The 115,343-nt window shown below is 58.7% G+C and carries 104 protein-coding genes and 1 pseudogene (1 of these 105 running past the window's edge); 49 read left to right on the top strand and 56 right to left on the bottom strand.

Features of this window, described 5'->3' with window-relative positions; translation table 11 throughout:
- The 4 genes in view from ABLU73_RS12875 to ABLU73_RS12860 are tightly spaced (at most 57 nt apart) and all read right to left on the bottom strand, a layout consistent with a single transcriptional unit that may run on beyond the window.
- Positions 1-633, bottom strand: partial view of an ATP-binding cassette domain-containing protein gene (locus ABLU73_RS12875; RefSeq protein WP_348850236.1) — the start only. The gene continues 1,107 nt to the left of window position 1, outside the view; only the first 633 of its 1,740 coding nucleotides appear in the window; its start codon is at positions 631-633; its stop codon lies beyond the left edge, outside the window.
- The gene (gene hlyD, locus ABLU73_RS12870; protein ID WP_048294415.1) at positions 626-1,621 is read right to left on the bottom strand and encodes a secretion protein HlyD; all 996 of its coding nucleotides are present in this window, start codon (positions 1,619-1,621) and stop codon (positions 626-628) included. The genes ABLU73_RS12875 and hlyD overlap by 8 nt, the downstream gene beginning before the upstream one ends.
- On the bottom strand, positions 1,621-2,295 hold the full coding sequence (gene cecR / locus ABLU73_RS12865) for a transcriptional regulator CecR (RefSeq protein WP_085956527.1): 675 nt from the start codon (positions 2,293-2,295) through the stop codon (positions 1,621-1,623). The genes hlyD and cecR overlap by 1 nt, the downstream gene beginning before the upstream one ends.
- 57 nt (positions 2,296-2,352) lie before the next feature.
- A complete protein-coding gene (locus ABLU73_RS12860; RefSeq protein WP_032455748.1) occupies positions 2,353-3,276 on the bottom strand; it encodes a LysR substrate-binding domain-containing protein in 924 nt (307 codons plus the stop codon).
- On the opposite strand from ABLU73_RS12860, the gene ABLU73_RS12855 reads away from it, so the two are divergent.
- The 8 genes from ABLU73_RS12855 to ybiB all read left to right on the top strand — a co-directional run bounded on the left by ABLU73_RS12855 (position 3,268) and on the right by ybiB (position 12,592).
- Positions 3,268-3,405 (top strand): hypothetical protein, encoded by a 138-nt coding sequence (locus tag ABLU73_RS12855; protein WP_032431308.1) that lies wholly within the window; start codon positions 3,268-3,270, stop codon positions 3,403-3,405. The genes ABLU73_RS12860 and ABLU73_RS12855 overlap by 9 nt on opposite strands.
- 288 nt (positions 3,406-3,693) lie before the next feature.
- A complete protein-coding gene (locus ABLU73_RS12850) occupies positions 3,694-5,028 on the top strand; it encodes an MFS transporter (RefSeq protein WP_004886173.1) in 1,335 nt (444 codons plus the stop codon).
- 50 nt (positions 5,029-5,078) lie between these two features.
- Positions 5,079-5,828 (top strand): glucose 1-dehydrogenase, encoded by a 750-nt coding sequence (locus ABLU73_RS12845; RefSeq protein WP_004886175.1) that lies wholly within the window; start codon positions 5,079-5,081, stop codon positions 5,826-5,828.
- Positions 5,829-5,841: 13 nt separating this feature from the next.
- Positions 5,842-6,687 carry a transketolase gene (locus ABLU73_RS12840; protein ID WP_017900161.1) on the top strand — a complete coding sequence of 282 codons (846 nt, stop codon included), beginning with the start codon at positions 5,842-5,844 and terminating at the stop codon, positions 6,685-6,687.
- The gene (locus ABLU73_RS12835; protein WP_099441737.1) at positions 6,687-7,679 is read left to right on the top strand and encodes a transketolase family protein; all 993 of its coding nucleotides are present in this window, start codon (positions 6,687-6,689) and stop codon (positions 7,677-7,679) included. Before ABLU73_RS12840 ends, ABLU73_RS12835 begins: the two co-directional genes overlap by 1 nt.
- 215 nt (positions 7,680-7,894) lie before the next feature.
- Positions 7,895-9,250 (top strand): ATP-dependent RNA helicase RhlE, encoded by a 1,356-nt coding sequence (gene rhlE / locus ABLU73_RS12830; RefSeq protein WP_004886179.1) that lies wholly within the window; start codon positions 7,895-7,897, stop codon positions 9,248-9,250.
- 192 nt (positions 9,251-9,442) lie between these two features.
- Positions 9,443-11,599: an ATP-dependent DNA helicase DinG gene (dinG, locus tag ABLU73_RS12825; protein WP_048294418.1), complete on the top strand. Its 2,157-nt coding sequence runs from the start codon at positions 9,443-9,445 to the stop codon at positions 11,597-11,599.
- A 27-nt stretch (positions 11,600-11,626) separates the two neighbouring features.
- Positions 11,627-12,592 carry a DNA-binding protein YbiB gene (ybiB, locus tag ABLU73_RS12820; RefSeq protein ID WP_004886183.1) on the top strand — a complete coding sequence of 322 codons (966 nt, stop codon included), beginning with the start codon at positions 11,627-11,629 and terminating at the stop codon, positions 12,590-12,592.
- Between the two features lie 109 nt (positions 12,593-12,701).
- Here ybiB and ybiJ read toward each other — a convergent pair whose 3' ends face one another.
- The 4 genes from ybiJ to ABLU73_RS12800 form a co-directional block, all read right to left on the bottom strand.
- Entirely contained in the window at positions 12,702-12,962 is a 261-nt protein-coding gene (ybiJ, locus tag ABLU73_RS12815) for a DUF1471 family protein YbiJ (protein WP_004176772.1), read from the bottom strand.
- Positions 12,963-13,247: 285 nt separating this feature from the next.
- A complete protein-coding gene (locus ABLU73_RS12810; RefSeq protein ID WP_002895824.1) occupies positions 13,248-13,514 on the bottom strand; it encodes a DksA/TraR family C4-type zinc finger protein in 267 nt (88 codons plus the stop codon).
- Between the two features lie 20 nt (positions 13,515-13,534).
- Positions 13,535-13,795, bottom strand: a complete 261-nt coding sequence (locus tag ABLU73_RS12805) for a DUF1471 domain-containing protein (protein ID WP_023320022.1) — start codon at positions 13,793-13,795, stop codon at positions 13,535-13,537.
- 140 nt (positions 13,796-13,935) lie between these two features.
- Positions 13,936-14,550: a flavin reductase family protein gene (locus ABLU73_RS12800; RefSeq protein WP_094311238.1), complete on the bottom strand. Its 615-nt coding sequence runs from the start codon at positions 14,548-14,550 to the stop codon at positions 13,936-13,938.
- 96 nt (positions 14,551-14,646) lie between these two features.
- Here ABLU73_RS12800 and rlmF point away from each other — a divergent pair, with 96 nt between their 5' ends.
- A complete protein-coding gene (gene rlmF, locus ABLU73_RS12795) occupies positions 14,647-15,561 on the top strand; it encodes a 23S rRNA (adenine(1618)-N(6))-methyltransferase RlmF (RefSeq protein WP_017900155.1) in 915 nt (304 codons plus the stop codon).
- Here the strand turns inward: rlmF and ybiO are convergent, their stop codons facing one another.
- The 6 genes from ybiO to rhtA all read right to left on the bottom strand — a co-directional run bounded on the left by ybiO (position 15,562) and on the right by rhtA (position 22,162).
- Positions 15,562-17,757: a mechanosensitive channel protein gene (gene ybiO, locus ABLU73_RS12790; RefSeq protein WP_264923464.1), complete on the bottom strand. Its 2,196-nt coding sequence runs from the start codon at positions 17,755-17,757 to the stop codon at positions 15,562-15,564.
- A 110-nt stretch (positions 17,758-17,867) separates the two neighbouring features.
- Positions 17,868-18,590 (bottom strand): glutamine ABC transporter ATP-binding protein GlnQ, encoded by a 723-nt coding sequence (glnQ, locus tag ABLU73_RS12785; RefSeq protein ID WP_004212183.1) that lies wholly within the window; start codon positions 18,588-18,590, stop codon positions 17,868-17,870.
- Entirely contained in the window at positions 18,587-19,246 is a 660-nt protein-coding gene (gene glnP, locus ABLU73_RS12780) for a glutamine ABC transporter permease GlnP (RefSeq protein WP_002895837.1), read from the bottom strand. The genes glnQ and glnP overlap by 4 nt, the downstream gene beginning before the upstream one ends.
- Before the next feature lie 125 nt (positions 19,247-19,371).
- Positions 19,372-20,118: a glutamine ABC transporter substrate-binding protein GlnH gene (gene glnH / locus ABLU73_RS12775; protein WP_004886198.1), complete on the bottom strand. Its 747-nt coding sequence runs from the start codon at positions 20,116-20,118 to the stop codon at positions 19,372-19,374.
- A gap of 415 nt (positions 20,119-20,533) precedes the next feature.
- On the bottom strand, positions 20,534-21,037 hold the full coding sequence (dps, locus tag ABLU73_RS12770) for a DNA starvation/stationary phase protection protein Dps (RefSeq protein ID WP_004886200.1): 504 nt from the start codon (positions 21,035-21,037) through the stop codon (positions 20,534-20,536).
- A 237-nt stretch (positions 21,038-21,274) separates the two neighbouring features.
- Positions 21,275-22,162 (bottom strand): threonine/homoserine exporter RhtA, encoded by an 888-nt coding sequence (rhtA, locus tag ABLU73_RS12765; RefSeq protein ID WP_004886203.1) that lies wholly within the window; start codon positions 22,160-22,162, stop codon positions 21,275-21,277.
- A gap of 351 nt (positions 22,163-22,513) precedes the next feature.
- Here rhtA and ompX point away from each other — a divergent pair, with 351 nt between their 5' ends.
- Positions 22,514-23,026: an outer membrane protein OmpX gene (gene ompX, locus ABLU73_RS12760; protein ID WP_004886207.1), complete on the top strand. Its 513-nt coding sequence runs from the start codon at positions 22,514-22,516 to the stop codon at positions 23,024-23,026.
- A gap of 96 nt (positions 23,027-23,122) precedes the next feature.
- Here the strand turns inward: ompX and ABLU73_RS12755 are convergent, their stop codons facing one another.
- Positions 23,123-24,703, bottom strand: a complete 1,581-nt coding sequence (locus ABLU73_RS12755) for a phosphoethanolamine transferase (RefSeq protein ID WP_004886211.1) — start codon at positions 24,701-24,703, stop codon at positions 23,123-23,125.
- Between the two features lie 268 nt (positions 24,704-24,971).
- On the bottom strand, positions 24,972-25,097 hold the full coding sequence (gene mntS / locus ABLU73_RS12750; protein ID WP_004886214.1) for a manganase accumulation protein MntS: 126 nt from the start codon (positions 25,095-25,097) through the stop codon (positions 24,972-24,974).
- A gap of 185 nt (positions 25,098-25,282) precedes the next feature.
- Between mntS and mntR the strand changes: the two genes are divergently transcribed.
- The 4 genes from mntR (at position 25,283) to ABLU73_RS12730 (ending at position 29,196) form a co-directional block, all read left to right on the top strand.
- The gene (gene mntR / locus ABLU73_RS12745; RefSeq protein WP_004886216.1) at positions 25,283-25,756 is read left to right on the top strand and encodes a manganese-binding transcriptional regulator MntR; all 474 of its coding nucleotides are present in this window, start codon (positions 25,283-25,285) and stop codon (positions 25,754-25,756) included.
- Entirely contained in the window at positions 25,753-26,865 is a 1,113-nt protein-coding gene (locus tag ABLU73_RS12740) for an anion transporter (protein ID WP_135729800.1), read from the top strand. The genes mntR and ABLU73_RS12740 overlap by 4 nt, the downstream gene beginning before the upstream one ends.
- Before the next feature lie 170 nt (positions 26,866-27,035).
- Positions 27,036-28,412 carry a glycoside hydrolase family 1 protein gene (locus ABLU73_RS12735; protein ID WP_264923463.1) on the top strand — a complete coding sequence of 459 codons (1,377 nt, stop codon included), beginning with the start codon at positions 27,036-27,038 and terminating at the stop codon, positions 28,410-28,412.
- Between the two features lie 67 nt (positions 28,413-28,479).
- Positions 28,480-29,196 (top strand): GntR family transcriptional regulator, encoded by a 717-nt coding sequence (locus tag ABLU73_RS12730; protein WP_348850235.1) that lies wholly within the window; start codon positions 28,480-28,482, stop codon positions 29,194-29,196.
- 129 nt (positions 29,197-29,325) lie between these two features.
- On the opposite strand, the gene ldtB is transcribed toward ABLU73_RS12730, so the two are convergent.
- The gene (gene ldtB, locus ABLU73_RS12725; RefSeq protein WP_004886230.1) at positions 29,326-30,240 is read right to left on the bottom strand and encodes a L,D-transpeptidase; all 915 of its coding nucleotides are present in this window, start codon (positions 30,238-30,240) and stop codon (positions 29,326-29,328) included.
- A 177-nt stretch (positions 30,241-30,417) separates the two neighbouring features.
- A pseudogene (locus ABLU73_RS12720) lies at positions 30,418-31,333 on the bottom strand (tyrosine-protein phosphatase).
- Positions 31,334-31,381: 48 nt separating this feature from the next.
- On the opposite strand from ABLU73_RS12720, the gene ABLU73_RS12715 reads away from it, so the two are divergent.
- The gene (locus tag ABLU73_RS12715; RefSeq protein WP_004886235.1) at positions 31,382-32,974 is read left to right on the top strand and encodes an ABC-F family ATPase; all 1,593 of its coding nucleotides are present in this window, start codon (positions 31,382-31,384) and stop codon (positions 32,972-32,974) included.
- 376 nt (positions 32,975-33,350) lie between these two features.
- On the opposite strand, the gene ABLU73_RS12710 is transcribed toward ABLU73_RS12715, so the two are convergent.
- Both ABLU73_RS12710 and ABLU73_RS12705 read right to left on the bottom strand, forming a co-directional pair.
- Positions 33,351-35,714 carry a glycoside hydrolase family 31 protein gene (locus ABLU73_RS12710; protein ID WP_146411496.1) on the bottom strand — a complete coding sequence of 788 codons (2,364 nt, stop codon included), beginning with the start codon at positions 35,712-35,714 and terminating at the stop codon, positions 33,351-33,353.
- A 15-nt stretch (positions 35,715-35,729) separates the two neighbouring features.
- Complete coding sequence (locus tag ABLU73_RS12705) at positions 35,730-37,031, bottom strand: MFS transporter (RefSeq protein WP_264923460.1); 1,302 nt, start codon at positions 37,029-37,031, stop codon at positions 35,730-35,732.
- 300 nt (positions 37,032-37,331) lie between these two features.
- Between ABLU73_RS12705 and ABLU73_RS12700 the strand changes: the two genes are divergently transcribed.
- Positions 37,332-38,405 (top strand): LacI family DNA-binding transcriptional regulator, encoded by a 1,074-nt coding sequence (locus tag ABLU73_RS12700; RefSeq protein ID WP_004886244.1) that lies wholly within the window; start codon positions 37,332-37,334, stop codon positions 38,403-38,405.
- Here ABLU73_RS12700 and ABLU73_RS12695 read toward each other — a convergent pair.
- The 6 genes from ABLU73_RS12695 to moeA all read right to left on the bottom strand — a co-directional run bounded on the left by ABLU73_RS12695 (position 38,402) and on the right by moeA (position 46,285).
- Complete coding sequence (locus tag ABLU73_RS12695; RefSeq protein ID WP_136084596.1) at positions 38,402-39,667, bottom strand: DUF1479 domain-containing protein; 1,266 nt, start codon at positions 39,665-39,667, stop codon at positions 38,402-38,404. The two genes, ABLU73_RS12700 and ABLU73_RS12695, sit on opposite strands and share 4 nt — an antisense overlap.
- Positions 39,668-39,807: 140 nt before the next feature.
- Positions 39,808-40,623, bottom strand: coding sequence for a Cof-type HAD-IIB family hydrolase (locus ABLU73_RS12690; protein ID WP_004886250.1), 816 nt, complete (start codon positions 40,621-40,623; stop codon positions 39,808-39,810).
- 179 nt (positions 40,624-40,802) lie between these two features.
- Entirely contained in the window at positions 40,803-43,235 is a 2,433-nt protein-coding gene (locus ABLU73_RS12685) for a formate C-acetyltransferase/glycerol dehydratase family glycyl radical enzyme (RefSeq protein WP_264923459.1), read from the bottom strand.
- Positions 43,236-43,239: 4 nt separating this feature from the next.
- Positions 43,240-44,139 (bottom strand): glycyl-radical enzyme activating protein, encoded by a 900-nt coding sequence (locus ABLU73_RS12680; protein WP_130971899.1) that lies wholly within the window; start codon positions 44,137-44,139, stop codon positions 43,240-43,242.
- A gap of 155 nt (positions 44,140-44,294) precedes the next feature.
- Positions 44,295-45,050: a molybdopterin-synthase adenylyltransferase MoeB gene (gene moeB, locus ABLU73_RS12675; protein WP_049115009.1), complete on the bottom strand. Its 756-nt coding sequence runs from the start codon at positions 45,048-45,050 to the stop codon at positions 44,295-44,297.
- On the bottom strand, positions 45,050-46,285 hold the full coding sequence (moeA, locus tag ABLU73_RS12670; RefSeq protein WP_049115005.1) for a molybdopterin molybdotransferase MoeA: 1,236 nt from the start codon (positions 46,283-46,285) through the stop codon (positions 45,050-45,052). The genes moeB and moeA overlap by 1 nt, the downstream gene beginning before the upstream one ends.
- Before the next feature lie 235 nt (positions 46,286-46,520).
- On the opposite strand from moeA, the gene iaaA reads away from it, so the two are divergent.
- From iaaA to gsiD, 5 genes are all read left to right on the top strand, one after another.
- Positions 46,521-47,462 (top strand): beta-aspartyl-peptidase, encoded by a 942-nt coding sequence (iaaA, locus tag ABLU73_RS12665; protein ID WP_023320035.1) that lies wholly within the window; start codon positions 46,521-46,523, stop codon positions 47,460-47,462.
- Between the two features lie 17 nt (positions 47,463-47,479).
- Positions 47,480-49,339 (top strand): glutathione ABC transporter ATP-binding protein GsiA, encoded by a 1,860-nt coding sequence (gene gsiA, locus ABLU73_RS12660; protein WP_017900145.1) that lies wholly within the window; start codon positions 47,480-47,482, stop codon positions 49,337-49,339.
- Positions 49,340-49,371: 32 nt separating this feature from the next.
- On the top strand, positions 49,372-50,913 hold the full coding sequence (gene gsiB, locus ABLU73_RS12655; RefSeq protein WP_004886272.1) for a glutathione ABC transporter substrate-binding protein GsiB: 1,542 nt from the start codon (positions 49,372-49,374) through the stop codon (positions 50,911-50,913).
- Positions 50,914-50,985: 72 nt separating this feature from the next.
- Complete coding sequence (gene gsiC / locus ABLU73_RS12650; protein WP_004886274.1) at positions 50,986-51,906, top strand: glutathione ABC transporter permease GsiC; 921 nt, start codon at positions 50,986-50,988, stop codon at positions 51,904-51,906.
- A 1-nt stretch (position 51,907) separates the two neighbouring features.
- Positions 51,908-52,819, top strand: a complete 912-nt coding sequence (gsiD, locus tag ABLU73_RS12645; RefSeq protein ID WP_004886276.1) for a glutathione ABC transporter permease GsiD — start codon at positions 51,908-51,910, stop codon at positions 52,817-52,819.
- A gap of 587 nt (positions 52,820-53,406) precedes the next feature.
- Here the strand turns inward: gsiD and rimO are convergent.
- Both rimO and ABLU73_RS12635 read right to left on the bottom strand, forming a co-directional pair.
- The gene (rimO, locus tag ABLU73_RS12640; RefSeq protein ID WP_048294427.1) at positions 53,407-54,732 is read right to left on the bottom strand and encodes a 30S ribosomal protein S12 methylthiotransferase RimO; all 1,326 of its coding nucleotides are present in this window, start codon (positions 54,730-54,732) and stop codon (positions 53,407-53,409) included.
- A 235-nt stretch (positions 54,733-54,967) separates the two neighbouring features.
- A complete protein-coding gene (locus ABLU73_RS12635) occupies positions 54,968-56,209 on the bottom strand; it encodes an oligosaccharide MFS transporter (RefSeq protein WP_049116963.1) in 1,242 nt (413 codons plus the stop codon).
- Positions 56,210-56,586: 377 nt separating this feature from the next.
- Between ABLU73_RS12635 and bssR the strand changes: the two genes are divergently transcribed.
- Together bssR and ABLU73_RS12625 are read left to right on the top strand one after the other, a co-directional pair.
- The gene (gene bssR, locus ABLU73_RS12630; RefSeq protein ID WP_004201285.1) at positions 56,587-56,970 is read left to right on the top strand and encodes a biofilm formation regulator BssR; all 384 of its coding nucleotides are present in this window, start codon (positions 56,587-56,589) and stop codon (positions 56,968-56,970) included.
- 115 nt (positions 56,971-57,085) lie between these two features.
- Positions 57,086-58,195, top strand: a complete 1,110-nt coding sequence (locus tag ABLU73_RS12625; RefSeq protein WP_004201287.1) for a PQQ-dependent sugar dehydrogenase — start codon at positions 57,086-57,088, stop codon at positions 58,193-58,195.
- Between the two features lie 2 nt (positions 58,196-58,197).
- Here the strand turns inward: ABLU73_RS12625 and ABLU73_RS12620 are convergent, their stop codons facing one another.
- Positions 58,198-58,824 (bottom strand): glutathione S-transferase family protein, encoded by a 627-nt coding sequence (locus ABLU73_RS12620; protein ID WP_222689954.1) that lies wholly within the window; start codon positions 58,822-58,824, stop codon positions 58,198-58,200.
- 255 nt (positions 58,825-59,079) lie between these two features.
- Between ABLU73_RS12620 and dacC the strand changes: the two genes are divergently transcribed.
- Positions 59,080-60,282 (top strand): serine-type D-Ala-D-Ala carboxypeptidase, encoded by a 1,203-nt coding sequence (gene dacC, locus ABLU73_RS12615; RefSeq protein WP_004201290.1) that lies wholly within the window; start codon positions 59,080-59,082, stop codon positions 60,280-60,282.
- A gap of 39 nt (positions 60,283-60,321) precedes the next feature.
- On the opposite strand, the gene deoR is transcribed toward dacC, so the two are convergent.
- Both deoR and ybjG read right to left on the bottom strand, forming a co-directional pair.
- A complete protein-coding gene (gene deoR, locus ABLU73_RS12610; RefSeq protein ID WP_048294430.1) occupies positions 60,322-61,080 on the bottom strand; it encodes a DNA-binding transcriptional repressor DeoR in 759 nt (252 codons plus the stop codon).
- A 102-nt stretch (positions 61,081-61,182) separates the two neighbouring features.
- Positions 61,183-61,776: an undecaprenyl-diphosphate phosphatase gene (gene ybjG / locus ABLU73_RS12605; RefSeq protein WP_004201292.1), complete on the bottom strand. Its 594-nt coding sequence runs from the start codon at positions 61,774-61,776 to the stop codon at positions 61,183-61,185.
- 326 nt (positions 61,777-62,102) lie between these two features.
- Between ybjG and kdeA the strand changes: the two genes are divergently transcribed.
- Entirely contained in the window at positions 62,103-63,335 is a 1,233-nt protein-coding gene (kdeA, locus tag ABLU73_RS12600; RefSeq protein WP_023320039.1) for a multidrug efflux MFS transporter KdeA, read from the top strand.
- 38 nt (positions 63,336-63,373) lie between these two features.
- Here kdeA and ABLU73_RS12595 read toward each other — a convergent pair whose 3' ends face one another.
- Positions 63,374-64,186 (bottom strand): Cof-type HAD-IIB family hydrolase, encoded by an 813-nt coding sequence (locus ABLU73_RS12595; protein ID WP_017900140.1) that lies wholly within the window; start codon positions 64,184-64,186, stop codon positions 63,374-63,376.
- Positions 64,186-65,388 carry an MFS transporter gene (locus tag ABLU73_RS12590; RefSeq protein ID WP_017900139.1) on the bottom strand — a complete coding sequence of 401 codons (1,203 nt, stop codon included), beginning with the start codon at positions 65,386-65,388 and terminating at the stop codon, positions 64,186-64,188. The genes ABLU73_RS12595 and ABLU73_RS12590 overlap by 1 nt, the downstream gene beginning before the upstream one ends.
- Positions 65,389-65,470: 82 nt before the next feature.
- Between ABLU73_RS12590 and ABLU73_RS12585 the strand changes: the two genes are divergently transcribed.
- On the top strand, positions 65,471-66,034 hold the full coding sequence (locus ABLU73_RS12585; protein ID WP_023320041.1) for a TetR family transcriptional regulator: 564 nt from the start codon (positions 65,471-65,473) through the stop codon (positions 66,032-66,034).
- 178 nt (positions 66,035-66,212) lie between these two features.
- Here ABLU73_RS12585 and ABLU73_RS12580 read toward each other — a convergent pair whose 3' ends face one another.
- The gene (locus tag ABLU73_RS12580; RefSeq protein ID WP_004179131.1) at positions 66,213-67,898 is read right to left on the bottom strand and encodes an aspartate:alanine antiporter; all 1,686 of its coding nucleotides are present in this window, start codon (positions 67,896-67,898) and stop codon (positions 66,213-66,215) included.
- Positions 67,899-68,165: 267 nt separating this feature from the next.
- On the opposite strand from ABLU73_RS12580, the gene ybjM reads away from it, so the two are divergent.
- The gene (gene ybjM, locus ABLU73_RS12575) at positions 68,166-68,549 is read left to right on the top strand and encodes an inner membrane protein YbjM (RefSeq protein WP_004201325.1); all 384 of its coding nucleotides are present in this window, start codon (positions 68,166-68,168) and stop codon (positions 68,547-68,549) included.
- Positions 68,550-68,555: 6 nt separating this feature from the next.
- Here ybjM and ABLU73_RS12570 read toward each other — a convergent pair whose 3' ends face one another.
- Positions 68,556-68,819, bottom strand: coding sequence for a GrxA family glutaredoxin (locus tag ABLU73_RS12570; RefSeq protein ID WP_002896352.1), 264 nt, complete (start codon positions 68,817-68,819; stop codon positions 68,556-68,558).
- 202 nt (positions 68,820-69,021) lie between these two features.
- Here ABLU73_RS12570 and ABLU73_RS12565 point away from each other — a divergent pair, with 202 nt between their 5' ends.
- The 12 genes from ABLU73_RS12565 (at position 69,022) to ABLU73_RS12510 (ending at position 80,141) form a co-directional block, all read left to right on the top strand.
- Positions 69,022-69,309 carry a YbjC family protein gene (locus ABLU73_RS12565; protein ID WP_025999158.1) on the top strand — a complete coding sequence of 96 codons (288 nt, stop codon included), beginning with the start codon at positions 69,022-69,024 and terminating at the stop codon, positions 69,307-69,309.
- Positions 69,293-70,015: a nitroreductase NfsA gene (gene nfsA / locus ABLU73_RS12560; RefSeq protein ID WP_004201327.1), complete on the top strand. Its 723-nt coding sequence runs from the start codon at positions 69,293-69,295 to the stop codon at positions 70,013-70,015. Before ABLU73_RS12565 ends, nfsA begins: the two co-directional genes overlap by 17 nt.
- A 114-nt stretch (positions 70,016-70,129) precedes the next feature.
- Positions 70,130-71,032: a 30S ribosomal protein S6--L-glutamate ligase gene (rimK, locus tag ABLU73_RS12555; protein ID WP_004201328.1), complete on the top strand. Its 903-nt coding sequence runs from the start codon at positions 70,130-70,132 to the stop codon at positions 71,030-71,032.
- Positions 71,033-71,120: 88 nt separating this feature from the next.
- Complete coding sequence (locus ABLU73_RS12550) at positions 71,121-71,600, top strand: YbjN domain-containing protein (protein ID WP_017899416.1); 480 nt, start codon at positions 71,121-71,123, stop codon at positions 71,598-71,600.
- Positions 71,601-71,948: 348 nt separating this feature from the next.
- Positions 71,949-73,061 carry a spermidine/putrescine ABC transporter substrate-binding protein PotF gene (gene potF / locus ABLU73_RS12545; protein ID WP_004201329.1) on the top strand — a complete coding sequence of 371 codons (1,113 nt, stop codon included), beginning with the start codon at positions 71,949-71,951 and terminating at the stop codon, positions 73,059-73,061.
- A 161-nt stretch (positions 73,062-73,222) separates the two neighbouring features.
- Positions 73,223-74,356 carry a putrescine ABC transporter ATP-binding subunit PotG gene (gene potG / locus ABLU73_RS12540; protein ID WP_048295777.1) on the top strand — a complete coding sequence of 378 codons (1,134 nt, stop codon included), beginning with the start codon at positions 73,223-73,225 and terminating at the stop codon, positions 74,354-74,356.
- Between the two features lie 10 nt (positions 74,357-74,366).
- Entirely contained in the window at positions 74,367-75,320 is a 954-nt protein-coding gene (gene potH / locus ABLU73_RS12535) for a putrescine ABC transporter permease PotH (RefSeq protein WP_004201331.1), read from the top strand.
- Positions 75,317-76,162, top strand: a complete 846-nt coding sequence (gene potI / locus ABLU73_RS12530) for a putrescine ABC transporter permease PotI (protein ID WP_002896372.1) — start codon at positions 75,317-75,319, stop codon at positions 76,160-76,162. Before potH ends, potI begins: the two co-directional genes overlap by 4 nt.
- A 57-nt stretch (positions 76,163-76,219) precedes the next feature.
- Complete coding sequence (locus ABLU73_RS12525; protein WP_348850234.1) at positions 76,220-76,708, top strand: YbjO family protein; 489 nt, start codon at positions 76,220-76,222, stop codon at positions 76,706-76,708.
- A 41-nt stretch (positions 76,709-76,749) separates the two neighbouring features.
- Positions 76,750-77,877 (top strand): 23S rRNA (uracil(747)-C(5))-methyltransferase RlmC, encoded by a 1,128-nt coding sequence (gene rlmC, locus ABLU73_RS12520; protein ID WP_048294434.1) that lies wholly within the window; start codon positions 76,750-76,752, stop codon positions 77,875-77,877.
- Positions 77,878-77,955: 78 nt separating this feature from the next.
- Positions 77,956-78,672: a response regulator transcription factor gene (locus ABLU73_RS12515; protein ID WP_004201334.1), complete on the top strand. Its 717-nt coding sequence runs from the start codon at positions 77,956-77,958 to the stop codon at positions 78,670-78,672.
- Entirely contained in the window at positions 78,669-80,141 is a 1,473-nt protein-coding gene (locus ABLU73_RS12510; RefSeq protein ID WP_004201335.1) for an ATP-binding protein, read from the top strand. The genes ABLU73_RS12515 and ABLU73_RS12510 overlap by 4 nt, the downstream gene beginning before the upstream one ends.
- Positions 80,142-80,224: 83 nt before the next feature.
- On the opposite strand, the gene artJ is transcribed toward ABLU73_RS12510, so the two are convergent.
- The 7 genes from artJ to yahO all read right to left on the bottom strand — a co-directional run bounded on the left by artJ (position 80,225) and on the right by yahO (position 85,277).
- Positions 80,225-80,956, bottom strand: a complete 732-nt coding sequence (gene artJ / locus ABLU73_RS12505) for an arginine ABC transporter substrate-binding protein ArtJ (RefSeq protein WP_004201336.1) — start codon at positions 80,954-80,956, stop codon at positions 80,225-80,227.
- Between the two features lie 184 nt (positions 80,957-81,140).
- Positions 81,141-81,809, bottom strand: a complete 669-nt coding sequence (artM, locus tag ABLU73_RS12500) for an arginine ABC transporter permease ArtM (RefSeq protein ID WP_004201338.1) — start codon at positions 81,807-81,809, stop codon at positions 81,141-81,143.
- The gene (gene artQ, locus ABLU73_RS12495) at positions 81,809-82,525 is read right to left on the bottom strand and encodes an arginine ABC transporter permease ArtQ (protein WP_023288989.1); all 717 of its coding nucleotides are present in this window, start codon (positions 82,523-82,525) and stop codon (positions 81,809-81,811) included. The genes artM and artQ overlap by 1 nt, the downstream gene beginning before the upstream one ends.
- Before the next feature lie 6 nt (positions 82,526-82,531).
- A complete protein-coding gene (gene artI / locus ABLU73_RS12490) occupies positions 82,532-83,263 on the bottom strand; it encodes an arginine ABC transporter substrate-binding protein ArtI (protein ID WP_002896390.1) in 732 nt (243 codons plus the stop codon).
- 20 nt (positions 83,264-83,283) lie between these two features.
- Complete coding sequence (artP, locus tag ABLU73_RS12485) at positions 83,284-84,012, bottom strand: arginine ABC transporter ATP-binding protein ArtP (RefSeq protein ID WP_004201340.1); 729 nt, start codon at positions 84,010-84,012, stop codon at positions 83,284-83,286.
- A gap of 226 nt (positions 84,013-84,238) precedes the next feature.
- Positions 84,239-84,754 (bottom strand): lipoprotein, encoded by a 516-nt coding sequence (locus ABLU73_RS12480; protein ID WP_004201341.1) that lies wholly within the window; start codon positions 84,752-84,754, stop codon positions 84,239-84,241.
- 250 nt (positions 84,755-85,004) lie between these two features.
- Complete coding sequence (yahO, locus tag ABLU73_RS12475; protein ID WP_004201342.1) at positions 85,005-85,277, bottom strand: DUF1471 family periplasmic protein YahO; 273 nt, start codon at positions 85,275-85,277, stop codon at positions 85,005-85,007.
- A 360-nt stretch (positions 85,278-85,637) separates the two neighbouring features.
- On the opposite strand from yahO, the gene ABLU73_RS12470 reads away from it, so the two are divergent.
- Both ABLU73_RS12470 and ABLU73_RS12465 read left to right on the top strand, forming a co-directional pair.
- On the top strand, positions 85,638-86,777 hold the full coding sequence (locus ABLU73_RS12470) for a GGDEF domain-containing protein (protein ID WP_004201344.1): 1,140 nt from the start codon (positions 85,638-85,640) through the stop codon (positions 86,775-86,777).
- Between the two features lie 31 nt (positions 86,778-86,808).
- Positions 86,809-87,639 (top strand): N-acetylmuramoyl-L-alanine amidase, encoded by an 831-nt coding sequence (locus ABLU73_RS12465; protein WP_053810609.1) that lies wholly within the window; start codon positions 86,809-86,811, stop codon positions 87,637-87,639.
- On the opposite strand, the gene ABLU73_RS12460 is transcribed toward ABLU73_RS12465, so the two are convergent.
- The 4 genes from ABLU73_RS12460 to poxB all read right to left on the bottom strand — a co-directional run bounded on the left by ABLU73_RS12460 (position 87,636) and on the right by poxB (position 92,948).
- Positions 87,636-88,649 carry an NAD(P)-dependent oxidoreductase gene (locus tag ABLU73_RS12460; protein ID WP_032455772.1) on the bottom strand — a complete coding sequence of 338 codons (1,014 nt, stop codon included), beginning with the start codon at positions 88,647-88,649 and terminating at the stop codon, positions 87,636-87,638. The two genes, ABLU73_RS12465 and ABLU73_RS12460, sit on opposite strands and share 4 nt — an antisense overlap.
- A gap of 87 nt (positions 88,650-88,736) precedes the next feature.
- Entirely contained in the window at positions 88,737-90,179 is a 1,443-nt protein-coding gene (locus tag ABLU73_RS12455; protein ID WP_053810608.1) for an SDR family oxidoreductase, read from the bottom strand.
- A gap of 10 nt (positions 90,180-90,189) precedes the next feature.
- Entirely contained in the window at positions 90,190-91,191 is a 1,002-nt protein-coding gene (gene ltaE, locus ABLU73_RS12450) for a low-specificity L-threonine aldolase (protein WP_064794448.1), read from the bottom strand.
- Between the two features lie 38 nt (positions 91,192-91,229).
- Positions 91,230-92,948 carry a ubiquinone-dependent pyruvate dehydrogenase gene (poxB, locus tag ABLU73_RS12445; protein WP_348850233.1) on the bottom strand — a complete coding sequence of 573 codons (1,719 nt, stop codon included), beginning with the start codon at positions 92,946-92,948 and terminating at the stop codon, positions 91,230-91,232.
- A 151-nt stretch (positions 92,949-93,099) separates the two neighbouring features.
- On the opposite strand from poxB, the gene ABLU73_RS12440 reads away from it, so the two are divergent.
- Entirely contained in the window at positions 93,100-93,534 is a 435-nt protein-coding gene (locus ABLU73_RS12440) for a DoxX family protein (protein ID WP_049092393.1), read from the top strand.
- Positions 93,535-93,740: 206 nt separating this feature from the next.
- Here ABLU73_RS12440 and hcr read toward each other — a convergent pair whose 3' ends face one another.
- From hcr to aqpZ, 4 genes are all read right to left on the bottom strand, one after another.
- On the bottom strand, positions 93,741-94,709 hold the full coding sequence (gene hcr / locus ABLU73_RS12435; RefSeq protein ID WP_032455775.1) for an NADH oxidoreductase: 969 nt from the start codon (positions 94,707-94,709) through the stop codon (positions 93,741-93,743).
- Between the two features lie 10 nt (positions 94,710-94,719).
- Entirely contained in the window at positions 94,720-96,372 is a 1,653-nt protein-coding gene (gene hcp / locus ABLU73_RS12430) for a hydroxylamine reductase (protein WP_004201352.1), read from the bottom strand.
- Between the two features lie 143 nt (positions 96,373-96,515).
- A complete protein-coding gene (locus ABLU73_RS12425) occupies positions 96,516-97,415 on the bottom strand; it encodes a lysine exporter LysO family protein (protein WP_264923454.1) in 900 nt (299 codons plus the stop codon).
- 114 nt (positions 97,416-97,529) lie between these two features.
- A complete protein-coding gene (gene aqpZ, locus ABLU73_RS12420) occupies positions 97,530-98,225 on the bottom strand; it encodes an aquaporin Z (RefSeq protein WP_004201355.1) in 696 nt (231 codons plus the stop codon).
- A 419-nt stretch (positions 98,226-98,644) separates the two neighbouring features.
- On the opposite strand from aqpZ, the gene ABLU73_RS12415 reads away from it, so the two are divergent.
- The 3 genes from ABLU73_RS12415 to macB all read left to right on the top strand — a co-directional run bounded on the left by ABLU73_RS12415 (position 98,645) and on the right by macB (position 103,502).
- Entirely contained in the window at positions 98,645-100,303 is a 1,659-nt protein-coding gene (locus ABLU73_RS12415) for an ATP-dependent endonuclease (protein ID WP_348850232.1), read from the top strand.
- Positions 100,304-100,449: 146 nt separating this feature from the next.
- Complete coding sequence (macA, locus tag ABLU73_RS12410; RefSeq protein WP_004201357.1) at positions 100,450-101,565, top strand: macrolide transporter subunit MacA; 1,116 nt, start codon at positions 100,450-100,452, stop codon at positions 101,563-101,565.
- On the top strand, positions 101,562-103,502 hold the full coding sequence (gene macB / locus ABLU73_RS12405; protein ID WP_080837446.1) for a macrolide ABC transporter ATP-binding protein/permease MacB: 1,941 nt from the start codon (positions 101,562-101,564) through the stop codon (positions 103,500-103,502). Before macA ends, macB begins: the two co-directional genes overlap by 4 nt.
- 76 nt (positions 103,503-103,578) lie before the next feature.
- Here macB and cspD read toward each other — a convergent pair whose 3' ends face one another.
- Complete coding sequence (gene cspD, locus ABLU73_RS12400) at positions 103,579-103,800, bottom strand: cold shock-like protein CspD (protein ID WP_002896516.1); 222 nt, start codon at positions 103,798-103,800, stop codon at positions 103,579-103,581.
- A 325-nt stretch (positions 103,801-104,125) separates the two neighbouring features.
- Between cspD and clpS the strand changes: the two genes are divergently transcribed.
- Together clpS and clpA are read left to right on the top strand one after the other, a co-directional pair.
- Positions 104,126-104,443 carry an ATP-dependent Clp protease adapter ClpS gene (clpS, locus tag ABLU73_RS12395; protein ID WP_002896520.1) on the top strand — a complete coding sequence of 106 codons (318 nt, stop codon included), beginning with the start codon at positions 104,126-104,128 and terminating at the stop codon, positions 104,441-104,443.
- Between the two features lie 30 nt (positions 104,444-104,473).
- Entirely contained in the window at positions 104,474-106,753 is a 2,280-nt protein-coding gene (gene clpA, locus ABLU73_RS12390) for an ATP-dependent Clp protease ATP-binding subunit ClpA (RefSeq protein WP_004201360.1), read from the top strand.
- Positions 106,754-106,876: 123 nt separating this feature from the next.
- On the opposite strand, the gene infA is transcribed toward clpA, so the two are convergent.
- From infA to trxB, 5 genes are all read right to left on the bottom strand, one after another.
- Entirely contained in the window at positions 106,877-107,095 is a 219-nt protein-coding gene (infA, locus tag ABLU73_RS12385) for a translation initiation factor IF-1 (RefSeq protein WP_001040187.1), read from the bottom strand.
- Positions 107,096-107,445: 350 nt separating this feature from the next.
- Positions 107,446-108,150 (bottom strand): leucyl/phenylalanyl-tRNA--protein transferase, encoded by a 705-nt coding sequence (gene aat, locus ABLU73_RS12380; RefSeq protein ID WP_017899435.1) that lies wholly within the window; start codon positions 108,148-108,150, stop codon positions 107,446-107,448.
- 39 nt (positions 108,151-108,189) lie between these two features.
- Complete coding sequence (gene cydC / locus ABLU73_RS12375) at positions 108,190-109,911, bottom strand: cysteine/glutathione ABC transporter ATP-binding protein/permease CydC (RefSeq protein ID WP_094311331.1); 1,722 nt, start codon at positions 109,909-109,911, stop codon at positions 108,190-108,192.
- Positions 109,912-111,678, bottom strand: a complete 1,767-nt coding sequence (cydD, locus tag ABLU73_RS12370; protein ID WP_004201364.1) for a cysteine/glutathione ABC transporter permease/ATP-binding protein CydD — start codon at positions 111,676-111,678, stop codon at positions 109,912-109,914.
- 114 nt (positions 111,679-111,792) lie between these two features.
- The gene (trxB, locus tag ABLU73_RS12365; protein ID WP_004201366.1) at positions 111,793-112,761 is read right to left on the bottom strand and encodes a thioredoxin-disulfide reductase; all 969 of its coding nucleotides are present in this window, start codon (positions 112,759-112,761) and stop codon (positions 111,793-111,795) included.
- Positions 112,762-113,293: 532 nt separating this feature from the next.
- Here trxB and lrp point away from each other — a divergent pair.
- Both lrp and ABLU73_RS12355 read left to right on the top strand, forming a co-directional pair.
- Positions 113,294-113,788, top strand: coding sequence for a leucine-responsive transcriptional regulator Lrp (gene lrp, locus ABLU73_RS12360; RefSeq protein WP_000228469.1), 495 nt, complete (start codon positions 113,294-113,296; stop codon positions 113,786-113,788).
- Between the two features lie 135 nt (positions 113,789-113,923).
- Positions 113,924-115,343: DNA translocase FtsK 4TM domain-containing protein (locus ABLU73_RS12355; protein WP_348850230.1), on the top strand; the 1,420-nt coding region annotated here is incomplete at its 3' end.

The raw sequence follows: 115,343 nt of genomic DNA, 5'->3' as shown, positions 1-115,343 counted from the left end.
GTTCATCAGCAGCACATCGCGACACTGCTCGGCTTCATCGAGATAAGAGGTGCTCCACAGGATCAACATGCCGTCGCCGGCCAGCTCGTGCACCATCTGCCATAGCTCGCGGCGGGAGATCGGGTCGACGCCGACGCCGGGTTCATCCAGCAGCAGCACCTTCGGGTCACCCACAAGGGTACAGGCGAGCCCCAGTTTTTGCTTCATACCGCCGGAGAGCTTGCCCGCCAGCCGTTCGGTGAACGGGCCAAGGGCGGTAAAATCCAGCAGGCGGTCGAAAATTTTCTTCCGTGCCTCGCCGGTGACGCTGCGCAGGTCGGCGTACAGGGTCAGGTTTTCCATCACCGTCAGATCTTCATACAGGCCGAACTTCTGCGGCATATAGCCGAGCACCGCGTGCAGAGCGCTGTCGTCTTTTAGCGGATCAAAGCCGATCACCCTGGCGCTGCCCTCATCAGGCTTGAGCAACCCGGCGAGCATCCGCATCAGGGTGGTTTTCCCTGCGCCGTCGGGGCCTACCAGCCCGGTGACGTAGCCGGCGCGGATCGTACAGGTCAGCGGTGCCACCGCTGGCCTGTCCATCCCGGGGAAACGGCGGCTCAGGCCGTTTAAGGCGATGACGGCCTCACTCATGTCCGTTCCCGTGGTTAAAGGAGACGGTCACCGGCATCCCCTGGCGCAGGGCGCCGTCGGCATCGGTCACCACAATACGCAGACGATAAACGAGGTCGGTACGCAGATCCGGCGTTTCAACGGTCTTCGGCGTGAATTCAGCGCTTGGCGAGACAAAGCCGATTTTGCCGTGATAGGGCTTATCCGGCCGGCTGTCGGTATAGAGCAACACCTCTTGTCCCGGCTGCGCCTGGCCGAGGTTTGTCTCATCAACGTAGGCCCGGACCCATACCGGATGGGTTAATGACAGCGTCAGCACCGTGCTGCCGGCGTTGAGCATGGTGCCGGGCTCGACGGCGCGGGTCATCAGCGTGCCGTCGGAAGGGGCGGTCAGCACCGTATCGTGCAGGTCCAGTTTGGCCTGCGCCAGCGCTGCCTGCGCCTGTTCGAGGCTGGCTTTGGCCTGGGCTATCTCCTGCGGACGGTTGCCGGCGCGGTATTGACGCAGTTTATCCTGCGCTGACTTCAGCGTTGCCTGCGCCTGGTCGCGCGAGGAGCGGGCGTTCTCCAGATCGTTGGCGGAAATGGCGCTGCTGGCGCGTAAACCCAGCTGGCGCTGATAAAAGTTTTGCGCGTAGTCGTAAGCGGCCTGCGCCTGATTTACCGCCGCCGCGGCCTGGGCAATCTCTTCCGAGCGGTAGCCGGCCATCATCAGGTCATACTGCGCCTGGGCGGTGGAGACGTTGGCCTGCGCCTGCAGCAGGGCGTTTTCATAGGGAGCTCGGTCAAGCGCGCCGAGGGTTTGCCCGGCGCGGATGCTGTCGCCTTCGTCGACGGTCAGCGAGGCCAGCCTGCCGCCGACGCGGAAGCTCATATTGACGGTGCGGATATCGACATTGCCATACAGGGTCAGCGGCTGCTGCCGGCTGCTCTGGTACCACCACCAGCCGCCGCCCAGCGCGGCGAGAAGAATCACGATCAGCAGAATGACGACGACGGGTTTTTTCATCAGCCCAAACTCCTTTGCGATAACCCATGCAGGATGAAATCGATATGACAGGTAATGACCTCAAAAATCTGTTCGGTTTTTTGCGCGTCAAACTGCGTCCAGCCGGTGCGCAGCAGGATAGTTTCACGCCCGAGACGGAAAGCGAGCACCTCGCCCAGCAGGGCGTGGGTATGAAGGATCATTTGCGTATCACCGGCATCGCGGCCGGTCCAGGCGGCGATTAGCCGGGTGAGATAGTGGTGCAGGGGGGCGATCACCTGCTGGTGGATCAGATGGTACGCGGCGGTGGGCGCCAGCTGTTCCCGGGAAATAAATTTGCTCAAGTTGACCGTATCCTCCTGGGTCAGCAGCAGGATCATGTTATGGCAGGCGCTGAGGATAAGGGCGCGGATCGCCTGGCGATCCGGCGACTCTCCGGCGAGCAGGGCCTCCGCCGCTTCGGCGTGCGGGCGAAAATTGTCACCGATAAAATCGGCGATCCACTGGCCGCAGGCGAGATACAGGTCGTCTTTCGAGCCAAAATAGTAGGTGATAGCGGCGATATTCTGCCCGGCCTGGGCGGCGATGTCGCGGGTGGTGGCGTGCTGGCCGTACTCGCCAAACTGGGCGATAGCGGCCGCGATAAGCTGACTTTTTGCCTGTTCGCCTTTACTGGTCATCGCGCTCTTAAAAATTAATCAATCGATTGATTAACTTTAGGCGTCGACTGGCGCTTTGTCCACCCGCCAGGGCTAAATATGAAAGCCGTCTTCCTCTAGCTCACCGGCGACCCAGGCGAAGAAGCGCTGGACCTTCTCCTTCTGTTCATTAGCGTGGGGAAGGACGAAGTGGTGCGCGCCGACTGGCATGCTCCGCTCGTCGGCAAACACCGGCGTCAGCTGTCCCTGGCGCACATGGCCGCCGGCCAGCAGATTGCTTTCCAGGATCACCCCCATCCCCATCCGGGCCGCCTCGATGCTCATGTACGACCGGTCGAAATTAAAGATAAAGTTTTTGTGCCAGCCGCGGACCTTGTGCCACGACAGCCAGTTGCTCCAGTTAATTAAGGTGCTGTCGGAATGGATCAGATCGCAGGCCAGCAGATCTTCCGGGGCGTGAACCGCATGGCGGGTTAAATAAGAGGCGGCGCTGTAGGGCAGGACGCACTCATTTTTAATGGTTCTGACCAGCAGCGTCGGCCACTGCGACAGCCCGTGGCGAATATCGATATCAATATTATCCCGGGAAAACTGAATGCTTTCGTAAGAGCAGGTGAGGCTGATTTTTAGCTCCGGCCACGCCTGACGGAATTTATCCAGCCGCGGCATTAGCCACAGCAGGCCGAAGCTCGGCGCCGAGTGAATGCGTAAATAATCCTGATGAATATCGTTGATCACCTGGCTGGTGGCCTGGCCAATCATATTCAGCGCTCCGGAGACCTCTTTAAGATATTTTTCTCCCACCGTGGTTAACATCACGCCTTTGCTGCTGCGGGAAAACAGTTTTTTTCCCAGCAAGTGCTCAAGACTGGCTATCTGATGGCTGACCGCCGAGGCGGTAATGTTGAGATTCTCTGCGGCCAGGTTGAGGCTGCCGGTCGCGGCGACTTCAATAAAAGCCTGGATATTGCGTAAAGAGGGCATCGGCAGATTTTTATTGGGCAGTGGTTGACTCATGGCGGCATCCTGCGCGGGGCGCGAATAAAAGAAAATGGCGAACAGCGTGGCGCAGCCGTGATGAACAGCCCAGGGAAAAGCGAAAAAACCATTTTAATTTGTGATGGGCTTAACAATTTATCTCGTTAAAAGCACGCCTCTCAGTAAACGCTAAAAATTTGCTGGGAGTCACTAACTCAATTTTTCTCAATCATAATTGAGCTTTTTTGAATACCGTTTCATTTTTGGGTTGTTATATTCCCCTCACAGGCCTGATCACAAACTGCGATGCGCTTGGATCGCAATAATAAAACACCTAACCACCTGTTTCGCTGTGCAAAAAGACATGTCTCTCTTGTTGCGCCGGGGCGCGTGAAACGCGGCGACCCAGACGGCAACCTACGGCGAAGTGGATGAGGTATAAGATGAGGAAACCCTATGTCACGTATAGATACGCTGGTCTGTACTGACGCCAGGAAAACAAAATATCGTTTTGTGGTTTTGACGATGATTTTCCTGGTGTATGCCATCAATTACGCCGACAGAACGAATATCGGCGCGGTACTGCCGTTTATCATTGATGAATTTCATATCAATAATTTTGAGGCCGGGGCGATTGCCAGTATGTTTTTCCTCGGCTATGCGGTCAGCCAGATCCCGGCCGGCTTTTTCATCGCCAGACGCGGCACCCGGGGGCTGGTTTCACTATCCATTTTCGGCTTTTCCGCTTTTACCTGGCTGATGGGCACGGTGAGCTCCGTGTTTGGCCTGAAGCTGGTGCGGCTGGGCTTGGGGCTGAGCGAAGGTCCCTGCCCGGTGGGGCTGGCGTCGACGATAAATAACTGGTTTCCGCCGAAAGAGAAAGCCACAGCAACCGGCGTTTACATCGCGGCGACCATGTTTGCGCCGATTATCGTGCCGCCGCTGGCGGTGTGGATTGCGGTGACCTGGGGCTGGCGGTGGGTCTTTTTCTCCTTTGCCATTCCCGGGATCGTGGCGGCGATAGCGTGGTACCTGTTGGTCAAGTCAAAACCCGCGGAGAGCGGATTTGTATCTCAAAGCGAACTGGCAGAGATCAACGCCGGGCGCGACAGCCATCATAACGACGGTGTACGCGAAAATATATTAATCGCCGATCGCTTCACCTGGCTGGATAAAATTATTCGGGTGAAAAAAATGGCGCCTGTGGATACGGCGAAGGGCTTATTTACCTCAAAAAATATTCTCGGAGACTGCCTGGCCTATTTTATGATGGTCAGCGTGTTATATGGGTTATTAACCTGGATTCCGCTGTATTTAGTGAAAGAGCGCGGTTTCGATGTGATGAGTATGGGCTTCGTAGCCAGTATGCCGTGCATTGGCGGCTTTATTGGCGCGATTGGCGGCGGATGGATTTCGGATAAATTATTAGGCCGCCGGCGCAAACCCACCATGATATTCACAGCGGTATCAACCGTAGTCATGATGTTAATTATGCTAAATATACCGGCAAGCACCCTGGCGGTCTGTATTGGTTTATTCTTTGTCGGTTTCTGTTTGAATATCGGCTGGCCGGCTTTTACCGCCTACGGTATGGCGGTTTCGGATACGAAAACTTATCCCATTGCCTCTTCTATTATAAATAGCGGCGGTAACCTCGGCGGATTTGTAGCGCCGATGGTGGCCGGTTTCTTACTGGATAAGACGGGGAGCTTTAATTCTGTATTTACCTATTTTGGTATCTGCGCCGCATTGGGTTTGGTGGTGATTCTTTTCCTCGATGAGCCACAATAACGAAAATAGATCCTGTTAATTAATATGACGTAATGTCATGGAGTGAAACTATGTTATTAAAAGATAAAGTCGCCATTATTACTGGCGCGGCCTCCGCACGCGGTTTGGGTTTTGCGACTGCGAAATTATTCGCCGAAAACGGCGCGAAAGTGGTCATTATCGACCTCAATGGCGAAGCCAGTAAAACCGCCGCGGCGGCCCTGGGCGAAGGCCATCTCGGCCTGGCGGCGAACGTCGCCGACGAAGTGCAGGTGCAGGCGGCCATCGAACAAATTTTGGCGAAATACGGCCGGGTCGATGTGCTGGTCAATAACGCCGGGATCACCCAGCCGCTGAAGCTGATGGACATCAAACGCGCCAACTATGACGCGGTGCTCGATGTCAGCCTGCGCGGCACGCTGCTGATGTCGCAGGCGGTGATCCCCACGATGCGGGCGCAAAAATCCGGCAGCATCGTCTGCATCTCGTCCGTTTCCGCCCAGCGCGGCGGCGGTATCTTCGGCGGTCCGCACTATAGCGCGGCAAAAGCCGGCGTGCTCGGCCTGGCGCGAGCGATGGCGCGCGAACTTGGCCCGGATAACGTCCGCGTTAACTGCATTACCCCAGGGCTGATTCAGACCGACATCACCGCCGGCAAGCTGACGGACGACATGACGGCCAATATTCTTGCCGGCATTCCGATGAACCGCCTCGGCGACGCGGTGGACATCGCCCGCGCCGCGCTGTTCCTCGGCAGCGACCTCTCTTCCTACTCCACCGGTATCACCCTGGACGTTAACGGCGGCATGTTAATTCACTAAGCGAGGCACAGAGATGAAGATCACCGAATCACAAAAAGTCGCTGCGGCGGCGTGGCGTATCCGCCGCTACGCCCTGCAAATGGGTGAAGTGCAGGGGCAGGGCTATATTGGCCAGGCGCTGGGGTATGCCGATGTGCTGGCTACCGCCTTCAGCCACGCCATGACCTATCGCCCGGAAGATCCTGAGTGGGAGGGGCGCGATCGGTTCCTGCTTTCTCATGGCCATTACGCTATCGCTTATTATGCCGCGCTGCTGGAGGCGGGCATTATTCCGGAAGCGGAACTGGAAACCTACGGCTCCGACGACAGCCGCCTGCCGATGTCCGGCATGGCGACCTACACGCCGGGGATGGAGATGTCCGGCGGCTCGCTGGGGCAGGGACTGTCTATCGCCGTCGGCATGGCGCTCGGGCTGCGGCAAAAACAGAGCACGGCCTGGGTCTATAACTCGATGTCCGATGGGGAGCTGGACGAAGGTTCGACCTGGGAAGCGGCGATGTCGGCGGCTCACTATGGCCTGACCAACCTGATTAACCTTGTCGACGTCAACAAACAGCAGGCCGACGGCGATTCACGCAAGATCCTCGGCTTTGAGCCGCTGCAGGATAAATGGGCCGCCTTCGGGTGGTACGTACAGCGCGTAGACGGTAACGATCTGCCGGCGGTGATGGCCGCCTTTGACAACGCGAAAAGTTATTCCGGCAACCAGCCGCGGGTCATTTTATGCGACACGCTGATGGGCAAAGGGGTGCCGTTCCTCGAAACCCGCGATAAGAACCATTTTATTCGCGTCGATGCCGACGAATGGCAAAAAGCGATTGCGGTGCTGGACGCTAACAAACCGGAAGGAGTGCTGTAATGAGCCAGAGTAAACCCCGTTTAAAAACGTCGGCGATGATTGCTTCGATTGCCGATGAAGGCCAGGCGACCGTCTCTGCGCCCTTTGGCGTCGCGCTGTCGAAACTGGCGGCGCAGCGCCCTGAAATCGTCGGTATGACCGCGGACCTGTCAAAATATACTGACCTGCATATTTTCGCCCAGGCCTTCCCGGATCGTTTTTTCCAGATGGGAATGGCGGAGCAGCTGCTGATGGCGGCGGCGGGAGGCATGGCGAAGGAGGGATTTATTCCCTTCGCCACCACCTATGCCGCCTTTGCGACCCGTCGCGCCTATGATTTTATTCATCAGGTGATCGCTGAAGAACATCTGAACGTCAAGATCTGCGCGGCGCTGCCGGGCCTGACGACCGGCTATGGCCCCAGCCATCAGGCCACCGAAGATCTGGCGATCATGCGCGGTATCCCCGGCATGGTCATCGTCGATCCCTGCGATGCGCTGGAGATTGAGCAGGCGGTACCGGCCATTGCCGATCACCAGGGTCCGGTGTATATGCGCCTGCTGCGCGGAAAGGTGCCGCTGGTGTTGGATAAATACGACTATCAGTTCGAACTGGGCAAAGCGAAGCTGCTGGAGGACGGCAACGACGTGCTGATTATCTCCTCCGGGCTGATGACCATGCGCGCCCTGGAGGCAGTTGAAAAGCTGCGGGCCGATAATATCAGCGTGGCGGTCCTGCACGTGCCGACCATCAAACCGCTGGATGAAAAAGCGATTATTGAACAGGCGTCGAAGCCGGGTCGGCTGGTGGTCACCGCCGAAAACCACACCGCTGTCGGCGGGTTAGGGGAGGCGGTGGCCGCCCTGCTGATGCGCAAGGGGGTTCACTGCGAGTTGGATACCGTTGGTCTGCCTGACGCGTTTCTGTTGGCCGGCGCGCTGCCGACCCTCCACGATCGCTACGGCATTTCCACCACGAAGATCGTCGAAAAAATTAAGTATCGTCTGCGTTAACCGCGCTGCGGCGACGCGCCTGGCCGCTGAGCGCTCTCAGCGGCCTTCTTCCTCCCGCCAGCCAGGCGCGGCATTCTTTTACAGATTTTATGCGGCCTGTCACAAAATCTGCTAGACTGCGCCCCTTCATGGCATTGTGGTTTTTGCCATCTCTTATCGCAATAATCTCCCTGAAAACTACGCCCTTCACCGGGCCGGGGCGGTTCGGAGTTGTTATGTCTTTTGATTCCCTTGGCCTGAATCCCGATATCCTGCGCGCTGTCGCTGAGCAGGGCTACGTTGAGCCGACCCCTATCCAGCAGCAGGCGATCCCGGCGGTACTGCAGGGCCGCGACCTGATGGCCAGCGCCCAGACCGGCACCGGTAAAACGGCGGGCTTTACTCTGCCGCTGCTGCAGCGCCTGATCCAGAACGAGCCGCATGCGAAGGGCCGTCGTCCGGTGCGCGCGCTGATCCTGACCCCGACCCGCGAGCTGGCGGCGCAGGTGGGCGAGAACGTGCGGGATTACAGCAAATATCTGAATATTCGCTCGCTGGTGGTGTTCGGCGGCGTGAGTATCAACCCGCAGATGATGAAGCTGCGCGGCGGCGTCGATATCCTCGTCGCCACCCCGGGCCGTCTGCTGGACCTCGAACATCAGAACGCCGTCAGCCTCGATAAAGTGGAAATCCTCGTACTGGATGAGGCGGACCGCATGCTGGATATGGGCTTTATCCATGACATCCGCCGCGTACTGGCGAAACTGCCGCCGCGTCGGCAGAACCTGCTGTTCTCGGCGACCTTCTCCGACGAGATCAAAGGCCTGGCGGAGAAACTGCTGCACAACCCGCTGGAAGTGGAAGTGGCGCGTCGCAACACCGCCTCCGAGCAGATCACCCAGCACGTCCATTTTGTTGATAAGAACCGCAAGCGCGAACTGCTGTCGCAGCTTATCGGCGAAGGCAACTGGCAGCAGGTGCTGGTCTTTACCCGCACCAAGCATGGCGCCAACCACCTCGCGGAGCAACTCAACAAAGACGGCATCCGCAGCGCGGCGATCCATGGCAACAAGAGCCAGGGGGCGCGTACCCGCGCGCTGGCCGACTTTAAATCCGGCGGCATTCGCGTGCTGGTGGCGACCGATATCGCCGCCCGCGGACTGGATATCGAAGAGCTGCCGCACGTGGTGAACTACGAGCTGCCGAACGTGCCGGAAGATTATGTCCACCGTATTGGGCGTACCGGTCGCGCGGCGGCCACCGGCGAAGCCTTGTCGCTGGTGTGCGTCGATGAGCACAAGCTGCTGCGCGATATCGAGCGCCTGCTGAAAAAAGAGATTCCGCGCATCGCGATTGCCGGCTATGAGCCGGACCCGTCGATTAAAGCCGAACCTATCCAGAACGGTCGCCAGCAGCGCGGCGGCGGTCGTGGTCAGGGGCAGGGACGCGGCGGCCAAGGGCAGGGGCGCAGCGGACAGCCGCGCAGCCAGAGCAGCGCCCCGCGTCGCCAGGACGGCGAGGCGCCGAAAGCGCGCACTCAGGACGGCAAACCGCCGCGCCGCCGTCGCCCGCGTAAGCCGGCTGGCGAATAACAGGCTGATGCCCGGGCCGCGATAACGCGGTTAAGCACGGCTCAGGCCCGTCTGTCCGCTACGCGGCGGCGGGCCTTTTTCTTTCCATTACACTATTTGTCGAGCACGCTTCCACACACAGCAGAAAGCAATACCTCCGGACGGGTAAAAATGGCACAATAGTGGCTGTTTATACAGTATTCAGGTTTTCTCATGGCTTTGACCGCTGCGCTGAAAGCGCAAATCGCCGCCTGGTATAAGGCGCTTCAGGAACAGATCCCGGACTTTATTCCCCGCCCCCCGCAGCGGCAGATGATCGCTGATGTGGCGAAAACCCTCGCCGGGGATGAGGGCAGGCATCTGGCTATCGAAGCGCCGACCGGCGTCGGTAAAACGCTGTCATACCTTATCCCTGGCATTGCCATCGCCCGTGAGGAACAAAAAACGCTGGTGGTCAGCACCGCCAACGTCGCCCTGCAGGATCAAATCTACAGTAAAGACCTGCCGCTGCTGCGCAAGATTATCCCCGACCTGCGCTTCACCGCCGCCTTTGGTCGCGGACGCTACGTCTGCCCGCGCAACCTGGCGGCGCTGGCCAGCACCGAGCCGACGCAGCAGGATCTGCTGGCTTTCCTCGACGACGATCTCACCCCGAACAACCAGGCGGAGCAGAAACTGTGCGCGACGCTGAAGCAGGACCTTGACAGCTATCGCTGGGACGGCCTGCGCGACCATACCGACAAACCCATCGACGATGGACTATGGAGCCGGCTGAGCACCGATAAGGCCAGCTGCCTGAACCGCAACTGCCACTATTATCGCGAGTGTCCGTTCTTTGTGGCGCGGCGGGAAATTCAGGAGGCGGAAGTGGTGGTAGCCAACCATGCGCTGGTGATGGCGGCGATGGAGAGCGAGGCGGTGCTGCCGGAGCCGAAAAACCTGCTGCTGGTCCTTGATGAAGGCCATCATCTGCCGGACGTCGCCCGCGACGCGTTGGAGATGAGCGCCGAGATCACCGCCCCCTGGTTTCGCCTGCAGCTGGATCTGTTCTGCAAGCTGGTGGCTACCTGCATGGAGCAGTTCCGCCCGAAAACCACGCCGCCGCTGGCCAATCCGGAGCGGCTCGCCGGCCATTGCGAAGAGCTGTTCGAGCTGATTGCGTCGTTGAATAATATTCTCAATCTCTACATGCCCGCCGGCCAGGAAGCGGAGCATCGCTTCCCGATGGGCGAACTGCCGCAGGAGGTGATGGAGATCTGCCAGCGGCTGGCGAAGCTCACCGAGACGCTGCGCGGGCTGGCGGAGCTGTTTCTTAACGATCTCAGCGAAAAGACCGGCAGCCATGACGTGGTGCGTCTGCATCGGGTACTGCTGCAGATGAACCGCGCCCTCGGCATGTTTGAAAGCCAAAGCAAGCTGTGGCGTCTGGCGTCGCTGGCGCAGTCCTCTGGCGCGCCGGTGACCAAATGGGCGACGCGGGTAGTGCGAGACGGCCAGATCCACGTCTGGTTCCACTGCGTCGGCATCCGCGTCAGCGATCAGCTTGAGCGGCTGCTGTGGCGCAGCGTGCCGCATATCGTGGTGACGTCAGCGACGCTGCGCTCTCTTAACAGCTTCTCGCGCCTGCAGGAGATGAGCGGCCTGAAGGAAAAAGCGGGTGACCGCTTCGTGGCGCTGGATTCGCCGTTCAACCACGTGGAGCAGGGGAAAATTATTATTCCTCAAATGCGCTATGAACCGTTGATGGATAACGAAGAGCAGCACATTGCCGAGATGGCGGCCTATTTTCGCCAGCAGGTGGAGAGCAAGAAGCATCTCGGGATGCTGGTGCTGTTTGCCAGTGGGCGAGCGATGAATCGCTTCCTGGAGCATGTGACCGACCTGCGTCTGATGCTGCTGGTGCAGGGCGACCAGCCGCGCTACCGGCTGGTGGAGCTGCATCGCAAACGGGTGGAAAGCGGCGAGCGCAGCGTGCTGGTGGGCCTGCAGTCCTTTGCCGAAGGTCTCGATTTAAAGGGCGATCTGTTAAGCCAGGTACATATCCATAAAATCGCCTTTCCGCCCATCGACAGCCCGGTAGTGATCACCGAAGGCGAATGGCTGAAAAGCCTCAATCGTTATCCCTTCGAGGTACAGAGTTTGCCCAGCGCCTCCTTTAATCTTATTCAGCAGGTGGGGCGTTTGATCCGTAGCCATCACTGCTGGGGAGAGGTGGTAATTTACGATAAGCGTCTGTTGACCAAAAACTACGGCGCGCGTCTACTGAACGCGTTACCTGTTTTTCCCATAGAGCAGCCGGGCGTTCCGGAGGTTATAGTAAAACGGAAAGCAAAACAGACAGCAAAACAGACAGGCCGCAAACGTCGCTGACGACGGCGCGTTGCACCAGGGGGAGCCATGGAGTACAGCAAAATTATAAAAGAGGTGGGCCGCGGTAAGAATCATGCCCGCGACCTGGATGAAGAGACCGCCCGTGCGCTCTACGCGCGGATGCTGAACGGCGAGGTGCCGGAGCTGGAGCTGGGAGGAATATTAATCGCCCTGCGCATCAAAGGCGAAGGCGAAGCGGAGATGAAAGGCTTTTACGCCGCGATGCAGCAGCATACGCTGCGCCTGACCCCGCCGGCAGGCAAGCCGATGCCGATCGTTATCCCCAGCTACAATGGCGCGCGCAAGCAGGCGAACCTGACGCCGCTGCTGGCGATGCTCCTGCATAAGCTGGGGTTTCCGGTCGTGGTTCACGGCGTCAGTCACGATCCGACCCGGGTGCTGACCGAGACCATTTTTACCCTGCTGGACATTCCGGCTACCCGGCATGCCGGTCAGGCGCAGGCGCAGCTGGAGGGGCATGAACCGGTGTATATCCCGGTGGGCGCCTTCTGCCCGCCGCTGGAGAAACAGCTGGCGATGCGCTGGCGGATGGGCGTACGCAACAGCGCCCATACGCTGGCCAAACTGGCCACGCCGTTTGGCGAAGGGGAGGCGCTACGCCTCTCCAGCGTGTCGCATCCGGAATATGTTCCCCGGGTGGCGGGCTTCTTTCGCGAGACCGGTGGCCGCGCGCTGCTGATGCACGGTACCGAAGGCGAAGTGTACGCCAACCCGCAGCGCTGCCCGCAGATCAGCCTGATTGATGACCAGGGCGTGCGGGTGCTGTGCGACCGCCAGACCGAGGCGGCGGCGGAAGTTATTCTGCCGGCCTCGAAAGATCCCGAAGTGACCGCGCGCTGGATCGAGCGCTGCGTCGCCGGCGTCGAACCGGTACCCCACTCGCTGAAGATCCAGCTCGCCTGCTGTCTGCTGGCCTGCGGCGAGGTCTCAACCCTGGAGCAGGGTCTCAGCCGCGTCAACGACTGCTGGTGAGCGGATCGGCAGGATAAAAAAAAGCCCGTCCGGTGGCTCGGACGGGCAAGGCAAGGGTATTAAAGGTCTTTTCAGGGTTAATTCAGTGGCTTACAGGGTTGAGTTGCGATTATTTATAGATAACCGCGGTACCGCTCAGTTTGTTGTTGGTGTTAGCGGAAGTGATGCTATAGCCGGTTGCGCCAGCGGCTTCGGCTTTAGCAGCCAGTTTCGCTTCCAGACCATCTAATGTGGTTGCGCCTTGCGCAGACACCACACCGATCTTATTCATGCTTTCAGCCTGAGCGGGGGTAACCGGCTCGGCGGCAAAGGCGCCGAAGGAAAGGGCGGTCAGAGCGATGGCAGCGGCAGCATATTTGATGTTTTTCATAGTTAATCTCTCGCAGGTTGTTCTGTTCAGGGGACGATGTTCCGTCGATGTGATAAGTATCACGCTTTTTTGCGGGAGATAAAATCGAAGGAAATTCACAGTCTTCATCGATTTTTTTGAATGACTAATAATTTACTGATTATTAATAAATTATTTCTGATTCTTTTCGTCTGATGGCGGAGCGAGGGAGACCGGCACGCTTAAGGGCACATATTGCGACATTTATCGCCAAAAAGTGTGCGCGAAAAGATAATGCGAAAAGCTGTCATGAACGGTAAAGGAAAGTCAGCGTAGCTGGCTATCCTTGGAACCACGGCGATTATATCCTGAAAATGTATTGTTATGTAAATCTTTCTCCTGTTGGCACTTCACGCAGTATCTGACGCCAGGAATAGCCTGTCGACGAGCCTCCGGAATCGGTTCTCCGCATTCATCACAAAATTTGTTGCTTTCGCCGCGTGGAAGCTCGCGGCGGGCGCGAGCCACCGCATCGTCAATGGTGCTGTCGATCTGATCCTGAACTGCGCCGTCGCCTGCCCAACCTGATGCCATCGTCTGCCTCCTGTAAAAGGTTATTGATAAATTATAGCTGAACCGTACAGCCGGTTACCGCTGCTGGCGGCATTGACCCGCCAGGCTATCGCCCCACGGCGGTGGGCCTTATCCGCGAGGGCAGCCACCAGGTCGTCAAGGGTACGGGCGCCGGAAGCGGAGACGGTGCCGACAGGGCGCAGCGGCCCGTCATAGGGCAGTTCAGGTGTCAGCGGCAGGGAAGAGGCCGCGTTGGCCTGAGCGGCAAGCGCAGCGGCAAACAGCAGCGAGGTGATTTTCATCAGCATATCCTCATAAACAGCATGGGACATAGCTTAAGTGTAGGCCTTTCCAGACCGCGCAGCAGGGAATTTTTTATGCAAAAACAAGGCGTTTTGCATGCTACCGGCGCAGGGTGGCGATACTCTGGCCGGTAAATTATTTAGCGGGCGTCCGGGCGGATCATGTCAAAACGCAGGCTGTCATCAATACTGTAATAGGCGCTCGGACCTCCGGCGCGCAGGATCGGCTGAGCGCGGGCGGTTTGATAAATGCCGTTATCCAGCAGTGATTCATCGATATGCACGGCGACCACTTCGCCGAGCACCAGCCATGTATCGACAAGGTTGCCGTCGGCGGTGGCGAGCTGAATACATTGCGACAGGCGGCACTCAAAGTTCACCGGGCTCTCCGCCACCCGGGGGGCCTTGACCAGGCGGCTGGCGGCGGCGTTGAGCCCGGCGCGCACGAATTCGTCCTCATGGTGCGGGATCGAGGCGGAGGTTTCGTTCATCGCTTCGGCCAGCGGGCGCGTCGCCAGGTTCCACACGAACTCCTTCGTTTCGACAATATTGCGCACGCTGTCTTTCCAGCCGCTGCTGGCGAAACCAATGATCGGCGGACGATAGTTAAAGCAGTTAAAAAAGCTGTATGGCGCCAGGTTACGCTGGCCCTCGGCGTCCTGCGAGGCGATCCAGCCTATCGGGCGAGGCCCGATTATCGCGTTCAGCGGGTCATGCGGCAGGCCGTGGCCCTGCGAAGGTTGATAAAAGTACATGCTGCACCTGTCACGGATAAAGGAGATATCCAGACTCCCTTATTTACCGCGCCGCCGTCAACGGGTATCTTACGCGGCTGTTCAAAGGAGATTGTCATGAAAGCCCAGAAACCGGGGTTACACCCGCGTAACCGCCACCATCAACGCTACGACCTGCCCGCGCTCTGCCAGGCTCATCCTGACCTGCAGGGATACATTACGCTCAATCCGCGGGGTGAGCAGACCATTGATTTTGCCAATCCGCAGGCGGTTAAGGCGTTGAATAAAGCGCTGCTGGCGCATTTCTACGCGGTCAAACACTGGGACATTCCTGACGGTTTTCTCTGTCCGCCGGTGCCCGGGCGGGCCGATTATATTCATCATCTGGCGGATCTGCTGGCCGGGGACAGCGGCGAAGTGCCGAAGCAAGCCACGATCCTCGATATTGGCACCGGCGCCAACCTCATCTATCCCCTGATCGGCGTTCACGAATACGGCTGGCGCTTTACCGGCAGCGAAATCAGCCCGGAAGCCTTCGCCAGCGCGCAGGCGATTGTTAATGGCAACCCGGGATTGACCCGGCAGATCCGTCTGCGTCGGCAAAAAGAGAGCCAGGCCATCTTCCACGGCGTGATCCACAAAAACGAGACCTATGACGCCACCCTGTGCAATCCGCCGTTCCATGACTCCGCAGAGAGCGCCCGGGCGGGCGGCGAGCGCAAGCGCCGCAATCTCGGACTCGGCGCCGACAGCGGGCTTAACTTTGGCGGTCAGCAGCAGGAGCTGTGGTGCGAGGGGGGCGAAGTGGCCTTTATCTCGCAGATGATCCGCGAAAGTCAGGCCTTCGCCCGCCAGGTGAAATGGTTTACCTCGCTGGTGTCGCGCGGCGACAATCTGCCGCCGCTCTACCGCCTGCTGACCGAGGTCGGGGCAGTGAAAGTGGTGAAAAAAGAGATGGCCCAGGGGCAAAAGCAGAGCCGCTTTATCGCCTGGAGCTTTATGGACGACGCCAAACGCCGCCGTCCGTTCTAACTACTCCACGGCCGGGCTGTCGGCGCCCGGCATCGGCAATTGCTGCCAGGTCTGTACCGGGGCGCGAACCCCGGCGCGATCGAAGTGCTTTTTCACCTGGGTATCAAGGGCAAAGCGCACCGTCCACTGCTTCAGCGGCAGGGTGGTGAAGCTGACGCGCAGCGTAAAGGCGGTATTGCTCAACCCCACCAGCCCGGCGAACGACGGTTCGCCAATGATCAGGCCGCGGATCTCCTCCTGGGCCAGCAGATCGTCCACTGCCGCCTTCAGCGCCTGGCTGGCTTTATCCAGATCCTCATGGCGATCGACGTCATAGTTAGCCACCACCGAGCCAATGCCGCGCACGAAGTTGGCAAAGGTGGTGATCGAGGACCAGGGAATAATGTGATAGGCGCCGGTATCCTGGCGCACCCCCACTGAGCGAATCGACATCCGTTCCACCGTGCCGGTCAAAGGCCCGATGGTGACCAGGTCGCCGGTATTCATCCCGTTCTCAAACTGGATAAAAATGCCGGTGATAATGTCTTTAACCAGGGTTTGCGCGCCAAACGAGATGGCCAGCCCTAACGCCCCGGCGCCCGCCAGCAGCGGCGCGATATTAACCCCAATCTCCGAGAGCAAAATCATCACCGTGATGGTGCTGATCACCACCGCCAGCGCGTTGCGAAACAGGGTTAGCAGCGTACGGGCCCGCGCGCTGGGCAGCGGACGGCCATGGATATCCGAGGCCAGACGGTTTTCGATCAGGCTGGCCAACACCGTCCAGCCGATAGCGGAGAAGAAGAGGATAAGAGCGATACGGATCAGCACATCCACCGTTTTTTGCCCGGCATCGTTGTGCAGCCATTCGCGGAAGTCAAACAGCCCCCAGGCGCTCAGGAGCAGCATTATGGCGACACAGACGGTGAGAATGCGCGCTGCCTTCAGCGAGGCGGAGATCCAGCCGTTCAGCCGCTTTTGCAGCTCAGGATAGTTGCGCTGGGTGGCAGGGGAGAGAGTGATGGTTTTGGCTATCCAGCGCGACAGGATGCCGGACACCAGCGCCGCGCCGCCGATAATCGCCAGGCTGCGCAGGGTGGCGCCCATCATAAATTTCAGGCTGTTGCCTGGGTCGAACAGGGAAAAGAAGAAGAGCACCACAAAGTAGGCGCAGGCCAGCCAGTGCCAAATCAGGGCGAAGGCGCGGATAAACAGGCTAAAAAAGGAGAGCGAGCGGTCAGCCAGATGGATCAGCCCCTGCGTAATCACCGCTTTGTTATGAAAAATCAGATACAGCGCCCACAGCGTAATGCACAGCATGATGATGACGTTAGCCAGCGCGCCGGCCTGAACATTCACCTGGTTAGAGATAATCGGCACCGCGACGATCAGGCCGTAGCCGATCAGGCTGCTGAGGGCGCTCAGGCGCAGACTCCAGTAGGAGGCGGCCTCGTCGCTGAGGTTAAAGGGCCTGAGCGCTGGAATGCGCGGGCAGAAAATGAGCCGCAGGATGGCTTTAAAGAACTCGATCAGCGCGAAGGCGTTGAGGAAAAGGCTCTGCTGAAAGGCGATAGTGGGGTTGTTGCCATCCAGACGATCGCTCAACAGCTGACCGACAAACAGGGTCAGCGCCAGCAGCAGCAGATCGATAATAAACGCCCCGGCGATGGTCAACGGCAGCTGGAGCCAGTTTCCGCGATCGCGGTTTTTATGCCGTCCCCATTCGCCCATTTTACGATACAGCGGCAGCGCCGCGAGGCGTACCAGCCACCAGAAGGCAAACACCAGCCCGGCCAGCAGTAAAAAATGCCAGGCGGCGCTGGTAAAGGTTTGTGGATTAAAGGGCTTATGCGGCGAGCCGGTAATATTGCGCCACAGCTGGGAAAAGCGCGATGAGAGCTCATCGCCATATTCCCGGCTGATCTGCGTGACGTTCTCCAGCACGGTGGTCTCTTCTTTCACCGCCGGCGGCGTCAGCGTCGGGGTGCTGTCGGGCGGCGGCGTGGCGGCCGCTTTACGCAGCTGGTCAATGAGCTCCTGACGGGCGGCGTCGTTGGCCAGCACGTCGGCCAGCGCGGCATAGGCCGCTCTTTTCTGTTCTACATCGGGTTCGCTGGCGCTGGTTTTATCGGCGTTAGCGGTCGGCACGCCGGGCAGGGCGGCGGCGGAAAGCGGGGCAGTAAACAGCGCAGCGAGCAAAAGCAGGATCCACGGCATGGGCACCTCCGTTGCAACGTAAACGGGTAAGTATAGAAGCCGCTGGCGGAAGGGGAGGGAAGAGGAATCTGGAAAGCGGCTCTCTCCGCGAGGGAGAGAGCCGTTGTGGGTCAGGCGACGTGCTGCAGGAATTCGCGCAGACGCGGGCTTGGCGGGTTGTTCACCAACTCCTGTGGATTGCCGTCTTCGGCAATTCGTCCTTTGTCGATAAAGATCAGTCGCGAGGCCACTTTTTCGGCAAAGCCGATTTCGTGGGTCACAATCACCATCGTCATACCCTCTTCCGCCAGATCCTGCATCACCTTGAGCACTTCATGGCGCAGTTCCGGGTCGAGCGCGGAGGTGGGCTCATCAAACAGCATCATCTTCGGCTTCACAGCCAGCGCGCGGGCGATGGCCACACGCTGCTGCTGGCCGCCGGAGAGTTCAGACGGATAGTGATGCGCGCGCTCAGCCAGACCGACTTTCGCCAGCAGATCTTTCGCCAGCTTCTCCGCTGCCTGTTTGCTGGCGCCGCGTACCCGCAGCGGGCCAAACATCACGTTTTCCAGCGCCGTCAGGTGCGGGAACAGGTAAAACTGCTGGAACACCATTCCTGCTTCCTGACGAATCAGACGTTCGTCCACCTTTGGATCGTTGACCTTCAGGCCATCGACAATCAGATCGCCGCTGGTGATCTCTTCCAGTTTATTGATACAGCGCAGCATCGTCGATTTACCGGAGCCGGACGGGCCGATGATGACCACCACTTCACCCTGATTGATTTTCAGAGAGATATCGTGCAGCACCTGGGTTGGGCCAAAGTGCTTGGAGACGTTTTTAAATTCAATCACAGGATTTTCATCCTTCTTTCAAGACGACGCAGAATAAAGCTCAGGACCAGGGTGATGATCAGGTAGATCACGGCAACGGCGCTCCAGATTTCCAGCGCGCGGAAGTTGCCGGCGATGATCTCCTGTCCCTGACGGGTCAGTTCGGCGACGCCGATGACGATGAACAGCGAGGTATCCTTGATGCTGATGATCCACTGGTTGCCCAGCGGCGGCAGCATGCGGCGCAGCGCCAGCGGCAGGATCACGTGGCGAATGGTTTCGCGACGCGACAGGCCGAGCGCCAGGCCCGCTTCGCGGAAGCCTTTATGAATGGAGAGCACCGCGCCGCGGGTAATTTCCGCGATATAGGCGCCCGAGTTAATCATGATGGTCACTACCGCCGCGGAGAAGGGGTCAATGCGCAGATCGCTAAAGGCCATCGGCAGCGCAAAGTAGATGAACATAACCTGCACCACAATCGGGGTGCCGCGAATGATTTCAATAAACACCAGCGCGATGTGGTTGGCGATCCAGCCGCCGAAGCAGCGGGCGAAACCGGCCACCAGACCGATGATCAGGCCGCCGGCCAGGCCGAGGACGGAAATCCACAGCGTCATTTTGGCGCCTTCCAGCAAAATCGGAATGGCGGGCCAGATGGCACTCCAGTCAAACTGCATAATACGTTCCTGTTACCGTGTCGAGAGCAGAGGAAAGCCTCCGCCAAAATACGGTCTCCCGCAGCGTCTGTGCCGGAAGACCGTTGTGATGTCGCCGGGCCTGCGCCCGGCGAAGGACATTTTTATTATTTTGGTTCAGTGCCGAACCATTTTTTATAAATTTCGTTGTAGGTGCCGTTCTCGCGCAGCGTTTTCAGCGCACCGTTCACTTTCTCACGCAGCTCGTCGCTGCCTTTCGGGAAGGCGATACCGTAGTTTTGCGCTTCCAGTGATTCACCTACCGCTTTGAATTTGCCGTTGCCCGCAGTTTTGATGAAGTAGAGGATGTTCGGCGTATCGTGCAGGACGGCATCCGCGCGGCCGGTACCCAGCTCCATATAGGCGTTATCGATGTTCGGGAACTGACGCAGATCTTTGGTTTTGATATTAGCTTTCGCGTAGTCAACGGAGCCGGTGCCGCTCTTCACCGCGACCACTTTGCCGTTCAGATCTTTCACATCTTTGATGTCGTTATTATTGGCGTTGACCATCACCAGCAGGCCGCTTTTGTAGTAGCCGTCAGAGAAGTCGATGGCTTTTTTACGCTCGTCGGTAATGGTGATCCCCGCCAACGCCAGATCGATATTTTTGGTTTGCAGCGCCGGGATAATGCCGCTGAAGTCCATCGGCTTCAGGGTGTAGTCGAGCTTCAGCTCTTTGGCGATGGCCGCCCACAGGTCAACGTCAAAACCCACATACTTATCGCCTTGCTTAAATTCGAACGGGACGAACGCCGTATCGGTGGCGACAACCAGGGTCTTATTGGCGGCATGGGAAGAAACCGCAAAAGCCAGGGTCAGTGCAGCCAGTGAAACTTTAAATACAGACTTCATAGCATTTCCTTTTATATCCACGGGACGATCCCCTGCGAGAACGACTAGCCTAATGAAAAAATCGTGCCACTTTTACAACCTGTTGTTTTTAAACAAACGAAGCGGTAGCCGCTGCACAATATCGATCATTTCAGGCAAAGAGTGCACCATAACGGGGCGTTATTTTGGTGCATCCTGAGGTCGCTGAATAACGAGCCCATTTTTAGCGCAAACCCTGATGGGAAAACAATCTCGGTGTAACGATTGTGTGAGGTGATTATTACAATTGTTTTACTTTTGTGCGCATTTTCATCAATTTGACGCCCTGAAATGGTGCAAGGACAGCGGGTGAGGGAAAGGCGGAGGGGAAAAACAGCAAGGGTTGGGATGGGAAAGCAAAGGCGCCGTCGACCGCGCTACGGCCGACGGCAAAGCCTTACTCGATGTTCGCTTCAATAAACCACAGGAATTTATCCAGGTCGCGGGAAGCGGCGGTGAAGATATCTGCGGTATCTTCGTCTTTGGCTTCACCGATCGCTTTGCGCACATCGTTCGCCACTACCGCGTAACGGTCCGCCAGCGCTTTCAGGTGATCCTGAACATGATGGATATCCAGCGGATAGCTCTGCAGCGGGGTTTTGCTGTTGATCACCTGAGTGGTGCCCAGGGCGACGCCGCCCAGTTGTACGGCGCGCTCCGCCATGGTATCCAGATGCTCAGTGAGCGCGGTACGGAAGCCATCCAGCATTTCGTGCACGGCGATAAAGTTCGCACCGCGCATATTCCAGTGTGCCTGCTTGGTGATAAGGGACAGGTCAATGAACTGGATCACCTGGCGATTCAACAGCTCAATGGTCGCTTTCTTTTCGCTGTCAGCGACATCGTTGCGGGTATAGACCAGATTAGATGCTTTTGATTTAACCAGTTTAGCGGTACTCATCGTTTCATATCCTCTTGATATTGATGCTCGTCACACTTCAAAGCTGAATGATGTGGAGCGTTGTCCCAGGTAACTTCGGGACTAAGTATAGCAAGGGTTTTAAAGTATGAGGCATCGGCAGGCCATATTACTCCGATAGCGTAAAGTGGTTGGCTATTTGAAAAAGCAAGCTAAGTCAGAAGGTTAGCGGAGGCTGGCGGGCCCGTAACTCGCGCGGGCCGCCGCCGTAACAGAATGTTAATTGATATCGACTTGCTTAATTTTGCTCTGCCGCTGCATGGTCAGCGTGGCGCCCATTGAGGCGATGATAATAGCGCCCAGCGCCAGGGTCTGGGAGAGATTCAGGGTTTCGCCGAGGAAGACCATACCGGACAGGGCGGCTAGCGCCGGCTCGAGGCTCATCAGCGTGCCGAAGGTGCGCGTCGGCAGGCGCGTCAGGGCCATCATCTCCAGGGAGTAGGGGAGTGCAGTGGAGAGAATGGCAATCCCCAGCCCCAGGGGCAGCAGCGACCATTGCCACAGCGTATCGGTAGCTTGCGCCATGCCTAACGGGACAAAGACCAGCGAGGCGATAAGCGACCCCATCGCCACCGTGGCTGGACCATGCTCCTCGCCCGCGCGCTGGCCGGTCAGAATATAGACCGCCCAACAGGCTCCGGCGCCGAGAGCGAACAGCGCGCCGGTTAAATCCACCTGCGCCACGTTCTGGCCCAGCGGCAGGAGATACCACAGCCCGAGGATCGCCAGCGCCACCCAGACAAAATCCAGCGGGCGGCGCGAGCCGAAAAGCGCCACCGCCAGCGGGCCGGTAAACTCGAGGGCTACCGCCACGCCGAGCGGAATACGCTGCAGGGATAAATAAAACAGATAGTTCATCGCCCCGAGCGCCAGGCCGTACAGCAGCAGCGGCACGCGCTGGGCCGGAGAGAAACGCAGCCGCCAGGGCTTGAACACCACCACCAGGATCAGCGTCCCGAGCGCCAGGCGCAGGGCGGTAACCCCCGGGGCGCCGACCACCGGGAACAGCGATTTGGCGAGCGATGCGCCGCTCTGAATCGAGGTCATAGCGATTAAAATCACCACTATTGGCAACCATGCCGCCGCTTTTCGGGATGGACCGGGCATCCTTTCTCCTGTCAGTTTTTGTCAAAAGGGGTAAAAGTTCCAGTGTACTGGAATTAGCTGCTGACGGTTGAGCTAATGTTGAAAAAAACAGGGGCAAAAACAGTACAATGGCGAACGTTGCTGAGAAATTCACCAGGTGATTAGGATTAATCTGGATGCTTGCGAATTTCTTAATGAGCGTTAAACTGTAAGTTAACGCCAAAAACTGTTGTTTTCCATATTGTTATAGAAATATGGAAACTTTTGGTTACATGAAAAAGTATGTTAGACAATGTAAACTCCAAAGAGTTTCCCAAAAGTTTTTGATATATTTAAGGCTTAGGACTTATTAGAAACACATTTGAGGTGGTTATGAATAAAATTGCACGTCTTTCAGCACTGGCCGTTGTTCTGGCTGCATCCGTAGGTACCACTGCATTTGCTGCAACTTCTACTGTAACCGGCGGTTACGCGCAGAGCGACATGCAGGGTAAAGCGAACAAAGCTGGCGGTTTCAACCTGAAATACCGTTACGAGCAAGATAACAACCCGCTGGGTGTTATCGGTTCCTTCACCTACACCGAGAAGGATAACAACAGCAACGGTACTTACAACAAAGGTCAGTACTACGGCATCACCGCAGGTCCGGCTTACCGTCTGAACGACTGGGCAAGCATCTACGGCGTAGTGGGTGTTGGTTACGGTAAATTCCAGAACAACAACTTCCCTAATAAATCCGATATGAGCGACTACGGTTTCTCCTACGGTGCTGGTCTGCAGTTCAACCCGATCGAAAACGTTGCCCTGGACTTCTCCTACGAGCAGTCTCGTATTCGTAACGTTGACGTCGGCACCTGGATTGCTGGCGTGGGTTACCGCTTCTAATCACTCCGGTGATATAAAAAATCCGCCTTCCGGGGCGGATTTTTTTTGCCTGGCGATCGCCAGCCCGGCCGGTTGGCCGGCGCTGAACGCGTCGTTTTAGTTGATGGTGAACTCATCGCTGCCGAGGTGTGAATAGTCTACCTTCTGCAGCTGGAAGTTGGTGATATACACCGGGCCGGCCTTCTGCTCAGAGATAAACCGATAGCGCGGGGCGATTTCCGCCGCCTTGATTCCGGTCCATTGCGAGAAGAAGCTGAGGAAATCATTCGCCGAGCGCTGCGCCTTAATCACTTTATGCGCTTTGTCATCGCTGGAGAGCACCATAAACGGCACCTGGAAGTTCTGCTGGAACTTATCGTCGTGCGCCAGATACTGCACCTCTTTGCCTCGCTCCTTGAACGCCAGACCATGATCGGAAAAGTAGGTCAGGGAAAAGGTGGCGCCGGAATTTTGCAACTGACTGTAGAGCTTAGCCAGCAGGGTATCGGTTTGCGTCATGCTGTAGAGATAGCAGGAGGTCTCTTTCGACTGGACGAAAACCGTGTATTTGCCTTTGGTCCGGTCGCAGGCCTGCGGGTGCGAGCCCATCAGGTGCAGAACAATCAGCTGCGGCTGGGTGCGCTGGGTGGAGAGCACCTGCTCGGTCAACTTGAGTAACTGCTCGTCCTGGGTGTTTTTATTGGCTTCGAAATCGCCGTTTTTCAGGAACTGCACTTCATCCGCCCGTTTGGCGATACTGGCGATAGCGGTGTCGTACTCGCCGATCTGTCCCTGATTGGAGAACCACCAGGTCTGGAAACCGGCGCGATTGGCGAGGGTGACAAAGTTATCCTGAAACTGCGGTTTGCCATCGACCACCCGGTTAAGCGTCAGGCCGAGGGATTTTTGCGTCGAGCCGCTGGCGGCGACGTAGTTGTTAAACAGATACCCGTTCACCGAACTGGCAAACGGCGTGTTGTCCCAGTGGCCGCCGAAGGCGCCGAGGGCGTCGCGGCGGGCGCTTTCACCGATCACCACCACATAGAGATGGTACTTCGGCTTCACCGCCAGCACGTGCCAGCTGTCTTTCATGCCGGCCAGCTGCGCCATCCGCGCCTGCTCGTCCAGCACCTCGTTATTATTCACCACCACGTCTTTGACAAAACGGAAGGCCGGGTAACCGGTATCGATTACCTTGAATACCCCGCCCCAGGCGAGATTTTGCACCGGCTGGAGAAAGAAGATCCCGATGCTGAACAGCAGGCCCAGGGTCTCCATTTTTCCCCAGCGGGTCTGCTCGACGATCCTGCGGCGGACCGCAATGATCCCCAGCGCGAAGATAAATACCGCCAGCAGATAGTTGTACCACGGGAAGATAGTGAGAATTTCCGTGGACTCTTCCACGTTGGTGGCGTGCAGCGCCAGCAGGGTGTTGAAGTTGGGCGCGCCGTAAGCCTGGCCAAACGGGTAGTAGAGGGCCGCCAGCAGAGAATAGGCGCCGACCACCCCTTTCTGCACGCGCGGAAAGGCGCGCCACAGAAGATGTAACACGCAGGTAAATGCCACGGTATAGAGCAGGCTAAATTCATAGCCCAGCGCCAGGTTAATCAACAGCGATTGTAAAAAGTAGAATCCTGTCCATGGGTTCAGTGCCAGTCGGCGGGCGACCAGCGTATCTTTCAGGGTGGTGACATTCATAGTAAACAATCAAAAAGAGGCCATGCGCATCCCCTGGCGTCAAGGGGTAAAACCTGCTGGACAGTGCGTGAAGAGGGTCTCTGCGAGCCGCGAATGTGGCAGGGCTGTGCAAAGATAGGGCTTGTAAATGGTAAGGTCAACCAGACATAACAGATTGTTTTGCGAGGGCGCTTACAAAACTTGAAAAAAGGTGGGGGGAACGGGATAAACCGGTCAGTTTAGCGGCGGATGATGACAGAAAAATGAAGCGGCGTACCGCGACGCCGCCTCAGGAATGGGGTTTGTCCTGCTGCGGTTTACCGTTGATCATCTCGCACAGCATACCGAGCAGCATTAAGCGTACTTTAAAGGGGGAATGACTAAACACGTTTAAGCACCTCTTGAATTCGTTCATCTGCTCTCCTCCTGCCTGTTCGCTCCATCATTCCCTGATGGATGTTTGCATTATATACAGATATAGCACAGGCTATATTTTATAGCTATGGCTAAAACGTTAAATTTTTGTGCTCTTGGCGCAATCCATTACAATGTGGATCTTTTTATATGATGCTTGACGCGTCACACGAATGAGGAAGCACAATGAACCGTCGCGCAGGTAAGCCAATAACAAAAAAAGTGACGCAGTTGGTAAATGTTGAAGAGCACGTTGAAGGATTCCGCCAGGTGCGGGAAGCGCATCGGCGCGAGCTGATTGACGACTATGTTGAACTGATTTCCGATCTCATCCGCGAGGTGGGCGAGGCGCGTCAGGTGGATATGGCCGCCCGGCTGGGGGTCTCGCAGCCCACCGTCGCCAAGATGCTCAAACGGCTGGCCAGTGTCGGCCTTATCGAACAGATCCCGTGGCGCGGCATATTCTTAACGGCGGAGGGTGAGAAGCTGGCCCAGGAGAGCCGCGAGCGCCATCAAATCGTGGAGAACTTCCTGCTGGCTATCGGCGTCAGCCCGGAGATTGCCCGCCGCGATGCGGAGGGAATGGAGCATCACGTGAGCGAGGAGACGCTGGCGATGTTCCTGAAATTTACCCAAACACAGGGATCTCAGGAAGCATGACTCTTCCCTTCGTCCAGTCGCTGCTGCGCGACCGTTTTCTCCATCTGCTGCTGATTATCGCCTGCGTACTCAGCGTGATGGTGCCGTTTGTCCCGGCAAGCTGGCCGGCGGCCATTGACTGGCATACTATCATCACCCTCAGCGGCCTGATGCTGTTGACCAAGGGGATTGAACTGAGCGGTTATTTTGACGTGCTGGGGCGTAAAATGGCCCGCCGCTTTGTCACCGAACGCCAGCTGGCTATGTTTATGGTGCTGGCGGCGGCGCTGCTATCCACCTTCCTCACCAACGACGTCGCGCTGTTTATCGTGGTGCCCCTGACCCTGACGCTGAAGAAGTGGTGCGCCATCCCGGTGAACCGGCTGATTATTTTCGAAGCGCTGGCGGTGAACGCCGGGTCGCTGCTGACGCCGATCGGCAACCCGCAGAATATCTTACTGTGGGGACGCTCCGGTCTCTCTTTCCCTGGATTCATCGGCCAGATGCTGCCGCTGGCGGCGGCAATGATGCTGACCCTGCTGGCGCTGTGCTGGTTCTGTTTCCCGGCAAACCGGCTCAACTACCAGAGTAGCGATAAGGCGCCATCGTGGCAGCCAAAGCTGGTCTGGAGCTGTCTGGGATTGTATCTGGTGTTCCTGACCGCGCTGGAGATGAATCAGGCGCTGTGGGGGCTGGCGCTGGTGCTGCTGGGCTTCCTGATACTGGCCCGGGCGGTGATCGTCCATGTAGACTGGTCGCTACTGCTGGTGTTTATGGTGATGTTTATCGACGTCCATCTGCTGACCCAGCTTCCGGCGCTGCACCAGGTGCTGAGCGGGGTCGGGACGCTCTCCGGCGGTGGACTGTGGCTGACCGCCATCGGCCTGTCGCAGGTGATCAGCAATGTGCCCTCGACCATTCTGCTGCTCAACTATGTCCCGCCTTCGATCCTGCTCTCCTGGGCGGTTAACGTGGGCGGCTTTGGTCTGCTGCCGGGCTCGCTGGCCAATATCATCGCGCTGCGCATGGCAGGCGATCGGCGGATCTGGTGGCGTTTCCATCTCTACTCCATTCCCATGCTGCTGTGGGCGGCCCTTACCGGCTATTGGCTCTTCAAACTCTGCGCCTGATTTCCGCAGCGGTACGCCGCCCTCCACGCCGTTCGACAGGATCGCCCCTCGGGGCGATCTTTTTTTTGCCCGGCTCACAGAAAACGATCCCTGGCTTTGCGCATCCGTTCGCTTTTCGGTATATGACTAGTCATGAAATTTAAATGACTAGTCATATACCGAGGCGCAGGATGAAGAACAGACTACCGGCAGATTTCTTATGGGGTAATTCCGTCTCCAGCATGCAGACGGAGGGGGCGTGGAACGAGGGCGGCAAGGGGATGTCGGTGTACGATATCCGGCAACCGGCGGAATTCGCTTCCGACTGGAAGGTAGCGACCGACTCCTATCATCGCTATCGGGAAGATTTCGATCTGATGCAGGATCTGGGCATGAACTGCTACCGTTTTCAGATCGCCTGGAGCCGGGTGTGTCCTGAGGGAGACGGCGAATTTAATGAAGAGGGCATCACCTTCTACCATCAGTTTATTGATGAACTGATCGCCCGCGGCATCGAGCCGATGATCTGCCTGTACCACTTCGATATGCCGCTCTCGCTGGCGGAGCGCTACAACGGATTCACCGACCGCCGGGTGATGGACGCCTTTATTCGCTATGGCCAGAAGATGATCGCCTGCTATGGCGACAAGGTGAAATACTGGCTCACCTTTAATGAACAGAATCTGTACCATTCGCCGGAAGCGTTTCTGATCTCCGGCTACCTGCAGGGGGAGAAGACCCTGCGCGAGCTGTACCTGATCCAGCATCATGTGATGATGGCGCACGTCCATCTGACCGATCACCTGCATCAGACGAAGCCGCAGTGTCTGATGGGCGGAATGCTGGCCCACGCCCTGGTTTATCCGGCGACCTGCAAACCGCGCGATATCCTGTGCGCCCAGCAGCTGGACGAGTTTTTAAACCAGAACCTGCTGCGGGCTTACGCCGGGGAGGGCTACAGCCCGGAAGTGATGCATTTTGTCGCCGCTGAAGGGTTCGATGATATCTATCGTCCTGAGGATCTGGCGCTGATGGCGACGGTGAAGGTCGATTATCTGGCGTTCAGCTATTACGCCAGCCGGACGCTGAACAGCGACACCATCCCGGCGGGAACGGCGGTTAACAACTATATGCTGTTTGGCAATCAGGATAACCCGTTCCTGAAAGCGACAGAATGGAACTGGCAGATCGATCCGCTGGGCTTCCGGACCATCATCACCCGTTATTATAACGACTGGCGCCTGCCGGTGTTCCCGATTGAAAACGGCATCGGGGTGATTGAGTCGTGGGACGGTGAACATCCGGTTGCCGACGATTACCGCATCGCCTACCATCGCGACCATATCAACGCCATGAAAGCGGCCATGTTTGAGGATGGGGCGCAGGTGATCGGCTATCTCGGTTGGGGATTAATCGATATCCTGAGCTCGCAGGGTGATATGCGTAAGCGCTACGGCGTGGTCTACGTCAATCGCGAGAACCATGACCTCAAGGATCTGCGGCGGGTGCCGAAGAAGAGCTATGCGTGGCTGAAGCAGGTGATCCACAGCAACGGCGACGTGACGTAACGATGTTCTGGCGGTCAGGTCAAGTATGCTGCCCGCCAGTCACTCACTGAATGTAAAAGGACCGGGAATGACGGCGAAGTATCTGCAAATTGCGCGGGAAATAAAAAAACGCATCATCAGCCAGCAGTATCCTGCCAGCGCGCCGCTACCCGACCAGTTTGCGCTGGCGGCGGAGTTCAACACCAGCCGGATGACCATCCAGCAGGCGATGCGCCAGTTAATCGTCGAAGGGCTTATCTATACTCGCAAAGGGCAGGGCACCTTTGTGCGGAAAAATTTCCTTCAGCTGTCGCAGTGGGAGCTGCCCGGCAGCGACTATTCCGGCGCCACCAAAACCTGGGAACATCTTGGCGAGGTGCAAAGCGAAGTGGTGCGCTTCGAGGTGCGTTTTCCCACTGACAAGGAGCAGAGTTCGCTGCTGATCGACGCCGATGCCCCGGTGTATGGCTTTGTCCGCCTGCGGCTGCTCAACGGCGAGCCGGTGTCGCTGGATTTGACGGTCATGCCGGTGGGGCTGGTGCCGGGGTTAACCAAAAGCCATCTGGAGGGGTCGGTGTTTCGCTACGTGCAGGAGACGCTGGGGCTGAAGCTGATGGGATCTTACCGCGTGGTGCGGGCGATGAAGCCGGACGAACTGGATAAACAGCATCTTCACTGCGAGGCCACCGATCCGGTGCTGGAGGTGGAACAGGTTATCTATCTGGAAGACGGCACGCCGCTGGAGTACGCCCACTGCCACTATCGCTACGACCACGGCGGGATTATTCTGGTGAATAACGGCTAGACCGGGGACCCTGCCGGCGCAGCGCTCAGCAGGGCCACGGTGTTGTCAGGTTTAGCCAGCCGCAGCCAGGGACAATACAGATAAAAAAACGGCGGGCCTGATGCCCGCCGTTTTTCTTGTCATGCAGACTTAGTTCAGACGCACCGGCATACCGGAGCGGTTCTGGATAGCCTGCTCAACCACGCTCTGATCGACATCAGACTGGCTGGTGATCGCCTGTACCGGCTGAGTCAGGGTGATCGGCACGATCTCGCCGCCCTGGAACTGGGCTTCGGTGGTCGACAGCGGGTTATGAACCTCGATGTAACGGCTGCCGTCCGGCTCGGTGGTGGCTTTTACCGGCTCATCGATAAACTGCACGCGGGTGCCGACCGGCACGTTCTCAAACAGGAATTTGATGTCATCGTTGCGCAGACGCACGCAGCCGTGGCTCACGCGCAGGCCGATACCGAAGTTAGCGTTGGTACCGTGGATGGCGTACAGGCGGCCGATATACAGCGCGTACAGACCCATCGGGTTATCCGGACCGGCCGGTACGACGGCAGGCAGCGGGTTGCCGGCGGCAGCGTATTCCGCATGCATCTTGGCGGTCGGCGTCCAGGTCGGACCGGCCTTCTTACGTTCGACTTTGGTGGTCCAGTTGATTGGCGTATCTTTACCCAACTGGCCGATGCCGATCGGCAGAACGATCACGGTATTGGTGCCTTTCGGGTAGTAGTACAGACGCATTTCCGCGCTGTTGATGATGATCCCTTCATGCACGGTATCCGGCAGGATCAGCTGCTGAGGGATGTTCAGGACGCTACCGCCCTTCGGCAGATAGGTATCCACCCCCGGGTTGGCTTCCAGCATGTTGGAAAGCCCCATCTGATATTTGGCCGCGAAGTATTCCAGCGGCTGCTTGTTATCATCCGGAATGGTGATGACCTGGTTCTGACCAACCAAACGGCTGCCATCGGTTGGCAAAGGATAGGTGACAGCAGACGCTGTATTGCAAAAGCCTACGATGGCGAAGGCTGCCGCTAAGAGTGTAGATAATTTCATAGTTTTTAATGTCGTGTGCGAAATCAACGCCACACAGGCCTTTGTTAATGATTGAGACAGTAGATGGGAGCGCATTATATGTGCATTCCGCTGAACAGGTAAATCAGATGTGTACGAAATCACATTTTTTTCCCTGTCGCCTCGGCTGCCGCGCCCTGGCGTTGGGGGCGACAGGGGTTAGTCTTCCAGCAGCCGGGCCTGCAGCGCGACGCGGGCCGGGGCGGTGAGCTGATACTCTTCCGCCAGCCAGGCGTCGACATTGCCATAGCGCTGCTGAATGGCCGACAGCGCGGCGGCGAGATAGGACTCTTTCACCGTCAGGATGTCCGCCAGGCTCTGGCGCCCCTGGGCCGTCAGGTCGTTGCCGAGCATCTCCAGCATCCAGGCCTCCACCTGCGTCAGCATGCCATGGGTGAGGAGATACTCCTCCATCACCGTCTCGCTGTCGCATCCGGCGGCGAACAGGGTTAACGCGCAGCCGACGCCGGTGCGATCTTTACCGACCGCGCAGTGTTGCAGCAAGGCGCCGTCGAAAGGGGTCGTCAGCCACGCGGCGAGCTGGCGATAGGCCGGGTTGTTAAACGGCAGCTGGCGATAGAGTTGCAGCATAAACTGCTCGCCGTTCAGCGCATTAAGGGTGGCGGCATTCAGCTCGGTGACCTTCGCATTGACCTCGCCGAGCGGCGGATTGGCCGGCGCGTTGAGATAGTGGGTGAGCGGGCTCAGTTTGTCCGGGGTGCGCTGCACTTCACCGGGGTCGCGGTAGTCGAGCACCCGGCTGAGCGGCAGGGTATCCAGGTGGTTGAGATCCTCAGCCGTTAGCCGGTTTAGCGCGCCGGAGCGCAGCAGCTTGCCGCTGCGTACCCGGCGTCCGTCGGCGGTGCGCTGGCCGCCCAGGTCGCGAAAATTGATGCCGCCCTGCAGGGATAAAAAGGCCGGATGTCGCGGTAGGCTGGTGGTCATGGGACTCCTCATCATCACGTACAGAATAACGGTTTGCGCGCAGGTCTCTGGCGCATCTGACAAAGACCATAGCACAAGCGCCGCGGCGGAATTTACCGCAGACCGTGAAAAGTGCGTCATTTACTGGCATAATGTCTGCTGTATCACACCCCTCATACTCTTTTTTCAGGATATCCCCGTGCTAGTATCCAGCAACGTTACCATGCAGTTTGGCAGTAAGCCGCTGTTCGAAAATATCTCCGTTAAATTTGGCGGCGGCAACCGTTATGGTCTGATCGGCGCCAACGGCAGCGGTAAATCGACCTTTATGAAGATCCTCGGCGGCGATCTCGAACCGACGCTGGGCAACGTTTCTCTCGACCCGAACGAGCGCATCGGTAAGCTGCGTCAGGATCAGTTCGCCTTTGAAGCGTTCACCGTGCTGGATACGGTGATCATGGGCCACAGCGAGCTGTGGGAAGTGAAGCAGGAGCGCGATCGCATCTACGCCCTCGCTGAGATGAGCGAAGAAGATGGCTATAAAGTGGCCGACCTGGAAGTTAAATATGGCGAAATGGACGGCTACTCTGCTGAAGCGCGCGCGGGCGAACTGCTGCTGGGCGTGGGCATTCCGGTTGAACAACATTACGGCCCGATGAGCGAAGTCGCCCCGGGCTGGAAGCTGCGCGTCCTGCTGGCGCAGGCGCTGTTCTCTAACCCGGACATTCTGTTGCTCGACGAACCGACCAACAACCTGGACATCGACACCATTCGCTGGCTGGAGCAGACGCTGAACGACCGCGACAGCACGATGATTATCATCTCGCACGACCGTCACTTCCTGAACATGGTCTGTACGCACATGGCGGATCTGGACTACGGCGAGCTGCGCGTCTATCCGGGCAACTACGACGAATACATGACGGCGGCCACCCAGGCGCGTGAGCGTCTGCTGGCGGACAACGCCAAGAAAAAAGCGCAGATTGCCGACCTGCAGTCCTTCGTTAGCCGCTTCAGCGCCAACGCCTCTAAATCGCGTCAGGCCACCTCGCGCGCGCGTCAGATTGACAAGATCAAGCTGGAAGAGGTTAAAGCCTCCAGCCGTCAGAACCCGTTTATCCGCTTCGAGCAGGACAAGAAACTGTTCCGTAACGCGCTGGAAGTGGAAGCCCTCACCAAAGGCTTTGAAGAAGGTCCGCTGTTCAAAAACGTCAACCTGCTGCTGGAAGTGGGCGAGAAGATTGCCATTCTGGGCGCCAACGGCGTGGGTAAATCCACGATGCTGAAAACCCTGGTGGGCGAACTGCAGCCCGATAACGGCACCGTGAAATGGTCTGAAAACGCGCAACTTGGCTACTACGCGCAGGATCATGAATACGAGTTCGAAAACGACCTGACGGTCTTCGAGTGGATGAGCCAGTGGAAACAGGAAGGCGACGACGAGCAGGCGGTGCGCAGTATCCTTGGTCGACTGCTGTTTAGCCAGGATGACATCAAGAAGCCGGCGAAAGTACTGTCCGGTGGTGAGAAGGGGCGGATGCTGTTTGGTAAACTGATGATGCAGAAGCCAAACATCCTGATCATGGACGAACCGACCAACCACCTGGATATGGAATCCATCGAATCGCTGAACATGGCGCTGGAGATGTATCAGGGTACCCTGATATTCGTCTCCCACGACCGTGAGTTCGTCAGCTCGCTGGCCACCCGCGTGCTGGAGATTACCCCGGAACGGGTGATCGACTTCAGCGGCAACTACGAAGACTACCTGCGCAGCAAAGGTATCGAGTAATCCCTCTTCGTTACCCGGGTAGCGGCTATGCCTTACCCGGGCTACGCCTGGCATGGGATCTGTAGGCCCGTGCAAGCGTAGCGCCACCGGGCAATAACCGCGGGTAAAGAGCCACTTTCGCGCCGGATGGCGGCTGCGCCTTATCCGGCCTACGGTCGGTGCTATTGTGAGCTTAAGAGCCCTATCTTGTACCCATGGTTACTGGAACTGTCCGTTACCGGGGCTACCAAACCGCACAGTGCTGTAGCCCCGGTAAGCGGTAGCGCCACCGTGGATTTTGAGGCCACCCGTTTGTAGCCCGGATTAGGGTAGCGCAATCCGGGAACATCATTAAATCCAGGCCGGGCAAGGCGTAAGCCGCCGCCCGGCATATCGCTTAGCGCCTCCACTCCGTTCCTTCAACGCCATTCACCAGCAGTTTGCGTTTTTCTCCTGCCGGTAATGACAGCTTCAGCGCTTTCCACGCCGGGCGATAGTTGCCGCGGGCGTTGACCTTCAGGTTGATGGTGCTGCTGTCGCACGCCATTTCCCACTCCAGCCATAGCGCATCGCCCTGTTTATAGCCCCAGCTTTCGCCGTCATCCTCAAACAGCAGACCCGAAGAGGTCCCGACGCCTTTCAGCGGGAACAGCTGCAGTTCGCGACGATCGTCCTGTTGCGCAGCAACATGACGGATGCGCTCGCTGAGCGGCAGACCGGCCCCGGCGCGCACCAGCAGCGGCAGCTTTTCCAGCGGCGCGTCGAGGGTGACCCACTGGCCGCCGGCGAACCATTGGTGGCTGTAGAAATCATACCAGCCGGCCTGATTATCCGGCAGCCACACCTCACGCTGACGGGCGCCAGGCTCGACCACGCTGGCCACCAGCAGGTCGCGCCCCAGCAGGAAGTCATCGCATTCGGCGAAGGTCTGCGCGTCGTGTTGATGATCGAGGAAGGTCGGGCGCAGCATCGGTTCGTCGTCAGCATGCGCCTGCCACAGCAGGGTATACAGATAGGGCAGCAGGCGGTAGCGCAGCTCAATCGCGGAACGAATGGCCGGGGTAACGGCCGGATACATCCAGGCTTCGTTGACCGTCTGGTCGTCATTCCATGAGTGAATGGTAAAGCGCGGGTGCATCACGCCGTTTTGTACCCAGCGCACAAACAGCTCCGGCTCCGGTTTATCGCCGGAGAAACCGCCGACGTCGTGACCGACGTTAAACAGCCCGGAAAGGCTCATGCCCAGCCCCATGCGGATGTTATAGCGCAGCGTATCCCAGTTGGTGCGGTTATCGCCGCTCCAGGTCTGGACGTAGCGCTGCATACCGGCGCAGCCGGAGCGAGAGATGAGATACGGGCGCTTTTCCGGCGCAAAGCGCTGCTGGGCTTCCATCGAGGCGCGCATCATCAGCAGCGGCATCACCGGGCGAATATGCTTGATGGCGATTTCGCGGCCAAAGCCGTAGCAGCGCGCTTCGCCGTCCCACACCTCATACTCGTTATTATCGTTCCAGGTCGAATCAATGCCCATCTCCAGCAGCTGGCTGGTGACCCCTTCCTGCCACCAGGCCACGGTTTGCGGATTGGTGAAGTCGAGGTGCGATCCTTCATCGTCCCAGAAGCTGGAGCGCTCCGGCGCGTCGGTTTGCGAATCGCGAATAAAAAGACCGCGCTCCGCCACTTCGCCATAGCGCGGATGATCCTGCAGCAGGCAGGGTTTGATATTGGCGGCCAGCTTCAGCCCGGCATCATGGAACGACTGGCTCATCACTTTCGGCTGCGGCACCTTGTCGTAGTTCCAGTTAAAGACGTAGCGCTTGCCGTTAATCGAGGTATAGCCGGATGAGAGCTGGAACGAATCGCACGGAATAGCGTGCTCATCGCACAGGCGGATGAAGTTCATCAGCTGATTTTGCGCATCCGGCGCGTCGGTGTAGTGCATGGTCGAGCCGCTGTAGCCGAGGCTCCATTTTGGCCCGAACAGGGTTTTACCGGTCAGACGTACAAAGGCTTTGGTGACATCCAGCACCTGTTTACCGGTGAACAGGTAGTAATCGATATCGCCGGCTTCCGCCTGCCAGCGGCGGTAGGCGGTGTGGTAGTTGTCGATTTCGTTACCCAAATCCAGCCAGCAGCTGCTCAGGTTGTCGTAAAACAGACCATAGCTGACGTCGCTGCGCTGGGTGATGGTGAACGGAATATGTTTATACAGCGGGTCGGTGCTGGCGGCGTTGTAGCCCATGGCGTCGAGGTTGCGCATCTCATAACGCTTACCGGTGCGCTGCAGATCGCCGGCCTTTTCGCCCAGACCATAGAAACGCTCGTCTTTCCGGCGGCTCAGATAGTGGGCGACGCCGTCGCCGTGGGCATTGGCCAGATAGGCGCTGGTGGGGCGGTCGTTAGCAAGCTGCTGCCATTCCCCGGCGTCGTCGCGATAGCTCCACTCCAGCCACAGCGGCTGATGGACGGTGACGCGCAGCTGGCGGGTGGCGATGGTCAGCGTATCGGCCTCCTGTGTCAGCTGCCAGGCCGGGAGACTAAAACCGCTGAGGTCATCCCGGGCGCGGCCTTCCCACGGCACATCCTGCTGCGGAGCGATACTCCAGGTGCGATCCAGCGCCAGCTGGCCCTGGCGTTTCAGCAGCACGCGGAATAAATTCTCTTCCAGTACGTACAGGCACAGGGTGTGCTGGCCATCGACCGTCAGTTCAACGTGATGCTCCAGCTGTTGATGTAAACTCCAGTGTTTCAACGTTTTCATATCTTACATCCACTCTCAGGCGCGTTTAGCGCGACGTTCAGCAATAAATGCCACCAGGAAAACGGCGCCAATCAGGTCAAAGAACCCCATGGCGATGAACAGCGGGTTGAAGCCAATTTTGTCGGCGGTCACCCCGATTAATAACGAAAACAGGAAGCTGGCGATCCACGCCGCGGATCCGCGCATACCGTTTACCGTCGCCATTTGTCCCTTGTCGAACGACTCCACCACCAGCGCGCTGAGCATGCAGGAGATGATCTGATGTCCGAAGCCGCCAATGGAGATCAGGACGATGGTGATATAGGGATCGCGGGTGATAGCGACGAGGGCCAGGGAGATCATCAGAAATGCGCCGGTCACCGAGCTGGCGATCACTGAGTTGACTCGCGTACAGCCGAACCAGCGAACGTACAGGCGGGTGAGGTAGCCGCTGACCACGCTGCCGAGGTCGGCGGCGAGGAAAGGCAGCCAGGCGAACATGGCGATCTGCTTGAGATCCATGCCGTGCTCTTTGGCCAGGTACAGCGGTACCCAGAAGCTCAGCACCGCCCAGGCGGGCTCGGCCATAAACGCGGGAATGGCGATCCCGTAGAAACGTTTATTCTTCGAGACGGTTTTGAGTGCGGTAAAGAAGGGCTGTTTCACCGGCGGCGCTTCGTTATCCTGCTTGATGTACTCCAGCTCGCTTTTGCTGAGGTTGGGGTGCTTTTCCGGGTTCTGATAGAAGGCCCACCACAGCACCACCCACAGCAGGGCCAGCGCGCCGGTAAACATAAACGCCCCCTGCCAGCCGAAGGAAGCGTGGGCGAAGTAGATAATCGGCGGGGCGAGCATTGCGCCGATAGAGAACCCGACGCCAGCCCAGCCGGCGGCGATTGGCCGTTCAGACTTCGGAAACCACTCGCCGATGGTTTTGGCGTTGGCCGGGGTGGCGGCCGCCTCGGCCCCGCCCATAAAGAAGCGCAATATCGCCAGGTGCAGCCAGCTGCCGGCCCCGGCGTGGGCGATACAGGCCAGCGCCCACAAGGTGGCGCAGATCATAAACCCGAGCTTCAGGCCGATGACGTCGATAAGCCAGCCGCAGAGCGGCTGGAAAATCGTGTAAGCCAGCTGAAACGCGCCGACGATCCAGGAATATTGTTCGGTGGTAATGCCGAGCGTCGCTTTCAGTTCCGGGGCGATAATCCCCAGCGAGTTGCGTGTGATGTAGTTGACGGTGATGCCAAGTAAAAACAGGACCAGCACCCACCAGCGCAGGTTTTTTACCACCCGGCGCGTTTTGCTGACCGCGATATCATTGTTGAGGCCTTGACTCATAGCACACTCCACATGACGTTAGTAGGGGGAAAGTGACGACCTCAATCCTTGAGTGGCCACGTCGTGTTATTAACTATTTGAATAGTCTATTTTTTTATCTCAACATCATTGGTATAACTAGTATGGGAGATGTTGGACCAATTCAGGCTAAGGGAGAAAAAACGGCGGGCAAAGTGCTATTTATGCAAGTTTTTTCATGAAATGACCGGGATCTCAAATTTTGCTCTGTCATTTGCTTACAGGGAGCGCTTTGGCGATTATGAAAATTCTTTCATTTTCCAATCGGAGCTGGATCACAAAATGGATAAAAAGCTGCGCGTCGCCGAAATCGCCGCCCGCACTGGGCTGTCGGCCAGTACCGTTTCGCGCGTCCTGGCCGGAAAGGCGAATACCAGCGACAAGGCGCGCCGGGCGGTGCTGGAGTGCGCCCGCGAGCTGGGGGTCATGCAGGGGCTGGCCGCCGGGCGTCTGCTGCTCAATAATCTGCTGGTGTTTGCCCCGCAGCGCGCCTTCGATGAGCGGTCGGATATCTTCTACTACCGGGTGATCCAGAGCATCAATAACGCGCTGGCGGCGCATGAAGTGCGCCTGCGCTACTGCGCGCTGGACGAAAACGACAGCGACGCCAATCTGTTTCTTGCCCGCATGAACGAAGCGGAAACCCAGGCCGCGGTGCTGCTGGGGATCGACGATCCGCATATTCATGGCCTGGCGGCGGATCTGGGTAAACCCTGCGTCTTGATCAACTGTCGGGATGAAGGGATGCGGTTGCCGTCCATTGCCCCCGATCATCGTTTGATTGGCCAGTGCGCCGCCCGCTATCTGTTTGATATGGGGCATCGGGTGGTGATGAACGTCATGTGTTTGCGCCGCTATACCATGGAGCTGCGGCTGGGGGGGATCGAGGAGGCGTGGCGCGCGCGCAATTTGCGCTTTACCGCCAGCCGGGATCTCATCAGCGTCGCCAACTTTAGCGCCAGAGAGACCGAAGAGCAGGTGGGGGCCTGGCTTGATGGCTTACAGGGCAGGCCGTTGCCCACCGCCTTCCTGGTGGGCGGCGATTTCATGGCCGCCGGCACGGTCAGCGCATTGCAAAAGCGCGGCCTGCGGGTGCCGCAGGATGTCTCGGTGATGAGCATCGACGGGTTTAATCTGGCGGCGATCCAGGAGGTGCCGCTGACCGCGGTGCATGTGCCGCGGGATGAACTGGGCAGCGAGGCGGTGCATCTCCTGCAGCAGCGCCTGCTGCGCCCGGAGGCGCCGCACGGTTCGCTGCTGCTGCACGGCACGCTGGTGGTGCGCGATTCGGTACGGCGGATCCGGCCGGGCAAAGGCCATACCGCCGTGGAGCCGCAGGGGCTGTATGACGATTAAACCGGGATACCCAGCGCCCGCTTGCCGTGGATGTTCAGATCTTCCAGAGTGAAGCGCCCCTGCCAGCTGGCCTCATAGTCCTCGCGCGGGAAATCCCCCGGCGAGGCCCCTTTTTCCAGAGCAATTTTCACTTTCTGCGCGTAGGCGAGGTTCTTTTCGCACATCGGCGCTGCCGGAATGTACATCACATTGCCCCAGCCCTGCTGATTTTCCACCGGCGCCACCGAGTGAATGACGTCGCAGTGCCACCAGACGGAATCGCCAGCGTTCAGCGCCGGAATCGAACTGAGGGCTTTGATCAGCAGCGGGTGCCACTGCTTAGAGATCGGCAGTACTCTGCCCGGCGCGACGCCGCACAGCTCATCTTCCGGCACATCGTCAAGCAGTGGGCGCAGTAGAACATAAGCCATCGCCTCGGGGATCGGCACCACGTGCAGTAGCCCCTGACCCGGGATCATGTCCGACAGCGCGGTCCAGCCCTGGAAAGTGCGGAACACTGAGCATTTGGTGGTGTTGTCGACGGTGTACTCTTCCACTTCCGTACGGTGCGCGGCGTCCCACGGATCGTAAGCGTCGACATGACCGTTAAACACGTTGGCGAAGACCTGCTGGTAGGCGGGGAGCAGCCAGCGCTCCAGCGCACCGGAATCGGTATGCGCGCCCAGCCCCTTCGAGGTGGTTCCCGGCGGACGGCGGCGAATGCGGTCAGGGTAAATGACGCTGACGTCCGGATCGAACCAGCGCTTGCCGTCCTGCTCAAAGCGCCACAGGCGGTTGAGGAAGGACTGCGCCGCCGCCATTTCATCGCTCTGGCGGGCCTGCATTTGCGAGGGCGACCAGTAGATGGGATAGATTTCCGGCCGCGAAGCCTCCAGCGTACCGAAGAAGCTGTCGCCTGGCCCTTTGTAGACCTCGTCGAAATGGTTCAGATCCAGATATTCCAGCATCGCGGTATCCCAGGCCAGCGCCTGTTCGCGCGGAAAGTGGCCTTTGATCACCGCGCAGCCCCGACGCTTAATGGCCGCGCGCTGGGCATCGCTCACGGTTCCCTCGGCGATATCGCGGAACGGAATGGTTGGCCAGACCTCCTGGCCTGCGGCTTTCAGCGTCTCAATTTCCTGCAGGCGCTCGCTGATGCGCGCTGAGAGCTTATCGAACACCGCCTGGACGTCGCCGATTTGCGCCCGCAGCGCCTGCTTCATCTGGCGAATCGCCGCTTTGTGGTCGGCGGGGAGTGTTTCGTGGGTCGGGAGAGCAGCCATAATAACCTCGCTGTATCTTTCATTCGAAAGTATTAAATCTTACAAACGTTAATTTAAGTTAAAATGGAGTTAATGCAAGTTTAAAATCTTGCTGCGGCGCACAAAATGGACAAGCCGGGGCGCGCAGCCCCGGAGAGAGGTCAATCGTTGAAGGGAGCGCTGTTATCGAGGACGGCCTGAATGACGTTCAGCGCGCCGTCATGGTTATTATCGTCGGTCGCGTATCCGGCGATAGCCTTAATGCTGTCGGCGGCGTTACCCATGGCGAAAGCGTATTTCACCAGCTTCAGCATTTCGGCGTCGTTGCCGCTGTCGCCGATGGCCACGCACTGCTGCGGCGACAGGTTCCAGCGCTTGAGCAGGCGGCTGATGCCGTTGGCTTTATGCAGGCCGGGAATAATCAAATCGACAAAGCCAAAGCCGCTGGTGACCGGCTTCATAATGCCGTCGAGCGACACGTGCAGTTTATCGATCAGCTGCGGGATCTCACTGTCCGGCAGGTTCAGAGAGAATTTGAACAGCGTATCGTCGATGGCGTGATAGTCGCTTACCCGCTGCAGACGGTGGTAGTGCTTTGACATCAGGTCGACGAAGGCATCCGGGGCGTTATCGCTGACGTAAGCGCTCTGCAGGCCGCAGGCGACGAAGTTCAGCTGCGGATCTTTGAGTAGTTCGCCAATCACCACCTGCGATTCGTGGTGGGTCAGTTCGCCGTGGAACAGCTGCTTACCATGCGCAAAGACCAGTGCGCCGTTTTCGGCGACGAATGAGATCTGCTCGCGGATCTCCGGGAAGAAGGAGATCAGCTGATAGTACTGGTTGCCGCTGGCGACAACGAATTCAATGCCGCGCTGCTGCAGCTGGGCGAATTGCGCCAGAAACCGTGCGCGATCGTAGGTTTTGGCGTCATTGAGAAAAGTTCCGTCCATATCGGTGACGATAACTTTAACGGTCATAAGGGGGTGCTCCTGGCTTAACTTCGACCAGTAACATTCTAATTACAATGTGATGGGGAGCACAAATTTATTTCGAATGAAAGTTCATGCATTCAGAAAATGCCGGGAGGCGGCGTTGCCTTTCCCGGCCTGCAGGACAGGGAAGGCCCGCTAAGCGTCGCGCCAGCGGGCCTGAGGGGTTACAGCGTATGCTCGGTACGGGCGATGATATCGTCCTGGGTATCCGGCGACAGGGCGGTAAAGAACGCCGAGTACCCGGCGACGCGCACCACCAAATCGCGGTACTGGTCGGGGTGTTTCTTCGCCTCCAGCAGCGTGTCGCGCGAGACAATGTTGTACTGGATATGCCAGCCTTTATGCACCTCGAAGAAGGTGCGCAGCAGCACCATCAGCTTCTGCTTATCGGACTCGTTCTCCAGGGTGGACGGATTCAGCTTCTGATTAAGCAGCACGCCGCCGAGGATCGCCCCGGTGGGCAGTTTACCCACCGAACTGATGACCGCCGTCGGCCCCAGATGGTCGGTTCCGGAGGCCGGGCTGGCCCCTTCCGCCAGCGGGGTGTGCGCTTTACGGCCATCCGGCGTCGCCATGGTCTGCGCGCCGAACGGCACGTTGGCGGAGATAGACGACGTGCCGGCGTAATAGTTGCCGCCGATCGGGCCGCGGCCATAGCGCGGGTTGTGATACTGCTTCAGCTCGTCGATATAGGTCTGGTAGGCCCGCGCCAGCAACGTGTCCACGCTGTCATCATCGTTACCGTACTTCGGCGCGCCGTTGATCAACCGCTGGCGCAGCTGCTCGTGGGTCAGGCCGTCGAAATCTTCCGCCAGCGCCTTCGCCAGTTCCTGCTGGCCGATAACGCCCTGATCGAAGACCAGCTTTTTCACCGCCGCCAGGCTGTTGCCGAGGTTGGCGATGCCCACCTGCAGACCGGACACCCAGTCATATTTCGCGCCGCCTTGCTTGATACTCTTCGCCCGTTCGATGCAGTCGTCCACCAGCGCCGAACAGAGAATATCGTGGACGTTCTCTTCCAGCATGGTATCGACCACGTACTCAATCTCAATCGACTTACGGGTGTAGTAGCGGATCTGGCGGTCCCAGTCGGCCAGTACCTCGTCGAAGTTAGCGAAGTTGCCTTTCGACAGGGCGTGCTCCTGCGGCAGAAACACCTGGCCGCTGGTGGCATCGCGGCCGCCTTCCAGCGTCGCCAGCATCACCCGCGCGAAGTTGATAAAGCTCATGCCGGTGCAGCGATAGCCCCATTTGCCGCCGACCGCGGTTTCGATACAGCCGATGGCCGCATAATCGTAGGCGTCCTGCGGCTCAATACCCAGCTTGATAAATTCCGGGATCACGATTTCGTCGTTATTAAACGCCGGCATACCGAAGCCGCAGCGGATCACCTGGACGCAGGCGTCGAGGAAGTCGTTGCTCATTCCGGCGTGGTAGCGCACGCTGAGGTTCGGCTGGGTGGAACGCAGACGACCGCAGGATTCCAGGATGGCATACGACAGCGGGTTGACCGCGTCCTGGGGCTGGCCATCCACCAGGTTCTGGCCGCCGATGGTGACGTTCTGGTACAGCGGGCTGCCAGCCGAGGCCTTGGAGTGCGAGCCGGAGCGGATCTTGTTAACCTCCAGCAGCTTCAGCCAGCAGCTGTGCAGCAGCTCAATGGCCTGTTCGCGATCCAACGATTGCTGCAGCTCAACGTCGCGGCGGTAGTACGGATAGAGGTACTGGTCCATGCGGCCAAACGAGACCGAGTGGCCATTGGATTCAATCTGCAGGATCAACTGAATGAAGTAGCACAGCTGCAGCGCCTGCCAGAAGGTCTTCGGCGGCTCATGGGCGATGATGTCGCAGTTTTCGGCAATCGTCAGCAGCTCCTCGCGGCGTGCGTCACGGGATTCTGCCGTCGCCATCTCGCGCGCCAGCGCGGCGAAGCGTTTGCTGTGGTCGCTGACCGCCGCCAGCACAATATCAATCGCTTTCAGGAACTGTTCGCCGTGCAGGTCTTCCAGCACCGTCAGATTGATGCGCGACCGGCGTTCGGCGACTTTTACACGCAGGCCGTCCAGGCCTTTCTCCAGCAGCAGCGGGTAGTTGACCGCCAGGTGGGCGTCGCCGGAGGTCATATTGCCCTCTGCCTTAATAATGCCGGTGGCGAGCAGCGCTTTCTGCTCATCGGTAAACATGCCGTAGCAGCGGTCCTGTACGGTCTGGCCGCGCCACCACGGGCACACTTCATGCAGCACGCGCTTGTTCTCTTCGCTGACCGCGAAGCCGGCGCCGGGGCGGTCGGCGAGATCGTCGATCTCTTTCTCGATCCAGCTGACGGTGTATTCCGGGAAGATCGGCGCGGCGCGCACTTCGCTGGCCTGGTTGCCGACGATCAGCTCATCGTGCTTGATCCAGATGGTGCGCTCGGCAAGGTGATGCGCCAGCGCCAGGGCACGACGCACCGGGATTGGCTTATCAAGATGCTGCTGATACATCTCGGTGTAGTGGCGGGCGCGTTCGGTACAGACCGGTGGCTTGACGATATGCACCAGCGCCATTTTATGGGCCTGGATGCGGGCGCTGAGGGTGTTGAGTTTCAGGGTAGTCATAGGGTTATCCTCGTAAGATCGCCGTTAGCCCCTTGCTCCACGCATAATCCTGCGCAAAGGCGAGCAGCTCGGGAGCATCCAGCGGTTTATCCGGTGCGGTGTAGGGCTGACTGAGTAACTGGTATTTATTCATTCCCAGCGTGTGGTAGGGCAGGAAATGGATTTCGCTGACCCGCAGGCGGTCGGCGGCAAAATCAGTGATGGCGGTGATGTCGGCTTCGCTGGCGTTGAATCCCTGGATTAACGGCACGCGAATGATCATGTTTTTCCCCGCCTGCGCCAGACGCTGCAGGTTGTCCAGCACCCGGCGGGCGCTGCCGTCGGTCCACTGCCGGAAAACGGCCTCGTCGACATGCTTCAGGTCGGCGAGAAACAGGTCGACGAAGGGTAAAGCCGGTTCAATGTATTTCCAGGGGACGTGCAGGCAGGTTTCCACAGCAGTATGGATCCCTGCCTGATGGCTGGCCTCGAACAGCGCCCGCGCCAGGCCCGGATTCATAAAGGGTTCGCCGCCGGAAAGGGTGATGCCGCCGCCGCTGCGATCGTAAAAGGGTTTATCGCGCAGCACCGTCGCCATGATCTCCTCGACGCTCTTCTCTTCGCCGCACACCGTGAGCGCGGTGGTGGGGCAGCAGTCGCGCAGCGCGGCGATATGGCTGTCGTTAACGTGTTGCCGGTGAATGATCAGGCCATCGAGGGTGCGGGTGATAACCGCCGGCGCCGCCTGCTGGCACAGCTCGCAGCCGGCAAGGCACAGGCGCGGGTCATACAGCAGGTCTTCGCTGCGGGCGCGGCTCTCCGGATTCTGGCACCAGCGGCAGCCCAGCGAGCAGCCTTTCAGGAAGACGACGGTGCGGATCCCTGGGCCGTCATGGGTGGAATAGCGCTGGATATTGAAGATCATGGTTTACCCTCTTTTTTTGCGTATGAATATAAAAACACTTTCGAATGAAAGTTATATTGACGCAAATCAACAAGCGGGATGGGGATAAGTCAGAGGGGAGAAAATAACGAGAGCGGTCACAAAACCACCGGCGACTCTCGTCGCCGGTAGGGGGGTTAGTACGAGCCGCATACCTCGCACTGCGGGTGGCGCATCAGCTTCATTTCACGAAACTGGCAGGTCATGGCGTCGTACATCACGATTTTTCCGCTGGCGGGCGTGCCGTAGCCGGTCAGCAGCTTAATGGCTTCCATCGCCTGCAGGGAACCGATAGTGCCCACCAGCGGGGCCATCACGCCGGCTTCGACGCAGGTGAGGGCATTTTCGCCAAACAGGCGGCTCAGGCAGCGGTAGCAGGGTTCGCCCTGCTGATAGGTGAAGACGCTGATCTGCCCCTCCATGCGGATCGCCGCCCCGGAAATCAGCGGGGTTTGGTGGCGGAAGCAGCCGGCGTTGAGCTGGTTACGGATGGCGACGTTGTCGGTGCAGTCGAGCACCAGATCGTGCCCGGCAATCTGCGCCGCCAGCGCCGGTTCGTCCAGTAAGGCATTGAGCGGCACCAGATGAACGTGCGGATTAATGCGCGCCAGCGCCTCGCGGGCGGAATCCACCTTAGGCTGGCCGAGGGTGGCATCGCTGTGCAGCGTCTGGCGCTGCAGATTGGAGAGCGAGACGGTGTCGAAATCGAGCAGGGTGAGCTGCCCCACCCCGGCGGCGGCCAGATACTGCGCGGCGGCGCAGCCAAGCCCGCCGAGGCCGACCACCAGCACCCGAGCGGCCTTTAGCCGCTCCTGGCCGTCAAAATCAAAACCGCGCAAAACAATCTGCCGGTTATAGCGCAGCATCTCTTCATCGCTCAGCTCCACGGCCATTACAGCCCCCCAAACAGATGGCTGAACGGTTCGACCTCGACCCATTCGCCCGCTTCAACGTGGCCGCGCTCGCGCTCCAGCACGATAAAGCAGTTGCCGAGGCTGAAAGAGCTGAAAATGTGCGAGCCCTGATGGCCGGTGGTGGTCACCACCAGCTCGCCGTCCGGGTTGCGCTGCAGAATACCGCGTTGAAAATCGAGGCGGCCCGGCGACTTTTTCAGTCGTGTGGCGGCGCGTACCCGCAGGCGGGTTGCCTGAAGCGGGCCGTACTTGCCCGAGAGCTTCGCCAGCAGCGGCTGCACCAGCTGACAGAAGGTGACGGTGGCGGAAACCGGGTTGCCCGGCAGGCCGCAGAACCAGCTGCTGCTGAGCTTGCCGAAGGCGAAGGGTTTGCCCGGCTTGATCGCCAGCTTCCAGAAGCCGATCTCCCCCAGCTCTTCAAGAATGGTTTTGGTGTAGTCGGCTTCGCCCACCGAGACGCCCCCGGAGCTGATGACCACGTCGGCCTGCTGGTCGGCGGCGATAAAGGCCTCACGCAGTTGCGCCGGATCGTCAGGAATAATGCCGAGATTAATGACCTCGCAGCCCAGCTGTTCGAGCATCAGATGCACCGCCAGGCGGTTGGTATCGTAAATCTGGCCGTCGCCGAGCGGTTGACCCGGCAGCTGCAGCTCATCGCCGGTCGAGAAGACCGCGACGCGAATCTTGCGCACCACCTCGACGTCGGCAATGCCCAGCGAGGCCAGCACCGGCAGCTCGGCTACCGTCAGCGGCGTTCCCGCCGGGAAGACCACCGCGCCATGGGCGATATCTTCTCCGCGGCGGCGAATATGCTGCCCGGCTTTCACCGGCGCGGTAAAGCGCACGCCGGCGTCGGTCTGTTCAGTCTCTTCCTGCATGACTACCGCGTCGCAGCCTGCAGGCACCGGCGCGCCGGTCATAATGCGGATACAGGTGCCGGTGGGCCAGGCGTCGTGAAACGGCTGGCCGGCGAAGGCCTTCCCGGCGACCGGCAGGGCCGCGCCGTCGCGAAGGTCGCTCAACCGGACGGCATAGCCATCCATCGCCGCGTTATCAAAGCCGGGGACATCCAGCGGGGAGATAATGTCATGGGCGGTAACGCGCGCGAAGGCCTGCAACAGCGGTACAGTTTCCGTGGCGCTCAGCGGCGTAATACGATCGAGCATCTGGGTGAGGGCTGTGTCGAGCGGCATCAGTCCGGCGGTAAAATCCATGGGTCACTCCTGCGGGCAAAACGGCGAAAACGCCTATTATGGCAGAAAAGCGGCGCGGGCTGTATGCCACCTGGGTACGAGGCTTTACATCGCCCGCCGCTCTTTCTATATTCAAAAATTGTATAAGACATTCAGCAATATAATGATATCAATACCCTTATTCCTGACGTGACCGGCGCCGCGACGCGCTACGACAGGGCGGGGGCTATCCACTTCATCGTTAAGGACTGGCGAAATGGGCAAGGCGGTTATAGCAATTCACGGCGGCGCAGGGGCGATTTCTCGCGCGCAGATGACGCCGGAGCGGGAGCGGGAGTACGTGGCGGCGCTGTCGGCTATCGTCGAAAGCGGACAGAAAATGTTGGCTGCGGGCGCCAGTGCGCTGGATGCCGTGACCGAGGCCGTCCGTCTGCTGGAGGAGTGTCCGCTGTTTAACGCCGGGATCGGCTCGGTATTTACCCACGATCAAACCCACGAACTGGACGCCTGCGTGATGGACGGCTACAGCCTGCAGGCGGGGGCGGTGGCCGGGGTCAAACATTTACGTAATCCGGTGCTGGCGGCGCGTCTGGTGCTGGAGAAGAGCCCGCACGTGCTGCTGATCGGTGAGGGGGCGGAAAATTTCGCCTTCTCCCACGGAATGGCGCGCGTCGATAACGATCTCTTTTCCACCCCCGAGCGCCTGCTGCAGCTGCAGGAGGCGAAAGCGGGTGGGGAGATCATCCTTGACCACCATGCCGCTCCGCTCGACGAACGCCAGAAAATGGGCACCGTCGGGGCGGTGGCGCTCGATCTGGCCGGCAATCTGGCGGCGGCGACCTCCACCGGCGGCATGACCAACAAACTGCCCGGACGCGTTGGCGACAGCCCGCTGCCGGGCGCGGGGTGCTACGCCAACAACGCCAGCGTGGCGGTCTCCTGCACCGGCACCGGCGAAGTCTTTATGCGTACTCTGGCGGCCTACGATATCGCCGCCCTGATGGAGTACGGTCAGCTCAGTCTCTATTCTGCCTGCGAGCGGGTGGTGATGGAGAAGCTGCCGGCCCTCGGCGGCAGCGGCGGACTGATTGCCGTCGATCGCGAAGGCAACGTCGTTTTACCGTTTAACAGCGAAGGCATGTACCGCGCCTGGTGCTATGCCGGCGATACGCCGACCATTGGCATTTATCGCGAATAGAACAAGGGAGAGGGAGAGTGCCGCAAACTCACGAAACGGATACCTGCGAAGTACTGGTGGTGCGCAACCTGAACGTGGCGTTTCGCCAGCAGGATGCGCCAGAGGTGCAGGCCGTGCGTCAGCTTTCCTTCAGCCTGCGCCGCGGCGAGACGCTGGCGATTGTCGGGGAGTCTGGTTCGGGAAAATCGGTCACCGCTCTGGCGCTGATGCGTCTGCTTGACGCCGCCAGCAGCGAGGTGAGCAGCGAGGGGCTGTGGCTGCGACGGCGCAACCGGCAGGTGATCGCGCTCAATGAGCAATCGGAGGCCGAAATGCGCCGGGTACGCGGCGCGGACCTGGCGATGATTTTTCAGGAGCCGATGACTTCGCTGAACCCGGTGTTCACCATCGGCGAGCAGATCGCTGAATCCCTGCGTCTGCACCAGGGGCTGGGGCGCGAAGAGGCGCTGCGCGCGGCAAAAAAGATGCTCGACCAGGTGCGTATTCCCCAGGCGGAAGAGATGCTCTCACGCTATCCGCACCAGCTCTCCGGCGGCATGCGCCAGCGGGTGATGATCGCCATGGCGCTCTCCTGTCGGCCGGCGGTGCTGATTGCCGACGAGCCGACCACGGCGCTGGATGTCACCATCCAGGCGCAAATTTTGCAACTTATCGCCGTCCTGCAAAAGGAGATGGCGATGGGGGTAATCTTTATCACCCATGACATGGGGGTGGTGGCCGATATCGCCGATCGGGTGCTGGTCATGTATCGCGGCGAGGCGGTGGAGACCGGCAGCGTCGAGGAGATTTTCCGTTCACCGCAGCACCCTTATACGCAGTCCCTGCTGGCGGCGGTCCCCCGGCTGGGTGAGATGCGCGGTCGGGATCTGCCGCGCCGCTTTCCGCTGCCGGGGCAGCCGCTGGCGGAGACAGAAACGCCAGACACGGTGGTGGCGGGGGAGCCGATTCTGCAGGTGCGCGATCTGGTGGCCCGTTTTCCGGTGCGCGGCGGGCTGCTCAATCGCGTGACGCGCGAAGTGCATGCGGTGGAGAAGGTGAGTTTTGATCTCTGGCCGGGAGAGACCCTCTCTCTGGTGGGGGAGTCCGGCTGCGGCAAGTCGACCACCGGCCGGGCGCTGCTGAGGCTGGTTGAGACTCAGGGTGGCACCATTACCTTCGACGGTCAGCGGATCGATACCCTCTCCGGCAGCAAGCTGCAGTCCCTGCGGCGCAATATTCAGTTTATTTTTCAGGATCCTTACGCCTCGCTCGATCCGCGCCAGACGGTCGGCGATTCGATTATGGAGCCGCTGCGGGTGCATGGCCTGCTGGACAGGGAGGCGGCGCGCGAGCGGGTCGCCTGGCTGCTGAAGCGCGTGGGGCTGCAGCCGGAGCATGCCTGGCGCTACCCCCACGCCTTTTCCGGCGGCCAGCGGCAGCGGATCTGCATTGCCCGCGCGCTGGCACTGAATCCGAAGGTGGTGATTGCCGATGAGTCGGTGTCGGCCCTGGATGTCTCCATTCGTGCGCAGATTATCAATCTGATGCTCGACCTGCAGCGCGAGATGGGCATCGCGTTTCTGTTTATTTCCCATGATATGGCGGTGGTGGAGCGCATCAGCCACCGCGTGGCGGTGATGTATCGCGGCCGGATTGTCGAAATCGGCCCGCGCCGCGCAGTGTTTGAAAACCCGCAGCACCCCTATACCCGTAAGCTCATGGCTGCCGTACCGGTGGCCGACCCGGCCTACCGTCATCCGCAGCGGGTCCTGCTGTCTGATGACGTCCCGGGCAATATTTATAAGCGGGGCGAGGAGATCGCCAGCCCGCCATTGCAGCAGGTTGGGCCGGGCCACTTCGTCGCCCGCGACGCCGCCGACGTGCTGGGCAGAACATAACAACACATAACGCACCTTTTCAGGAGAACACGATGACACAACCTGTTTCACGCAAATGGTGGCTGGCGCTGAGTATCGCGGCGGCCCTGGCGAGCGCCCCCGCTTTTGCCGCCAAAGATGTGGTGGTGGCGGTCGGGTCTAACTTCACGACGCTCGACCCCTATGATGCTAACGATACTCTGTCGCAGGCGGTGGCGAAGTCCTTTTATCAAGGCCTGTTCGGCCTTGATAAAGAGATGAAGCTGCAAAATGTCCTTGCCGAGAGCTACACCGTGTCGCCGGATGGCCTGGTGTACACCATCAAGCTGCACAGCGGGGTGAAATTCCAGGATGGCACCGACTTTAACGCCGAGGCGGTCAAGGCTAACCTCGACCGCGCCAGCAACCCGGAAAACCATCTCAAGCGCTATAACCTGTATAAAAATATCGCCAGCACCGAGGCGGTTGATCCGACCACGGTGAAAATCACCCTTAAACAGCCGTTCTCGGCGTTTATTAATATTCTCGCCCATCCGGCGACAGCGATGATTTCGCCGACGGCGCTGAAAAAATATGGCAAGGATATCGGCTTCCACCCGGTGGGCACCGGGCCGTATAAGCTCGATACCTGGAACCAGACCGATTTCGTGAAGGTCAGCAAGTTCGATGGCTACTGGCAGCCGGGGCTGCCGAAGCTGGATTCCATTACCTGGCGACCGGTGGTCGATAACAATACCCGGGCGGCGATGCTGCAGACCGGCGAGGCGCAGTTTGCCTTCCCGATCCCCTATGAGCAGGCGCCGCTGCTGGCGAAAAACAGCAAACTGGAGCTGGTGGCCAGTCCGTCGATCATGCAGCGTTACATCAGCATGAACGTGACGCAGAAACCGTTCGATAATCCGAAGGTGCGCGAAGCGATCAACTACGCCATCAACCGCCAGGCGCTGGTCAAGGTGGCGTTTGCCGGCTATGCCACCCCGGCGACCGGCGTGGTGCCGCCATCGATTGCCTACGCTCAGAGCTACCCCGCGTGGCCTTACGATCCGGCGAAAGCGCGCCAGCTGCTAAAAGAGGCCGGCTACCCCAACGGGTTTAGCACTACGCTGTGGTCGTCACATAACCACAGCACCGCGCAGAAAGTGCTGCAGTTTACCCAGCAGCAGTTGGCGCAGGTGGGCATAAAGGCGCAGGTGACGGCGATGGACGCCGGTCAGCGGGCGGCGGAAGTGGAAGGTAAAGGGCAGAAAGAGAGCGGGGTACGGATGTTCTATACCGGCTGGTCCGCCTCCACTGGCGAAGCCGACTGGGCGCTGTCGCCGCTGTTTGCTTCCCAAAACTGGCCGCCGACCCTGTTTAACACCGCTTTTTACAGCAATCCGCAGGTGGATAGCGCGCTGAGCGAGGCGCTGAAAACCACCGATCCGCAAGAGAAAACCAAACTCTATAAAGCGGCGCAGGATATTATCTGGAAAGAGTCGCCGTGGGTGCCGCTGGTGGTGGAGAAACTGGTCTCCGCCCACAGCAAGAACCTCACCGGCTTCTATATCCAGCCGGACACCGGCTTCAGCTTCGAACAGGCAGATTTAACACCGTGAAGGTCGAGATGATGCCCTCCGGCGCTAGTGGGCGGAGGGCGGTTTTTCCGCGGGGCGGGTTGTGGAGGTACGATGCTCAACTATGTGATTAAGCGCCTGCTGGGGCTGATCCCCACCCTGCTAATCGTCGCGGTGCTGGTGTTTCTCTTCGTCCATATGCTGCCCGGCGACCCGGCGCGGCTGATTGCCGGACCAGAGGCCGATGCCCAGGTGGTGGCGATGGTGCGCCAGCAGCTGGGGCTTGACCAGCCGCTGCACGTCCAGTTCTGGCACTACATCACCAACGTGCTGCGCGGCGATTTTGGCATGTCCATGGCCTCGCGGCGTCCCGTTGCCAGTGAGATAGCCAGCCGCTTTATGCCCACCCTGTGGCTGACGCTGGCCAGCATGAGCTGGGCGGTGCTGTTTGGCATGGCGGCGGGGATCGCGGCGGCGGTGTGGCGCAATCGCTGGCCTGACCGTCTGGGAATGGCGCTGGCGGTGAGCGGTATTTCGTTTCCGGCCTTTGCCCTCGGCATGCTGCTGATGCAGGTGTTTTCGGTTGAGCTGGGCTGGCTGCCGACGGTGGGCGCCGACAGCTGGCGGCACTATATTTTGCCGTCGCTGACCCTCGGCGCGGCGGTGGCGGCGGTGATGGCGCGCTTTACCCGCGCGTCGTTCGTCGATGTGCTGCATGAAGACTATATGCGTACCGCCCGGGCGAAAGGGGTGAGCGAAACGCGGGTGGTGCTCAAGCATGGTCTGCGCAATGCGATGATCCCGGTGGTCACCATGATGGGGCTGCAGTTCGGTTTCCTGCTCGGCGGCTCGATCGTCGTGGAGAAGGTCTTCAACTGGCCCGGGCTGGGGCGACTGCTGGTCGATTCGGTAGAAATGCGCGATTACCCGGTGATTCAGGCGGAAGTGCTGCTCTTTTCGCTGGAGTTTATTCTTATCAATTTAGTGGTGGATGTGCTGTACGCGGCCATAAACCCGGCTATCAGGTATAAGTAAGGTGCGATTGCTTAACTGGAGAAGGCAGGCGGCGCTGAACGCCATGCCGGGCATCAGGCCCGGCGAGATCCATACCCCCTGGCATGAGTTCTGGCGGCGCTTTCGGCGTCAGCCGGTGGCCATGGGCGCCGGTATTTTCGTGCTGTTGCTGATTGCGGTGGCCATCGTCGCCCCATGGATAGCGCCGTACGATGCGGAAAATTATTTCGACTACGACCGGCTTAACGAGGGGCCTTCGCTGGTGCACTGGTTCGGTGTCGACTCTTTGGGGCGCGATATTTTCAGCCGGGTGCTGGTGGGGGCGCAGATCTCGCTGGCCGCGGGGGTGCTGGCGGTGCTGATTGGCGCGGCCATCGGCACGGTGCTTGGGCTGCTGGCCGGCTACTATGAGGGCTGGTGGGACCGGCTGATTATGCGTCTGTGCGACGTGCTGTTCGCCTTTCCGGGGATCCTGCTGGCGATCGCGGTGGTCGCCGTCATGGGTAGCGGGATGGCCAACGTGATTATCGCCGTGGCGATCTTCTCGATCCCGGCGTTCGCCCGGCTGGTGCGCGGCAACACCCTGGTGTTAAAGCAGCAGACCTTTATTGAATCGGCGCGCAGCATTGGCGCCAGCGATGCCACCATCCTCTTCCACCACATCCTGCCGGGGACGGTGTCGTCGATCGTGGTTTATTTCACCATGCGCATTGGGGTATCGATTATTTCGGCGGCCAGTCTGTCGTTTCTCGGTCTCGGCGCGCAGCCGCCCACGCCAGAGTGGGGCGCGATGCTCAACGAGGCGCGGGCGGATATGGTGATGTCCCCGCACGTGGCGCTGTTTCCGGCGGTGGCGATTTTCGTGACCGTGCTGGCGTTTAATCTGCTGGGGGATGGCCTGCGCGATGCGCTGGATCCGAAGTTAAAGGGGTAGGGGACGTCGGGTGACGGTCTGGCGCACGACGGGGGGATAAGCTGCATCGGTTGCCACTTTCTCTGCCCGGGAAAAGCGTTTATCACGTGTGGCGTCAGCGCACATTGCGCTCCCGGTTAATTTTCTGCGTTATGTCTGGCTTGGCGCAGGGAGCGCACAGGGGGCGGCCAGTCGCCGCCGCCCCCTGTACCCCCGGGCTCCGGCCAGCAACATCGCCACTGCGTGGTGCCTTCGACTTATCCCTGCAGGCTGCGGGTCGGGCCGAGGCAGCGTCCGTGCAAAACATGGCCCTCAGCCCGCATCCATGCGGGCTGCCCCGGCCTTCCGGGAACGTCTCAGCGATGTTGAGGCCGCCAGCACCGGCAGTTTCAGCGGCCCCATGTCCGGCGGCGATTCACATATTGGGACTGGACCCCGTAGGCCGGGTAAGCGTAGCGCCACCCGGCAAAATAACGGCGCAACAGGGTTGCCTGGAAGGTCATCAACGCTTGCCCGGCGGCGCTGCGCTTGCGGGGGCCTGGGGGGGGAGCCTACGGGAGGACCCCGTAGGCTGGGGAATGCACTAAGCCGCTATCCGGGAAGCTGGACTAGACCCGGGTTCCCCACAGGTCGTATTCGTCGGCGTGCTCGACTTTCACCCGCACCACGTCGCCCGGCTTGACGCCGGTTTCGCCGTTCAGGTAGACCGCGCCGTCGATTTCCGGGGCGTCGGCCATGCTGCGGCCAATGGCGCCTTCTTCATCAACTTCATCCACCAGCACCAGGATTTCGCGACCCACTTTTTCCTGCAGACGCTCGGCAGAGATCTGCTGCTGCAGCTGCATAAAGCGGTTCCAGCGCTCCTCTTTCACCTCTTCCGGCACCTGGTCCGCCAGCTCATTGGCGGTGGCGCCTTCAACCGGGCTGTACTTGAAGCAGCCGACGCGGTCGAGACGCGCCTCTTTCAGGAAGTCGAGCAGCATCTGGAAATCTTCTTCCGTTTCCCCCGGGAAGCCCACGATAAAGGTGGAGCGCAGGGTCAGATCCGGGCAGATTTCACGCCACTGCTTGATGCGCGCCAGCTGACGGTCAGCGGAACCTGGACGCTTCATCAGCTTCAGGATGCGCGGGCTGGCGTGCTGCAACGGAATATCGAGGTACGGCAGAATTTTGCCTTCTGCCATCAGCGGGATCACATCGTCAACGTGCGGGTACGGGTAGACATAGTGCAGGCGCACCCAGATGCCGAGCTTCGCCAGCTCTTCGCACAGGCTGACCATGCTGGTTTTCACCGGCATACCGTTGTGGAAACCAGTGCGGTGCTTGACGTCGACGCCGTAGGCGGAGGTGTCCTGCGAAATCACCAGCAGCTCTTTCACGCCAGCGTCAGCGAGGCGTTTGGCTTCCGCCAGCACTTCGCCAATCGGACGGCTCACCAGGTCGCCGCGCATGGACGGAATAATGCAGAAGGTGCAGCGATGGTTGCAGCCTTCAGAAATTTTTAAGTAGGCGTAGTGGCGCGGCGTCAGCTTAACGCCCTGTTCCGGCACCAGGCTCAGGAACGGGTTGTGCTTCGGCTTTGGCGTATAGTGGTGGACGTGCTCCAGCACCTGCTCATAGCTGTGCGGACCGGTGATCTCCAGCACCTTCGGGTGCACTTCACGGATCTGATCCTCTTTTGCGCCGAGACAGCCGGTGACGATCACCTTGCCGTTCTCTTTCAACGCTTCGCCGATCGCTTCCAGCGATTCCTGCACAGCGCTGTCGATAAAGCCGCAGGTATTAACGATCACCATATCGGCGTTGTCGTAGGTAGGGACGACGTCATAACCTTCGGTACGCAGTTCGGTCAGGATACGCTCTGAGTCCACGAGGTTTTTCGGGCAGCCCAGGGAGACGAAGCCGATTTTCGGCTGGTGCGTGACATTGCTCATAGCTTAAAAAGTGTTCAATTATTGGAATGGTCAGGGCAGGAATTCTACAGATCTTTGCGAAAAAGAGTATAGCTCCGTCACGGTTAATGGTGAAAAAGCGCACCCAGCCCTGCCTTTCATGCCCCTGCCGCTAAAGCGGATCCTGCACGCCCCGGAGCAGAGGGGCGGGAAACGCTTCCGGCAAGCCGTGCGCGCAGGCGACGATTCACGCCCGGCGTTGCTGCCGGGCAGAGACTTATTGCGCCGGGGTGACGGCTCCGGAGGGGGCGGCGCCGGGCTTTTTCGGCTCGCGCTTATCCTGCAGCGTGAAGACAGAGATCAAAGTAAAGAGCCCGGCGATGCCGCCGAGGATCAGATAGGTGTCGGCGAAGCCAATGGTATCGTACAGATAGCCAGCCAGCGGGGAGTAAATGGCGGTGGCGATCGAGGCGACAAACAGCACCAGTAAATAGACTGTCGAAGAGAGCTTGTGGTCGAAGTTGGCGGCGATGAATTTAAAGACCGACACCAGAATTAACGGTTTCTCCAGGGCATGCATCATTTTTACTGCGCCAATCCACACCGGGCCAAGAGGCACCGCCGAACCAACAATACGTACCGACATGATCAGCCCGGCAATGATCAGCGCCCACTTGGCGCCGGTCCGGTTAACAAACCACGGCATCAGGCATAAGAACAGCGTTTCGCCGCACACCTGAATGGAGGCGAGGATCCCATACCAGCGGTTGCCTTCCTCCGGCGTCGGGAATTGTTGCGAGAAGTACTGGGCAAACTGCTGATCGTAGGTGTCATAAATCTGCGTGACGAACAGGGTAAAGAGCAGCAGCATCCAGAACTGACCATTCTTCGCCAGCTCGAGGGCATGGGAGACCTTCAGCGATTCGCTTCGCGCTACATCAGCGTCGGTTAATTCGATTTTGGTCAGCATAAAGCAGATGGCGGCGATGACGATGGCGAGGCTGGCGAGCCAGAAGGCCAGATTAGGATTGCTGTCGATATATTTACCCACAATCCAGGCCGCCGCTGCCCAGCCTAACGAGCCCCACATCCGCACCCGACCGTATTCGAACTGGTAGCGACGGGAAATCTTATCGATGTAAGAGTCGATCACCCCGCAGCCGGAGTTAAAGATGATCCCCAGATAGATCCCCCCCAGCAGCGCGCCGAACCAGAAATTGTGCACCAGCAGCGGCGCGTAAACATAGATAAAGAAGGGGCCCACCGGCAGGAGCAGGGCGACCAGCAGCCAGATAAGCCGTTTTTTCAGGCCGAACTTGTCGGAGATAAAGCCGAAGAAAGGTTGCATCAGCAGGGCGATAAAGGCGTTGACCGAGTAGAGCAGGCCGGTCTTCGTGGCGCTGATGCCAAGATGCTGGGTGGTCCAAATGACAAAGAAAGCCATGGTCGACGACCAGGCGAACAGGTAGAGGAAATCGAATAGACTCAACAGAAGGTAGTTTCTTTTACCGGGCGTCATGGTTCAGTTCCTTGCAAACGGGCAGAGAGATTATCAGCGAACCGCGGCCGCGGTCGCTGTTTTTATTAAATGTTATACGTATTACATTAATGATTTGTTATGGCATTCTGTCTTACGATCGTGCAATAGCGTCTGCGATATAATGTGATCATTGCAGCACTATTTTGGCCACTTAATGGCGATTATGGCGATTTTGTTTCTTTGCGAAATTAAATGTGATCGTGTGACATTATTTTTGTTGTAGACCTGACAAAGCGGCAAGGTTGTCAAATTGTAAAGGGTGTTAAAGTCTTGGGAATAATTGACCTGGCGCATCATTTTGTACAAAAAATAACCGTATTATGGATAGGGTAAAGGACGACAGAGGAGGAACCGTGATGACCGTTGACAGACTATACCGCCACCTTTTGCAGAAGCTCATTAACGCCAATATCGATATTGACGCCTATCTGCAGCTGCGGAAGGCCAAAGGCTACATGTCAGTCAGCGAAAATGACCATCTGCGTGAAAATTTGTTTGAGCTTTGCCGTGAAATGCGTGCCCAGGCGCCGCGCCTGCAGCATGTCATTTCACCGGAGGAAAAGGATGCCCTTCGTTTGGCCGGCGAGTCCGTCGCCGCCGCTGCAGTATGCCTGATGAGCGGGCATCATGATTGTCCGCTGTACATCGCTGTTAACGTAGAGAAGCTAGAACGCTGTCTGACAGGATTGACTTCAAATATTCATAAATTGAATAAATTGTCGCCAATTCCTCATGCCTGATCGGCTGAAACCCAGGGGAAGTGGATGCTTCCCCTGTTAAAGGTTATGTAAAAATCCCCGCGCAAATTTCCCCGCTGGCTACCCTTTAGCGCAGAGCTGACGAAAGGAGAATGCCATGCGTCCGATCCCGCTGCTGTTGCTATTGAGCGCCCTGTCGCTGCCGGCCCTGAGCCAGGCCGCGGCGCGGGTGGAGGTATTGCAGAACCGGCTGGCCCATCCGTGGAGCCTGGCATTTCTCCCCGGCGACCAGGGCATGTTGATTACCCTGCGTGGCGGCGAGCTCAAGCGCTGGCAGCCGGGTAAAGGCCTGTCGGCGCCGATAGCCGGCGTGCCGCAGGTGTGGGCCAACGGCCAGGGGGGCTTACTGGACGTGGCGCTGGCCCCGGATTTCGCGCAGTCGCGGCGGGTGTGGCTAAGCTATGCGGAAAGCGACGCCAGCGGCAAAGCGGGCACCGCGGTGGGCTACGGGCAGTTGAGCCAGGATGCCACTCAACTGACGAATTTCACCGTGGTGTTTCGCCAGCAGCCGAAACTCTCCGTCGGCAATCATTTTGGCGGCCGGCTGGTGTTTGACGGCAAAGGGCATCTCTTTATTGGCCTCGGGGAGAACAATCAGCGTCCCACCGCTCAGGATCTCGACAAGCTGCAGGGAAAAGTGGTCCGCCTGACGGAGAACGGGGGTGTGCCGCCGGATAATCCCTTTGTTGGCCGGGCCGACGTGAGGCCGGAAATCTGGGCCTACGGCATCCGCAACCCACAGGGGATGGCGATAAATCCGTGGAGCGGGGCGCTGTGGCTGAACGAGCACGGCCCGCGCGGCGGGGATGAAATTAATATCCCGCAGGCGGGAAAAAACTACGGCTGGCCGCTGGCGACGCACGGCATTAACTACAGCGGCCTGCCCATTCCGGAGGCCAGGGGCAAAACGGTTCCGGGAACCGAGCCTCCCCTGTATGTCTGGCCGGTCTCGCCCGGGGTAAGCGGGATGGCCTTCTACGCGGCGCAGACCTTTCCCCAGTGGCAACATAAGCTGTTTATCGGCGCGCTGAAGGAGACGTCGCTGATTGTTCTGGCGGTGGACGGAAATCAGGTCCGCGAGGAGGGGCGCCTGCTGGAGGCGCGCGGGAAACGCATCCGCGACGTTCGCGTGGGACCCGACGGCTATCTGTATGTGTTAACCGACGAGTCTAACGGCGAGCTATTGCGGCTGAGTCCGGAGAAGTAGCGTCAGGTGACCGGGATCTGCACCACTTCGCGCCAGGCGGGACGCTGGCTAATCTGCTGATACCAGCGCTGCAGATGGGGCCGCGGTTGCCAGCTGTCGAGGATCGACAACAGGTTGTAGACGAAGGGGGCGACGGCAATATCGCCAAGGCCGAACTGCTCGCCAGAGAGCCACGGCATTTTGGCCAGTTCGTCATCCAGCATGGCGAACAGCGTTTCGCAGGCGCTGATCCCCGCGGCGATCGCCGCCGGGTCGCGTTGCTCCGGCTGCGTCCTTACCAGACCCATTAACACCGGACGATGAGCGGGAGAGAGGGTGCCGTTGGACCAGTCCATCCACTTTTCGCCTTGCGCGCGCTGCGCCGGCGCGGCCAGCCACAGACGGTCAACGCCATACTGGGCGGCAAGGTAGCGAATAATCGTATTTGATTCCCACAACACCACCCCGGTGGCATCGTCCTTTAACAGCGGCACCAGCCCGTTGGGGTTCATCGCCAGATATTCCGGGTCATGATTGAGACCAAACTCCAGCCCGGCGAGGATCTGCTCATACGGCAGATCCAGCTCCTCCAGCACCCAGCGCACTTTCTTCACGTTGGTCGAATTATTACGTCCCCACAGTGTAATCATTTTCGCTCCTGAGTTTGTTTCACTGCCGTTGCAGCGCGATCGGCGATCATGTTGGGATAAAGTTAATATTTAGGCAATCACGATCAAAAAAATTGTTCTGATTAAAGCACGGCGGCATGTTATTGCGTAAACTTTAAAAACTTTACCAACTCGCTGTTTCTTTAAGGTCATTTGTACGCTTTACTCACCGGTTGCTGCGGCGCGGTCAGAGTGGCGCGGCATATTTTGTTTGGAAAGGATACTTGGGTGGCTCTTATGATGCATGACGCTTTTTCCCTTCGCGGCCTCGCGGCAGGTTGCGCGCTGTTATTTCTTGTCGCACCTGCGGTGCAGGCTGCAGAACAACTCCCCGACGCCCCTTCGATTGACGCTCGCGCCTGGATCCTGATGGACTACGCCAGCGGGAAGGTGCTGAGCGAAGGCAATGCCGATGAAAAACTCGACCCGGCCAGTCTGACGAAGATCATGACCAGCTACGTGGTGGGGCAGGCGATAAAAGCGGGAAAAATTAAACTGACCGATATGGTGACCGTCGGGCGCGATGCCTGGGCGACCGGCAACCCGGCGCTGCGCGGCTCATCGGTGATGTTCCTCAAGCCCGGCATGCAGGTTTCCGTGGAAGATCTGAACAAAGGGGTCATCATTCAGTCCGGTAACGACGCCAGCATTGCCATTGCGGACTACGTGGCGGGCAGCCAGGATGCTTTCGTCAGCCTGATGAACGGCTACGCCAAAAAAATGGGGCTGACCAACACCACCTTTATGACCGTTCACGGCCTTGATGCGCCGGGGCAGTTCAGTACCGCTCGCGATATGGCGTTGTTGACCAAAGCGATGATCCACGATGTACCGGAAGAGTACGCGGTACATAAAGAGAAAGAGTTCACCTTTAATAAAATTCGTCAGCCAAACCGTAACCGTCTGCTGTGGAGCACCAACCTCAACGCCGATGGCGTGAAAACCGGGACCACCGCCGGGGCCGGCTATAACCTGGTTTCTTCGGCCACGCAGGGCGATATGCGTCTGATTGCCGTGGTGCTGGGGACCAAAACCGACCGCATTCGTTTTAACGAGTCAGAAAAACTGCTGACCTGGGGCTTCCGCTTCTATGAAACCGTGACGCCGATTAAACCGGATGCCACCTTCGTCACTCAGCGCGTGTGGTTTGGCGACAGCAGCGAAGCGAAACTGGGGGCTGGCGAAGCGGGCTCTATCACCCTGCCGAAGGGGCAGTTGAAAAACCTGAAAGCCAGCTACACCTTAAACCAGCCGCAGCTTACCGCGCCGCTGGAGAAGGGGCAGGTGGTCGGGACTATCGACTTTAAGCTGAATGATAAAACCATCGAGCAGCGCCCGCTGATCGTCATGGAGCCGGTGAAAGAAGGTGGCTTCTTCAGCCGAATGATCGACTTCGTACTGATGAAATTGCACGGCTGGTTCGGCAGCTGGTTCTCCTGATGTCATGACCGCGCCCGGCGGGGCGCGGTCCGTTCATGTTCAGTACAGCAGCGAAATCTGCTGCGCCTTCGCCAGCGCGACCAGCTCGTCATCCGGGCAGATATCGCTGGCGATCACATCAAACTTTGCTAACGCCCCCATGCGCGCCGGACGCACTTTGCCGAACTTGCTGTGGTCTACCACCAGCACGTGGTAGCGCGCGTGTCGCATCGCCCAGTGCTTGACCGGCAGTTCCTCCAGGTTATAGCAGGTTGCCCCTTGCTCGCAGTCAATGCCCGCCGCCGAGTAAAAGGCGATGTCAGGGCTCAGATGGCTGAGGGTATCCTCAAGGCTCAGCGGCATAAAAATCGCGTTGCTGGCATGAAATTCCCCACCGCACAGGACCGCGCGGCACTGGGGCTTTTCCTGCAGGGCCAGAAAGGTGTTCAGGGAGTAGCAGACGCCGGTGAAGGGCAGAGCGTCGTCAATGGCGTCGATGATCCACGGGGTGGTGGTCCCGCAGTCGAAGAAGGCCATCTGATGGGCCTCCAGCAGCGCGGCCGCATGGCGGGCGGCGCGGCGTTTTTCATCGACCAGCCGGGTTTTTTGGTCGCTGAGCAGGTAATGGGTGGCGCTGCGCGGCTCCAGCACAATGTATCCGCCGAGCAGCACGACCGGACCGCTGTGGCCGTTGAGGTCGCGACGAATGGTCATTTCCGACACCCCGAGCAGGGAGGCCGCTTCTTTCAGATGCAGCTTATCGCTGCGCTTGAGTGCCTGAATGAGCTGACTGATGCGTTCGTCACGGCGAGTTTCCATATTCCCTCTGCGCTAAAATCGCCCTGCGGAGGCAGGGCGTTAGCGGGATTTTACCTGTCGCTTGCGGGTTAGTCACGCGGTCGCCGCCACGACGGTCGGCGTTTAGCCGCGCACCCAGCCTTTGCGGATCGGCAGGGAGAAGCAGAGGCGATAGAGGCGCTGCAGCTGACGGTACAGCGCCGAGCCGACAGTATGCCAGATTAGCGCCGCGCCAAGGCAGCCGCACATCCCGGCCAGCAGGCCGCCGACCATGTCCAGCGGCCAGTGGACGCCGAGATAGACGCGGGACCACGCGATGGCGGCGGCAAGGGCCATCAGCAGGGCGCCGGACCAGACGCGGTGCCAGAACAGGAAGGCCAGGGCAAAGGTAAAGCTGACGGTGCCGTGGTCGCTGGGGAAGGAATCGTCCGCCGCGTGGTGCAGGAAGTTATAGCCCACGCCAGCGACAAACGGCCGATCGTGCGGATAGAGGTGGCCGATCGCCCATGAGACGGTCAGGCTGATGCTCAGCGCCAGCATCAGCTTAAACACCATCTGCCGCTGGGCAGGCCCCCACAGCCACAAGGTCACCACTAGCAGGGGCACGATCAGAATCAGATCTTTAGCGATGAAAATCGCCACCTCAATGGCCCACTGCGGCGAGGCCGGGGTCGCGTTGAGCAGGGCGAACAGCGCGTAGTTAATATTTTCCAGCATAGACTTCCAGGCTCGTTGGTCCGATAGCAAATAAGCCGCTTACCCTAAATAAAAGCGGTGCGGAGATAAAGCAGTATTGTCTTAAATATCAGGTTGTTAAGAAATGTCGCCTTCTGAGGTGCGGCGCTAACCCCCTGAAAAGCGTCAGTATATCCTTTGTCACATGGCTGAAACATAAACGGAATATATACGCAGAGTGAATTGCTAAGGCGAGCCCTGACGCTGGCGCGCAACTCGCAATATTGTGCGGTGTCACCCACAATTCACTATCTCCGCGCCGGGAGTTTCATTACACTTTGCGCGATTTTTGATAGATAAGAGATTTCATGCAAAATTATTCGCTTTCAGGTCGCCGCCTCGGAAGGCAGGCGCTGCTGTTCCCGCTATGTCTGGTGCTGTACGAGTTTTCCACCTATATCGGCAACGATATGATCCAGCCGGGTATGCTGGCCGTGGTTCAGGAGTTTCAGGTGGGCAACGAGTGGGTACCCACCTCGATGACCGCTTATCTGGCCGGCGGCATGTTTCTACAGTGGCTGCTGGGGCCGCTGTCGGACCGTATTGGCCGCCGTCCGGTGATGTTGACCGGGGTGGTGTGGTTTATCGTCACCTGCCTGGCGACGTTGCTGGCGCAGACCATTGAACAGTTCACCCTGCTGCGCTTCCTGCAGGGGATCAGCCTGTGTTTTATCGGCGCGGTCGGCTACGCGGCGATCCAGGAGTCCTTTGAGGAGGCGGTGTGTATTAAAATCACCGCCCTGATGGCCAACGTGGCGCTGATTGCCCCGCTGCTGGGGCCGCTGGTGGGCGCCGCCTGGGTGCATATCCTGCCGTGGGAGATGATGTTCGTGCTGTTCGCCGTGCTGGCGGCTATCTCGTTTGTCGGCCTGCAGCGGGCGATGCCGGAAACCGCGACGCGACTGGGTGAAAAGCTGTCGGTCAAAGAGCTGGGCCGCGACTATCGGCTGGTGCTGAAGAACCTGCGCTTCGTCGCCGGCGCGCTGGCTACCGGCTTTGTCAGCCTGCCGCTGCTGGCGTGGATCGCCCAGTCGCCGGTGATTATTATCAGCGGCGAACAGGCGACAAGCTATGAGTATGGCATGCTGCAGGTGCCGATTTTCGGCGCGCTGATTGCCGGCAACCTGGTGCTGGCGCGCCTGACTTCGCGCCGTACCGTGCGCTCGCTGATTATCATGGGCGGCTGGCCTATCTTGTTTGGCCTGCTCCTCTCCGCGGCGGCGACGGTGGTCTCTTCCCACGCCTATCTGTGGATGACCGCCGGTCTGAGCTTCTACGCCTTCGGGATTGGCCTGGCGAACGCCGGCCTGGTGCGCTTAACCCTGTTCGCCAGCGAGATGAGCAAAGGCACGGTTTCGGCGGCGATGGGGATGCTGCAGATGCTGATCTTCACCGTCGGCATCGAGCTCAGCAAACATGCTTACGAGCTCGGCGGCAACGGGCTGTTCAGCCTGTTTAACCTGTTGGGCGGGGTACTGTGGCTGGGGCTGATGATCTACTTCCTGAAAGATAAAAGCGTCGGCAATTCGCAGCAGGGATAACCGGTTGAAAACCCGGATGCGCTCGCATCCGGGTCTTATCAGGCGAATGGCGCTTCGCGATCCAATACCTTATCGATAATCTGCAGAACACCCTCTTCGTTATTGTGCGGCGCGTGATAGCGGGCGACGGCTTTGACGTCTTCCCGGGCGTTGGCCATGGCGAAGCCAAATCCGGCGTGCTGCAGCATTTCGATATCGTTGCCGCTGTCGCCGAACGCCACCACCTCGTGATCTTCAATACCCCAGCGCTGTTGCAAAATACGCAGGCCGTTGGCTTTGTGCACCCCCGGGATAATTAAGTCGATGCTACCGTAGCCGGTGGCTACCGCTGTCACCATGTCCCCCAGCGCCGCGTGCAGCTTCGGCTGAATTTCCGGGATCAGGCGGTCCGGCACGTTGAGACCAAATTTGAGGATGGTGTCATCGAGATGGTTAAAATCATCCACCAGTTCAAGGCGGTGATAATACTTCGCCGCCACCGTCTTCAGCGCGTCGTTGTAGCGGTTGAGGGTGTAGGCGCTGCGCTTCCCGCAGGCGATGATTTCGATATTCGGCAGCGTCTGCAGATGGTCGACCACGGCGTTGAAATGGTGAACCGGCAGCTGGCAGTTGAAGACGTCTTCATTGTCGCTCACCACCCAGCCGCCGTTTTCCGCAACGAAGGCGATCTGGTGGGCGATCTCCGGGAAGAAGGAGATCAGCTGGTAGTACTGGTTGCCGCTGGCGACCACGAAGCGAATGTTTTGCTCGCGCATTCGCTGATACTGGGCGAGGAAGCGCGGCCGGTTGTAAGTTTTGGCATCGCTTAAAAAGGTGCCGTCCATATCCACCGCAATCAGTTTGATGCTCATTAGCTGTTCTCCATAACGGGTTCAGACTGTGGCTTAGCCACCGCGCGGGCGACCAGCGCCGCCACCATCACCAGGCCCAGCACCACCATCATGGCGCTGCGCAGGCCGAAATGCTCGCCGAGGAAGCCCAGCAGCGGCGGCCCGACGAGGAAAGCAAGATACCCGGTAATCGCCACCACGCTGACGCGCTTAGGGGCATCCGGACCGGTATCGCTGGCGGCGGAGATGGTCAACGGGAAGCCGAGCGAGGCGCCAATGCCCCACAGCAGCACCGAAATGCCCGCCACCCAGGGGTTGTCGACGAAGATAATCAGGCCAATGCCCAGAGCGCCCATCACCGCGCTGCCACGAACCACCGTCACCCGGCTGTAGCGATCGATAAACCAGCCGCCGGTAAAGCGGCCCAGCGTCATGCCGAGGGTGAAGCCGGCATAGATCAGCGAGCCGGAGGTGGGGCTAAAGCCGTGGCCGTCCACCATCAGCAGCGGCAGCCAGTCATTGGCTGAGCCTTCGGCGAAGGCCATCGCCAGGACGATAACCCCGATAAGCAGCAGCTGCGCATCGCGCCATACCGGCAGACCTTTCGCCTCGCCGTGGGCGGCTTCGGCGGCATTTTTACCGGTACCCTCCGGAATGGCACGGATAGCAATGGCGATGGGCAGGATGGCCACCAGCGCGGCCGCCAGGATATGCGGGGCGGCGGGAAGGCCGAACCCGGTCACCGCCATGCCCACCCCGGCGCCGAACAGGGTGCCAAAGCTGTAGAAGCCGTGCATCATCGGCAGCACCGTTTTATTCATCTCCCGCTCAACCGCCGCGCCTTCGACGTTAATGGCGACCTCTGCCGAGCCAAAGCTGGCGCCAAAGATGGCCAGACCGAAGGCGAACAGCGGGGCGGAGGCAAGCCACAGCGCCAGGCTGAGCACCAGCATGCCGAGTACGGCGAAGGACATGGTGGTGCGGATGACCTTGCGGGTGCCAAAGCGCTTCACCAGCCACGCCGAGCAGAGAATACCGCTCATCGACCCCACCGACAGGCCAAACAGCACGACGCCCATCTCTGCGGTAGAAAGCGCCAGCAGATCGCGGATCGCCGGCGTGCGGGTGGCCCAGGAGGCCATTAATAAGCCAGGGATGAAAAAGAACATAAACAGCGCCCACAGTCGAAGCTGGAGCGCTCTGCGCGAAGATTGCGTCGTCATCCGTAAACGCCTTAAAGGAGAAGAATGAAGACAACAGTAGCAAGCATGTGTACATTTGTACATAAACCGGAAGAGGAAAATCATGGCCCGTAGACCGAACGATCCGCAGCGCCGCGAGCGCATCCTGCAGGCGACGCTGGACACCATCGCGGCGCACGGCGTCCATGCGGTGACGCACCGTAAAATCGCCACCTGCGCGAATGTGCCGCTGGGGTCGCTGACCTACTATTTCAGCGGCATCGAGGCGCTGATCGAGGAGGCGTTCAGCCTGTTTACCGCCGAGATGTCGGCGCAGTATCAGCAAAGCTTCGCCGGGGTAGCGAACCGGCAACAAGCCTGCGATGCCATCGCGGAGCTGATCTTCAGCGCCCAGGTGACCACGGCGCGCAATATGGAGCTGATGTACCAGCTGTATGCGTTCTGTAGCAGCCAGCCAGCGCTGAAGGCGGTGATGCAGAACTGGATGCGGCGCAGCCAGCAGACGCTGGAGCAGTGGTTTGCCCCTGACACCGCCCGCGGCCTCGACGCCTTTATTGAAGGGATGACCCTGCACTTTGTCACCGACCGCGCGCCGCTGTCGAAGGCGGCGATCCGCATGATGGTCGGGCAGCTGGCGGGGGAGAGGGCGCAGGAAGAGGAGTGCTGAGGCGGCGTTTCACCCGGAATGGCTAAACGCAGGCAACAAAAAACCCATCAACCTTGAACCGAAGTGGCGGGGTTGATGGGCTCCACAAAATGGGGACATCAAAGAAAAGCAGTGGCATTACTTATGACTGATGCCCTGAGAAAAAGTTCTACCTGTGGCGGCTTTTTTCGCAAAAAATTTATTGTAGCCCCGGCCAGATGATCACGATGAGCGTCCCGGCGAGGGTGAGCAGCACGTTGGCGATGGCGTAGGTGCCCGCATAGCCGAGCGCCGGAATGTTGCTGCGCGCGGTATCGCTAATGATCTCCATCGCCGGGGCGCAGGTGCGCGCCCCCATCATGGCGCCGAACAGCATCGCCCGGTTCATGCGCAGCACATAGGCGCCAAACAGGAAGCAGATCACCACCGGCACCAGGCTAACGATAAGCCCTGCCGCCAGCATCTGGCCGCCGACGGCGCCCAGCCCGTTATTGATCCCGGCCCCGGCGCTGAGCCCGACCCCGGCCATAAACACCATCAGGCCAAACTCTTTCACCATGTTCAGCGCCCCCTGCGGGATATAGCCAAAGGTTGGGTGGTTGGCGCGCAGGAAGCCAAGCATGATGCCGGCGAACAGCAGGCCGGCGGCGTTGCCGATGCCGAAGCTGAAGGAGCTGAACTGGAAGGTGATCATGCCGATCATCAGGCCGACGATAAAGAAGGCGCAGAAGGCTAGCAGGTCGGTCACCTGGCTGTGAATGGAGATAAAGCCGATGCGGTCGGCTACGGTCTTCACGCGGCGGGCGTCGCCGCTGACCTGCAGCACGTCGCCTTTGTTCAGCACCACGTTGTCGTCGATAGGCATCTCGATCTGGCTGCGAATAACCCGGTTCAGGAAGCAGCCGTGGTCGGTGAGCTTGAGCTGCGCCAGGCGGCGGCCGACGGCGTTGTGATTCTTAACCACAATCTCTTCGGTGACGATGCGCATGTCGAGCAGATCGCGGTCGAACACCTCTTTACCGTTGCGGAAGCTCGGGTCGAGGCGAGCGTGCGCGTCCGGGTAGCCCACCAGCGCAATATCGTCGCCCATCTGCAGCACCGCGTCGCCGTCCGGGTTGGCCAGAATGCCGTTGCGGCGGATGCGTTCGATATAGCAGCCGGTCTGGCGATAAATGCCCAGCTCGCGCAGATTTTTGCCATCCGCCCACGCCACCAGTTCCGGGCCGACGCGATAGGCGCGGATCACCGGCAGGTAAACTTTACGTTTGGAATCGGTATCGAGGCCGCGCTCGCGGGCGATTTGCTGGGCGCTGGTCTGCAGATCCTGATGCTGCAGCTTGGGCATATAGCGGGCGCCGACGATGAGGCTCACCAGACCAACCAGGTAGGTCAGGGCATAGCCGAGGCTCAGATGGTCAAGCGACTGCGCCAGCTGATCGCTGGGCAGGCCGAAATGGCGCAGAGTGTCCCCCGCGCCCACCAGCACCGGGGTGGAGGTCATCGCCCCCGCCAGCATACCGGCGGTGAGCCCGATATCCCAGCCGAACACTTTACCCAACACCATGGCGATCAGCATCGCGCTGCCGACCATCACCAGCGCCAGCATCAGATAGTTTTTCCCGTCACGGAAAAAAATCGAAAAAAAGTTAGGACCGGCTTCCACGCCGACGCAAAAAATAAACAGCATAAAGCCGAGATTAAGGGCATCGGTGTTAATCGCGAAATGCTGCTGACCTAATAATAGAGAAACGACTAAAACGCCAATGGAATTACCAAGTTGTACTGAGCCGAGACGCAGTTTTCCCAGGCATAGTCCTAATGCAAGTACAACGAATAATAACAGGATGTAATTCCCGTTTAACAAATCTGCGACGTTTATATTCACGAAAGCCAACTTCTCGTTTACTAGTAAGTTGTTGAAGGAAATGGTTATTTGGTCTAAGGTTGCTCAGGCGTTCGCGTTGTCGCGAACCTATTCTGGCACCCTGTTATAACCAGCAAAAATATACCCGCTAGTTTAATCCTTCCTGGATGCGGCGGCTAGTGACAATCGTTTTCAGGCTGGCAGGGGAGTTATTGGCATGGATTGCCGAAATGCTTTATCTGACTGGGCGACGTGGACGTGAGTTAGAGGCAACATCAGGAGGATACGGTGAAATCTGAGCGTAGTTGGGCCGGCATTATCTGTGGCTTCGTTCTGTTCATTGTGGTGTGCTTATCGTTGTTGTTACATATGAAAGGGGCCTTTCGCGCCAGCGGCAACCCGGAGCTGGGCCTGCTCTTCTTTTTGCTGCCAGGAGCGGCGGCGAGCTGTCTCTCTCCCGGTCGTCGGGTGCTGCGTCCTTTGCTCGGCGCGATGCTGGCGGCGCCGGTCTGCATGGTGACGATGCGGCTGTTTTTCGTCACGCACCGGACGTTCTGGCAGGAGATGGCGTGGGTACTGAGCGCGGTGTTCTGGTGTGCGCTGGGGGCGTTGTGCTTTTTGTTTATCTGCGCCTGGCTTGATACCTGGCGCAGTCATTCATCGAGCAAATAAATTTACTCAGGCAAACAGGCCAAGGTTCTCTTTCGCCCAGGCTTCGAAATCGGTGCAACCGCCGATGTGTTTCTGGTCGACGAAAATCTGCGGTACGGTTTCAACCGGTTTGCCGACGGTTTTTTCCAGGTCAGCTTTGCTGATGCCTTCGGCGTGAATATCCACGTAACGGTAGTTAAAATCATCACGCTCGTTGGTCAGTTTTTCGGCCAGCTCTTTGGCGCGAACACAGTAAGGGCAGCCTGGACGACCAAAAATAACAGTAAACATTGCTTCTCTCCTTAAACCTCAGCCGGATGGCGAATGGCGCTTATGATGCCTGCATTGGTCGGTGAGGGAAAGCAGGTTCTGCCTTTTGCTTCGATGGTTTACGGCTATGTTTGATAAATGTCTTACTATCAAAACCCGTATACTGACCCGGCGGCGCGGCGGCATTGGCTGGCGCGTTGCGTTTATCAACCGGAGAGGCGTGATGCGAAAATTTGCCCCGTTGCCGAAAAGCATTCTGCTGGTTGAGATCCTCGGGATGGGGCTGTTAACCCTTGCCTGGCTCTCACTTAACCAGTATGTCCAGCTGCCTGCGCCCATTGCCAGCCCGACCGCGGCGCTGGTGATGCTCTTTGTCGGGATCGTGCTGATGATCCCCGCCGCCATCGTCGTGATGTGGCGGATGGCGCAGATCGTGGCCCCGCAGTTAACCCACTCTCCTGAGCCTGAATCCTTGTCTGACAGAGAAAAACGAAATGACGCCGACCATTGAGCTGCTGCGCAGCCACCGTTCTATCCGCCACTTCACCGATGCGCCCGTGAGCGACGAACAGCGCGCGGCGATTATCGCCAGCGCGCAAGCGGCATCTACCTCGAGTTTTTTACAGTGCACCTCCATCATCCGTATTACTGACCCGGCCCTGCGTGAACGTCTGGTCCCGCTGACCGGCGGCCAGCAGCATGTCGCCCAGGCGGCGGAGTTTTGGGTCTTCTGCGCCGACTTTAATCGCCACCTGCAGATCTGCCCGCAGGCGGAGCTGGGGCTGGCGGAACAGCTGCTGATCGGCGTTGTCGATACGGCGCTGCTGGCGCAGAACGCGCTGACCGCCGCCGAGTCCCTCGGGCTGGGCGGCGTCTATATCGGCGGGTTGCGCAACAGCATCGAGGCGGTGACCGAGCTGCTGGAGCTGCCAAAGCACGTCCTGCCGCTGTTCGGCCTTTGCCTTGGCTGGCCGGCGGATAACCCGGACATCAAGCCGCGGATGCCGGCCGCCATGCTGGTGCATGAGAACCGCTATCAGCCGCTGGATAACGCGCTGCTGGCGGAGTATGACGACCAGTTGGCGCACTATTATCTGTCGCGCGGCAGCAACGCCCGCCGCGATACCTGGAGCGATCATATCCGTCGCACTATCGTGAAAGAGAGTCGTCCGTTTATTCTCGACTATCTGCATAAGCAGGGGTGGGCAACGCGCTGATTACGTGTACACTGCTGCTCCGGCCAGGCGGTATCCACCGCTGGCGGCAGGAAAGGTGAAAATGTGTTCGATAGCTGAGGCCCGCCAGAGCGGGTCTTTTTGCAGAGGTGCAGGATGAAAATTGCCATATTATCCCGGGATGGAACGCTTTATTCATGTCGACGCCTGCGCGAAGCGGCGCAACAGCGCGGGCATCAGGTCGAGATCCTCGATCCGCTTTCCTGTTATATGAACGTCAGTCCGGTGGCCTCGTCGATCCACTACAAAGGTCGCCAGCTGCCGCACTTTGATGCGGTGATCCCGCGCATTGGCTCAGCGATCACTTACTATGGCACCGCGGCCCTGCGACAGTTTGAGCTCCTGGGAAGCTATCCGCTGAACGAATCGGTCGCTATTACCCGCGCTCGCGATAAGCTTCGCTCGCTGCAGCTGCTGGCGCGCCAGGGCATCGATCTGCCGCTGACCGGCATCGCTCACTCCCCCGATGACACCAGCGATCTGATCGCCATGGTCGGCGGCGCGCCGCTGGTGGTGAAGCTGGTAGAGGGCACCCAGGGGATCGGCGTGGTGCTGGCGGAGACCCGTCAGGCGGCGGAGAGCGTGATAGACGCCTTTCGCGGGCTGAACGCCCACATCCTGGTGCAGGAGTACATTGCCGAGGCAAAAGGCTGCGATATTCGCTGCCTGGTGGTCGGCAATGAGGTGGTGGCGGCGATCGAACGGCGGGCGAAAGAGGGCGATTTTCGCTCTAACCTGCACCGCGGCGGCATGGCCTCGGTGGCGCAGATTAGCGACGAGGAGCGGGCCATCGCCATCAAGGCGACGCAAACCCTGGGGCTGGACGTCGCCGGTGTCGATATTTTACGCGCCACCCGCGGGCCGCTGGTGATGGAGGTAAATGCCTCGCCCGGGCTGGAAGGGGTGGAAACCACCTCCGGTGTGGACATCGCTAGCAGGATGATCGCCTGGATCGAGCGCCAGGCGACACCGGAATTCTGTTTGAAAATAGGCGGCTAACCGCCGGATGCAAGACTGTCATGGTATGCGGCGCTTTTTTTGCGTAAGCTATGGCGTCGTTTTTCCACTGTAAGAGGTCACAGGCACTATGGATTCACTGGTCGTTCCGGGTCTGGATACGCTACGTCGCTGGCTGGATGAGATCGGCATCAGCTTTTTTGAGTGCGATTCCTGCCAGGCATTGCACCTGCCGCATATGCAGAATTTCGACGGTATTTTTGATGCCAAAATTGACCTGGTGGACAACGTGGTGCTCTTTTCCGCCCTGGCGGAGGTGAAGCCGACTGCTCTGTTGGCGCTGTCAGCGGATCTCTCGGCCATCAACGCCAGCTCGTTAACCGTGAAGGCATTTATCGACATTCAGGACGATAATTTGCCCAAGCTGGTGGTCTGTCAGTCGCTGTCTATCGGTCCTGGGGTGACCATGGAGCAGTTCGCCTGGTTCTTCCGCCAAAGCGAGGAGCAGATCTCGATGGTGATCCTCGAAGCCGGCGCCAATCAGCTGTTGTACAAAGGCGAAGAAGAAGAGCCGGCCGCGGAAAACGTGCAATACCATTTTCTTCACTAAACCTGCCTAAAATTAGCGCAGCCACTACCGCAGCGGCTGCGTATTACCCGCTTTTATTCTGTATTTAACCTTTCTTTAAAGCATTATTCACCGCCATTCAGGCCGTTTTGGCTTATCACGTAGACCGTTACTGCATAAAAATTTGATAAAAGGCGTTTTTTTACCTGGGCTATAGCCTCTTATTCTGGCTACAGTTATTCTGGCGATGCTTCCAGTTGCGAGCAACCACTCCGGGAGAGATCCGCTCTCCTTTTCTCAGGCAATGAAAAAATATGCATGATTTTTGCATGCGTAGAAATGCGTATATTTGAGCCCGTAAGTTAACGGGCGTTGAGAAGGAAAAGAGATATGACCGCCTTTGGTAAAAAATGGTTAACAGGTCTGGTTACGGGTGCGCTGATGGCCGTCTCTGCCGGTTCGCTCGCCGCCGAACAAAAAACCCTGCATGTCTATAACTGGTCTGATTATATTGCGCCGGACACTGTGGCCAATTTCGAAAAAGAGACCGGGATTAAAGTCGTGTATGACGTTTTTGATTCCAATGAAGTGCTGGAAGGCAAATTAATGGCCGGCAGCACCGGTTTCGATCTGGTGGTGCCGTCTGCAAGCTTCCTTGAGCGCCAGCTGGCGGCGGGGGTGTTCCAGCCGCTGGATAAGAGCAAGCTGCCCAACTGGAAGAACCTTGATCCCGAAGTGCTGAAGCTGGTCGCCAAGCATGACCCGGATAATAAATACGCTATGCCTTACCTGTGGGCGACGACGGGCATTGGCTATAACGTGGATAAAGTGAAAGCCGTCCTCGGCAAAGATGCGCCGGTGGACAGCTGGGATCTGGTGCTGAAGCCGGAGAATCTTGAAAAACTGAAAAGCTGCGGCGTCTCCTTCCTCGACGCGCCGGAAGAGATTTTCGCCACTGTGCTGAACTACCTTGGCAAGGATCCGAACAGCAGCAAAGCGAATGATTACACCGGTCCGGCTACCGATCTGCTGCTGAAGCTGCGGCCGAACATCCGCTACTTCCACTCTTCGCAATATATTAACGACCTCGCCAATGGCGACATCTGCGTGGCGATCGGCTGGGCAGGGGACGTCTGGCAGGCGGCAAACCGTGCGAAAGAGGCCAAGAACGGCGTCAACGTCTCTTACTTTATTCCGAAAGAGGGCGCGCTGGCGTTCTTTGACGTCTTTGCCATGCCGGCCGACGCCAAAAATAAAGATGAGGCCTATCAGTTCCTTAACTATCTGATGCGCCCGGATGTGATCGCCAAAATCAGCGACCAGGTGTTCTACGCCAACGGCAACAAGGCTTCCACGCCGCTGGTCAGCGAGACTATCCGTAACAACCCGGCGATTTATCCGCCAGCGGATGTGTTCGCCAAACTGTTCACGCTGAAGGTGCAGGATCCGAAGATCGACCGCGTGCGTACCCGCGCGTGGACCAAAGTGAAGAGCGGTAAATAAACTCTGACGGCCCGGTAAGCGGGCCGAATCAGAACGGCACTCGCCGGGAAATGGCAGCGCGCCCGGCGAGCAGAAGCACCAGGATGGTGCACATGCACTGTTAAGCACGAAGTATGGCACCGGACCATATGGTGATCGTTTTTTTGCCGGAGAGCACCCGATTGAACGACGTAACGCCCCGCCCACAGGCGAAAGCCCCCAAAGCGCTGACCCCGCTGCTGGAAATCCGTAACTTAACCAAGTCGTTTGACGGCCAGCATGCTGTCGACGATGTCAGTCTCACTATTTACAAAGGCGAAATTTTTGCTCTGCTGGGCGCATCAGGCTGCGGGAAATCGACCCTGCTGCGCATGCTGGCGGGCTTTGAGCAACCGACCGCCGGACAGATTATGCTCGACGGCGTGGATCTGGCGCGCGTGCCGCCCTATCAGCGGCCTATCAATATGATGTTCCAGTCCTACGCCCTGTTTCCCCATATGACCGTTGAGCAGAATATCGCCTTCGGCCTGAAACAGGATCGTCTGCCGAAGGCGGAAATCACCGCCCGGGTGCAGGAGATGCTGGCTCTGGTGCACATGCAGGAGTTCGCTAAACGTAAGCCGCACCAGCTCTCTGGCGGCCAGCGCCAGCGTGTCGCGCTGGCGCGCAGTCTGGCGAAACGACCTAAGCTGCTGCTGCTCGACGAACCGATGGGGGCGCTGGATAAAAAGCTGCGCGATCGCATGCAGCTGGAGGTGGTGGATATTCTTGAGCGCGTTGGCGTGACCTGCGTGATGGTGACCCACGATCAGGAAGAGGCCATGACCATGGCGGGCCGTATCGCCATCATGAACCGCGGCAAGTTTGTGCAGATTGGCGAACCGGAAGAGATTTACGAACACCCGACCACCCGCTACAGCGCCGAGTTCATCGGCTCGGTGAACGTCTTTGAAGGACTGGTGAAAGAGCGCCTCGAAGATGGCCTGGTGCTGAGCTCGCCGGGCCTGGTGCATCCGCTGAAGGTTGACCCCGACGCCTCGGTGGTGGACAACGTGCCGGTATGGGTGGCGCTGCGTCCGGAGAAGATCATGCTGTGCGATGAGCCGCCGGCGGATGGCTACAATTTTGCCGTCGGCGAGGTGATTCATATCGCCTATCTGGGGGATCTCTCTATCTATCATGTGCGCCTGCAAAGCGGGCAGATGATCAGCGCCCAGCTGCAGAATGAGCACCGCCATCGGAAAGGGACGCCCACCTGGGGTGACGAGGTGCGTTTATGCTGGGATGCGGACAGCTGCGTTGTACTGACGGTGTAAGGAGAGGGCGATGAGTACCGTTGAATCCCCGTCAGGGGCGAAAAAACCGGGCGGCTTCGCGCTGTGGGCGGCGCGCCTGCAGATGGCACATGGCCGCAAGCTGGTGATCGCGCTGCCCTATCTGTGGCTGATCCTGCTGTTTATGCTGCCGTTCCTGATCGTGTTCAAGATAAGTCTTGCCGAGATGGCGCGGGCGATCCCTCCCTACACCGATCTGATGGAGTGGGCGGATGGCCAGCTGACGCTGACGCTTAACTTTGCCAACTTCCTGCAGCTGACCGACGATCCGCTCTATTTCGAGGCTTATCTCCAGTCGCTGCAGGTGGCGGGCATCTCGACGCTCTGCTGCCTGCTGCTGGGCTATCCGCTGGCCTGGGCGGTGGCGCACAGCAAGCCATCGACGCGCAATATTCTGCTGCTGCTGGTGATCCTTCCGTCGTGGACGTCGTTTTTGATCCGCGTCTATGCCTGGATGGGGCTGTTGAAGAGCAACGGGGTGTTGAATAACTTCCTGCTGTGGCTAGGGGTTATCGATCAGCCGCTGGAGATCCTGCACACCAACCTGGCGGTGTATATCGGTATCGTCTATGCCTATCTGCCGTTTATGGTGCTGCCTATCTATACCGCGCTGACCCGCATCGACTATTCGCTGGTGGAGGCCTCGCTGGACCTCGGCGCCCGGCCCCTGAAGACCTTCTTTCAGGTGATCGTTCCGCTCACCAAAGGGGGGATTATCGCTGGCTCCATGCTGGTGTTTATCCCGGCGGTGGGGGAGTTCGTGATCCCGGAGCTGCTGGGCGGGCCGGACAGCATTATGATTGGCCGCGTGCTGTGGCAGGAGTTCTTTAACAACCGCGACTGGCCGGTCGCCTCGGCGGTGGCGATTGTTATGCTGCTGTTGCTGATTGTGCCGATCATGTGGTTCCACAAGCACCAGCAAAAACAGATGGGGGAGCAGGGATGAACGACTTGCCTGTAGTACGCTCGCCGTGGCGCATTCTGATCCTCGTGCTCGGATTCACCTTCCTTTATGCCCCGATGCTGATGCTGGTGATCTACTCGTTCAACAGCTCGAAGCTGGTGACGGTCTGGGCCGGGTGGTCGACGCGCTGGTATAGCGAACTGTTCCACGATGACGCGATGATGAGCGCGGTGGGGCTGAGCCTGACTATCGCCGCCTGCGCGGCGACGGCGGCGGCGATCCTGGGCACCATCGCCGCGGTGGTGATGGTGCGCTTTGGGCGTTTTCGCGGCTCCAACGGCTTCGCGTTTATGATCACCGCGCCGCTGGTCATGCCGGACGTGATCACCGGGCTCTCGCTGCTGCTGCTGTTCGTGGCGCTGGGTCACGCCATCGGCTGGCCGTCTGATCGCGGGATGTTGACCATCTGGCTGGCGCACGTCACCTTCTGTACCGCCTACGTGGCGGTGGTGATCTCCTCGCGCCTGCGCGAGCTGGACCACTCGATCGAAGAGGCGGCGATGGATCTGGGCGCCGCGCCGCTGAAGGTCTTCTTCGTCATCACGCTGCCGATGATTATGCCGGCGGTGATCTCCGGCTGGCTGCTGGCCTTCACGCTGTCGCTGGATGACCTGGTGATCGCCAGCTTTGTCTCCGGTCCCGGGGCCACGACCTTGCCGATGCTGGTCTTCTCCAGCGTGCGCATGGGGGTCAACCCGGAGATCAACGCCCTGGCGACGCTCATCCTCGGCGTGGTCGGTATTGTTGGTTTTATCGCCTGGTATTTGATGGCCCGCGCAGAAAAGCAGCGAGTGCGCGATATCCAGCGTGCAAGACAAGGCTGAACCACCTAAAATCGGTACAGCAGCCTCCGGTCGGCGCCACCCTGTGGCGCCGTTTTCATGGAAGACATTACGTTGGGATTGTTTACGAAAACTCGCTCATCGCATGCCCGCCTTAACGTCCCTGCGCTGGTGCAGGTGGCGGCCTTTGCGATTATTTTGATTCGCGGTTTGGATCTGCTGATGATCCTCAATCTGTTGGGCCTGCAGGGGCTGAACGAATTCATACACCGTAGCGTCCAGACCTGGAACCTGACGCTGGTCTTCCTCGGCAGCCTGGCGCTGGTGTTTATCGAAATCTGGTGCGCCTTCTCGCTGGTGAAAGGGCGCAACTGGGCGCGCTGGGTCTATCTGCTGACGCAGATGATAGCCGCCGGCTACCTGTGGGCGGCGTCGATGGGTTACGGGTATCCGGAGTTGTTCAGCATTCCCGGCGAATCCAAACGGGAGATCTTCCACTCGCTGGTGATGCAAAAACTGCCGGATCTGCTGGTCCTGACGCTGCTGTTTGTGCCCGCGAACTGCCGCCGGTTTTTCCGCCTGCAATAACGGTGATACAATCCCCGCCCCTGGAATTTTGAAGGTCAATTATGCATTGCGCACTCTACGACGCCGGCCGCTGCCGCTCCTGTCAATGGCTGGAACGGTCGGTTCCGCAACAGCTCGCCGATAAAATGGCCGACCTGCGCACGCTGCTGGCGGCGATCCCCGTCGCCGACTGGGGCGAGCCGGTCAGCGGGCCGGAGGCGGCATTCCGTAACAAGGCCAAAATGGTGGTCAGCGGCAGCGTTGAGCGTCCGCTGCTGGGGATGCTGCACCGCGACGGCACCCCGGTGGATCTCACCGACTGCCCGCTCTATCCCGCCGAGTTTGCGCCGGTATTTGCCGTCCTGAAGCCCTTTATCGCCCGCGCCGGGTTAACCCCCTACAACGTCGCGCGCAAGCGCGGGGAGCTGAAATATCTGCTGCTAACCGCCAGCCAGCAAGGGGAGATGATGCTGCGCTTCGTGCTGCGCTCAGAGGCCAAGTTGGCCCAGCTGCGCGCCGCGCTGCCCTGGTTACAGGCACAGTTGCCGCAGCTTAAGGTGATCACGGCGAATATCCAGCCAGTGCATATGGCTATTATGGAAGGCGAGCAGGAGATCTTCTTCACTGAACAGCAGGCGCTGGGGGAGGTCTTTAATGAGGTGCCGCTGTGGATCCGTCCGCAAAGCTTCTTTCAAACTAACCCGACGGTAGCCAGCCGGCTGTACGCCACCGCCCGCGACTGGGTGCGCGCGCTGCCGGTCCAGCATATGTGGGATCTGTTTTGCGGCGTCGGGGGTTTTGGCCTGCACTGCGCGACGCCGGCGATGCGCCTGACCGGTATAGAGATTGCCCCGGAGGCGATCGCCTGCGCCAGGCAGTCTGCCGCGCAGCTGGGGCTCAGCAATCTGCATTTTCAGGCGCTGGACTCCACGCAGTTCGCCACGCATGAAGCGGATATCCCGCAGCTGGTGCTGGTCAACCCGCCGCGTCGCGGCATTGGCGCCGAACTGTGCGACTATTTAAGCCGCATGGCGCCGCCCTATATTATCTATTCCAGCTGTAACGCCCGCACCATGGCGACCGACATTGCTCTTCTTAGCGGCTATCGCGTCGAGCGGGTCCAGCTGTTTGATATGTTCCCCCACACCGCCCACTACGAAGTGCTGTCCCTGCTGGTCCGCGAAGTTTAAACAAAATGTGAAGGCTTTGCGTCGCAGAAATCGGGTAAGCTTGACGCAGCATGTTTTGTTATTGGTGGGGGGAATCTAATGGCCAAAACCATTCTGCTGGTGGAAGATGATGAGGATATTGCCACGCTGCTGCGGCTCAATCTTCAGGATGAGGGCTATCAGATTGTGCATGAGGCCGACGGCAGCCAGGCTCTCGCCCGGCTGGAAACGCGGGTCTGGGATGCGGTGATCCTCGATTTGATGCTGCCCGGCGTCGATGGCCTGGAGATCTGCCGGCGTATCCGCCAGATGACCCGCTATCTGCCGGTGATCATCATCAGCGCTCGCACCAGCGAAATGCACCGCGTGCTGGGCCTGGAGATGGGCGCCGACGACTATCTGGCGAAACCCTTTTCGCTGCTGGAGCTTATCGCCCGCGTTAAAGCGCTGTTTCGTCGCCAGGAGGCGATGGGGCAGAACCTGCTGATGGACGCCGGGCGCCTGTCCTGCCATGGTCTGAGCATCGATCCGCTGTCCCGCGAAGTGAGGCTGCGCGGCGAGTTGGTGGACCTCACGCCGCGCGAATTCGAGCTGCTGTATTACTTTGCCCGCCATCCCGGGGAGGTGTTTTCGCGGCTGGCGCTGCTGGAGCAGGTCTGGGGATATCAGCACGAGGGCTATGAGCACACGGTCAATACCCATATCAACCGCCTGCGCAGCAAAATTGAACGTGACCCGGCCGAGCCGGACATCATTCTGACCGTCTGGGGCAAAGGCTATAAGTTCGCCCCGGTGACGCAAGAGGCCGCCCCGTGATCCGCCGCCTGAGCCTCAGCCAGCGGCTGGCGCTGGTGGTGGTCTCCCTGCTGATACTGTGCGCGGCGGCGGTGTGCGTCGTTCAGTTACATAGCAGCGCGCAGTATGGCAACGCCATGGTGCAGCGCCTCTCCGCCGGGCTGGCTCAGCAAATTGTGGCCCGCGAACCGCTGCTGGACGCCCACGGCGAGGTCAACCGGCAAACCCTGAAGTCGCTGTTTGACCGTCTGATGACCTTTAATCCCAGCGTGGAGCTCTATCTGCTGTCGCCGGATGGCGACCTGTTGGCCGATGCGGCGCCGCCGGGACATATCCAACGCCAGCGGATCGACATGGCGCCGGTGCAGGTTTTTCTCACCGGCAGTACGTCGCCGGTGTATGGCGACGATCCCCGCAGCCTTGACGGGCGAAAAGTCTTCAGCGCCGCCCCGCTGCGCGTCGACGGCCAGCTGCGCGGTTACCTGTATATCATTTTGCAGGGGGAGACCTTTAATCAGCTGGCGGCCGACGCCTGGCAAAAAACGCTGTGGAGCATTGTTCTGTGGACCCTGCTGCTGGTGACTCTGTTTGGCCTGCTGGCGGGAGGCCTGGCATGGTTCTGGGTGACCCGGCCGGTCCGCCAGCTCACCGCCCAGGTGGCGGCGAACGATCGGGACAGCATCAGCGCCATCAAAACCCTGGCGGCCCGCACGCCGGAGCCCCATCCCGGTAACGAGGTGGCGGTGCTCGAAAATCGCTTTATTGACCTTGCCCGGCAGATAGCCGGTCAGTGGGATCGGCTGGCCGACAGCGACCGCCAGCGCCGCGAATTTGTGGCCAATATTTCCCACGATTTACGTACGCCGCTCACCTCGCTGCTGGGGTATCTGGAAACGCTGACCCTGAAGGACGAACGGCTGACCGCCGAGGAGCGCAGGCAGTATCTCACCATCGCCCTGCGCCAGGGCAACAAAGTGCGCCATCTTTCGCAGCAGCTGTTTGAGCTGGCGCGACTGGAGCACGGGGGCATTAAGCCGCAGCGCGAGCGTTTCGCGATGGGGGAGCTGATTTCCGACGTGGCGCAGAAGTTTGAATTAACCGCCCGCACGCGCGAGGTGAACCTGCAAATTGATGTGCCGGGGCCGCTGCCGCTGGTTAACGCCGATGTGTCGATGATTGAGAGGGTGGTGACCAATCTGCTCGACAACGCCATGCGGCATACTCCCGTCGGCGGGGAGATTCGTCTGGCGGTCTGGCAGGAGAATCAACAGATCCAGGTCGAAGTGGCTGACAACGGAACGGGCGTCGATGCCGCGCTGCGCGACGATCTGTTCCAGCGGCCGTCGGCGTTGTCTGCCCAGGCGTCGCGGGAGGATCGCGGCGGGTTAGGGCTGCTGATTGTGAAACGAATGCTGGAGCTGCACGGGGGCGGGATCAGGCTGGTGGAGTCGGTAAGCGGGGCGCGGTTCAGGTTCTTCGTGCCACTTTGAGAAATTGCCGGGTGGCGGCTACGCCTTACCCGGCTACGGGGAAAGTGTAGGCCGGGTCAGCGCAGCGCCACCCGGCAAAAAAGTTACTCCGGGAACCACTGGTTGCTGATTTTCTGGTAGGTACCGTCGGCTTTAATCGCCTTCAGCGCCGCGTTCAGTTTCTCCAGCAGCGCCTTGTTATCCGGGCGCACGGCAATCCCAAGGCCGGTGCCGAAGTATTGCGGGTCGGTCACTTTCGGCGTGGCTGCCCCCAGCTGCGGGTTGGTTTTCAGCCACTCGTTGACCACCGCCGTGTCGCCGAACACGCCGTCGATACGGCCATTTTTCAGATCGATAATCGCGTTCTGGTAGCTGTCATAGGCGACGGTCTTCACCTCAGGATGTTTATCCTGCAGATATTTCTGGTGGGTGGTGCCGTTTTCCATGCCGATCCGTTTGCCTTTCAAATCATCGAACGAGTGGAATGCGTCTTTTTTGGCGATCACCAGCGCGGAGTTGGCGTAGTACGGGTCGGTGAATGCGACCTGCTTGCTGCGCTCCGGCGTAATATCCATTCCGGAAATCACCGCGTCATACTTCTTAAACTTCAGCGCCGGGATCAGGCTGTCAAACGCGTGGTTGGTAAAGGTGCATTCTGCCTGCATTTGTTTGCACAGCGCATGGGCCAGATCGATATCAAAGCCGACAATCTGGTTATTAGCGTCCATCGATTCAAACGGCGGATAGGTCGCGGACACGCCGAAGCTGATTTTCTCCGCGGCGGCGGCGCCGAAGGTGAACGTGGTGAGCAGTGCAGCCAGAACTAACTTTTTCATCGTGGAACTCCCGTCTGTCAATCTTATGATTATTCGCCGTGTCTGCGGCATAGGGTGACAATGCCATTAAATGAATTTGTATGCAATAAAAATGATTAAGTATTTTATTTGATATAAAAAAAGACGGACAGGTATTAGACTTGTCCGTCTTGTTGTTCACTTATTATGCAAAATACGCCAGGCGCTAATTACGCCGCTCGAAGGCTAGCGCTTTGCGCTCCACCAGCCGCATCAGCAGCGTCAGCAGCCCGTTGACGATGAGATAGATAATCCCGGCGGCGCCGAACACCATCACGTCGTAGGTCCGTCCGTACAGCAGCTGGCCGTGGCCCATCACTTCCATCAGGGTGATGGTGTAGGCCAGAGAGGTACTCTTAAAGACCAGCACCACTTCGTTGGAATAGGACGACAGCGCGCGCTTAAAGGCATACGGCAGCAGGATCGCCAGGGTATCCTTTTTACTCATCCCCAGCGCGCTGCACGACTGCCATTGCCCGTCGGGGATCGCCCGGATGGCGCCATAAAACAGCTGGGTGGTATAGGCGGCGCTGTTGAGCGACAGGGCGATCAGGGCGCACAGCCACGGCTCGGAGATAAGGTGCCAGAGCCAGGGATATTCCTGTAGCGAAGGAAACTGTCCTGGGCCGTAGTAGATCAGGAAGATCTGCACCAGCAGCGGCGTACCGGTAAACAGGGTGATGTAGCCGCGCACTATCCACACCAGCCCCGGTGTCTTCAGCGTCAGGATAATGGTAAAGATCAGCGACAAGATCAGCGCCACGATAATCGACGCCACGGTCAGCGTCAGGCTGGTATGCAGTCCTTTCAGCAGTTCGGGTAAGTAGTCGAGCATCAGCCTGGTCTCCGTTCGAAGCGCGTCGCACGCTGGTCAATCCGCTTAAGGATGTATTGACTCAACAGGGTGATGACGAGATAGATTGCCGCGGCAATGATATACCAGTTAAAGGGCTCCTGAGTGCGGGTGGCGATGCTTTTAGTCTGCAGCATCAGATCGTTGACGCTGATAAGGCTCACCAGCGCGGTGTCCTTTAGCAGCACCAGCCACTGGTTGCCGAGACCGGGCAGCGCATGGCGCCACATCTGAGGCATCACCAGGCGGAAGAAAATGGCCGCTTTCGACAACCCCAGCGCCTGGCCGGACTCCCACTGACCCTGCGGAACGGCTTTCAGCGCGCCGCGCAGCGTTTGCGAGGCGTAGGCGGCATACAGCAGCGACAAGGCGATCGCCCCGCAGAGGAACGGACTGACGTCAAAGTTCTCAATCTGCATCTGCACCGGGATCTGGGTGAACCCGAGCGGGATGGTAAAACCGTCAGAGAGCGTCAGCAGCAGCTGGGACGAGCCAAAATAGATAAACAGCACCACCAGAATTTCAGGTAGTCCGCGCAGGATGGTCACAATGCCGGTTGCAAGCCAGGCTACCGGGCGCCATTTCACTGACTCCAGTACCGCGAAGAGCATCGCCAGGACGAGGCCGATGGCGAGCGCGCAAACGGCAAGGCCGACGGTCATCCCGGCGGCGCTTGCTAATGGAAAAATTTCGTTCATTCAGTCTTACTTCTGGAACCATTTGTTATAGATGGTCTGGTAAGTGCCGTCTTTCTTCACTTTTTCCAGCGCAGCGTTAAATTTCTGCTGCAGGTCGGTGTTGCCCTGACGCACGGCAATGCCCAGCCCGGTGCCGAAATAGGCTTTGTCGGTCACTTTATCGCCCACGGCCGCCAGCTTCGGATTGCTCTTCAGCCATTCGGTGACCACGGCGGTATCACCAAAGACCGCGTCAATACGACCGTTCTGCAGATCCAGCTTCGCATTCTGGTAGCTGTCGTAAGGGACGGTAGTGATTTCCGGATGTTTATCGGTGATAAATTTCTGGTGCGTGGTACCGTTCTGTACGCCCACTTTTTTGCCCTTCAGCTGATCAATGCTGGTGAACTTGCCCTGCTGACCGACGAACAGCGCCGAGTTGTCATAATACGGGGTGGAGAACAGTACCTGCTTTTCACGCTCAGGCGTGATGTCCATCCCGGCCATGACCGCGTCGAAACGGCGGAATTTCAGCCCCGGGATCAGGCTGTCAAAGGCCTGGTTGGTGAAGGTACAGGTGGCATCGATCTCTTTACACAGCGCGTTAGCCAGATCCACATCGAAACCGACGATCTGGTTGTTGGCGTCCACCAGCTCAAACGGAGGGTAGGAGGCCTCGGTGGCGAAACGAATGGTCTGCGCGGCGGAAGCGGAGAGGCTCATGCCTGCGAGCAGGGCGGCAATCAGTACTTTTTTCATCGTCATTTCCCCGAAAAACATCAATGTGAAAGATAGTTTTTAAACGCGTCAGTTTGCGGATGCGTGAAGCAGGAGGCATCCCCTTGCTCGACGACATGGCCATTTTCCATATACACCACCCGGCTGGCCGTCTTGCGCGCCACTTCAACTTCATGGGTGACGATAACCTGGGTGATGCCGGTTTCAGCCAGCTCGCGGATGATGCTAACGATCTGGGCGGTGATTTCCGGGTCGAGCGCCGCGGTAGGCTCATCGAACAGCAGAACCTGCGGCTCCATCATGAGCGCGCGGGCGATCGCCACACGCTGCTGCTGGCCGCCGGATAAATGCAGCGGGTAACGATCGCTGTAGGGCTTCAGACGCAGGCGCTCCAGCAGCTTCTCGGCGCGAGCCAGCGCCTGATCCTTGCTTAACCCCAGTACGCGACAGGGGGCTTCGATCAGGTTCTGCTGTACCGTCAGGTGCGGCCACAGGTTGTACTGCTGAAAAACCATGCCGACGTTCTGCCGCAGTTCGCGAATCGCTTTATCGGACGGCGCTCTGGTGAAGTCGAAATGGTTACCGGCGATGGTTAACGAACCGGAACGCGGCATCTCCAGCAGGTTGAGTACGCGCAGCAGCGAGCTCTTCCCGGCACCGCTGGGGCCGAGCAGCACCAGCGTTTCCCCCTGCGGGCAATCCAGCGTGATGTCGAACAGCGCCTGGTGCGCGCCGTAGAAGCAATTAATGCCGTTTAGTTTAATACTCATCTGGGCAGTCTGATACGAATAGCTATTGAGGCCGCAAATAGTACCTTTGGCAGAATAGTTATGCAATATTTATGCGTTAAAAGTTAAATCTAAACCACGTTTAGCTTTAAAGTTAGCACAAAATATTGCCTGGTGGGTGAGGGGGGCGTAAATGTCGGCATTCTCGGGGCGAATACCGACATTTTACCGGGGTTATCGTTTCAGCGGCGTCGCTTCAACTCCCGAACTAGCGTTTCTCCAGACTCTGTCGCAACGTTCCGGCCGGCGCGTGGCTGTTGTTGCCGAGATAGCGAACGTCATCGACGGCCCAGCACTGGCCTTCCTGGATCATCAGCACTTCGTCTTTCCAGTTCTGGGTTCCCTGTTTCAGCTCCACGCGCAGCGGAATGTTGCGCGCATCGCGATTAGGGATGGTTGAGGCGCTGGCGACGACGGCGCTGTCCGCGGGGGTGCTGCTGCTGGAGAACGGGTTAGCCTGCAGCAGCTTGCTGTTGGCGGGATCCTGACGGGCGTCATTGAGTAACTTCGCCAGGCCGTCGCTGAGATAGGGGCGCAGCGCCGCCGGATCCTGAGTACGGTTCTGGATCTGAATGTCATAGAATTTTTGCGCTACGTCGTCAGGGCCGCCTTCGACACAAGGGCCGCTGCGGGTGCCATTATCTTTATAGGCCGGGGTGACGGTCGTACAGGCGCTGAGCGCCAGCGCGCAAGGAAGAAGTGCTGCAAGAAGTTTGTAGCGCATGATGATTTCCTTATAAGCGAACTACGTTTTCAGTTTCCGTTAAAGCATAGCGTATAGCGTGCGGATTGTACTTGACGCAAAGAGCTAAGACCTTGATGTGGCTACAGCCTTAGGGCTGGAAATCAGCAGGGGGATGACGGCGGTTTTCAGGCAGAAAAAATCACGGCGGGATAAAAATAAATTATGGCTTTGCATAAACAAGAAACACTACCCCGGAAACAGGGTAGTGTTTCTTGAGAGATAAGATTAGTTATTTCTTCTTATAGATATTAGCGGAAATGTGCAGTTTTTTATCCGTGTTCCCGGAAGAGAGCACGATAACATCCGCGCCTTTTTCATCAGCTTTTTTAATCAGCTCTTCACGAGCATCGCTCGGTGCGGTCTGGCCGGTAGAAGAAATGGTGCCGATCTTGGTGTATTGCGTATGGACCTTATCAAAAGCTTCTTTCGATAAAATCTCAGCGGAGAAGGCGTTCGCCGTTAAAAACAATGCCGCACCTGCCACTAAAGCTGCATATTTCATATTTTTAGACTCCATTGTTTATCTTGCTATCATCATGCTCTTGTTTTAACTCACCAATGAGCGATTTCAGATTGTACTAACACTGCTTTTTTTTCAAGCAAAATACTGCAATTTTATGACGGCTAGTTAACTCTTTTTTAAAGAAAAGATGACAGAATTCGCATTGATAATGCTTGCTTTTTTTTGCCGTTTACACATCGTGAACGGAGCATACCAATTTCTACTGACATTAGCTGAAAATCAGCTTAAGAGGCCGGGGCAGGGGAGACAGCGCGCGGACAGACATTCCCGGAAACATAGTTTATCATATAGACAAGCAGGGGCTGCGCCTATGGTCATGCAGGTCACCAGGGAGATAAGATGTTAACAAATAAGCGAGAGCGCGCCCGGCAGCAGCGAACCGCGTTGTGGGCCACCAGAGATGATGTCCAGCGCCATGCGCTGTCAATGAGTCTGCCCTGGCTGGCTTTTGTAAATATCGCGTTTGCGTTAATGATTTTCTCCCGCAACTTTATTTTTACCTATTTTGATAAGAAGCTCCTGACTCACCAGGCGGTTATTCCTTATATCGAAATAGCGCTGATTGCGGTTATTATTATTTCGGCCATTTTAGTGATTATTGCCATCACGCCGCGTCTGGCGCAGGGGCGTTATACGCTGAATATCATCACCGCGCTGCTGCTGGTGCTCAGCCTGTGCTGGTCCCTGAGTAATTACTGTTTTATCTTTTTCTGGGCTTTGCCCTTCGCCTGGCCGCTGCTGGTTATATTGTTGACCACTGGCCTCACTGCGTTGTATCACCATTGGCCGGGCATTATCGCTTTTATGCTGCCGCTATGGGGGACGGCCTTGCTAGCGGGAATTCAGATCCACTATCACGCTGAAATTCGCTTTTTGATCCTGTGGACCATCTTTACGGCGATTTTGCTGTATGGACGACGTATTCTCCAGCGCTGGTACGATGAAGCCTGGGATACGCATCAGGAAAATATGCAGCTTATTCAGCGGCTGGAAAGTATTGCCAACCAGGATGCATTAACCGGGACCGCTAACCGCCGGGCGCTGAATGCGTATCTGGCGGAGATCTGGCAGCAAAACACGCCGTTGTCGCTGATGATGATCGATGTCGATTACTTTAAACGCTATAACGATCGCTATGGTCATCAGGCTGGTGACGAGTGCTTATCTTCTGTCGCGCAGGTGCTGAAAATGGCGGTCCGGGCCGAAGATGATCTGGTGGCTCGCTATGGCGGCGAGGAATTTGTGGTGGCGTTGCCTAGGGTTCCCCTGGTGCATGCCACCGCGATTGCCGAGCGCATTCAGCAGAAAATTCACGAGGCGGCGCTTCCTCATGAGGCATCAGAGGTGGCGTCGGTGGTGACCGTCAGTATCGGGATCGTCGATTCCGATGGCACGGTCCCGATGGAGACGCTGATCGCCCGGGCGGACAGTGCGCTGTACCAGGCGAAAAATAAAGGACGTAATCAATGGTCTTATTAACCCGGAGACGCTACCGGGCAAGGGAGAAGGGATGAAACGGATTGCCTATGTACTCCTGTTGGCGCTACTGCTGGCCGGCTGCGCGGGGGAAAAAGGCATCATCGATCGCGACGGATATCAGCTGGACACTCGCCATCCGGCGCAGGCGGCCTATCCGCGCATAAAAGTGCTGGTTATCCACTATACCGCAGATAATTTTGATGTCTCCCTGGCAACCCTGACTGATAAAGAGGTCAGCTCCCACTATTTAATTCCTGAACAGCCGCCGCGCCACCATCATAAACCGCGGATCTGGCAGCTGGTGCCGGAAGAGGATCTGGCCTGGCACGCCGGGGTGAGCTACTGGCGCGGCAGCACGCGCATCAACGATACTTCCATTGGTATTGAACTGGAAAACCGCGGCTGGCAGAAGACTGCGGGGGGTAAAAGCTTTACCCCCTTTCACCCGGAGCAGATCGCGGCCCTGATCCCGCTGGCGCGCGATATTATCGCCCGCTACCACATCGCGCCGCAGAACGTGGTAGCCCATGCCGATATCGCCCCGCAGCGCAAAGACGATCCGGGACCGTTGTTCCCCTGGCAACAGCTGGCGCAGCAGGGGATTGGCGCCTGGCCGGACGAGCAGCGGGTGGCTTTCTATCTGAACGGGCGCCCGGCCAGTGAGCCAGTGGACCCTGAGGTAGTACTGGATTTGCTGGCGCGCTACGGCTATCAGGTCACGCCGGAGATGACTCCCGCGCAGAAAAAACGAGTGATTACCGCCTTCCAGATGCACTTCCGCCCCCAGCGCTGGGATGGCGTAGCAGATGCGCAAACCGAAGCGATAGCCGAGGCGCTGTTAGAAAAGTATGGTCAGGGTTAGCGGTGAAGTTTACCGTGGTCGCGCAGCCAGGCGGCGGTACGCACAATCCCGTCGTCCAGCGTCACCACCGGCTGATAACCCAGCTCATCCTGCGCGCGAGTGATATCGAGCGTAAAATCAAAATTCAGTTTCGAGACGCCGTAGTGGGTAAAGGCCGGCTCTTTGGCCGTTTTATCGCCAAAACGCTCCATGCTGCGGGCGATAATATCCAGCATCGGGTAGGGGACTGAGCGGATCCGGCATTTGATGCTCAGCTCGTCGATCAGTTTCTGCACGATACTGCGCAGGGTGCGCGGTTCGCCGTTGCTGATATTCCACGCGCGGGCGGAGGGAAGATGATCGCACGCCGGCTGGCTCGCCAGCCACATCGCGTGGACGGCGTTTTCATAATAGGTCATATCGACCAGCGCGCTGCCGCCCCGCGGCAACAGGACGCTGCCATAGTGTTGCATCATTTGCGCCAGCCGGGGAATAAAGACTTTATCGTGCGGCCCGAACAAACTCTGCGGGCGCAAAATGGTAAAACGGGTGTGCGGGTTGGCCTGCGCCAGCAGGTTGATCACCTCTTCGCTGGCTGCCTTGCTGCGGGCAAACTCGTTGGCGAAGCGGTGCGGGCGGAAATCTTCCTGAATATCGCGATGGTGGTGATAATCAAAATAGAGCGAGGGCGAAGAGATATGAACGAAATTGCGTACGCCCCATGCTACCGACCATTCGCCGAGGCGGCGGGTGGCGCGGACGTTAGCGAGATCGAAAGCCTGCTGCGTGCCCCAGGGCGAGGTAAAGCTTGAGCAGTGCCACAGGGTATCGATACCGGCGAGCATCACTTTAGCCTGCGAAGAGACCAGCTCGGTTAAATCCGCCGGGATGAATTCCGCCCCCATTTTGCTCAGAAGCTTACCCATCGCTTCGTTGCGCCCGGTCGCTCGCACGCTGATGCCCTTGTTGCGCAGATATTCCACTGCGTTGCGGCCTAATCCGCTGGTCGCACCGGTAACCAGTACCTTCATATCACTCTACTGTCCCAGAAAAGAATTTCGTGCGCATTTTTCCGTGATTCTCCCGACTATGCAATGAGAATCATGAAAGAATAATGCTTATCCTTCGACTCTGCCTGAGATTTGTTCGGCCAACCGGGCGATGCGTTGCGCCATACCGCGGAAAATAAACAGGTGCGCCGGGATCATCAGCAGCCAGTAGACCAGGCCCGGCATACCGTGCGGGTGCCACCAGGCGCGGACGTCCAGTTCACGACGATCGCCTTTATCGTTAATGGTAAAGCTTAACCGGCCCAGCCCCGGCGCTTTCATGCCGAACAGCAGAGTGAGCTGTTTTTCTTCCTCCACAATAATCACCTTCCAGCTGTCGACCGTATCGCCGGTCTGCAGATAGTCGCGCTGCGGTCGCCCTTTGGCCAGCCGGTGGCCGACCAGCAGATCCATCGCGCTGCGGGTTTTCCACAGCAGATTGCCGAAAAAATATCCCTCTTTACCGCCGATTTGGTTAACAACCTGCCACAGGGCTTTGCGGCTCGCCGGAGTGGCGACGGTGCAGCCTGCCTGTTTCGGATAGTAGCCGTACTCCGGTCGCCAGCGGGCGAAAGCCTGGGCGTCGTAGCCCCAGTCGCTGGAGTTTACCAGCTGCTCTTCTTCTTTCAGGGTGCGGCGAACCGCCTGATCGAAGGGGATCAGCGTTTGCGGGATCAGCGCCCGCAGCGTCCGGTCATCGGCGATCAGATCGTGCTTCAACCCCTGAATCAGCGCTTTAGCGATGGTCGGCGGCACCGAGGTGATGACATTGAGGAACCACACCGAGATCCAGCGCGTCGGCAGGGGAATCGGAATAAGCGGGCGGTGTTTGCCGCTGACGGCCATAAAGCGAATGAACTGCTGCTGGTAGCTTAACACCTCCGGACCGGCGGCTTCGAAGACGCGGTGCGCGTCGGAAGGATGATTCAGCAGCTCAACGAGGTCAACGAGCAGGTTTTCCAGCGCGACAGGGGTGGTACGCGAACGCACCCAGCGCGGAGGAGTCAGCACCGGCAGGTTATAGACCATGTCGCGCATCACCTCGAAGGCGGCGGAGCCGGCGCCGACGATAATTCCGGCCCGCAGCTCGGTGACCGGCACGCCCGACTCGCGCAGGAGATCGCCGGTGACCTGACGAGCGCGCAGATGGTCGGACTGCTCCTGCGCTGGTGCCTGCAGCGAGCTGAGAAAGATAATCTGACGCACCGGCGTCTGGCGCAGGGCATCGCGAACATGCGTCGCCACCCGACGCTCATGGACGATAAAATCGCCGCCTTCGCCCATGCCATGTACCAGATAATAAAGCGTATCGATACCCGTGAGCAGCGCAGGCAGAATCTGCGGCTGATTGAGATCGACGGACCGGCAGGTGACGCCGGGCAACGCGAGTTTTTGCAGTCGGTCGGTATGGCGCGCCGCCGCCAGCACCGGATATCCCCGCGCGCTTAACTCGCGGACTAAATGCTGACCGATATAGCCGCTGGCGCCGAGCACCAGAACAGATTGCGACACGCCTGACTCCTTAGCGTTGTAAAAAAGCCTGCCAGTGGGCGACCACCTCGCTCAACTGCTGACGGTCGACATCCAGGTGAGTGACCAGACGGACGACTGGCGAAGCGTTGATCAGCACGTTGCGCGCCTGCATAAACTCGCCGAGCGCCCGGGCCTGCTCATCACCGACGCGAACGAACAGCATGTTGGTATCGTGACGAGTAACGTCCGCGCCGATGGCGCGCAGCTGATCCGCCATCCACGCGGCGTTATCGTGATCCTCCTGCAGGCGCTGGACATTATTTTTCAGCGCGTACAGTCCGGCGGCGGCCAGAATGCCCGCCTGGCGCATCCCGCCGCCGACCATTTTCCGCCAGCGAACGGCGCGGCGAATGTACGCCTCACTACCGATCAGCAGCGAGCCTACCGGGGCGCCAAGCCCCTTTGACAGACAGATGGTGAAGGAGTCGCAGTATTGGGCGATATCGCGTAACTCGCAGCCGTAGGCCACCACGGCGTTAAAGATGCGCGCGCCGTCGACGTGCAGCGCCAGATTGCGCTGGCGGGTAAACGCCCAGGCTTCCTGCAGATAGTCGCGAGGCAGCACCTTACCGTTATGGGTGTTTTCCAGACTCAGCAGGCGGGTCGGGGCAAAATGGATATCGTCAGGTTTGATTTTTGCTGCGACTTTATCCAGCGGCAGCGAACCGTCCGCCGCGGCGTCAATCGGCTGCGGCTGAATACTGCCGAGAACCGCCGCCCCGCCGGCTTCGTACAGATAGTTATGCGCCCCCTGGCCGACGATATACTCTTCGCCGCGCTGGCAATGGCTGAGCAGGCCGACGAGGTTGGCCTGGGTGCCGGTGGGCAGAAACAGCGCCGCCTCTTTGCCGGCCAGGTCGGCGGCGTAGCGCTGAAGTTCATTGACGGTAGGGTCGTCGCCATACACATCGTCCCCGACCGGGGCGGCCATCATGGCTTCCAGCATGGCGCGCCCGGGGCGGGTAACGGTATCACTGCGCAGATCGATCACGGCTATTCCTTGTTCTGGTTCAGAGTATTGCTTCTGTTTTACCTGAGCCAGTTGGTTTTCGCCAGTTCGATGACTTCATCGCCGCGCCCGCTGATGATCGCCCGCAGCATATACAGGCTAAAGCCTTTAGCTTGCTCCAGCTTGATCTGCGGCGGGATCGCCAGCTCCTCTTTGGCGACCACGACGTCGACCAGCACCGGACCGTCGGTGCGGAACGCGGTCTGCAGCGCTTCATCCACCTCGGAGGCTTTCTCAACGCGAATACCTTTAATCCCGCAGGCTTCGGCGATGCGGGCGAAGTAGGTGTCGTGTAGCTCCGTGCCGTCAGTGAGATAGCCCCCGGCCTTCATCTCCATCGCCACGAAACCCAGCACGCTGTTGTTAAAGATGATAATTTTCACCGGCAGCTTCATCTGCGCCAGCGACAGAAAATCCCCCATCAGCATGCTAAACCCGCCGTCGCCGCACATGGCCACCACCTGACGCTCCGGCGCGGTGGCCTTGGCGCCAATGGCCTGCGGCATGGCGTTGGCCATGGAGCCGTGATTGAATGAACCCAGCAGGCGGCGTTTGCCGTTCATCTTGAGATAGCGTGCCGCCCAGACGGTCGGGGTGCCGACATCGCAGGTGAAAATGGCGTCTTCATCGGCAAAATGGCTGATCTGCTGCGCCAGATATTGCGGGTGGATCGCCTTCTCGCTGGGCTTCGCCAGATCGTCGAGTCCTTTTCGCGCGTCGCGATAGTGCTCCAGCGCCTTATCGAGGAAGCGGCGATCGGTTTTCTCTTCCAGCAGCGGCAGCAGCGCCTTCAGCGTTGATTTAATGTCGCCCACCAGCGCCATATCGACCTTACTGTGCGCGCCGATGCTGCCGGGGTTAATGTCGATCTGAATAATTTTGGCGTCGGTCGGATAGAAGGCGCGATAGGGGAACTGGGTGCCGAGCAGGATTAGGGTGTCGGCATTCATCATGGTGTGGAAGCCAGAAGAGAAGCCAATCAGCCCGGTCATGCCCACATCATACGGGTTGTCATACTCCACATGCTCTTTACCGCGCAACGCATGGACGATGGGAGCTTTAATTTTCGCCGCGAACTCCACCAGCTCCTGGTGGGCGCCGGCGCAACCGCTGCCGCACATGAGCGCGATATTGCTGGAGTAGCGGATCAGCTGGGCCAGCTTGCGCAGCTCTTCTTCCGCCGGGGTGACCGTCGGCAACGGCGCATGATACCACTGGCTGCTGGCGCTCTCCGGGGCCGCCTTCAGCGCCACGTCGCCGGGCAGCACCACCACCGAAACGCCGCGGTTGATCACCGCCTTGCGCATCGCCACCGCCAGCACCTGCGGGATCTGCTCCGGGGTGGAGACCAGCTCGCAGTAGTGGCTGCATTCGCGGAACAGCTCCTGGGGATGGGTCTCCTGGAAATAGCCGCTGCCAATCTCGCTGGATGGGATGTGGGCGGCAATCGCCAGCACCGGGACATGGTTGCGGTGACAGTCAAACAGACCGTTGATCAGATGCAGGTTACCCGGTCCGCAGGAACCAGCGCAGACCGCCAGTTCACCGGTCAGTTGCGCCTCCGCGCCGGCGGCGAAAGCGGCAACCTCTTCGTGCCGGGTGGCCATCCAGTCGATGGTGCCCATGCGGTTCAGGCTATCGCTCAATCCATTGAGGGAATCGCCGGTGACGCCCCAGATACGTTTCACGCCGGCCTGTTCCAGCATTTTGGCAATGTATGCGGCCACGGTTTGTTTCATGATCTCCATCTCCTTTTTTTGATAACGCCTTCAAGCTTAGATGAAACTGCAGCTTACGTTGCCGATTGCCCTCAATTTTTTGCTGGTTTTATTGCTGAAGCATTGGGCATACTCTGGGATCTCACAGGGTGTAAAACAGGAAGCACATCAAATGGTTAAGGGATTGTTAAACGCAGTAAACAGAACGCTGTCGCATGAAGACGCCGGTAAACTCTTGTTACGACTCGCCGTCGGCGGGTTAATGCTGTTTCACGGTTTGCACAAGCTGCTGGATGGCGTGGATGGCATTAGCGGGATGCTGGTGGCGAAGGGGTTGCCGGGGTTTATCGCCTACGGTGTGCTGGCGGGGGAAGTGGTCGCCCCCTGTTTGTTGATTGTCGGCATCCTGACGCGCCCTGCGGCGCTGGTGTTGGCTTTCACCATGGTGGTGGCGTGGCTGATGGTCGGTCTCGGCAAGACATTTGCGCTTGATGCGGTGGGGGCGTGGGCGATCGAGAATCTGGTCTATTTCTTTGTTGGCGCGCTGGCGATTGCGCTTTTGGGCGCCGGGCGTTACTCGCTGGCCGGTCAGTCGGTCTGGCGGTAAAAATGCCTCATTCGTCCTGGGGCGTAAAGTCGATACTGTTGTCGGTTTGCCGCTTTTCAGTCCGGGAAAGCGTTTATCTCATGTCGCCTGAGAGTTTATTGTCGCCAGGGGTTTTCCCGGAGGCGGCGCATTGCGCCTTCTCCGGGCTACCAAATCGCACAGCGCTGTAGCCCCGGTAAGCGGTAGCGCCACCGGGGATTTTGACCTCAGGCGAGAACCAGATCGCTCTGCGGGTGACAGGAGCAGGCCAGCACATAGCCGTCGGCGATTTCATCTTCGGTCAGCGTCATGGTGCTGGTGACGCTATACTCCCCGGAAACGACTCTGGTTTTGCAGCAGCCGCAGACGCCGGCGCGGCAGGCGACGGTCACCGGCACCTGATTGCTCTCCAGCGCCTCGAGCAGGGTGGTGCCCACCGGCGCGTAAAACTCTCTCGCCGCCTGCAGTTTGGTGAATTTCAGCCCGCTGGTGGCGGCCTCTGCCACCGGGGTGAAGAACTTCTCCTTAAAGAAGCGGGTGACACCCAGGGCGGCCACGTCCTGCTCAACCTTCTCCATATACGGCGCTGGCCCGCAGGTCATCACGGTGCGGCTGGCGATATCCGGCACACTCTGCAGCAGCTCCGGGGTCAGACGGCCGGCGACAAAACCGTGCGTTGCGTTGTGCTCCGCCACCAGGGTAACCGGATAGTTGCGCCACTCCTCGGCAAAGATCACATCCTCCGGCGAACGAACGCTATAGATCACTTGCACGTCTGCCAGCGGGCGGTACTTCGCCAGCCAGCGGCGCATCGACATTATCGGCGTCACCCCGCAGCCGGCGGCCAGCAGCAGGAATTTATCTTCTGCTTTATCGTCGCAGATAAACTCGCCCATCGCATCGGACAGCCAAAGATAATCGCCGCGTTTGACCTCGTGGGTTAACCATTGTGAACCCGCGCCCTCGTTAATGCGGCGAACGGTCAGCGTAATATACTCGCTGACCCCTGGCGTGGAGGAGAGGGTGTAGGCGCGCAGCGTTTCCGCGGAATCACGCACGCTGACCAGGGCGTACTGCCCGGCGCGATACGGATAGTAATCGTGGCACAGCAGCGAAAGGGTCCACACGTCCGGGGTTTCCTGGTGAATGTGGTGAACCTGCATCCGCCACGGGCATTGCGAAGTTGGCATGGTCATCAGGGACTCCTTACGCGCTCAGCAGCTGCTGCATATCTTGTTCCACGGTGGTCACGGAACGCAGACCAAACTTCTCATTGAGGACAGCCAGCAGATCCGGAGTGAAGAAGCCTGGCGCCGTCGGGCCGGTGACGATATTTTTCACGCCGAGAGACAGCAGCGTCAGCAGGATGACAATCGCTTTCTGTTCGAACCAGGAGAGCACCAGCGACAGCGGCAGATCGTTGACGCCGCAGCCCAGTTTTTCCGCCAGCGTGACCGCCAGAATAATCGCCGAATAGGCATCATTACACTGACCAGCGTCGACCAGACGTGGCAGGCCTTCGATATCGCCGAAATCCAGCTTGTTAAAGCGGTATTTACCGCAGGCCAGCGTCAGGATCAGGCAGTCATCCGGCACGCTGGTGGCAAAATCGGTGAAATAGTTACGTTCCCCGCGCGCGCCGTCACAGCCGCCGACGAGGAAGATATGGCGCAGTTTTTCACGGCTGACCAGATCGATCAGCGTATCCGCCGCGCCGAGCAGGGTCTGACGGCCAAAGCCGACGGTGATCAGATGCGGGATTTCGCTGTACGGGAAGCCCGCCATCTGCTGTGCCTGGGCAATGACCGGGGAGAAGTCTTCGCCTTCCAGGTGGTTCACGCCCGGCCAGCCGACGATGCTGCGAGTCCAGATGCGATCGTCGTAAGCGCCGACGGTGGGATCGATGATGCAGTTAGAGGTCATCACGATGGGGCCCGGGAAGCGGGCGAATTCCACCTGCTGGTTTTGCCAGCCGCTGCCGTAGTTGCCGATCAGATGTTTGAATTTACGCAGCTCCGGATAGCCGTGCGCCGGCAGCATTTCGCCGTGGGTATAGACATTGACGCCGGTGCCTTCCGTCTGCTCCAGCAGGTTGTAGAGATCTTTCAGGTCGTGGCCAGAGATCAGGATACATTTACCTGCGGTGGCTTTTACGTTGACCTGAGTCGGCGTTGGGTGGCCATATTTGGTGGTTTCGCCGGCGTCAAGGATGCTCATCACTTTGAAGTTCATCTGGCCGATTTCCATCGAACATTCGAGCAGCGCATTCATATCCGCAGGCCAGGTGCCCAGCCACGCCATGATCTTGTGGTACTGGGCATAAATGGCGTTGTCGTACTGGCCGAGCACGTGCGCGTGTTCCATATAAGCTGCCGCGCCTTTCAGGCCGTACAGGCACAGCAGGCGCAGGCCGAGGATATTCTCGCCGATAGCGGCTTTATCTTTATTCGGGGCATAGTCTGCCGCCTGACGCTGCAGGTCACCCAGATCGTCGCCGACCAGCTGCAGGTCGGCCACCGGGCTGTCAACTTTGGCGCTGGCATCAAGGTCCAGGCACTGCGCTTTCAGCGCCTCACGCATGGCAATCGCCTGACGGGCATAGCCGACGATGCGCGGAGAATCGAAATTGACGTTAGTTAGCGTAGAGAAGAAGGCGCGGGGGGCGAAGCTGTCGACCTCATGATCGATAATGCCATATTCGCGGGCCTTAAGCGCCCAGGCGGAGAGGCCTTGCAGTGACGCAATCAGCAGATCCTGTAGATCGGAGGTTTCCGCTGTTTTACCGCACATCCCCTGCGCGTAAGAGCAGCCGTTGCCGGCCGGGGTACGAATGGTTTGTTCACATTGCACACAAAACATGGTCACACCTTTAAAGTTATATTTGATATACATGTTTAAGGTTATGCCCGAGCGCGTGAGGAGAAAAGGTATTTCTGATGCAACTTAAAGGGAGATTGATTTAGCGCAAAATTGGCGGCAGGAAGTCTGCCGCCAGCGCCTACTCAGGCGGCAAAAAAGGCGATCAGGATCGGGACCAGCAGGCTCAGCAGAAAACCGTGTACGATGGCGGCAGGGACGATCTCCACGCCGCCGGAACGCTGCAGCACCGGTAAGGTGAAGTCCATGGAGGTGGCGCCGCACAGACCCAGCGCCGTGGAGCGGCTTCGGCGAATCAGGCCCGGAATTAACATGATGGCCAGCAGCTCGCGGCACAGGTCGTTAAAGAACGCCGCGCTGCCGATTACCGGGCCAAAGGATTCGGTCAGTAAAATACCGGAGAGTGAATACCAGCCGAAGCCGCTGGCCATCGCCAGACCGGTCTTTAGCGGCAAATCCAGAATAAAGGCGTTGAGGATGCCGCCGAGTAATGAACTGATCGTGACCACCACGGCGACGATCATTCCCCGGCGGTTAAGGACTATTTGTCGCAGACTCATTCCATTATTGCGTAATTGAATACCGACGAGGAACAGGAGAAAGATCAGCGTATATTCGCTGGCTTCGGTGGCGTGTTGTAAAAAAGGCAGGCCGGTCAGGCCAAGCAAAAAACCGAGGACCACCACCCCGCACAGCTGGAGTGATTCCAGGGCCATGGCCAGGCGCGAGGGTAATTTCTCCTGACGATGCAGACTGCACCAGGGCATTTTTCTTTCCAGCCACAGCAGAGCGGTAATATTACACAGTAAAATGATGACCACGCTCACCGCGGCGTAATGCAATATCGCCAGCAGATTGCTGGCCAGATTGTCGAGAAACGCCAGGCTGATACCCATAAAAAAGAGGATCACATAGACAATCCAGCTCAGCATCCGGTGAATCAGTTTTAGCGCAGAGGAGTGACGAAGAGGCAGTAAATAGCCGACGACCAGCGGCAACAGAATGATGAACAGTCCCGAGAACATGAACGATGCAGCCCTTGCATGATGAGAATAGCGCTCATGACACTACCCAAATAGCCGGGCCGAGTAAAGCTGTCGCCAGAAAGAAAAAGCCCGGAGACCCGGGCTTAGAAAGGATTAATCGCGTTTTTCCAGCAGAGTGCGGTACAGCACGCCGCCAAGGATCCCGCCGACGATCGGCATGACCCAGAACAGCCACAGCTGCTGCAGCGCCCAACCGCCCTGGAAAATCGCCACCGCGGTGCTGCGCGCCGGGTTGACGGAAGTGTTGGTGACCGGAATGCTGATTAAATGGATGAGAGTCAGCGCCAGGCCGATAGCGATCGGCGCGAAGCCCGCCGGCGCGTGTTTGTCGGTCGCGCCATGGATAACCAGCAGGAAGCCGCAGGTCAGTACGATTTCAATAACGATAGCCGACAGCATAGAGAAGCCGCCCGGGGAGTGTTCGCCATAGCCGTTTGAGGCAAAGCCGCTGGCGGCGGCATCAAAGCCGGCTTTACCGCTGGCCACCACGTACAGCACCGCGGCGGCAATAATTCCGCCGACCACCTGGGCGATAATATAGCCAATGACCTCTTTCGCCGGGAAACGACCACCGGCCCACAGGCCTAAGGTTACCGCCGGGTTGAAATGACCGCCGGAAATATGGCCAACCGCATACGCCATGGTTAATACGGTTAAACCAAATGCCAGCGCCACGCCGGCAAAACCGATACCCAACTCGGGAAATGCTGCGGCAAGTACGGCGCTACCGCAGCCGCCAAATACAAGCCAGAAGGTGCCGAAGCATTCGGCTGCTAATTTTCTGAACATAACCACCTCAATTTAAATGTATACGCGCACGAGCGGACCGTGCCGGTCTTTATTTATCGTGATAAGGGACGACGATAAAAATAAAGCGGCGTTATTCTAGAGATAATCGCCATCCCAGAGCCAGTTAAATATATTGATATTATTTGATTTAGGGCAAGGTGAAGGGATTGCGTTTGCCAGTTTAACTCTTCCTATATCCATCCAAGATTATCAATAGTGTAGAACATAACGTCTGAAATAAAACTATTTTGTTTGATGAATAATCAATAGCCGTTAATAGACGATAAGTGCGTAATTTTATGAATATATTTAATCTCCCGAATAGGATGCGCAGAGGTGATTAAGCGGAGTGTCATCTTGCCGCCGCCCTCGCTATACTGTTGATTACTGAAGGAGAGTGGTGGTGTAGCGGAGGGGATATGCTTCTTGAGCGCGTAGAAATCGTCGGTTTTCGCGGTATCAATCGTCTGTCGTTGATGCTGGAGCAAAATAACGTCCTGATCGGGGAGAACGCGTGGGGGAAGTCCAGTCTGCTTGATGCGCTGACCCTGCTTTTGTCGCCAGAGTTCGATCTTTATCACTTTGTCCGCGATGACTTCTGGTTCCCCGCGGGCGACATCCAGGGGCGCGAGCACCATTTGCATATTATTCTGACCTTTCGTGAAACCGAGCCGGGGCGCCATCGGGTGCGGCGTTTCCGTCCGCTTCAGCGCTGTTGGGTGCCCTGTGATGATGGCTATCACCGGGTGTTCTACCGCCTGGAAGGCGAACTCGCCGATGACGACAGCGTGATGACCCTGCGCAGTTTTATCGATGGCGAAGGCGAAGCGCTGGTGCTGGAGGATATCGATGAGCTGGCCAGACACCTGGTGCGTTTGATGCCGGTGCTGCGCCTGCGCGACGCGCGCTTTATGCGGCGCATTCATAACGGAACGGTACCGCACTCGCCGCAGATTGAGATCACCGCCCGCCAGCTGGATTTTCTCTCCAGAGAGCTGGTCAGCCACCCGCAAAATTTATCCGACGGACAGATCCGTCAGGGGTTGTCGGCCATGGTGCAGCTGCTGGAGCATTACTTTGCCGAGCAAAGCAGCGCCCAGACGCGACATCGCCTGATGCGTCGACGTTCCCATGATGAGCAGCGTAGCTGGCGTTACCTGGATATTATCAACCGCATGATCGACAAGCCCGGCGGGCGCAGCCATCGGGTGATCCTGCTGGGGCTATTTGCTACCCTGCTGCAGGCGAAAGGGACGGTGCGCCTCGATCGCGACGCGCGGCCGCTGCTGTTGATTGAGGATCCCGAGACCCGCCTGCACCCGATCATGCTCTCCGTCGCCTGGCATCTGCTGAATTTGCTGCCGTTGCAGCGTGTGACCACCACCAACTCCGGAGAGCTGCTGTCCCTGACGCCGGTGGAGCAGGTTTGTCGGCTGGTGCGTGAATCGTCGCGGGTGTCGGCATGGCGGCTGGGGCCGGGCGGAATGAATGCCGAAGAGAGTCGACGCATTGCCTTTCACATCCGCTTCAATCGCGCCTCATCGCTCTTCGCCCGCTGTTGGCTGCTGGTGGAGGGGGAGACGGAAACCTGGGTTATCAACGAGCTGGCCCGCCAGTGCGGCCATCATTTTGATGCTGAAGGGGTGAAAGTGATTGAATTCGCCCAGTCGGGCCTGAAGCCATTGATCAAATTCGCCCGCCGGATGGGGATCCAGTGGCACGTGCTGGTGGATGGCGATGAGGCAGGAAAAAAATATGCCGCGACCGTAAGCGGTCTGCTGAATAACGATCGCGAGCTGGAGCGCGACCATCTGACCGCTCTGCCGGCGCTGGATATGGAACACTTTATGTATCGTCAGGGATTTGATGACGTTTACCACCGGGTGGCGCAGATCCCGGATAATGTGCCCATGAATATGCGGCGGGTGATCACCAAGGCCATCCATCGCTCGTCCAAGCCGGACCTGGCGATTGAGGTGGCAATGGAAGCCGGCCGCCGTGGGGTGGACGCTGTGCCGACGCTGCTGAAAAAAATGTTCTCGCGGGTACTGTGGCTGGCCCGCGGTCGCGCTGATTAATCTCTTCGCCGTCGGGAATTTCGGCGGCGCAAAGCTCTCCGGCAGCTAAACAAAACATCATTGGCGCGAAAAATGGGTGTCCTGTTGCCGACGGGTTTCGATAGAATCACCGCCTGGAGCGGCAGGGAAACAGCAGGAATCGGAATATGAAAGTGAAGGGAAAACGCAGGACCGTCTGGTGGCTGTTGGCGATCGTTGTGCTGGGTCTGGCTGTCTGGGGATGGCGGATTCTCAATGCGCCGCTACCGCACTACCAGACGCTGGTGGTGCGCAAAGGCGATCTCCAGCAGAGCGTGCTGGCCACCGGCAAGCTGGATGCCCTGCGAAAAGTTGACGTCGGCGCCCAGGTCAGCGGACAGCTGAAGACGCTGCACGTGAATATCGGCGATAAGGTCAAAAAGGACCAACTGCTGGGGGTTATCGATCCTGAGCAGGCGCAAAACCAGATCAAAGAGGTGGAGGCGACGTTGATGGAGCTGCGCGCCCAGCTCAATCAGGCGCGCGCGGAGAGTAAGCTGGCGCAGGTGACCCTGGCCCGTCAGCAGCAGCTGGCGCAGCGCCAGCTGGTCTCGCGACAAGACCTCGATACCGCGGCCACCGACCTGGCGGTGAAACAGGCGCAAATCGGCACCATTGAAGCGCAAATTAAGCGCAACCAGGCAACGCTCGACACGGCGAAGACCAACCTCGACTACACGCGGATCCTGGCGCCGATGGCTGGTGAAGTGACGCAAATTACTACCCTGCAGGGACAGACGGTGATCGCTGCCCAGCAGGCGCCGAACATTCTGACCCTGGCGGACCTCAGCACCATGCTGGTGAAAGCGCAGGTCTCCGAAGCGGATGTCATCCACCTCAGACCGGGACAAAAGGCGTGGTTTACCGTGCTGGGCGACCCGCTAACTCGCTATGAAGGCAAGCTGAAGGACATTCTGCCGACGCCGGAAAAAGTCAACGACGCCATCTTCTATTATGCCCGCTTCGAGGTCCCGAACCCGCAGGGAATTCTGCGCCTCGACATGACCGCGCAGGTGCATATCCAACTGGCCGAGGTGAAGAACGTGATCACCATCCCGCTGAGCGCCCTGGGTGATGCGGTCGGTGATAACCGCTACCACGTCCGGCTGTTGCGTACCGGCGAGGTCAAAGAGCGTGAGATTGTCATTGGCGCGCGCAATGATACCGACGTCGCGGTGGTGCAGGGACTTGAAGAGGGGGATGAGGTGATCGTCGGCGAGAGCGCGAGCGGGGCGGCAAAATGACGGCCCTGCTCGAGCTGCGTGATATTCGTCGCAGCTATCCTTCCGGCGACGGCAGCGTTGAGGTCCTCAAGGGGATCACCCTCAGTATCCATGCCGGGGAGATGGTGGCGATCGTGGGCGCCTCCGGCTCGGGAAAATCGACGCTGATGAATATCCTTGGCTGCCTCGACAAACCCACCAGCGGCACCTATCGGGTGGCGGGAACCGATATCGCGCAGCTGGATGGCGATGCGCTGGCCCGTCTGCGGCGGGAACACTTTGGCTTTATCTTTCAACGCTACCATCTGCTGTCCCATCTGACCGCCGCGCAGAACGTCGAAGTGCCGGCGGTGTATGCCGGCAGTGAACGGCGGGCGCGCCTGGCGCGCGCGCATGAGCTGCTGGCGCGCCTGGGGCTTGGCGATCGCGCCGACTATCAGCCGTCGCAGCTGTCCGGCGGCCAACAGCAGCGGGTCAGTATCGCCCGCGCCCTGATGAATGGTGGGGAAGTGATCCTCGCCGATGAGCCCACCGGCGCGCTGGACAGCCATTCCGGCGAAGAGGTGATGGCGATCCTGCATCAGCTGAAAGCGCAGGGCCATACGGTTATCATCGTCACTCACGATCCGCAGGTTGCCGCTCAGGCGGAGCGGATCGTCGAGATCCGCGATGGCGAAATCGTCCGCAACCCGCCCGCCAGCCGCCAGGGCGGCGGGCTGCGCGCCCGTCAGCAGGGGGAGCCCTCGGCGTGGCGTCAGTTTACCAGCGGCTTTCGCGAGGCGCTGGTCATGGCCTGGCGGGCGATGGCGGCGAATAAAATGCGCACCCTGCTGACCATGCTCGGCATTATTATCGGGATTGCTTCGGTGGTGTCGATCGTCGTGGTGGGCGATGCCGCCAAACAAATGGTGCTGGCGGATATTCGCGCCATCGGCACCAATACCATTGACGTCTACCCTGGCAAGGATTTTGGCGATGACGACCCGCGCTATCAACAGGCGCTGAAGTATGACGACTTGCTGGCGATCCAGAAACAGCCGTGGGTGCGTTCCGCTACGCCGGCGGTGTCAAAAAGCCTGCGCCTGCGCGCCAACAATATTGACGTTGCCGCCAGCGCGGAAGGGGTCGGGCCGCAGTACTTTAATGTTTACGGCATGACCTTCAGCGAGGGCAATACCTTTAATGAACTGCAGCTCAACAGCCGGGCTCAGGTGGTGGTGCTCGACAGCAATACCCGTCGCCAGCTGTTTCCCAATAAAGCGAAAGTGGTGGGCGAGGTGATCCTGGTGGGTAATATGCCGGCCACGGTGATTGGCGTTGCGGATGAAAAGCAGTCGATGTTCGGCAGCAGTAAAATTCTCCGCGTCTGGTTGCCTTACACCACCATGGCGGGAAGAGTGATGGGCCAGTCGTGGCTGAACTCGATCACCGTCCGGGTTCATGAAGGCTATGACAGTGACACTGCTGAAAAACAGCTGCTGCGTTTGCTGGAGCTGCGGCATGGTAAAAAAGATGTCTTCACCTGGAATATGGACAGCATCTTGAAAACCGCCGAAAGGACCACACATACCTTACAGCTGTTCCTGACACTGGTGGCGGTGATCGCCCTGGTGGTCGGCGGGATTGGGGTGATGAATATTATGCTGGTGTCGGTGACCGAACGGACGCGGGAGATCGGCATCCGCATGGCGGTTGGCGCGCGGGCCAGCGATGTGCTGCAGCAGTTTCTCATCGAGGCGGTGCTGGTTTGCCTGGTCGGCGGCGCGCTGGGGGTAACGTTGTCGCTGATGATCGCGTTTATTCTTCAGCTGTTTCTCCCGGGCTGGGAGATCGGTTTTTCGCCGCTGGCGCTGGTGACGGCGTTTCTCTGTTCGACGTTAACCGGGGTGCTGTTTGGCTGGCTGCCGGCGCGCAATGCGGCGCGGCTCGATCCGGTGGATGCCCTGGCGCGGGAGTAGTCGGGATGAGAAATAAAAATGCCAGTCAGAAGGACTGGCATTTTATTAGCAGGATGTACACAATGAAGCAAAAGAGTTATGCAGCCGTTTCCGCTTCCACAGGGACGATCACGCTGGCGTGGTTGCCTTTTGGCCCCTGGTGAACATCAAACCGAACGGCTTGTCCGGCTTTTAGCGTTCTGTAACCATCCATCTGGATGGTGGAGTAATGGGCGAAAATGTCTTCGCCGCCGCCCTCAGGGCAGATAAAACCGAACCCTTTGGCATTGTTGAACCACTTAACAGTACCCATTTCCATACTTCGACATCCTTCGTAAATCTTTATTAGTAAGATGGAATGAACCGGTGGTGGAGTGACGAGTTGTTCAATTGCTCGCCAACTCTCGCCACTACAATTTAGAGAAATACGAAAACGCGTCAAGCGATTGAGGAGGGGGAACGGCGAAAAATGCGTCAAAATTTGAAGCAGTTAACGCTATTGCCGGGGAATGTGACAGCCGTCGCGGATAGAAGCGATAGATGATAGTTATCTATGATCTGTTGTAGATTTGTGATGAGCATAACCTCTGGTCATCGACAGGCCTCCGCCTGTTGGCAACAGCAACCGATGATGAACACTGACGATGAGTAAGAGAGATTGGCTGGACTTCGAGCACCTGGTTGACGACGAAGTTCGTGATGCGATTAAACCGCCATCTATGTATAAAGTGATATTGGTCAATGATGACTACACTCCAATGGAGTTTGTTATTGACGTGTTACAAAAATTCTTTTCTTATGATGTTGAACGTGCAACGCAACTGATGCTCACGGTTCACTATGAAGGTAAGGCGATTTGTGGCGTGTTTACCGCGGAAGTGGCGGAGACCAAAGTCGCTATGGTGAATCAGTACGCGAGGGAGAACGAGCATCCATTGCTGTGTACGCTGGAAAAAGCCTGAATTCAGGCATGAAAATTGGGGGAGGTGCCTATGCTCAATCAAGAACTGGAACTCAGTTTAAATATGGCTTTCGCCAGAGCGCGCGAGCACCGTCATGAGTTTATGACCGTCGAGCACTTGCTGCTGGCTCTGCTAAGCAACCCCTCGGCCCGTGAGGCCCTGGAAGCGTGTTCAGTGGACCTGGTGGCATTGCGTCAGGAACTTGAAGCCTTCATCGAACAAACCACACCCGTCCTGCCAGCCACGGAAGAAGAGCGCGACACCCAGCCGACGCTGAGCTTCCAGCGTGTGCTGCAGCGCGCCGTTTTCCACGTGCAATCTTCTGGCCGCAGCGAAGTGACCGGCGCCAACGTGCTGGTGGCCATTTTCAGCGAGCAGGAGTCGCAGGCCGCCTACCTGCTGCGTAAACATGAAGTGAGCCGACTCGATGTGGTGAACTTCATTTCTCATGGTACACGCAAAGATGAGCCGAGCCAGTCTTCCGATAACAGCGGAAGCCAGCCTGGCAATGAAGAGCAAGCCGGCGGGGAGGAACGTATGGAAAACTTCACCACCAACCTCAATCAGCTTGCTCGCGTTGGCGGCATCGATCCCCTGATCGGCCGTGAAAAAGAGCTGGAGCGTGCCATTCAGGTGCTGTGCCGTCGGCGTAAAAATAACCCGCTGCTGGTGGGGGAATCCGGCGTCGGTAAAACCGCCATCGCCGAAGGCCTTGCCTGGCGTATTGTGCAGGGCGATGTGCCGGAAGTCATGGCTGACTGCACCATCTACTCGCTTGATATTGGTTCTCTGCTGGCCGGGACGAAATACCGTGGCGATTTTGAAAAACGCTTTAAAGCGTTGTTGAAACAGCTGGAGCAGGATACCAACAGCATCCTGTTCATTGATGAGATCCACACCATCATCGGTGCGGGAGCGGCGTCTGGCGGCCAGGTCGATGCGGCTAACCTGATCAAACCGCTGCTTTCCAGCGGCAAGATCCGGGTGATTGGCTCCACCACTTACCAGGAGTTCAGCAACATCTTTGAAAAAGATCGTGCGCTGGCCCGCCGTTTCCAGAAAATCGATATTACCGAACCGTCGGTGGAAGAGACCGTCCAGATTATCAACGGCCTGAAGCCGAAGTACGAAGCGCACCACGATGTGCGTTATACCGCCAAGGCGGTGCGTGCGGCGGTTGAGCTGGCGGTGAAATACATTAACGATCGCCATCTACCGGATAAGGCGATTGACGTAATTGACGAGGCGGGGGCGCGGGCGCGCTTAATGCCGGTCAGCAAGCGTAAGAAAACGGTCAATGTGGCGGATATCGAGTCCGTGGTGGCGCGCATTGCGCGGATCCCTGAGAAGAGCGTCTCCCGCAGCGATCGCGATACGCTGAAAAACCTTGGCGATCGACTGAAAATGCTGGTCTTTGGTCAGGATAAGGCCATCGAGGCGCTGACGGAAGCCATCAAGATGGCGCGCGCCGGGCTGGGCCATGAGCACAAGCCGGTGGGTTCATTCCTGTTCGCCGGGCCGACCGGGGTGGGGAAAACCGAAGTGACCGTGCAGCTGGCGAAGGCGCTGGGTATTGAGCTGCTGCGTTTTGATATGTCCGAATATATGGAACGTCATACCGTCAGTCGTTTAATCGGGGCGCCTCCGGGCTACGTCGGCTTCGACCAGGGCGGGCTGCTGACCGATGCGGTGATTAAACATCCGCATGCGGTGCTGCTGCTCGATGAGATCGAAAAAGCGCATCCGGACGTGTTCAACCTGCTGCTGCAGGTGATGGACAACGGCACGCTGACCGATAACAACGGACGTAAAGCGGACTTCCGCAACGTGGTGCTGGTGATGACCACCAACGCCGGGGTGCGGGAAACCGAGCGTAAATCGATTGGCCTTATCCAGCAGGACAACAGTCCGGACGCAATGGATGAGATCAAGAAGATCTTTACGCCGGAGTTCCGTAACCGTCTCGACAACATCATCTGGTTCGATCACCTCTCCACCACGGTGATCCATCAGGTTGTCGACAAGTTTATCGTCGAGCTGCAGGTTCAGCTGGATCAGAAAGGCGTCTCCCTGGAAGTCAGCCAGGAAGCGCGCGACTGGCTGGCGGAAAAAGGCTACGACCGGGCAATGGGGGCACGTCCAATGGGACGCGTCATTCAGGACAACCTGAAAAAACCGCTGGCGAACGAGCTGCTGTTTGGCTCGCTGGTCGACGGCGGGCAGGTGACGGTCTCTCTGGACAGCGCGAAAAATACGCTGACCTACGACTTCCAGAGCGCGCCGAAGCACAAACCGGAAGCCGCCCATTAAGGCGATATCTTCAATGTAAAAAACCGGCCAGGGGCCGGTTTTTTTTTGCCAACTGGCGGTAGAAATGAAAAGACCGGGAATTATCCCGGCCTTCAGCATCTGACGCCTTAAGGGCGAAAACAATCAGCGACTACGGAAGACAATGCGGCCTTTGCTCAGGTCGTACGGGGTCAGCTCAACAGTCACTTTGTCGCCCGTCAGAATGCGGATGTAGTTTTTACGCATTTTACCGGAGATATGCGCGGTTACCACGTGACCGTTTTCCAGTTCTACGCGGAACATAGTGTTAGGCAACGTTTCAAGTACGGTGCCCTGCATTTCAATATTGTCTTCTTTGGCCATCTAGTCCTCTGGGGTATCACTACCGTAGTTTTGAACCGGCAAGATAATGCCGAAGTTCATCATGTAAGTAAAGTTTTACGTGTCTACCCTGAATCATTCACCTTGCCGCAAGGCGCGCAGTCAGCACGCCGGCAATGGAAATATGACGGGTATGAATCGCCGAAGTAGTTTTGGCGCATTGCCCGGGACACACACGGCCATGCCGCGTGACAGGCGCAAACGTAAAGGGGAGTGACAGAACGATGGGCGTTATCTGACTCTTATTATTCCCAAACGGCGGCGGGGCAACAGGCAGAAGCTACTCTACCGCGCAATTATACCATCCTGACGCAAAATGTGCTGAAAACATTTTATTGTCCGCCCGGAAATAGCACCCGCGGTACCCAAAATCGCTCGGGCAGACGGTAGCCGCGTAATACTGACAGATAGTCCAGATAATCGCGGCGGGGAATATCCACCGCGCCTAATGATGCGGTATGGTTGTTCAGCACCTGACAGTCAATTAATTTACCGCCGCTCTGCGCAAAGTCCTGGCAAAATACCAGCAGCGCGGTTTTGGAGGCATTTTCCGCCCGGCTGAACATCGACTCGCCGCAAAACAGCGCCCCCTGTGCCACGCCGTACATTCCCCCCACCAGAGTATTCTCCTGCCAGACTTCAATGGAGTGGGCATGCCCCAGCTCATGCAGCTGGTGGTAGGCGCGAACGATGCTGCTGGTTATCCAGGTGCCTTCGTCACGATCGCTGGCGCAGCCCTCAATCACCTCGCCAAAGGCGTGGTTGAGCGTGACGCGGTAGGGCGAACGCTGATGAAAGCGCTTCATGCTGCGGCTGAGATGGAACTGTTCCGGCCAGAGCACCGCGCGGGGATCGGGCGACCACCAGAGGATCGGGTCGCCGGGGGAAAACCAGGGAAAAATACCACGCTGATAGGCCATCAGCAGGCGCGCGGGGCTCAGATCGCCGCCGAGCGCCAGCAGGCCGTTAGGTTCACGCAGGGCGCCTTCCGGAGAAGGGAAGGCGATAGAATGCCGGGAGAGCTGAACCAGACGCATTTTAACCTCAATACGCATCAGCAAAAATTAGATAATAGCCTACAGACGCTGTTTAAACTGGAAGTACCGGCCCTGTTTAGCGAGCAGCTCCGCGTGACTACCTTGCTCAATTATCTGGCCGTTGTCCATGACTATTATCTGATTAAAACGCGCCAGGCCTCGCAGGCGGTGGGTGACCATCAGCACGGTTTTCTCGCGTAAGACTTCCGCCAGCAGATGCAGGATCTGGCTTTCGGTGGCCGCATCCAGACCTTCTGTCGGTTCGTCCAGCAGCATCAGCGGCGCATCGTGGAGCAGCGCGCGGGCAATGGCCAGCCGGCGCAGTTCGCCGCCGGAAAGCTGGCGTCCGCCTTCGCCCAGCCAGCCGTTGAGTCCGCCATCTTCCAGCAGTTTTTCCAGGCCTACCTTCTCAAGGGTGGCGCAGAGCAGAGTGTCATCAGCCTCAGGCGCCGCCAGCAGCAGGTTGTCGCGCAGGGTGGCGCTGAACAGGTGCACGCGCTGCGGTACCACGCTCATTGACTGCCGCAGGGTGGCTTCGCTGAGCCCGGACAGCGGCTGATCGTTGAGCAATATTTCACCCTGTGTCGGATCCCATGCGCGGGTGAGTAACTGCAACAGCGTCGACTTTCCGCAGCCGGTTCGGCCAAGAATAGCAATATGTTCCCCGGCGGCAATCTGCAGGGAGATGTTCTCCAGAGCGGGGGAGGGCTGCTGCGGGTAGCGGAAGGTGACCTGCCTGAAAGCTAAGGCCACCTGCGCAGGCCTGCTGGCCTCGCCCTCGACGAAGGAGACTTCCGGCTGCTGGTCAGTGATCTGCGAGATCCGCAGCGCGGAGGCGATCACCTGACCTAAATGCTGGAAAGCGCCGGTGACGGGCGCCAGGGCTTCGAAAGCCGCCAGGGCGCAGAAGACGAACAGGGCGATCAGCGCCCCGGGCTGACTGTTGCCGCCGACGCCATCTGAGGCCAGCCAGAGCATGGCCACCACGGCGATACCGCCGATCAACAGCATCAGCGCCTGCGAAAGCGCGGTCAGCTCGGCCTGGCGACGCTGCGCCTCCTGCCAACTGAGCTCGGTCTTTTCCATTTGCGCGCGATAGCGGTCGCTGGCGTTAAACACCATCAGCTCCGCCTGGCCCTGCAGCCAGGCGGTAAGCTGTTGCCGATACTGGCCGCGCAGCTGGGTCATACTCTCTCCGGCCGGTTTACCGGCGCGATAGAACAGCGGCGGCATAACCAGCAGGGTCACCAGCATGATACCGCCGAGCGTTAGCGCGAGGGTGACATCGAGCAGGCTTAATCCGCAGGTCACCACCACAATCACCACCAGCGCGCCGACCAGCGGCGAAATGACCCGCAGGTAGAGATGATCCAGGGTGTCGACGTCGGCTACCACGCGGTTGAGCAGTTCACCCTGGCGAAAGCGCGCCAGCCCCGCCGGAGAGAGGGGGAGTAGTTTGCTGAAGGTGAAGACGCGCAGGTGCTGTAGCACGCGGAAGGTGGCGTCGTGGCTGACCAGACGCTCGAAGTAGCGTCCGGCGGTCCGGATAATCGCTGCGCCGCGGACGCCCGCGGCGGGCAGCATATAGTTAAAACTGTAGATCCCGGCGACGCCCACCACCGCAGAGGCGGAGAGAAACCAGCCGGAGAGCGTCAGCAGGCCGATACTGGCCAGCAGGGTCACAATAGCCAGTACGATGCCGAGCAGCAGCATCCATTTGTGGCGTTTGTACAGTGCCAGATAGGGTAAGAGCGCGCGCATTTAAATCTCCTCCTGACGATGGGCCAGCAGCGCCGAGAAGACTCCGCCGGCGCGGGCCAGCGTGGCGTAGTCGCCTTGTTCGATAATCTGTCCGTCCTGCATAACCCAGACGGCATCCCAGTCCGCCAGTCCCTCAAGCTGATGGGTAACCAGCAGCGTGGTTTGCTGGGTCGAGGCGTGGGTCAATGCCTGCATGACCCGTTGTTCGCTATGGGCGTCGAGGCTGGCGGCGGGTTCATCCAGCAGCAGCAGGCGGCACGGCACCAACAGCGCGCGGGCGACCGCGATACGCTGCGCCTGGCCGACCGACAGACGGCCCGCCTGATCGCCCACGGCGGTATGGATCCCATCCGGCAGCAGAGCGATAAACTCGCTCACCCAGGCCTTGTCCAGCGCCAGTCGAAGCTGGGCATCGCTGGCTTCCGGCCACGCCAGCAGCACATTTTCCCGCAGCGTGGCGGCAGGAAGCTGGGGATTCTGCCCCACCCAACTTAACAGGCGACGCCAGCGATCGGCGTCCAGCTCTCGCAGCTCTGCGCCGTTGACCTTCAGCGAACCCTCATAGGGCAAAAAGCCGAGCAGGGTGTTCAGCAGTGAACTTTTCCCGGAGCCGCTCTGCCCCACCAGCACCACCCGCGCGCCTGCAGGCAGTGAAAAGTTAAGCGGCCCGGCGAGGACTTTCCCTTCGGGAGATTTAATCAGCAGGTCGCGCGCTTCCACGCCAATCAGATCATTATCATTTAAGGTTTTTTCGCCGCGCTCCAGCTGGGTCAATGGGGTTTCCATAAACGTTTTCAGGCTGTCTGCGGCGCCCACGGCCTGGGCTTTGGCATGGTAGAAGGTGCCCAGGTCACGTAACGGCTGGAAAAATTCCGGGGCGAGGATCAGCGTCAGGAAGCCCGCCATCAGCGTGACGCCCGCGCCATAGTGGCCGAAGTTCAGCTCGCCAAGGTATGAGAAGCCAAAATAAACCGCCACCAGCGCAATGGAGAGCGAGGTGAAAAATTCCAGTACCCCGGAGGAGAGGAACGCCAGGCGCAGGACTTCCATGGTGCGTTGGCGAAAATCCTGCGAGGCGTCGCGAATATTATCCGTTTCGGCCTGGCCGCGGTGAAAAATACGCAAGGTTTCCATGCCGCGCAGGCGGTCGAGGAAGTGGCCGCTGAGGCGGGCCAGCGCCTGGAAATTACGCCGGTTGGCATCGGCGGCGCCCATCCCAACCAGGGCCATGAAAAGCGGGATCAGCGGGGCGGTGCCGAGGAGGATCAACGCGGCGGCCCAGTTAATCGGGAAAATAGTGATAACGATCAGCAGCGGTACGCAGGCCGCCAGCGTCATTTGCGGCAGGTAGCGGGCATAATAATCGTGCATATCATCGATCTGCTCGAGGATAAGCGTTGCCCAACTGCCGGCCGGTTTGCCCTGGATCCACGCCGGGCCCGCCTGCTGGAGGCGGTCGAGCACCTGGCGGCGAATTTCATAGCGAATATGCTGCCCGGCCTGAAAGCCGACCCGTTCACGCAGCCAGACCACCCAGGCGCGCAGCACAAAGGTCAGCACCAGCAGGGTTAGCGGCAGCAGCAGGGCGGTCGCAGGAATATTCTCCATCACCATCCGATGCAGGATCCGCGCCAGGAACCAGGCCTGCGCCACGATCAGCAGACCGCTCGCCACGCCAAGGAGGCGGGAAATCATCAACCAGCGACGGGAGATAATGCTTTGCTGTTTTAACCAGCGGGTTAACTCTTGTTGACGGGTTTTATTCATTGCGCGCTTTGCAGGTGTCGTTATCGGAATATTGGGCACGGCAATGTTACATCGCGGCAAAAATAAAGGCGACTTTTCGTCGCCTTCTTTACCTTTGTTACTGACTTGTAAAGATTATTTGCAGGCGTCAGCCAGACCGTCGAGGTAACGTTCAGCGTCCAGCGCCGCCATGCAGCCGGTGCCGGCGGAGGTGATAGCCTGACGATAAATATGGTCCATGACATCGCCGGCGGCGAACACGCCCGGGATGCTGGTCTGGGTCGCATTGCCATGGATACCGGACTGCACTTTGATGTAGCCGTTCTCCAGCTCCAGCTGACCTTCAAAGATGGCGGTGTTCGGGCTGTGGCCGATGGCGACAAACAGACCGGCTACTTCCAGGGACTCGACGTTGTCGCTGTTTTTGGTATCGCGCAGACGCAGGCCGCTGACGCCCATCTGGTCGCCGGTCACCTCTTCGAGGGTGCGATCGGTATGCAGCACGATGTTGCCGCTTTCCACTTTGTCCATCAGGCGTTTGATGAGGATTTTTTCCGCACGGAAGGAATCGCGACGGTGGATGAGGTGTACCTCAGAGGCGATGTTTGACAGATACAGAGCCTCTTCAACCGCGGTGTTGCCGCCGCCGATCACCGCCACTTTCTGGTTGCGATAGAAGAATCCGTCACAGGTGGCGCAGGCGGAAACGCCGCGGCCCTTGAAGGCTTCTTCGGAAGGCAGGCCCAGGTAACGGGCGGAAGCGCCGGTGGCGATAATCAACGCGTCACAGGTGTATTCGCCGCTGTCGCCGGTCAGACGGAACGGCCGGTTTTGCAGATCGACGCGGCTGATATGGTCGAAAATAATCTCGGTTTCAAATTTCGTGGCATGCTCGTGCATGCGCTCCATCAGCAGCGGACCGGTCAAATCGTTCGGATCGCCTGGCCAGTTTTCCACTTCCGTCGTGGTGGTCAGCTGACCGCCTTTTTCCATCCCGGTGATCAGCACCGGCTGCAGGTTGGCGCGTGCGGCATAGACCGCCGCGGTGTATCCCGCAGGTCCAGAACCAAGGATAAGCAGTTTACTGTGTTTGGCTGTGCCCATGAGATCCCCATAATAATTGGCATACATTGGGCTGGGATTGTAGGGAATTTGTTGTCGTAAAAAAAGAGCGCAGCGATTTTGTTAACGATGTGTGCAATAGAAGCGGCCGATGAATTGGCGATTTTCCCGGCAAGGAATATAACTATTTCTACTGTTGGCGGGACAATTATAAGACGAAAAAATGAGAATCAACCAGGGTAGATGATGAATATCTGGCATCTTGTACTAAAAATCGATGTTTTGCTTTGACAATCCCCTGTGCTTTTGCGAAAACATTCAAGGAAGAAGAAAAGCAGTATTTGGCGTGCGGCGAATTTTCATGCACGCAAATGCCATTTTTATCCGGGTTAACGAAATCTACGCATGGTGTGGACAGACGCCATGCGTGATGTCGGTGACTGCCGTCAGGCAACGGGCTTCTCACGTACCCCTGGGTTACCCAATGTCGTACGGGTAATAACAGGATGGGCTCTGGCAGTGAAGGCACAGAGCCGGAACAGGAGTAGGGAAGGAATACAGAGAGACAATAATAATGGTAGATAGCAAGAAGCGCCCTGGCAAAGATCTCGACCGCATTGATCGTAACATCCTGAATGAATTGCAAAAAGATGGGCGAATTTCTAACGTCGAGCTTTCTAAACGGGTGGGACTTTCTCCGACGCCTTGCCTTGAGCGTGTGCGTCGTCTTGAAAGACAGGGTTTTATTCAGGGCTATACGGCGCTGCTCAACCCGCATTATCTGGATGCATCACTTCTGGTATTTGTTGAGATTACTCTGAATCGTGGCGCACCGGATGTGTTTGAGCAATTTAACGCCGCAGTGCAAAAACTTGAAGAAATTCAAGAGTGTCATCTGGTTTCCGGTGATTTCGACTATCTGTTGAAAACCCGCGTACCGGATATGTCAGCGTATCGTAAATTACTGGGCGAGACCTTGCTGCGCCTGCCGGGCGTTAACGACACCCGTACCTATGTGGTAATGGAAGAAGTCAAGCAAAGTAATCGTCTGGTTATTAAGACGCGCTAACACGGAACAGGTGCAAACTCGACGTAGTTTGATTACACTCCTGTTAATCCATACAGCAACAGTGCCGGGGAGACCCGGCGCTGTTGTCCGTTTTAGCAGCAGGCAGGAAACAGCCTGATACCTGGAGAGCCTTTCTTGAGCCAGGAATACACCGAAGACAAAGAAGTCAAACTTACCAAACTCAGCAGCGGGCGCCGACTCCTCGAGGCGATGCTCATCCTTTGCTCCCTCTTCGCCATCTGGCTGATGGCGGCATTACTGAGCTTTAACCCCTCGGACCCAAGCTGGTCGCAAACGGCATGGCATGAGCCTATCCATAATTTAGGCGGCGCCCCCGGCGCGTGGCTTGCCGATACCCTCTTTTTCATTTTTGGCGTCATGGCCTACACCATCCCGGTGATCATCATCGGCGGATGCTGGTTTGCCTGGCGGCATCAGGAAAATGACGAATATATTGATTATTTCGCCGTTTCGCTGCGCCTCATCGGTGCGTTAGCCCTGATCCTGACCTCCTGCGGTCTGGCGGCGATTAACGCCGATGATATCTGGTACTTCGCCTCTGGCGGGGTGATTGGCAGCCTGCTGAGCACCACCCTGCAACCGCTGCTGCACAGCAGCGGCGGCACCATCGCGCTGTTGTGCATCTGGGCGGCCGGCCTGACGCTGTTTACCGGCTGGTCGTGGGTCAGCATTGCGGAAAAACTGGGCGGCGGCATCCTGTCCGTACTCACCTTTGCCAGCAATCGTACCCGTCGGGATGATACCTGGGTCGATGAAGGCGAATACGAAGACGAAGAGGCGGCAACCCCCCAGGAGTCGCGTCGCGCCCGTATCTTGCGCAGCGCACTGGCGCGGCGTAAACGTCTCGCTGAGAAGTTTACCAACCCCATGGGGCGTAAAACCGACGCGGCGCTTTTCTCCGGCAAACGGATGGATGACGGGGAAGAGGCAGTGCAGTACAGCGCCAGCGGTGCGCCTGTTGCCGCCGACGATGTACTGTTTTCCGGCGCCAGCGCCGCGCGTCCCGCCGAGAATGATGTGTTGTTCTCCGGCGCCAGCGCCGCGCGCCCGGGCGATTACGACCCTTACGATCCGTTGCTGAACGGCCAGAGTATCGCTGAGCCGGTGGGCGCAGCGGCGGCGGCCACTGCCGCGCCGCAGCCGTGGGCCGAATCACCGGCTGGTCATCAGGGCGCTGCGCCGGTTTATCAGCCGGAAGCTGGTTACCCGCCGCAGCCCTACCAGCCAGAGCCGGCACCGTATCAGCAGCCTGCTTATGCTCCTCATGCCGGTCAGCCGGCACCGCAGGCGTATCAGCCTGAGCCAGTGCAGTATCAGCAGCCGGTTTACGATCCGTATGCCGGCCAGCCTGCGCCGCAGGGGTATCAACCCGAGCCTGCGCCGTATCAGCAGCCGGTTTACGATCCGTATGCCGGTCAGCCTGCGCCGCAGGGGTATCAACCCGAGCCTGTGCCGTATCAGCAGCCGGTTTACGATCCGCATGCCGGTCAGCCGGCACCGCAGGCGTATCAGCCTGAGCCAGTGCAGTATCAGC

It is taken from the genome of Klebsiella sp. GG_Kp175 (genome assembly GCF_040062325.1).
GTDB lineage: Bacteria > Pseudomonadota > Gammaproteobacteria > Enterobacterales > Enterobacteriaceae > Klebsiella > Klebsiella quasipneumoniae.
The sequence above is the reverse complement of the archived record's forward strand: the minus strand, read 5'-3'. Positions and strand labels throughout refer to the sequence as shown.

Coding starts and splice junctions, on each gene's coding strand:
- ABLU73_RS12800 (WP_094311238.1), bottom strand. CDS start 14,550: ATGTACTTTTATCAACCTTCGCAGGGCCACGGCCTGCCGCATGACCCG.
- trxB (WP_004201366.1), bottom strand. CDS start 112,761: ATGGGCACAGCCAAACACAGTAAACTGCTTATCCTTGGTTCTGGACCT.
- hlyD (WP_048294415.1), bottom strand. CDS start 1,621: ATGAAAAAACCCGTCGTCGTCATTCTGCTGATCGTGATTCTTCTCGCC.
- ABLU73_RS12480 (WP_004201341.1), bottom strand. CDS start 84,754: ATGCGCTACAAACTTCTTGCAGCACTTCTTCCTTGCGCGCTGGCGCTC.
- ABLU73_RS12710 (WP_146411496.1), bottom strand. CDS start 35,714: ATGAAAACGTTGAAACACTGGAGTTTACATCAACAGCTGGAGCATCAC.
- moeB (WP_049115009.1), bottom strand. CDS start 45,050: ATGGCCGTGGAGCTGAGCGATGAAGAGATGCTGCGCTATAACCGGCAG.
- ABLU73_RS12595 (WP_017900140.1), bottom strand. CDS start 64,186: ATGAGCATCAAACTGATTGCGGTGGATATGGACGGCACCTTTTTAAGC.
- ABLU73_RS12730 (WP_348850235.1), top strand. CDS start 28,480: ATGACGGCGAAGTATCTGCAAATTGCGCGGGAAATAAAAAAACGCATC.
- ABLU73_RS12525 (WP_348850234.1), top strand. CDS start 76,220: ATGGAAGACATTACGTTGGGATTGTTTACGAAAACTCGCTCATCGCAT.
- ABLU73_RS12425 (WP_264923454.1), bottom strand. CDS start 97,415: ATGTTCTCGGGACTGTTCATCATTCTGTTGCCGCTGGTCGTCGGCTAT.
- ABLU73_RS12835 (WP_099441737.1), top strand. CDS start 6,687: ATGAGCCAGAGTAAACCCCGTTTAAAAACGTCGGCGATGATTGCTTCG.
- cspD (WP_002896516.1), bottom strand. CDS start 103,800: ATGGAAATGGGTACTGTTAAGTGGTTCAACAATGCCAAAGGGTTCGGT.
- ABLU73_RS12810 (WP_002895824.1), bottom strand. CDS start 13,514: ATGGCATCAGGTTGGGCAGGCGACGGCGCAGTTCAGGATCAGATCGAC.
- artJ (WP_004201336.1), bottom strand. CDS start 80,956: ATGAAAAAGTTAGTTCTGGCTGCACTGCTCACCACGTTCACCTTCGGC.
- glnH (WP_004886198.1), bottom strand. CDS start 20,118: ATGAAGTCTGTATTTAAAGTTTCACTGGCTGCACTGACCCTGGCTTTT.
- ABLU73_RS12460 (WP_032455772.1), bottom strand. CDS start 88,649: ATGAAGGTACTGGTTACCGGTGCGACCAGCGGATTAGGCCGCAACGCA.
- ABLU73_RS12740 (WP_135729800.1), top strand. CDS start 25,753: ATGACTCTTCCCTTCGTCCAGTCGCTGCTGCGCGACCGTTTTCTCCAT.
- ABLU73_RS12690 (WP_004886250.1), bottom strand. CDS start 40,623: ATGACCGTTAAAGTTATCGTCACCGATATGGACGGAACTTTTCTCAAT.
- potH (WP_004201331.1), top strand. CDS start 74,367: ATGAGTACCGTTGAATCCCCGTCAGGGGCGAAAAAACCGGGCGGCTTC.
- ABLU73_RS12465 (WP_053810609.1), top strand. CDS start 86,809: ATGAAACGGATTGCCTATGTACTCCTGTTGGCGCTACTGCTGGCCGGC.
- ABLU73_RS12550 (WP_017899416.1), top strand. CDS start 71,121: ATGGATTCACTGGTCGTTCCGGGTCTGGATACGCTACGTCGCTGGCTG.
- dinG (WP_048294418.1), top strand. CDS start 9,443: ATGGCTTTGACCGCTGCGCTGAAAGCGCAAATCGCCGCCTGGTATAAG.
- kdeA (WP_023320039.1), top strand. CDS start 62,103: ATGCAAAATTATTCGCTTTCAGGTCGCCGCCTCGGAAGGCAGGCGCTG.
- ABLU73_RS12515 (WP_004201334.1), top strand. CDS start 77,956: ATGGCCAAAACCATTCTGCTGGTGGAAGATGATGAGGATATTGCCACG.
- aat (WP_017899435.1), bottom strand. CDS start 108,150: ATGCGTCTGGTTCAGCTCTCCCGGCATTCTATCGCCTTCCCTTCTCCG.
- mntR (WP_004886216.1), top strand. CDS start 25,283: ATGAACCGTCGCGCAGGTAAGCCAATAACAAAAAAAGTGACGCAGTTG.
- artP (WP_004201340.1), bottom strand. CDS start 84,012: ATGAGTATTAAACTAAACGGCATTAATTGCTTCTACGGCGCGCACCAG.
- infA (WP_001040187.1), bottom strand. CDS start 107,095: ATGGCCAAAGAAGACAATATTGAAATGCAGGGCACCGTACTTGAAACG.
- ABLU73_RS12840 (WP_017900161.1), top strand. CDS start 5,842: ATGAAGATCACCGAATCACAAAAAGTCGCTGCGGCGGCGTGGCGTATC.
- rlmF (WP_017900155.1), top strand. CDS start 14,647: ATGAAAGCCCAGAAACCGGGGTTACACCCGCGTAACCGCCACCATCAA.
- iaaA (WP_023320035.1), top strand. CDS start 46,521: ATGGGCAAGGCGGTTATAGCAATTCACGGCGGCGCAGGGGCGATTTCT.
- ABLU73_RS12620 (WP_222689954.1), bottom strand. CDS start 58,824: ATGATTACACTGTGGGGACGTAATAATTCGACCAACGTGAAGAAAGTG.
- ABLU73_RS12860 (WP_032455748.1), bottom strand. CDS start 3,276: ATGAGTCAACCACTGCCCAATAAAAATCTGCCGATGCCCTCTTTACGC.
- mntS (WP_004886214.1), bottom strand. CDS start 25,097: ATGAACGAATTCAAGAGGTGCTTAAACGTGTTTAGTCATTCCCCCTTT.
- gsiB (WP_004886272.1), top strand. CDS start 49,372: ATGACACAACCTGTTTCACGCAAATGGTGGCTGGCGCTGAGTATCGCG.
- bssR (WP_004201285.1), top strand. CDS start 56,587: ATGACCGTTGACAGACTATACCGCCACCTTTTGCAGAAGCTCATTAAC.
- lrp (WP_000228469.1), top strand. CDS start 113,294: ATGGTAGATAGCAAGAAGCGCCCTGGCAAAGATCTCGACCGCATTGAT.
- ABLU73_RS12440 (WP_049092393.1), top strand. CDS start 93,100: ATGGTTAAGGGATTGTTAAACGCAGTAAACAGAACGCTGTCGCATGAA.
- ybiB (WP_004886183.1), top strand. CDS start 11,627: ATGGAGTACAGCAAAATTATAAAAGAGGTGGGCCGCGGTAAGAATCAT.
- ybjG (WP_004201292.1), bottom strand. CDS start 61,776: ATGCTGGAAAATATTAACTACGCGCTGTTCGCCCTGCTCAACGCGACC.
- ABLU73_RS12680 (WP_130971899.1), bottom strand. CDS start 44,139: ATGATCTTCAATATCCAGCGCTATTCCACCCATGACGGCCCAGGGATC.
- cydD (WP_004201364.1), bottom strand. CDS start 111,678: ATGAATAAAACCCGTCAACAAGAGTTAACCCGCTGGTTAAAACAGCAA.
- ABLU73_RS12470 (WP_004201344.1), top strand. CDS start 85,638: ATGTTAACAAATAAGCGAGAGCGCGCCCGGCAGCAGCGAACCGCGTTG.
- glnP (WP_002895837.1), bottom strand. CDS start 19,246: ATGCAGTTTGACTGGAGTGCCATCTGGCCCGCCATTCCGATTTTGCTG.
- ABLU73_RS12700 (WP_004886244.1), top strand. CDS start 37,332: ATGGATAAAAAGCTGCGCGTCGCCGAAATCGCCGCCCGCACTGGGCTG.
- ABLU73_RS12585 (WP_023320041.1), top strand. CDS start 65,471: ATGGCCCGTAGACCGAACGATCCGCAGCGCCGCGAGCGCATCCTGCAG.
- ABLU73_RS12565 (WP_025999158.1), top strand. CDS start 69,022: ATGCGAAAATTTGCCCCGTTGCCGAAAAGCATTCTGCTGGTTGAGATC.
- moeA (WP_049115005.1), bottom strand. CDS start 46,285: ATGGATTTTACCGCCGGACTGATGCCGCTCGACACAGCCCTCACCCAG.
- poxB (WP_348850233.1), bottom strand. CDS start 92,948: ATGAAACAAACCGTGGCCGCATACATTGCCAAAATGCTGGAACAGGCC.
- nfsA (WP_004201327.1), top strand. CDS start 69,293: ATGACGCCGACCATTGAGCTGCTGCGCAGCCACCGTTCTATCCGCCAC.
- hcp (WP_004201352.1), bottom strand. CDS start 96,372: ATGTTTTGTGTGCAATGTGAACAAACCATTCGTACCCCGGCCGGCAAC.
- hcr (WP_032455775.1), bottom strand. CDS start 94,709: ATGACCATGCCAACTTCGCAATGCCCGTGGCGGATGCAGGTTCACCAC.
- potI (WP_002896372.1), top strand. CDS start 75,317: ATGAACGACTTGCCTGTAGTACGCTCGCCGTGGCGCATTCTGATCCTC.
- ybiO (WP_264923464.1), bottom strand. CDS start 17,757: ATGCCGTGGATCCTGCTTTTGCTCGCTGCGCTGTTTACTGCCCCGCTT.
- ABLU73_RS12590 (WP_017900139.1), bottom strand. CDS start 65,388: ATGACGACGCAATCTTCGCGCAGAGCGCTCCAGCTTCGACTGTGGGCG.
- artI (WP_002896390.1), bottom strand. CDS start 83,263: ATGAAAAAAGTACTGATTGCCGCCCTGCTCGCAGGCATGAGCCTCTCC.
- ABLU73_RS12705 (WP_264923460.1), bottom strand. CDS start 37,031: ATGAGTCAAGGCCTCAACAATGATATCGCGGTCAGCAAAACGCGCCGG.
- clpA (WP_004201360.1), top strand. CDS start 104,474: ATGCTCAATCAAGAACTGGAACTCAGTTTAAATATGGCTTTCGCCAGA.
- potF (WP_004201329.1), top strand. CDS start 71,949: ATGACCGCCTTTGGTAAAAAATGGTTAACAGGTCTGGTTACGGGTGCG.
- dacC (WP_004201290.1), top strand. CDS start 59,080: ATGATGCATGACGCTTTTTCCCTTCGCGGCCTCGCGGCAGGTTGCGCG.
- yahO (WP_004201342.1), bottom strand. CDS start 85,277: ATGAAATATGCAGCTTTAGTGGCAGGTGCGGCATTGTTTTTAACGGCG.
- rimO (WP_048294427.1), bottom strand. CDS start 54,732: ATGAGCAATGTCACGCACCAGCCGAAAATCGGCTTCGTCTCCCTGGGC.
- artQ (WP_023288989.1), bottom strand. CDS start 82,525: ATGAACGAAATTTTTCCATTAGCAAGCGCCGCCGGGATGACCGTCGGC.
- ABLU73_RS12850 (WP_004886173.1), top strand. CDS start 3,694: ATGTCACGTATAGATACGCTGGTCTGTACTGACGCCAGGAAAACAAAA.
- cydC (WP_094311331.1), bottom strand. CDS start 109,911: ATGCGCGCGCTCTTACCCTATCTGGCACTGTACAAACGCCACAAATGG.
- ABLU73_RS12570 (WP_002896352.1), bottom strand. CDS start 68,819: ATGTTTACTGTTATTTTTGGTCGTCCAGGCTGCCCTTACTGTGTTCGC.
- ABLU73_RS12625 (WP_004201287.1), top strand. CDS start 57,086: ATGCGTCCGATCCCGCTGCTGTTGCTATTGAGCGCCCTGTCGCTGCCG.
- ompX (WP_004886207.1), top strand. CDS start 22,514: ATGAATAAAATTGCACGTCTTTCAGCACTGGCCGTTGTTCTGGCTGCA.
- rlmC (WP_048294434.1), top strand. CDS start 76,750: ATGCATTGCGCACTCTACGACGCCGGCCGCTGCCGCTCCTGTCAATGG.
- ABLU73_RS12695 (WP_136084596.1), bottom strand. CDS start 39,667: ATGGCTGCTCTCCCGACCCACGAAACACTCCCCGCCGACCACAAAGCG.
- artM (WP_004201338.1), bottom strand. CDS start 81,809: ATGCTCGACTACTTACCCGAACTGCTGAAAGGACTGCATACCAGCCTG.
- ABLU73_RS12415 (WP_348850232.1), top strand. CDS start 98,645: ATGCTTCTTGAGCGCGTAGAAATCGTCGGTTTTCGCGGTATCAATCGT.
- ABLU73_RS12635 (WP_049116963.1), bottom strand. CDS start 56,209: ATGACGCCCGGTAAAAGAAACTACCTTCTGTTGAGTCTATTCGATTTC.
- dps (WP_004886200.1), bottom strand. CDS start 21,037: ATGAGTACCGCTAAACTGGTTAAATCAAAAGCATCTAATCTGGTCTAT.
- ldtB (WP_004886230.1), bottom strand. CDS start 30,240: ATGAAATTATCTACACTCTTAGCGGCAGCCTTCGCCATCGTAGGCTTT.
- clpS (WP_002896520.1), top strand. CDS start 104,126: ATGAGTAAGAGAGATTGGCTGGACTTCGAGCACCTGGTTGACGACGAA.
- macA (WP_004201357.1), top strand. CDS start 100,450: ATGAAAGTGAAGGGAAAACGCAGGACCGTCTGGTGGCTGTTGGCGATC.
- ABLU73_RS12685 (WP_264923459.1), bottom strand. CDS start 43,235: ATGACTACCCTGAAACTCAACACCCTCAGCGCCCGCATCCAGGCCCAT.
- rimK (WP_004201328.1), top strand. CDS start 70,130: ATGAAAATTGCCATATTATCCCGGGATGGAACGCTTTATTCATGTCGA.
- macB (WP_080837446.1), top strand. CDS start 101,562: ATGACGGCCCTGCTCGAGCTGCGTGATATTCGTCGCAGCTATCCTTCC.
- ybiJ (WP_004176772.1), bottom strand. CDS start 12,962: ATGAAAAACATCAAATATGCTGCCGCTGCCATCGCTCTGACCGCCCTT.
- ABLU73_RS12755 (WP_004886211.1), bottom strand. CDS start 24,703: ATGAATGTCACCACCCTGAAAGATACGCTGGTCGCCCGCCGACTGGCA.
- ABLU73_RS12735 (WP_264923463.1), top strand. CDS start 27,036: ATGAAGAACAGACTACCGGCAGATTTCTTATGGGGTAATTCCGTCTCC.
- gsiC (WP_004886274.1), top strand. CDS start 50,986: ATGCTCAACTATGTGATTAAGCGCCTGCTGGGGCTGATCCCCACCCTG.
- ABLU73_RS12805 (WP_023320022.1), bottom strand. CDS start 13,795: ATGAAAATCACCTCGCTGCTGTTTGCCGCTGCGCTTGCCGCTCAGGCC.
- rhlE (WP_004886179.1), top strand. CDS start 7,895: ATGTCTTTTGATTCCCTTGGCCTGAATCCCGATATCCTGCGCGCTGTC.
- ABLU73_RS12845 (WP_004886175.1), top strand. CDS start 5,079: ATGTTATTAAAAGATAAAGTCGCCATTATTACTGGCGCGGCCTCCGCA.
- rhtA (WP_004886203.1), bottom strand. CDS start 22,162: ATGCCCGGTCCATCCCGAAAAGCGGCGGCATGGTTGCCAATAGTGGTG.
- aqpZ (WP_004201355.1), bottom strand. CDS start 98,225: ATGTTCAGAAAATTAGCAGCCGAATGCTTCGGCACCTTCTGGCTTGTA.
- deoR (WP_048294430.1), bottom strand. CDS start 61,080: ATGGAAACTCGCCGTGACGAACGCATCAGTCAGCTCATTCAGGCACTC.